Source organism: Belnapia sp. AC561 (assembly GCF_979252845.1).
Map to the genome: position 1 here is coordinate 110,865 of NZ_CEEDBP010000004.1, position 111,754 is coordinate 222,618.

Below are 111,754 nucleotides of genomic sequence, written 5' to 3' on the forward strand. Positions count from 1 at the left end.
AGCTGTCCGATGCCGCCGAGCGCATCCTCTTCGCCAGCCCCGCCTATCTCGAGACGCATGGCGAGGTGGACCAGCCGGAAGCGCTGCTGCGGCATAACTGCCTGACCTGGCCGCTAGATGGCCGCTTCGAGGATGGCCATGCCCTTTGGCAATTCCGCGATGCGCGGGGGGTGCGGGAGCTGCGGGTCACCGGCGGGCTGCAGGTCAACAACGGCGACGTGCTGCGGGAGGCCGCGCTGGCCGGCATCGGCATCGCCCTGCTGCCGAGATGGGCCGTGGCCGAGGATCTGGCGGCCGGCCGGCTGCGCCGGGTGCTGGCGCAGTGGCAGGTGACGCCGACCACCTTCGACCACGGCATCTATGCCGTCTATCAGCGCACCCGGCAGATCCCGCCCAAGATCCGGGTCTTCGTCGACTATCTGGTGCAGGCCTTGCGCGGCACTCCGGGCGGCCCGCCGCTCGTGGCCCACCCCATGCCGCGCGGCCGTGCCCTGTCCCGGGACGGGTCCGGCCTTTCCGTCTGACGCAAGCCAGCTTTCCACCGGGCAAGGTTTTCAACCGCGGACCCTTCGCCCATGCTGCGCCCTGAATCAGGACCGATGTGCCCGGCAGAGGCGCACGGCAAGGAGAGGACAGGATGGACAAGATCAGCCGACGGGGCCTCGGCGCCCTCGCCGCCGGAGCGGCCGCCGTGGCAGGGCCCTGGCGCCCCGCCCGGGCCCAGGCCGCCGGGACCATCAAGCTCGGCTTCACCGCCGCGCTGACCGGCCCCTTCAACGAATTCGGCGAAGGCATCCGCCGCGGCGCCGAACTCGCCGTGGCCGAGGCGAACCGCCAGGGCGGCATCCTCGGCCGCCAGGTGGAGCTGGCCGAGGTGCTGGACGACCAGCTGGTGCCCGACCGCGCGGTGCAGAACATGCGCCGCATCCTCGACAACAAGGAGATCGTCGGGCTGATGTGCCCCTCGGGCAGCGGCCCGACGCTGGCCATCGTGGACATGGTGATGGCCGATGGCCGGCCGATCATCAACCCGCAGGCGCAGACGCCCTCCATCGTCTATCCGAACGGCACCGACAAGCCGCCGCGGCCGAATGTCTTCTCGGTCTCGATCAGCAATACGGTGGAGGCGGAGAAACTCGCCATCGCCCTCGCCGGCTATGCCCGCGTCGGCATCGTGCATGAAAGCACGGGCTATGGCGTGACCGGCGCCGAGCTGGTGAAGCAGGCCCTGACCGCCGCCCGGCGGGAGGTCCGCGTCACGGTCGAATCCTACAACCAGCGCGCCCAGGACATGACGGCGCAGCTCGTCCGCGTGCAGCGGGCCGGAGCGGAGGCGATGCTGGTCATCGGCCTCGGCGCCGATTTCGCCGTCATCCGGCGCAACCTGAGCCGGCTGAACATCAACGTCGCGCTCTTCGGCACCACCGGCGCGGTGACCGTGCCCTATCTCGAGGGTGCCGGCGACCTGGTGGTCGGCACCAAGGCGGCCAGCTACGTGGTCATGGGCCGCCGGCCGATGCCGGCGGCGACCCAGGCCTTCGTCGATCTCTACCGCGCCAAATACGGCACGGACCGCTGGTACGGGCCGGATCCCGCCAATCCGCTGGTCTCGCTCGCCGGGACCGTGGCCTCGGGCTACGACTGCATCGGCCTGATGATGGACGGCATCCGCCGCGCCGGCAGCACCGACAAGGCCGCCATCATCCGCGCGCTGGACGCGACCAAGGACTACGCCGGCGCCTCCATTCCCGCCATCAGCTTCACCCCGCAGCAGCATACCGCGCTGCGCACCAGCGACCTCGGCCTGTACGAGATGCTGAAGCGCGACGACCGCGTGGTGCTGGAGCTGAAGGACTAGGGCGCGGGCCGGGGCCGGGGAGCCGGGGCATGGACGACTTCTTCTTCTCGCTGGTGCTGGCCGGCATCAGCGTCGGCGCGGTCTATGCCCTGGTGGCGCTCGGGCTGAACCTGACCTTCTGGACCACCAAGGCGCTGAACTTCGGCCAGGGCTCGCTGATGATGCTCTGCGCCATGCTCACCGTGTACCTCGCGGCGCAGGGGCTGGCGCTGTTCCTCGCCGTGCTGGGGGCGCTGGCCATCATCGCCGGGCTCGGGATGTTCATCGAGCGCTATACGGTGCGGCCGGCGCTGAAGGGCAGCGGCAGCATGGGCTGGGTCGTCTCGACCTTGGGCTTCGGCATCTTCCTGCAGGGCGTCGCCGCCAAGTGGTTCGGCTCCCAGGCCGTCGCCTTCCCGGATATCCTGTTCAGCGCCCAGGACTACGTCAGCGTCTTCGGGCAATATGTCTCGCTGCAATACCTGGTCGTGCTGGTCGTCGCCGTCGCGCTGATCCTGCTGCTGGAGCTTTTCGTGCGGAAAACGGTCTGGGGCCAGGCGGTGCATGCCGTCTCGCTGGACCCGGAGCTGGCGACCGTGCAGGGCATGCCGGTGCGCTGGATCATCCTCGGCTCCTTCGTCGCCTCCAGCCTGCTGGCCGGCATCGCCGGCATCCTCATCGCCCAGATCGGCGGCACCGTGGACCCGGCCTTCGGCTTCGACCTCGTGCTGCTCGGCTTCGTCGCCGCGGTCTTCGGCGGCATGGGCAGCTCGATCGGCGCGCTGGTGGGCGGGCTGGTGGTCGGGCTGATCAGCAAGCTTGTGGGCGGCTATGTCTCGACCGCCGCCGAGCATGCCATCGCCTTCGCCCTGCTCATGGCCATGCTGGCGCTGCGCCCGCAGGGCCTGTTCGGCCGGCCGGAGGTGAGCAAGGCATGACCGCGCTGCGCGCCATCCTCTCCCGCATCGTCGCGCATCCGCTGGCGCAGCTCGCCCTGTTCCTGGCGCTGCTGCTGGGCTGCACCATGCTGCGCTCCGGCACGGTGCAGATCCTCAGCTTCGTCCTGATCGGCGTCATCTTCGCCCAGAGCATCAACCTGCTGACCGGCCTCGCCGGGCAGATCTCCCTCGGCCATGCCGGCTTCTTCGGCATCGGCGCCTATGGCGCCGGCATCCTGGCGAAGACCCATGGGCTGGACGTGGCGCTGGCGGTGCCCATCGCCATGCTGCTGGCCGCGGCCGCCGCCTGGCTGCTGTCCTTTCCCGCGGGCCGGGTGCGGGACGTGTATCTGGCGATGATGACGCTGGGCTTCGGCATGATCTTCTTCGAGATCGTGCGGGAATGGAACGGCCTCACCGGTGGCACCATGGGGCTGCCCGGCGTGCCCTCCGCCGCCCTGCGGACGCTGACCATCCTCGGCATTCCCTTCGACGGCACCGGCTACTTCCAGTTGCTGCTGGTGGTCACGTCCCTGGTGCTGCTGCTGATGCGGAACCTGACGCAGAGCCGCATCGGCCGCGCCTTCTTCGCCATCCATACCGGGGAAGTGGCGGCCGGCAGCATCGGCATCCCGGCCGGGCGCACCAAGCAGCTCGCCTATACCCTCAGCGGCGCGCTGGCCGGGCTGGCCGGTGGGCTCTATGCGCATCTGGTCGGCTACCTCGGGCCGGAAAGCTTCGCCCTGCCGCGCTCGATCGAGGTGCTGGTCATGGCGATCGTCGGCGGCCTCGGCTCCATCGCCGGGCAGGTCATCAGCGTAACCATCTTCACCTTCCTGCCGGAACGGCTGCAGGTTTTCTCCGAATACCAGTTCATCGTCTACGGGCTGATCCTCACCTTCTCGCTGATCGTGCTGCCGCGCGGCATCGGCGGGCTGCTGCTGGAGCCCGCCCGCTTCATCAAGCCGCGGGCGCTCCGCCGTGCCGTCACGCTGGGCGCCACGCTGCCCCCGGCGGAGGGCGGCGGCCCGCTGGAGGTCCAGGGCGTCACCATGCGCTTCGGCGGGCTGGTGGCGCTGAACGACGTCTCGCTGCACCTGCAGCCGGGCCGGATCACCGCCCTGGTCGGCCCGAACGGTTCCGGCAAAAGCACGCTGGTCAATGTCATCAGCGGCCTCTACCGGCCGAGCGCCGGCCGGGTGGAATTCGCCGGGCGGGACATCACCGGCCTGCCGGACCACAAGGTCGCCGCCGCCCGGGTGGTCCGCACCTTCCAGGACCCGCGCCTGGTGCCGCATTTCACCGTGCGGGAGAACCTGCTGCTGGGCGCGCACCGGATGCTGCACCATTCCGGCGCGGCCGCCCTGCTCGGCCTGCCCGCCGCCATCGCGGATGAGGCGGCGCATCTCGCCACGGTGGAGGCGGTGCTGGCGCTCTGTGAGCTGACCGAGGTCGCCGACCGCACCATGGAGACGCTGCCCTATGGCACCCGGCGCATGGCCGAGGTCGGCCGCGCCCTGCTGGCGCATCCGCTGGCCGTCCTGCTGGACGAACCGGCGGCGGGCCTGTCCGAAGCCGAGATGGAGCGGCTGGCCCAGGTGATCCGCGACATGAAGGCGATGGGCCTCGCCATCCTGCTCATCGACCACCACATGGATTTCCTGGCCGAGCTGGTCGACGACGTCGTGGTGCTGGACAGCGGCCGGGTGATCTACCGCGGTGACATCGTCGGGATGCGGGCCGACCGCGAGGTGATCGCCGCCTATCTGGGCGACGAGGAAGCCGTCCATGCTTGAGGTCGAGAATCTCTCCGTCAGCTACGGCGCCGTCCGCGCGCTGGAAGACGTGACCCTGAGCGCGGCCGCCGGCAGCACCACCGCGGTGCTCGGGGCGAATGGCGCCGGCAAGTCATCCCTGCTGCGGGCCATCTCCGGCATCGCCCCGGTCAGCGCCGGCCGCATCCGGCTGGAGGGGCGGGACGTGACCGCGCTGCCGCCGCAGGCCCGGGCGAAGCTGGGGCTGGCGCATGCCATGGAAGGCCGCCGCCTCTTCAAGCAGATGACGGTGGAGGAGAACCTCCGCCTCGCCTGGAGCTTCGGCGCCCGCGCCGCCCCGCTGCCGCGGGCGCTGGAGGAGGTCTATGCCCGCTTCCCCATCCTGGCGGAGAAGGCGCGCACCGCCTCCGGCCTGCTCAGCGGCGGGCAGCAGCAGATGGTCATCCTGTCCTGCACCACCATCCGCAGCCCGCGGGTGCTGCTGCTGGATGAGCCGTCCCTGGGCCTTGCGCCCATCATCGTGCGCCAGATCTATGCCTTCATCAGCGACTTCGCCCGGGACTCCGGCGCGACGGTCGTCATATCCGAACAGATGGCGACCGTTGCGCTGAAGGTCGCCGACCATGGCGTGGCGCTGCGGCGCGGCCGCGTCGTCCGCGCCGGGACCAGCCGCGAATTGCTGGGCAGCAGCCTGGCCGAAGCCTATCTTTGACGCATCCGCCCATGCCCGATGCGCCATCAACCGAGGAGTATTGGCACGCCATGCCCGACATGAATCCCGCCCCCGCCGTTCGTGACTTCGACGCGCTCGTCATCGGCGCCGGATTTGCCGGCCTGTACCAGCTGCTCTGCCTGCGGGACCGGCTGGGGCTGAAGGTCCAGGTGCTGGAAGCCGGGGATGGCGTCGGCGGCACCTGGTACTGGAACCGCTATCCCGGCGCCCGCTGCGATTCCGAAAGCCATGCCTACAACTATACCTTCTCGAAGGAGCTCTTCGAGGAATGGGAATGGTCCGAGCGCTATCCGGACCATGCGGAGATCCGCCGCTACCTCAACCATGTCGCGGATCGCTTCGACCTGCGGAAGGATATCCGCTTCGGCACCCGCGTCGTCGGCGCCCGCTACGACGAAGCCGCCAACCGCTGGACCGTCACGACCGAGGCCGGCGAGACGCTGACTGCGCAATTCCTCATCACCGCCGTGGGCTGCCTGTCCACCGCGAACGTGCCGAAATTTCCGGGCCTCGAGGAATTCCAGGGCGACTGGTACCACACCGGCCAATGGCCGCATGAGGGCGTCGATTTTACCGGCAAGCGCGTCGGCCTGATCGGCACCGGCTCCACCGGCATCCAGGCGACGCCGGTGATTGCGGCGGCGGCGGCGCATCTCACCGTCTTCCAGCGCACGGCCAATTACAGCGTGCCGGCGCACAACGCGCCGTTGACGCCGGAATTCAAGGCCTGGGTCAAGGAGAACCACGCCGAGATCCGCCGGATCATGCATACCAATACCAATGGCCAGGCCTTCTTCATCGAGGACCGCTCGGGCCATGAGGTGACGCCGGAGGAGCGCCAGGCGCTGTACGAAGCCGCCTGGGCCAAGGGCGGGCTGCAGTTCCGCGGCGTCTTCCGCGACATGCTGCTGGACAAGTCGGTGAACGATACCGCCGCCGAGTTCCTCAAGAACAAGATCCGCAGCATCGTCAAGGATCCGGCGACCGCTGAACTGCTGGCCGATATCGACCATCCCTATGCCGCCAAGCGCCCGCCGATCGATACCGACTACTTCGCCACCTTCAACCGCAGCAACGTCTCGCTGGTCAATGTGCGGGTGGCGCCGATCGAGCGCATCACCCCCACCTGCCTCCGCACCAGGGATGCCGAGTATCCGCTGGATATCATCGTCTTCGCCACCGGCTATGATGCGATGACCGGCCCGCTGCTGAATCTCAACATCGAGGGCCGCGGCGGCCTGCCCCTGGCCAAGGCCTGGGAGGCCGGGCCGCGCAACTACCTCGGGCTGCAGGTCGCCGGCTTCCCCAACCTCTTCACCATCACCGGGCCCGGCAGCCCTTCCGTGCTCTGCAACATGCCGGTCGCCATCGAGCAGCACGCCGAATGGATCACCGACTGCATCGCGCATCTGCGAGCCAAGGGCCTGGCACGCGTCGAGACCACCGAGGATGCGGTGGCGGATTGGGTCGGCAAGGTGAACGAGGCAGCGACCGTCACCCTGCTGCCGCAGGCGCATCACTCCTGGTACCTCGGCGCCAATGTGCCGGGCAAGCCACGGGTGTTCATGCCCTATGCCGGCGGCATGGCGCGCTACCGCGCCATCTGCGACACGGTGACGGCAGAGGGCTACAAGGGCTTCGTGCTGAGCGACTGAGTGGCGGTCGTCGCGCCGTGCCACGGCGGTGATCCTGGCTTGATCTTCGGCCGCCTCCTTCCGGGGCGGCCGAAATCCTGCGGCAGACCGCTAGCGGCTGTCCCGCATCGCGAGAGCACTTCGGCCTGCCGTCAGCGGCAAAGCCGCGCCACCGCTTGGTGCAAGCGAGCCGGGGAGCCGCAACGCCCACGCGGTCTCGATGAGCGGGCCGGCGCCGCCATGCCTGGCCCTGTCCTCGTCCATCCGACGCAGGCGCGCGGCGAATTCCGGCGTGTACATGGAATAGTCGGTGGTTGGGGCCGCCGCGGCAACCGCGGTCCCGGCGGGCGTCGGCAAGCCACCGTAGCGTGCGGCCAGTGGCCAGATCGCCATGACCTTGCGTGCGTAGCTATGGCCACGCTCCGCGGTCTGGGAATGATAGGCGGCGGCCGCCAGCGGCCAGTTGCTGGTGCCGGCATAGAGGGTCTTCAGGAAGCGCGCGGCATATTGGGCATTGGCCTGGGGATCGAAGGCCGTCTCGATCGATGCGAAGGCAGCCGGGTGATACATCAGGTTCACCTGGGCGCAGCCGACATCGATGGATTTGACGCCCCTCGCCTGGAATTCCTTGACCGCGGCGACGGCCTCGTCGCGGCTGGCGAAGACATGGCCCGTGCCAGCGACATTGATGGTCCAGGGCCAGGGCAGGATGCGACCATTGGTGGGATCCGCCCGCCCGCTTTCCACCACGGCGATGCTTCGCAGGAGTTGGGACGGCAATCGGTGCTGCCGCTCCGCCGCATCGATCGCGGCAATGCATAGATCGCCCGGCACTGGTGCAGGTGCGCTACGAGGGGATGCCTCAGCAATTGCTGGCAGCAGCAGGAGGAGTGCTGCCAGGCTAAGCTTCATGAGAAAGCCTCATCACGACGTCATCCGATGCTTGTGAACCGGGCCTTGCGAGGCCCGCGTGCAGGTTTATCGGCATCTTCCTGGGAGGCAACAACACGCTTCGGTCAGTGGTGCATTCGTGCGGCGTCGACGATCGGTGCGGATTCGGGATGGCCTCGGCCAGGTTGGCACGCGGCTTGTTGCACGAAGCATGGACAGGTGGCCGCTGGGCACACTTCTGCGTAAACTCGGCGACCAGTCGTAGCGATCAAGAAGCGGGGAAGACCAGGATGCAGCGCAGCGAGACCCGGATCCTGACAACCCATACCGGCAGCCTGCCGCGTCCGCCCTCCCTCACCAAGCTCTATGCACAGCGTTCCATGGGCCGGGAGATCGACGAGTCCGTCGCCACCGAGGCGGGCCGCGCCGCGGTGCGGGCGATCGTGCCGAAGCAGGTCGAAGCCGGCCTCGACGTCATCAACAACGGCGAGCAGCAGCGCGATTCCTTCGCGCTCTATCTGCGCCACCGGCTGACCGGCCTGGGCGGAGGCGGCATCCGCCATGGCTGGCAGGACATCGACAGCTATCCCGAGTTCAAGGCACAATTCCTGGAGCAGTCATCGGCCAAGGAAGCCGTCAGCAATACCAGCTTCCTGCCTGCGGCGGTCGCCGAGGTCAGCTATATCTACGACGAGGTCATGGTCGACGAATGCAACGTCTTCCGCGAGGCGCTGCAGCCGGTGGCGGGACGCTTCACCGAGGCCTTCCTCGCCGCGCCCTCGCCCGGCATCGTCGCCGCCATCGTCCAGAACCGGCATTACGCGACGGAGGATGCCTATCTCGCGGCCCTCGGCGAGGCGTTGCGGATCGAGTACGAGGCGATCGTCGCGCATGGCTTCCTGCTGCAGCTCGATTGCCCCGACCTGGCGCTCGAGCGGCACTGCTCCTACCGCGACCGGCCCCTGGCGGATTTCATCGATTTCGGGGAGCGCGTCGTCGCCACCATCAATCACGCGATCCGCAACATCCCGCGCGATCGCGTCCGGTTGCATGTCTGCTGGGGCAACTACGAAGGCCCGCACGACAGCGACGTGCCGCTGCGCGACATCCTGCCGGTGATCCTGCAGGCCAAGGTGGGCGGCTTCGTCCTGCCCTTCGCCAATCCGCGGCATGCCCATGAATTCCGGCTGTTCGAGACCATGCCGCTTGCCAGCGACCAGATCCTCGTCGCCGGCGTCGTCGATACACTGACCAATTTCATCGAGCACCCCGAGACGATTGCCGATCGCATCGAAAGGGTCGCGGCCGTCATCGGCGATCCGACGCGGGTATTGGCCGGCACCGATTGCGGCTTCGATACGGCGGCGGGGCGAGGCCGCCTGACCTCGGATATCGTATGGGGCAAGCTGCGGGCCTTGCGGGATGGTGCGCAGATCGCCTCCGCGCGCCTGTTTCCGGCAGGCCGGCAGGCGGAGACCGCCTGATGTGCTGGCTCTGCAACGGACGCTTCCCGCATGGTCCGGCGATCGATGCGCCGGAGGCGGCGGCGGATGCGCCGCGGGGGGAAGCCCCCGGGCGCATCCTGTCGCTCAGCCCCGGATCATCGGGCAGCCGCCATCCGCCAGGGGACGGAACGCCCGATCGGCCGGCACCGTCTCGACCAGCTTGAGAAGGTCGCCGGCGCCGCGGCTTTCCTCCTGCGTCTTCACCTGGAAGAGATGGACCGGCGCGATCATCTGGCCGTCCTCGCGGATCATTCCCTTGCCGAAGGCATCGTCATCCGTCGGCGTGCCCTTCATGGCGGCGACGGTGCGCTGGCCGGAGGCCTTGGCCTCCGCCACGCCCATGGCCCTGACCGTCTTCAGGTAATGCAGCGTGGCGGCATAGGCGCCGGCGTGCAGCGAATTCGGCAGGATGGTCGGCCGTTCCAGCCGCCCCTTCACCCGCGCGTAGAAGGCACGCGTCCGGTCGTTGAGATCCCAGTAGAAGCTTTCGGTCATCAGCAGCCCCTGGGCGAGCGGCAGGCCCATGGCGACGACGTCGGTGATCAGGGTGCCGAGCCCGGCGATCTTGGTGCCGCGCCGTGTCAGGCCGAATTCCTGCGTCTGCTTCATGCAATTGATCAGGTCGCCGCCGGAATGCGCCAGGGCGATGACCTTCGCCCGGCTCGACTGCGCCTGCAGCAGGAAGGATGCGAAATCCGTCGTGCCGGGGAAAGGATGCCGGACCGCACCGAGCACCCGTCCACCCGCGGCGCGCACGAATTGCGAGGCATCCTCCTGCAGGGCATGGCCGAAGGCATAGTCGGCGGTGACGAAGAACCAGGTGTCGCCGCCGGCCTTGGTCACGGCGGTCGCCGTCGCATGGCCCATGCTCCAGGTATCGAGCGGACCATGGACGAGGTTGGGCGAGCACTGCGCACCGGTCAGCACCGAGGACAATGCCCCGGTGTTCAGATGCACCTTGTCCTTCTCCCGCGCGACGGTATTCGCGGCCAGGGCGACGGCGGTATTGCCGACCTGCACCAGGGCATCGACCGCGCCGCGGTCGAACCACTCGCGCACGATGGCGCTGGCGACATCGGGACGATTCTGATGGTCCGCGCTGACGATCTCGACCTGGAGGCCGGGAGTCTCGGCCATGATTTCCGCGACCGCTTGCTGGACGCAGGCCGTCCCGGTGGGGCCTTCCACGTCACGGTAGGTGCCGGACATGTCGGTGAGCGCGCCGAGGCGGATCAACCCATTGGCGGATTGCGCCAGGCTGCGCCGTTGCGGCAGTAGTCCGACCAAGGGTGCGGCGCCCAGCAGCGTGCGGCGATTCAGGACCATGACGTCGTTCTCCCAAAGGCGGTTCATGACCGCGGATCGGCGCGTCTTCTAGAGGCTGTTGGAGGCCTTGACGAGGTTCCCATTCGGAACGGCTGCCTCGTCCACCCAGCCAGCGCGCGAGCGCGGCGATGGCTCGGCATGCGTGGATACGGCCTGTCGCGCAACAAGGCTGGACGGGACCGTCAACGCGGATCGTCACGCTTCTGGCGGCAGGGCGCCGTGTGGAAATCGGTCGCCAAGTACCAAGGAAGCCTGGCAACCGCAGGCCTGCGTTTATGCCTTTTTTACGCGGGCCGCCGGTATCTCACATAGAGCCTTTACGCGGCGATCGCCTACGGATCGAGGGCAACCCAGTTCCGAGGCATCCATGCTCGACCTCATCCTCCTCGTCCTTGGCCTTGGCACCTTCGCACTGCTCGCTGCCTATGCGGCCGGCTGCGAACGGGTCTGAGACCGCCATGCTCGACCTGATCCTCGGCGGGGCCGTCTCCGCCGCCCTGCTGTTCTACCTGCTGTGGGCGCTGCTGCGTCCCGAGGACCTCTGAGCCATGACGCTTCTCGGTTGGGCGCAGATCGCGCTGGTCCTTGCCGGCGTGCTTGCGGCGGCCGTGCCGCTCGGGCGCTTCATCGCCCGTGTCGCCGCGGGCGAGCGCACAGTCCTGCATCCCCTGCTCAGTCCGCTGGAGCGGGGTCTCTATGCCGCCGCGGGCGTCGATCCCGCACGCGGCCAGGACTGGAAGGCCTATGCCTGTTCCATGCTGGCCTTCAGCGCGGCGGGCTTCGCCCTGCTCTATGCCATCCTGCGACTGCAGGGAGTGCTGCCCCTCAACCCGCGGGGCTTCGGCGGCATGTCGCCCTACCTGGCCTTCAATACCGCCGTCAGCTTCGTCACCAATACCAACTGGCAGGCGTACGGCGGCGAGTCGGCTGCTTCCTACCTCAGCCAGATGGCCGGGTTCACCGTCCAGAACTTCGTCTCGGCGGCCACGGGCATCGCACTCGCCCTCGCGCTGTCGCGTGCCTTCGCTGCGGGCAAGCTGTCGCACCTCGGCAATTTCTGGGCCGATCTCACCCGCATCACGCTCTACGTCCTGCTGCCGCTCTCGGTCGTGGTGGGCCTCGCCTTCGTCGCGCTCGGCATGCCGCAGACGCTTGGCGACTACGCCACTGCGATGACCTTGGACGGCGGCACCCAGACCATCCCGCTCGGACCGGTCGCCTTCCAGGTCGCCATCAAGCATCTCGGCACCAATGGCGGCGGCTTCTTCGGGGTGAATTCGCTGCATCCCTTCGAAGGGCCGGATGCGATCGCCACCGCACTGCAGATCTGGTGCCAGGCGCTCATCCCCTTCGCGCTCTGCCTCAGCTTCGGTGCCATCGTCGGCAACCGCCGCCAGGGCTGGGTCCTGCTCGCAGTCATGCTCGGCTTCGTCCTTGCCGCGACTGCCGCGATCTACGCGGCTGAGGCCGCCGGCAATCCCCTGCACCTCGCGGCGGGCCTTGATCCGGCACTCGGCAACATGGAAGGCAAGGACGTCCGCTTCGGCCAGGCGCTGGTGGCGCTGTTCACGGCGACCACGACCGGCGCCTCCTGCGGTGCGGTGAATGCCATGTTCGACAGCTTCACCCCGCTCGGCGGCATGGTACCGCTGTTCCTGATCCAGCTGGGCGAGGTGCTGCCGGGAGGTGTCGGCTCGGGTCTCTATGGCATGCTGGTCTTCGTGCTGCTCGCGGTCTTCATCGCCGGGCTGATGGTCGGCCGCACACCGGAATTCCTCGGCAAGAAGGTCCAGGCGCGCGAGGTCAAGCTGGCGATGCTGGCCGTCCTGGTCCTGCCGGCCTCCATCCTCGGCTTCGCCGCCGTCTCGATGATGCTGCCCGCGGCGCTTTCCTCGCTCGCCAACCAGGGGCCGCATGGGCTGACCGAGATGCTCTATGCCTATACCTCGGCGGCCGGAAACAACGGCTCGGCCTTCGGCGGGCTCAGCGCCGATACGCCCTGGCTCGACACCACGCTCGGCATCGCCATGCTGCTCGGCCGCTTCGCCTATGTCGTGCCGGTCATGGCCATCGCCGGCTCGCTCGCGGCCAAGCTCAAGCTTCCCGAGAGTGCGGGCACCTTGCCGACGGATACGCCGCTCTTCGCGGGGCTGCTTGCCGGGATGATCCTCATCCTTGGCGGCCTGCAGTTCCTCCCCTCCCTCGCCCTCGGCCCATTGGCGGAGCACTTCGTGCTGCTCGCGGCCAAGACCTATTGAGGTCCAACGACATGCCCGACATTTCCCAGCCGCTGCACCAGGGCGAGGCCACCCGGTCCTCGCGCGGCGCCGGCGCCGCCTTCCTGAACCGCGCCATTCTCTCCCGCGCCGCGCTCGATGCCCTGCGCAAGCTGAACCCGCGGACCCTGCTCCGGAACCCCGTCATCTTCACCACCGAGGCGGTCTCGGCGCTGGTCACCGCGCTTGCCGTCGAAGCCATGGTGATGGGGGGTGCCTGGGGCTTCCCCACCGCCATCGCCGCCTGGCTCTGGCTGACGGTTCTGTTCGCCACCTTCGCCGAAGCCGTCGCCGAGGGCCGCGGCAGGGCGCGCGCCGAGAGCCTGCGCCGCGCCCGTACCGAGGCCCAGGCCAAGCTGCTCCTGCGGCCGGACGACCATGCGCTGTGGCAGCCGCGGGCGGCGACGGAACTCCGGGTGGGCGACCTCGTGCTGGTCGAGGCCGGCGACCTGATCCCTTCCGATGGCGAGGTGGTCGAAGGCATCGCCTCGGTGAACGAGGCGGCGGTGACGGGCGAGAGCGCCCCGGTCATCCGCGAGTCCGGCGGCGACCGCAGCGCCGTCACCGGCGGCACGCTGGTGGTCTCCGACTGGCTGGTGGTGCGCATCACCGCCACGCCGGGTAGCACCTTCCTCGACCGCATGATTGCCCTGGTCGAGGGTGCGTCGCGGCAGAAGACGCCGAACGAGATCGCGCTCGACATCCTGCTGGCCGGCATGACGATCATCTTCCTGGTCGCGGTGGCGACCCTCGTCGGCCTGGCGAGCTGGAATGGCCAGCCGCCCTCCGTCACCGTGCTGGCGGCACTGCTGATCACCCTGATCCCGACCACCATCGGTGGCCTGCTCTCGGCCATCGGCATCGCCGGCATGGACCGCCTCGTGCGCTTCAACGTCATGGCGACGAGCGGCCGGGCGGTGGAGGCCGCCGGCGACGTCGACGTGCTGCTGCTGGACAAGACCGGCACCATCACCCTCGGCAACCGCCAGGCCGCGGCCTTCATCCCGGCGCCGGGGGCTTCCGAGCGGGAGCTGGCCGAGGCGGCGGTCCTGTCCTCGCTGGCCGATGATACGCCCGAGGGACGCTCCATCCTCGCCTTCGCGCGGGACCGTCATGGCGTGACGGCCCCGGCCCTGCCGCCCGGTGCCAGGGTCGTGCCCTTCACCGCGCAGACCCGCCTTTCCGGCCTGGACCTGGACGGCGCCAGCTACCGCAAGGGTGCCGTCGACAGCCTCATGCAGGCCATTGCCGCCCCGCCTTCCCCCGCCCTGGCCCAGGCCGTGGACCGGATCGCCCGCTCTGGCGGTACGCCGCTCGCCGTGGCGAAGGATGGTCGCCTGCTCGGCGCCATCGAGCTGAAGGACATCGTCAAGCCCGCCATCCGGGAACGCTTCGCCGCGCTTCGCCGGATGGGCATCCGCACGGTCATGGTCACCGGCGACAACCGCCTGACCGCCGCGGCCATCGCGGCGGAGGCGGGGGTGGACGACTTCATCGCCGAGGCCACGCCCGAGGACAAGCTCGGCTACATCCGCGCCGCGCAGGCCGAGGGTCGGTTGGTGGCGATGGCCGGCGACGGCACCAACGACGCTCCGGCTCTCGCCCAGGCCGATGTCGGGCTGGCCATGCAGACCGGCACCCAGGCCGCGCGCGAGGCGGGCAACATGGTCGACCTCGACAGCGACCCGACCAAGCTGATCGAGGTTGTGGAGATCGGCAAGCAGTTGCTCATCACCCGTGGTGCGCTGACCACCTTCTCGATCGCCAATGACGTGGCGAAGTACTTTGCCATCCTGCCGGCGATCTTCGTCGCCTCCTATCCGGAGTTGCAGGCGCTGAACGTCATGCACCTCGCCAGCCCCGAGAGCGCCATTCTGTCGGCGGTGATCTTCAACGCGCTGATCATCGTGGGGCTGGTGCCGATCGCGCTGCGTGGCGTGCGCTACACGCCCGTGGGCGCCGCCGCCCTGCTGCGACGCAACCTGTTGGTTTACGGCCTCGGCGGCGTGGCGGCGCCTTTCCTCGGCATCAAGCTCATCGACCTTGCCCTCACCCTGTTCGGGACGATCTGACGCCATGAACACCATTCTGCGCCCGGCCGTCGTCATGGTTGTCGGCTTCACCCTGCTCACCGGCCTCGCCCTGCCGCTCGCCATGACCGGCGTCGCCCAGCTTGCCTTTCCGCACCAGGCCAATGGCAGCCTGGTCGAGCGGGACGGCAAGACCGTCGGTTCGGCGCTGATCGGCCAGAGCTTCACCGGCGAGGGCTTCTTCCACGGCCGGCCCTCGGCCACGACCGAGGCCGATCCACAGCAGGAAGGCAGCACGCGCGCCGCACCCTACAACGCCGCCGCCTCGGCCGCTTCGCAACTGGGACCGACCAGCGGGAGCCTGCTGGCCGCCGTGACGGCGCGGGTTGCGGCGGCGGGGCCTGCGCCGGTGCCGGCGGATGCCGCGACCGCCTCGGGCTCCGGCCTGGATCCGGACATCAGCCCCGCCAATGCCCTGCGCCAGGTGGCCCCCGTCGCCGCGGCCCGCGGCCTGCCGGAGGACAGGGTCCGGGCGCTGGTCGCGGGCCAGGTCAGGGGCCGTGAGCTCGGCCTGTTCGGCGAGCCGCGGGTCAATGTCCTGCGCCTCAACCTGGCGCTCGACGCCTTGCGGTGAAGGCGGGCGGGCTTCGCCGCCGCCCTGGAAGCCGGCTGGCCTGTCGTCGGCTTGCAGGCCGGCATGAATTGAGTCGCCGTGCAGGAGTATGCTCGCGCCATGCCGCCCGCCCCCCTGTCCGACGACCGCGACCCGTCCCGGCCCGATCCCGACGTATTGCTGGCCCTTGCGGCCCGCGAGGGCCGCGGCAGGCTGAAGGTCTTCCTCGGTGCCGCGCCGGGAGTCGGCAAGACCTTCGAGATGCTGGTGCAGGCGCGGCGGCGGCACCTGGGCGGGGCCGAGGTCGTGGTGGGGCTGGCCGAGACGCATGGGCGGGCCGAGACGGCGGCGCAGATCGGCGAGCTCGAGATCCTGCCACGCGCTCGGCTCGACTACCGCAGCCAGGCGCTCGAGGAATTCGACCTCGACGGGGCCCTGGCGCGCCGTCCGCAGATCCTGCTGCTGGACGAACTGGCCCATAGCAATGCCCCCGGCAGCCGCCACCCCAAGCGCTGGATGGATGTGGAGGAGCTGCGCCAGGGCGGGATCGAGGTCTGGACCACCATGAATGTCCAGCACCTCGAGAGCCTCTCCGACGTCGTCGCCCGCATCACCGGCGTGCGCGTCACCGAGACGGTGCCCGACCGCGTGCTGGCCGAGGCGGATGCGATCGAGCTGATCGACATCCCGCCCGCCGAACTGCTGGAACGCATGCGCCAGGGCCGCGTCTACCGGAAGGAGCAGGCCGAGCGCGCCCTGAAGGGCTTCTTCCGGGAGGGCAACCTCGCGGCACTGCGCGAACTCGCGCTGCGCCGGACCGCCGAGCGGGTGGATGCCGATCTCAGCGGCTACATGCGTGCCAATGCCATCGCGGGTCCGTGGCCGGCCGGCGAAAGGGTGCTGGCATTGGTCGGCGCCGATGCGGTCGCCGAGACGGTGGTGCGGCAGGCCCGGCGTATTGCCGATGCGCTGCGTGCCTCGCTCCTCGTGCTGCATGTCGAGCGGCCCGGGGTCGCAGGAAGCGATCCCGGGCCGGCCTTGCGCCTGGCCGAATCGCTGGGTGCCGAGGTGGAGACCGTCGTCGCCGCCGATCTGCCGTCCGCCATCCTGGCCTGCGCCCGCGCCCGGAACGCCACCCATCTCGTTCTTGGCCGCGGCCGATCCATCTGGTGGCGTCGGCTCACCGGACGAACCCTTGCGGCGGCGCTGCTACGGCAGGCGACCGAATTCTCGCTGCATCTGGTGCCCGACCCAGCCCTGCCGCCACGCCCCGCAAAGGGCGACCGCGAATGGCCCGCCTGGATTGGCTGGACAGCGGTCCTCGCCTTCGTCGGAGCCGCAACCGCGGTCGGCGTGGCGACGGATGGCGTGGTGCCCGAGGGCGCCCTGGGCATGGTCTACCTGGCCGCCATCGTGGCGGCGGCCGTCGTGGCCGGTCCTGCCCCGGCGCTGCTGGCCGCATTGCTGTCCTTCCTGTGCTGGAACTTCCTGTTCCTGCCACCGCGCTACGAGCTGACCATCGCCAGCGCCCAGGACGTGGTCGGCGTCGTCGTCTTCAGCCTCGTCGCCCTGCTGCTGGTCGGTACCACGGGCGGGCTCGGGCGCTCGGTCCGTGCCGCCCAGGCGCGGCTGTTCAGCCTGAGGCGCCTCGTCGAGTTCTCCCGCCGTCTCGGCGCGCCGGGCACGCTCGGCGACCTGCAGACCGCGGTTGCGGAGGAGGCGGGGCGCGTGACGGGCCGGGCCGCCTGCGTGCTGATGCCTTTGCCGGACGGCCTGCCGGAGGCGCCGCCGGAGCTGGTCGTTCGCGCCGCCCGGCCTGTCGAGGCGGAGCCGGACGAGGCATCCATGGCGGCGGCACGCTGGGCTTTCGTGCATGGCCGGGCGACGGGAAGTGGCACGGATACCCTGCCTGCCGTGGGCTGGCAGTTCCGGCCGATGCGGACCGCCCGCGGCATCGTCGGCCTGATCGGCTTGCAGCATGCCGAGACGGGCGAGCTCGACGCGGAACGCAGCCGGGCGGTGACCGCCCTCGTCGACCAAGCCGCGGTCGCCATCGAGCGGGCGCAGTTGATGGAGGAGCGGGCACGCGGTGCCGCGCGGGCGGAGACGGAGGCGCTGCGCACCGCCCTGTTGACGTCCCTGGGGCACGATCTTCGCACCCCCCTCACCACCATCCGCGGTGCGGCCGAGACGCTGCGCGAGAACGGCGAGCGGCTGCCGGAGGCGACGCGCGCCGACCTGCTGACAACGGTTGTCGAGGAGGCTGCACGGATGGGGCGCTTCCTTTCCAATATTCTCGACATGGTGCGTGTCGAAGCCGGCGAAATCAAACCGCGCCGCGAGCCGGTGGATGCCGCCGAAGCGCTTGAGGTTGCCACCAGTCGGGCCGAGGGATCCGGTACGCGCCGCATCCGGCGGGATTTCCCGGCGCGGCTGCCGGAGCCGCGGATCGACCCGGTGCTGCTCGACCAGGTCCTCGGCAACCTGCTCGACAATGCGCTGAAATTCTCCGGCCCCGCCGGGCAGGTCATGGTGGGCGCCTTCCGCGATGGGCCCGAGATCGTGCTCTACGTCGAGGATGACGGACCCGGGGTTCCGCCGGCCGATCTGCGCCGCATCTTCGACCCCTTCTACCGCGCCACCCGTACCGACCGCATCGCGGCGGGCTCCGGCCTCGGCCTCTCCATCTGCCAAGGCCTGGTCGCGGCCATGGGCGGGCGGATTGCCGCCGAGAGTCCGGTGCGGGACGGGCACGGCACACGGCTGACAGTGAGATTTCCCACATGAGCCCAGCACGCATCCTGGTGATCGACGACGAGCCGCAGATCCATCGATTCCTCGGTCCCGCCCTGGAAGCCGCGGGATATGCAACGCTGCGGGCGGAGACGGCGGCCGAGGGACTACGCTTGGCCGCCGCGCATAATCCGGCGGCAGTGATGCTCGACCTTGGGTTGCCCGACCTGGATGGGCAGGCGGTCATTCCGCGCCTGCGTGCCTTCAGCAAGGCGCCTATAATCGTCCTCTCGGCCCGCGACCAGGAGGCGGAAAAGGTGACTGCCCTCGATGCGGGCGCCGAGGACTATATCGAGAAGCCCTTCGCCCTGGGGGAGTTGCTGGCGCGGGTGCGTGTGGCGCTGCGACGCGCGTCGAGCGCGGCCGCCGCGGAGCCTGCGGTTTTCAGGATGGGTCCGCTCGAAATCAACGCGGTGGAGCGCACCGCAAGGATCGATGGCGCGCCGGAACCGCTTCATCTGACGCCCCGCGAATGGGATCTGCTGATGGTCCTGGCGCGCATGCCCGGACGGGTGATCACGCAGCGGCAGCTTCTGTCGGCCGTCTGGGGGCCGGCGCATGCCGAGGATGCGCAGTACCTGCGCGTCTACATCGGCCACCTGCGGCAGAAGCTGGGCGCGGCGGCTGGACTGATCCGGACCGAGCCTGGGATCGGCTACCGCTTCGGGACGCTCGAATAGCAGCGACTCTGGAGCGGTACGGCAACCTTCCGCCGTCTGGTCCGGGCCGACCGCACCGCCGCGGCGGTCTGCGCGCAGGCGGCCGCCGCGACATGGGCGACGGGCCGCATGGCGTGCTTCCGTCATGCTTGCTCGGCGGTGCCCGTTGCAACGAGACAGGCGAGTGGTGCCAAGGGCCGGACCCCTGCCCTTCCGGCATGGCTGGCGGGTGAGATGCGCAGGCAGCCGAGGCCCGGATCGGCTTGGGTCCCAGGGTCCCGATGCCCATCTTCGGTGCGTTGGAATCACACGGTTGCAGGCCAGGCGCATGAGGCGCCGACCGGGCCGTCCTCCGGCGCCAATGTTCGTTTGCCAAGACTCACGGCATCAGCGCTGGATCATCGCGTAAACGAGCGAACTGCCCTTGCGGACCGATTCCACGCGTTCGGGGTTTGCTCCAGGAGAATGACGATGTCTGCAGTGATGGGTCTGGTGAGCCTGGCCGCCAGCGTTGCGCTGGTGATCTGGGGCACCGCGATCCGCCGCGACATGGAACGTGGCGGGTTCCTGCATGGGGCCGGCCTGATGCCAGCCGGCGCGGCGCAGGAAGTGGACTGATCCTCGTCGCGGCAATCGTGTCGCAGCCGAGGATCGACAGGCGGAAGGGCGGGCAATCCCGCCCTTTTCCGCGACTGGGGATATTCCACCGAGCCGCTGCATTCCCACCCGGCGCCGGGCGTTCGATGCCGGGCCGCTGGCAGCCGGCCAGACGGCCAAAGCCGACCGGCACTGAAGCAGCCGGCGGTCAGCGATCCTTGAGCCCCAGGTCACGGCCGCGCCGGCCGCGGCGGGGGAGGACGCTGGTGAATTCCCAGCGTTGCGCCAGGATCAGACCCGGTGCGGTGACGACCAATATGCGAGCACGATGGACTTGCCCGCCTCGCAGGATCTGGTTGCATTGGGGCAGATGCTGGAAGCGGTGGTGCAGCCAACCGGCGAGCCCCTGCCGATCGACTGGCCGCGCGAATGCTATCGCGCGGCCAGGGCGTCCCGGCTCGATCGGACTGCGGCTCCGGGGCCCTCAGTGCGGTGCCAATGGCCAGAAGAAGGCGATGAGCGGCACACCCGCCAGGAGCACGAGGATCGAGAGCGGCAAGCCAAGTCGCGTATAATCGCCGAAGCGGTAGCCTGCCGGCCCCATCACCAGCGTGTTGCACTGATGCCCGATGGGCGTGAGGAAGTCGCTCGCCGCGCCCAACGCCACCGCCATGAGGAAAGGGTCGGAATTCAGGCCGAGTTGCTTCGCCAAGGTCGCTGCGATCGGGCCCATCACCAGAACGGTCGCCGCATTGTTCAGGAAGGGCGTCACCGCCATGGCCAGCAGCATCGTCACGCCCAGCGAGACCATGCTCGGCAAGCCGCTGACCGCTGCGGTAAGCCAGCCCGCGAGCAGATCCGTGCCCCCGGTATCCTGGATGGCGCCGCTCACCGGGATCAGGGCAGCCAGCAATACGACAACGGGCCAGTCGATCGAGTCATAGGCCTCGCGCGTGGTCATGACCCGCAGCATGAGCAGCGCGATGACGGCCCCGAAGAAGGCGGTGGCGACTTTCAACACACCCACGGCCACGAGCAGCATCGCCGCGGCCAGCACGGCGAAGGGAATCCAGGACCGCTTGCCCCGGCCGAGTGCCACGGCACGCTCGGCCAGCGGCAGGATGCGCAACTCGCCCAGCTTATCCGGCACCGTGGCCGTCAGCCCCCGCAGCAGCACCACATCGCCCGTGCGCAACCGCATCTGGGCGATGCGGTCGCGCAACTGCTCCTTGCCGCGCCGGCTCACGGCCAGAAGGGAAAGGCCATGGCGCGACCGCAAGGTCAATGCGGCGGGCGTGCGCCCGACAAGGGGACTTTCGCCGGTCACCACGCCTTCCACCACGCGCAGATCGTCATCATCCGTGCTGGGGTCGTCGGCGGCAGGGCCCTCACCGGCGAGTGTCAACCCGGCGGCCGCGACCAGCTGCTCCAACTCCGCCGCCTCGCCGCGCAGCATCAGTCCTTCGCCCGAGGCCAGCCGATGCTCGAGGTCGGGTACTCCGGGACTCGCATCTTCCACAACCGCAGCCAGTCCACCGCCATCGGCGGGCGGATGCTCCTCGCCACGGCCCGGCAGGATGGCGGAGATCTGGACCTCCCCCTCACTGAGGGCCTGCACTTCGGCCACCGTCATCCCGACGGCCTTGGATCCCTCGAGCACCCGTGCCTCGAGTGTGTAATGGCCGATGTTGAAGGCTGCCTCAATCGAGGAGGCGCCTTTGCGCTTGCCCGGCAGCAGGCGCCACCCCACCGTCAGGTAGAGCAGCGTCATGGCGCAAACCCCAAGTCCTACGGGCATGTAGTCGAACATCCGGAACGGCGCGCCCGTCAGTTCCTCCCGCACCCGGGACATGATGATATTGGGGGCGGTTCCCACCAGGGTAACCACGCCGCCGACCATGGCCGCTGTCGCCATCGGCATCAGCAGGGCTGCAACCGGCGTGCCGGTGCGGCGTGACATCTGGAGGGCGACCGGCATCATGATGGCCAATGCACCGACGTTCTTCGTGAACATCGACAGCAGCATCGTTACAGCCGCGAGCACGGGAACCTGAATCGCCGCCGTCTGTAGCCGCGGCGTCACCGGGCGCATGAAAGTTTCCACGGCACCAGACTTGGCGACCGCTTGGCTGATGACCAATGCGGCGGCCACGATCACCACCACGTCGTCCGAAAATCCCTCGAAGGCCTTGTCGGCCGGAACGACCCCGATCAGCACCCCCGCCAGCAATGCCGCCAAAGCCACGGCGTCGTAGGCAAAGCGCCCCCACACGAAGAAGCCGATGGTTACGCCCATCAGCCCGAAGGCAAGTCCCTGATCCAATGTCATGTCGTACGCTTCGAACGTCCCTTGGCTGCGCTGTTCATTGTTCCATACCTCAGAACCCGTCCATGAATATTCTGATGCGCAATAAAGCCTCGGTATCGTAAGCGGGATGGATGCAAGGCGCAGAATACGCGTCTCGAGGCGGCTCGACACTTCGGCCCCTGGTCGCCGGTATGGCGGCTGCAGGACGCGTCTTGCTGGATGCAGGATCGAGCATGTCGCCCACAGCCGAATCTTGGCAGCGATGCTGCATCGGCCATTGGCTTCGGGGAGCAGGCGCTGCCGGCCAGCCGAACGCCGGGCCAAGAAGGCGATGCGAAAGGTTTGCAGGAATTCTCGCGTCATCGGCGCAGGCATGGTCCATCCGTGGACCATGCCTGCCGGTACGTCATGCCTTGCGGCGGCGGTTCAGCCCCGCAAGCCAGCCTTCCAGACGCTCGCTATCAGCGTCCCATGCGGTCGCCGTACACGACGGCATGGTCACGGGTGCCCCGGCGCGCGCCGATCACTGCGGCGACCAGACCCAGGAGCATGGTCAGGAAGATCGAGAAGGATGCCACCGAGGCCCCTTTGGCGGCGGCGTCGGCAGCCTCGCGGGTCCGTTGCTCGGCCTGCTGCAAGGCCTGCTGGGCCTGCTGCTCGGTCTGCGTCAGGCGCTGCTGGGCCTCCTGCGGGCTGATGTTGTACTCGGCCGACACCAGGGCGGTGAGCCGTTCACGGTCACCGGCCGACAGGTTGCCGTCGGTCACCCGCCGGCCCACCAGCGTCGCCATCTCGGCCTTGCGCTGGTCCGAGGTCATGGAGGCCGGGGGATTGCCGGTGCCGGCGAGGGCATTCTGCGCGCGGTCGATCACCTGCTGCGTGGCGGACTGGATGGTGCCGGTGCTGGTGCGGTCAGCCACCTGCTCTCCGGCGGCGGATGCCACCGAGCTGGCGCCGCGGGCGATGCCACCGATCGCACCCGTCACGCCATTCGCCGCCGTGGAGGCGACGCCCGCAACCAGATTGCCCAGCAGTACCGCGGAGATCAAAAAGGATGCGGCCCACATGGCCATGCCGTGCAGGGTCGCATCGGTGTTGCTGGCCGTGCCGGACAGGCGTGCCGCCACATAGCCGCCGACGCCAAGTCCGATCAGGTTCGACACCAGGAGCCATAGTCCGGCGCCGATGCCGAAGCTGGATGCATCCGGTGTGTCGCGTGCGGTGGCGTCGACCAGGGTCGCGCCGATCGCCGTGCCGAGCACATTGAGCATAAGGCCGATCGCCAAGGCGACGACGGCACCGGCGAAGATCGCACCCCAGGATATGCGGGGCAAGGGAGCAGCAGCCGAGGCGGTGACAGCCGGTCCCGCATAGGCCGGACCAGGATGGGTGGATGACATGCGTGATTCCTTTGTGTCCGGCTACGACGGCCGGGCTTAGACGAAAAACGACCTGGCAGAGGGTGAGGTCAGCCCTGTTTGCCGGCAGCCTCACGAAGGATGTCCTTCGCGCTGCCGGCGGCGGTCTGGACCTTGCCCTCGGTCTTCTGGGCAGTTCCCTCGGCCTGGGTCCTGGCATCGCCGGTCAGCTTCCCGAAGGCCTCCTTGACGGAGCCCAAGGCCTGCTTGGCGGCCCCTTCGATACGATCCTTGTCCATGGTGCATGGTCCTTCGCCATACCCAGAACGAGTCCCACCGGGTGGCGCAGCAGCAACAACCGGACGCGCCGCCGGTTGCAGCGGCTGCGGCGACGCCCATGCCTGGCACCGATGCGCCTGCATCACCCCACCGGTGCGAAGCGTCCGACCATCTCGCCTCAGGCTCGCCCCCCAAGGCCACGCTCATGCGCCCAGACGACCAATCGGGACCGGGACCCGACCCCAAGGCGGCGGTACAGCCCGTTCACATGGTTGCGGACGGTCGTCCGGCTCAGGCCGAGGCGTTCGGCGATGGTGGCGTCGTCAAGGCCCTGCGACACCAGCCCCAATACCTCCCGCGCCCTGGCCGGCAGGCCGGCGAGCGCAGGCTCCTCCCGCCCCGGGCGCATGGCGGCGCCGGAACGGGCGAGATGATCCAGCACGCGCGTCGTGATCGTTTCGGCATCCGTCATCGCCGCCGCCACGGCACCGGCGATCTCGGCCCTGGTCCTGGTGCGGTCCGGGGCACTGGCTGCCACGAGCAGGATGCTGGGCTGTCCCCCCAGCTCCACCGCCACGGCCGAGATCAGGCAGGCCAGGGCGCCGCCGTCCCGCACCTGCAGGTCAGCGTCCTCCCCGGCCAGGCGTCCCTCGCGCCGGAACTTGTCCATCAGCACCTGCGCGGCCTCCGGCTCGGCCCAGAGGGGCAATTCCTTGGCCGAGCGCCCCACCACATCGGCTTCCATGCGGTTGGTGTTGTGGCAGAAGGCCTCATTGGCCAGCAGGATGCGGAAGTCGCCGGCGGATGCCAGCACCGCCGGGACCGGCAGGGCACGGAAGGCCAGGGCGAAGCGCTCCTCGCTGTGGCGCAGCGCGGCCTCGGCATGCTGGCGGGCATCGATATCCGCGAAGGTGAACAGCATGCAGGCCGTGCTGCCGATATCGATCGGCTGGCCCGCCAGCACGACGCATTTTTCCCGCCCGTCCGGAAGCTGCAGCCTGGCCTCCATCTGCGGGATGGTGCGTCCCTCCCGCAGCCGCTCCACCGCCAGTTCCCGCCGTGCCGCGCCTTCCAGCACATCCACGTCGTAGGCCGAGCGGCCGACGACCTGGTCCTCGCGGTAGCCGGTCATCTCCAGGAAGCCGCGATTGACCCGGATGTGCCGCAGATCGGAAAGGCGCAGGATCAGGGCTGGGGCGGGATTGGCGTTGAAGCTTCGCTCGAAGCGCTCCTCGGCATCGTAGCGCTCGGTCTCGTCGCGGAGGATCAGCACCAGCAGATCGGGCAGGCCGGCCTCGTCGGTCAGCACCAGGCTGCGGATGCGATGGGTCCAGCGGGCATCGGCCTCACCGGCGAGGCCGACCTCCACCACCACCTCGTCGAAGGCCTCGCCGGCCATGACCCGTTCCAGCGGATACTCGCCTTCGGGCAGCCGGTGACGGTTGCGGTAGCGCAGCTCGAAACGGTCACGATAGCCGGTGGCGGTGCCGCCGAGGCCGGCGAGGTCGGGCACCCCATGCATATCGAGCGCGGGTTGGTTGGCCCAGACAATGCGCTGGTCAGGGTCGATCAGGATCACCCCATCGCTGACACCGGCGATGATGGAGCGGAGTTGTTGCGTATCGGCGTGCTTGGGCGGGACAGGAGGGGTCATGTCCGCTCAACGGCCTTCCCCGGCCCGGGTTGGTGCGTCCGCATCAATTTACCGATGCAATGCGCCAGGGCACCGATGCATACCCACGGCCGCTGCCTCGTTAGGCCACCGCCGTGGGAGGAATAGTGGCGGCAGGCTCGCCGCCGATCCTTCGCATGGCGTACAGGAGACAGAACGATGAACGAGGACCGGATCAGCGGAATGGCGGACAAAGCGACGGGCAGCGTCAAGTCGGCAGTCGGCAATGCTACCGGAGATACCAAGCTTCAGGCCGAAGGTGCTGCCGACAAGATCGCCGGGGCTGCCCGGAATGCTGCCGGCAGCGCCAGGGACGCGATCAGCGATGCCGCCGACACCGTTTCCGAGAAGGCTTCGGAACTGAGCCGGGACGCCGGCCCGCTTCTTGATCAGGTCGGACGCAAGGCACGGAACGCCGTCGCAGCCGGAACCGAGGAAGCATCCCAGCTGCTGCGCGGCTATCCGCTGGTGACCATGGGCCTGATCGCGGCGGTCGCTTTCCTCGTCGGTCGCGTCACGGCTGCGGAACCGCGGCCCTGGTATCGCCGCGACTGGCGCTGAACCAGCGACCGGCATCTTGTTGCCAGCATGGGGGCGCAAGCCTCCATGCCAGCCGGCGTCGGCGAATCGCCGAGCCTTGCCTGGCAAGCGGCAATCCTGCTCGGCACATGCGCGCCGGCGGGCGAGTTCACGCCGCTGCCCCGAAAATCCGATGTCCCGGTGATGCGGCGGTGGCTTCGCAGCGAGACTCTGGCAAGGTCCAGCAGGGCCAGATCGCCCTGTTCCAAGGTCGTAGCCACGAGGACGCCAGACCTGTGCCTTCGGCGCCTGATCCCTGGGATACGGGTTCCTGCGCTGACGCCAGAGGTCCGAGTGCCGCGCTGCCGGTCAGCAGCCCGACAAGGCGGAGCGAGGCAAACGCCTAGCCCGGCATCGCATAGCGGTCGTGGCGCAGCAGCAATTCCTCGGCCAAGGCGGTGCCCGCCTTGCCGCCAAGTCCGGGCTTCGCATCCGCATCGCCCAGCAGGCAGGCAGCGAGGTGGCGCCGCGCCCGGAACACCCGGCTTTTCGCGGTGCCGACGGCGCAGTTGGTTGCGGCCCCGACTTCCTCGTAGGACATGCCCTGCAGGACGACCATGAACAGAGCTTCGCGCTGGACCGGCAGCAAGGTGTCAAGCGCCTTCTGCAATTCCTGCAGCGTAAGCCGGTCCTCGGTGCTGTCCTGCACGGCCAGGGCGGCGGCCGGCGCATCCTCGATATCGATGATGTCGCGGCGCTTGCGCAGGCCGCTGATGAAGCGGTTGCGCAGGATGCGATACATCCAGGCACGGAAATTGGTTCCCGGCGTAAAGCTGTCCCGGGCCGCGAGCGCATGCATCGCCGCATCCTGCACCAGGTCGTCCGCCGTCGCGCGGTTGCGGCTCAAGGCGAGCGCCTGCACCCGCAGCTTGGGCATCAGGGCGACAAGGTCTGCATGGAAGTCGCTGGACATGATGGCTCCCTCAACCGCCCAGAACTATCGGCGGCGTATCGTTGCGGATAGGCCAGAAGATTCCATCGCGTCTGGCAGCAGGCCTCGACCTGAGACCGAATGGCGAAGCACCGCGATCCGCGACATGGAAGCGGCCGGGCATGCAGGGAAGCTGGGGCCGGTCCCGTCCGGCGTCGGCGCGTTTACGTACCGGCACCGCCACCCTCCCGGCACCGTGAACGATACGGTCGGCGGATCGCTCAGGCGTATCCGTGTGGATGCCGCGGGCTGGCGGTGGTGCAGCAGCCTTTGCTGGCCGGGCCAGGCATGATGCTCCATCTGCAGGCAGCCGACGGGTAGGATGCTCAGCTCGGCCGGCCGGCTGTCGTGCCAAGCCCAGCCGCAGTCATCCAGGCTGGTGGGCGCGACGCTGAGCCAGCGGCTCGAGATCGCCGACGAGGTCGGGCAGATCCTCGGTGTCATCCGCTTCCGGAATGTATCCAGGCATTGGCCGATGGCGGCGAATTGATCCGCTGAAGACAGGGTTAGGTGCTGCGCAGCGGCCGCCCCGATGTTGTGTGTCCGCGGGTTCCCGGCCTTCCACCTTGCCTTGCCGGGCAGTGCGGATAACCACCCCGCATGAGGCACGTGGACCCAGTGTGTCATTGCCGTACAGACGGCCGCCTGGAATTGGTGTTTCCCTGATTCATCATTCGCCCAGCCGGCCGTGGATGACTGAGAGAGACATGTGCTCCCGCCACATCACGGAAGGAGCCTGCCTTGACCTATCCTGCCGAAGCACCTGCAGTGCGCAACCGCCTTCTGCAAGCGCTGTCGCCTGAGGACCTGGCCATGCTCTGGCCAAGGCTGGAGCCGGTCGAACTGGAGATGCGGCAGATCCTGCAGCACCCGGAAGAGCCTCAATCGGCGGTCTACTTCATCGAGACCGGCTGGATGTCCATGCTGGCCTATATGGAGGATGGCGATGCCGCCGAGGTCGGGCTGGTCGGCCATGAGGGCATGCTGGGCCTGCAGCTGCTGCTCGATGACATCCTCGATGACCTGGAGGGCATGGTGCAATGCGCCGGCACAGCGCTGCGGCTGCCGGCGGCGGCCTTCCAGGAGGCGCTTGAGCAACTGCCCGGATTGCGCCGCCTGCTGCATCGCTATGCCCTGGTCCAGCATGCGCAGGTGGCACGGACCGCGGCCTGCAACGGCCGCCATGACATCGCCCAGCGGCTCGCGCGGTGGCTGCTCATGGCGCATGACCGGGTCCAGGACGATACCTATCCGATGACCCATGAGTTCCTTGGCATGATGCTGGGCGTCCGCCGGGCGGGGGTCACCGTGGCGGCAGGCACGCTGCAGAAGGCGGGGCTGATCCGCTACAGCAACGGGCAGATCGCCATCCTCGACCGGCCAGGCCTCGAGAATGCGAGTTGCGAATGCTACGGGGTAGTGCGCCGCGCGCTGGACCGGCTGTTCGATCAGGGCGGACGCCGCATGCCCTATCGGCGCTAGGCCGGACCCGCGCCTTCGTTTTTGGTGCGCGGTGGATGCGGCTCGTCAGGCTTGCTCTATGCCGCGTTACTTCGTTCATGGCCGCGACCAAGACCGGGACTGCCGCGATCCCGAGGGAATCCGGCTGCCGGATCTTACCGCGGTCATTACCGAGGTGGCGAATGCAGCCCGCGGCATCATGTATCAGGTATTCATCCCGCGGCAGGATCGGCAGCGACCTGGCGGATGGCCGCGCCGGCTATCCAGGCAGGAAAGAGATGCGCGATGACCGATCCCTCCGCCTCGCCCTGCACCGGCCATTGCACGCTGGATCCGACGCAGCAGCATTGCCTGGGCTGCCATCGCAGTCTGGCCGAGATCGCCGCCTGGCCGGATGCCAGCCCCACCGCGCGACGCGCCATCCTCGCCGCCGTGGCCGCACGGCAAGGGCCAGGGCGTGCGGCCGTGCATAAGACCCATCCGGTGACGCCGGATGGACGATACTTCGTCGTCCGCGGCCGGCTTTGGCGCTGCAGCGATCCTCGCCTCGACCCGGCCGAACGGGCCGTGCTGGTGCAGGCGCTGATGACGGCCCGCCGGGCCAAGGGGCAGGCGATGCGCCAGAACGATGCCGCCGCCCGGGAGGCGGCACGGGCGCAGGTCGAGATCGCGAAGCAGGCACTCGGCGAGCGCGGCCCGGTCTGGTGGGACGACGGTGCTCCCGACTATACCCGCCATATGGCGCGCAACACGCCCTATGCAGATTGGTTCGCGGGACTTGGCGATTCTGATCTGCCGCAGATGGAAAAAAGTACATGAAAAATCAATCTCATAACTACTCCGTGTAGCCATCGCGCAGCAGCAAACCTGACGACGTCGCGACGTTCCAGCGATCGGCAACTGAAGCGGATCAGACCGTTTCGTGGGCGCAGGAATGGGTAGATGAGCGGTGCGCGATGAACCCGATGGTGCCCGCCGTTCGCGCGATGCCGCGGCCGCCCAGCTTTTCCCGCCCTGGGCCACGCTTGCGGTACGCCTTGCCTTCGTCGGTGTCTTCCTCGCGCCGCTCTGCGTGATCGGGCTGCTGATCGTGCTGCAGTACACCCCCTACGTCACCGGCCAGACCATCACGCCCGAGCAGCCGGTCCCCTTCAGTCACGAGCATCATGTCGGCGGCCTCGGTATCGAGTGCCGCTACTGCCATACCTCGGTCGAGACATCGCGCTTCGCTGGCCTGCCGCCGACCCATACCTGCATGACCTGCCATTCGCAGCTCTGGACCAATGCGGCGGTGCTGGAGCCGGTGCGGCGCAGCCTGGCGGAGGGCAAGCCCATCCGCTGGCGCCGGGTGAACGCGCTGCCGGACTACGTCTATTTCGACCATAGCATCCATGTGACGAAGGGCGTCGGCTGCACCAGCTGCCATGGTCCGGTGGATACCATGCCGCTGATGCGTCAGGCGGCCCCGCTGACCATGGGGTGGTGCCTCGATTGCCATGCCAATCCGGCGCCGCGTCTGAGACCGGAAAACGAAGTCTTCGCCGGCCATTGGTCGCCGCCGGCGGACCAGGACAAGCAAGGCGCGGCGCTGATCGGCCACTACGGCATCCGCACCGAGCACCTTGCCGATTGCTCGGTCTGCCACCGGTGAGTGGTGATCTCCTCTCCCGCCGCCAGGCGGCGCTCGGCCTGCTCGCCGCGGCGATGTCCGGCACGCTGGTCGCCTGCTCCAAGCCGGAGGAGGAGATCCTCCCCTATGTCGAGCAGCCGGAGACCCTCACCCCCGGCGTGCCGCAGCGCTTCGCCACTGCCCTGCCGCTGAACGGCTATGGCCGTGGCGTCCTCTGTACCGCCTTCGAGGGACGGCCGGTCAAGATCGAGGGCAATCCGGCGCATCCGGCCAGCCTCGGCGCGACGGATGCCTTCGCCGAGGCGGAGCTGATGCAGCTCTATGACCCGGACCGCTCGCGCAGCCCGCGCCAGGGCGGCCAGGTCGCCACCTGGGAAGGCTGCCTCGCCGCCGTCCTGCCGCGGCTGGAGGCACTGCGGACGCGGCAGGGGGAAGGGCTGCGGCTGCTGACCGGCCCGGTCACTTCGCCCACGCTGCTGCGGCTGATCGGCGCGGTGCGGCAGCGCTTCCCGCGCATGGTCTGGCACGCGCATGCGGCGGTGGCGGAGGAGAATGCCCGGCGCGGCGCAATGCTCGCCTTTGGCCAGCCGCTCGACCCGCTGCCGCGGCTCGATCAGGCCGCGGTGGTGCTTTGCCTCAATGCCGACCCGCTCGGGCCCGGCCCCGGGCAGATCGGCCATGCGCGGGCCTTCGCTGCCCAGCGCCAGGCGCGGGCGGCAGGGAGCCGCTTCGGCCGGCTCTATGCGCTGGAGCCTGCGATGTCGCTGACCGGCGCCAATGCCGACCACCACCGCCTGGTCCGGCCGGAGGAATTTCCCGCCATCCTGACCTGGCTGGCGGCGGAGTTCGGCGCCGCGTTGCCGCGACCCATCCTGGCGGAGGAGCGGCAGCGCCTGCTGCGCGCCATGGCGGCAGACCTGAGGGCACATCACGGCGCAGCGCTGGTCCTGGCGGGCGAGGCCCTGGCGCCTGAGTTGCATGCGCTGACGCACTGGCTGAATGCCAAGCTGGCGGCGCCGGTGGAACTGGTCGCCCCGGTCTGGCCGCCGCCGCAGGACGGGCCGGCGCCGCTCGCGGAGCTCGTCGCGGCGATGCGGGCCGGACAGGCCGATACGCTGGTGATCCTCGGCACCAATCCCGTCTACGACGCGCCGGCGGATCTCGACTTTGCCGCCGCCCTCGGGAAGGTGCCGCTGGTGCTGCACCACGGGATGCAGGTGGACGAGACGGCGGCCCTCTCGACCTGGCACCTGCCCGCGCCGCATCCGCTGGAGGATTGGGGCGACTTGCGCACGCGGGACGGCACCGCCGCCATCATGCAGCCGTTGATCCGGCCGCTCTATGCGACCCGGTCAGCCGCGACGCTGCTCGGCGTGGCGCTCGGCCAGCTCGACCTTGCGGCCCATGACGCGGTGCGCGAGACCTGGCACGCCGACCGGGCGCCGGCGGCTTTCGAATCCTGGTGGCGGCGTTGCCTGCATGACGGTGTGGTGCCGGACAGCGCCGCGCCGCGGGTGGCGCCGCCTGAGCCACGACTGCCGGAACTGGCGGCGATGCCTGACCACGCCGGGCTCACCCTGGTGCTGCGGCCCGATGCCGCGGCCTGGGACGGCAGCTTCGCCAACAATGCCTGGCTGCAGGAATGCCCACGGCCGTTGACGCGCCAGGTCTGGGGCAATGCCGCATTGCTGGCACCCGCGGAGGCGGCGCGGCATAGCTTGCGGCAGGGAGACCTGGCACGGCTGGAGGTTGAAGGCCGCAGCCTGGAGGTTCCTGTCCTGCTGGATCCCGGCATTGCGCCCGGCGTGGTGGCCTTGAGCCTCGGCTACGGCCGGACCCGAGCCGGGGCGATCGGCACCGGCATCGGCGCCGATGCCTATCGGCTGCGGCGGTCCGATGCACTCTGGGTTCTGCCGGACCTGCGGCTGACACCGACTGGACGCCGTGCCCCGCCGGTGCTGGCGCAGGAGGACCAGCGGCTGGAAGGCGAGGCGCGGGAGTTGCTGCCCCTGGTGCCGCTGGAGGCCGCGCTGCATGGCACCGCGGAGGCGCCCGAGCTACCGAGCTTCTATCCGGCGTTCCGCTACGACGGCTATGCCTGGGCCATGACGATCGACACCACGCTCTGCATCGGCTGCAACGCCTGCGTCGTTGCCTGCCAGTCGGAGAACAACATCCCGGTCGTCGGCCCCGAGGAAGTCGCCCGCGGCCGCGACATGCATTGGCTGCGGATCGATACCTACGTGCAGGACGCTGGCGGCGAACAGCGCCCGGGCTTCCAGCCGGTGCCCTGCATGCATTGCGAACAGGCGCCCTGCGAGCCGGTCTGCCCCGTTGCCGCCTCGGTTCACGACCATGAAGGGCTGAACGTCCAGGTCTACAACCGCTGCATCGGCACCCGCTTCTGCCAGAGCAACTGCCCCTACAAGGTGCGCCGCTTCAACTTCTTCGGCTATGCCGATGGGCAGGAATACAAGAACCAGGGCGCTCCGGTCCTCGCCGCGCAGCATAATCCGGAAGTCACCGTCCGCGCCCGCGGCGTGATGGAGAAATGCACCTACTGCGTGCAGCGCATCAGCGCCGCCCGGCGCACCGCGGAGAAGGAGGATCGCCGGATCGGGGAAGGCGAGGTGGTGACCGCCTGCCAGTCGGCCTGCCCGACCCGCGCCATCCATTTCGGCGATCTGAACCGCGCGGACTCCGATCCCTCCCGCCTGCGGCAGGAACCGCATCACTACGCGCTGCTCGGCCATCTCGGGACCAAGCCACGGACCACCTACCTCAAGCGCGTGCGCAACCCGAATCCGGCACTGGAGGACAGCGCATGAGCGCGCCGGCGCTGCCGCCGGAGGCCAGCTATGCCGAGATGATCGACGTGGTCGCCGATCCGGTGCTGAAGCACCGCGCTGGGCGGCGCTGGTGGAGCGGTTTCGGCATCGCGCTGCTGCTGACGCTGGGCTTCGCCGGCTGTCTTGCCTGGCTGTTCATTCAGGGGGTGGGGATCTGGGGGATCAACACGCCTGTCGTCTGGGGCTTCGCCATTGCCAATTTCGTCTGGTGGCTTGGCATCGGCCATGCCGGCACGCTGATCTCGGCGCTGCTGCTGCTCACCCGGCAGAGCTGGCGCGCCTCCATCAACCGCTTCGCCGAGGCGATGACCTTGTTTGCCGCTACCATCGCCGGGCTGTTTCCCATCATGCATCTCGGGCGGCCTTACCGCTTCTACTGGCTGCTGCCCTACCCGAATACCATGGAGCTCTGGCCACAATGGCGCAGCGCCCTGGTCTGGGATTTCGCGGCCATTTCCACCTACATCATCTTCTCAATCCTGTTCTGGTACTGGGGGCTGATCCCCGATCTCGCCACCATGCGGGACCGTGCGCAGGGGCGGCTGGCACGGTATCTCTACGGCATCTTCGCCCTCGGCTGGCGTGGCTCGGCACGGCACTGGCACGCGCATGACATGCTCTACCGTGCCATGGCCGGGCTCGCGGTGCCGCTGGTGGTCTCGGTGCACAGCGTGGTCGGCATGGATTTCGCGGCCAGCCTGATGCCGGGCTGGCAGGAAACGATCTTCCCGGCCTATTTCGTCATCGGCGCCATGTTCTCCGGCTTCGCCATGGTGATCACCTTGGCCGTCCTGCTGCGCTGGGGGCTCGGGCTGCAGGAGGTCATCACCGCGCGGCATTTCGACGCGATGGGCAAGATCGTGCTCGCCGGCTCCGTCGCCATGGGTCTTTCCTACCTGACCGAATGGTTCACCACCTGGTACGGCGGCGAAAGGTCCGAGCAGGAGCATCTGCGCTTCCTCTTCACCGGCGACTATGCGCCGCTGTACTACCTGATGCTCTGCTGCAACGTGCTGGTGCCGCAGCTGCTATGGCTTGGCCGGATGCGGCGGAGCATTGCCGTCGCCTTCGCCGTGAGCATCGTCGTCAATATCGGGATGTGGCTGGAACGCATCCTGATCATCTGGAATACCCTGTCCCACACGCATCTGCCGAGCATGCGCCACGTCTTCATCCCGACCTTCTGGGACTGGGCGACGCTCGGCTGCTCCATCGGCGTCTTCGGCTGCCTCTTCCTCTGCTTCGTGCGGCTTCTCCCCGCAGTCGCCATGCATGATTTGAACAAGAGCCTGCACGAGGAAAAGGCAGCAAGGGCATGAGCGGCAAGCATGTGCTGCTGGCCGAGTTCGGGGACCCCGAGACGTTGCTCAATGCTGCCCGCCGAGCGCGGGATGCCGGCTGGCATGGGCTCGACGCGCATGTGCCCTTCGCCATCGATGGGCTGGCGGAAGCGCTCGGCCTCGGGACGCCGCGCATCCTCCGGGCCATGCTGATCGGCGGCCTCGCCAGTGGTTCCTTCGTCTATTGGCTGCAATGGTATAGCGCGGTGCTGAGCTATCCGCTCAATTCCGGTGGGCGGCCGCTGCATAGCTGGCCGGTCTTCTTGATCCCGAGCTTCGAGGCCGTCATTCTCGGCGCGACGCTGACCGGCATCGTGGCTTTCCTGATTTCCACCGGGCTGCCACGGCTGCACCATCCGGCCTTCGCCGCACAGGGTTTCGCGCGCGCCAGCCAGGACCGCTTCTTCCTCGCCGTCGCCGATCCCGCCGTCGATGCGGCGCAGCTCGCGGCGGCGCTCGGGGACCTTGGCCCGCTGGCGATCCGGGAGGTGGGCTGATGCGCGCCGCCCTGCTGCTGCTGCCTTTGGCCCTTGGCGCCTGCAAGCAGGAGATGACGCAGCAGCGCCGCTACGATACCTACGAGCCCTCCCCGCTCTGGCCGGACGGCAGTTCGGCACGGCCCCTGCCGGCAGGGGTGGTCGCCCGCGGCGACCTGGCCCGCGATGCCGCCATGGTCGATCCGCCTGAGGCGACGCCGGCGCTGCTGGCACGTGGGCAGGAACGCTTCGGCATCTTCTGCGCGCCCTGCCATGGGCCGGTGGGCGACGGTGACGGCATGATCCCGCGCCGCGGCTTCCCCCGCCCGCCGAGCTATCACACCGCGCGGCTGCGGGCCGCGCCGGCGCCTTACCTCTTCGAGGTCATCACCAAGGGCTATGGCGTCATGTACGGCTATGCGGCGCGGGTGCAGCCCGCCGATCGCTGGGCCATCATCGCCTATATCCGCGCGCTGCAGCTCTCACGCGGCGTCGCACTGGCCGCCGTTCCCGATGCGCGGGAGCAGCTGCCATGAGTGCGCCGGCCTGGCTGCGCCGCCATGCCGGGCGGCTGGTGCTGGCTGGGCTGGCCGGCACCGGACTGCTGGCGGTCTGGGGCTTTGTCGAACCCGGCATCGCCCTGGCGGGTTGGCTGGCAGGCTTGCTGTTCTGGCTCGGCATCGCCCTTGGCGCCTATGCGGTGCTGGCGCTGCATGCGCTCACCGGCGGGCTCTGGCTGGCGCCACTCTTTCCGGTGCTGGCGCCGGCGGTGGCCACCCTGCCGGTCTTCGCCCTGCTGGCGCTGCCGCTGCTGCTCGATGCCGCCGCGGTCTGGCCCTGGGTCGCGGATCCGGCGGTGATGCCGCGTGCCGTGGTGGTGCAGTGGTACCTGAACTTGCCCGGCTTCGTCCTGCGCGGAGCGCTGGCGCTGGCAGGCTGGTCGGTATTCGGCATGCTGCTGGTCGGCGGCAGGGCACGCCGGCCAGCGGTGGGTGCCCCGGCGTTGATCTTCCATGTGGTCGCCGTCACCATCCTCGGGGTCGACTGGATTCTTTCGCTCGAGCCGCCCTTCCGCTCGACAGTCTTCGGCGCCTCCCTCGGCGTGACGCAGCTGCTGGCCGCCCTGGCCTGGGCGGCATTGCTGGAGCCGGAGACGCAGGGCTTCCGGGGCAAGGCGGGCGACCTGGCGCAGCTGATCATGGCGGCGGCGATCGGTGCCATCTACCTCGGCTTCGCGCAATTCCTCGTCTCCTGGTACGGCAACCTGCCGGACAAGGCGGACTGGTTCCTCAAGCGCGAGGCGCCGCCCTGGATCCTGCTGCAGGGTGGCACCGTCGCGCTCACCGCCCTGTCGCCGATCGCCGCCTTGCTGCCCGCGGTCATGCGACGCAGCCCCCGCGCACTGGCCTGGATCGGTGCCGGCGTGCTGGCGGGGGTCTGGATGCACATCGTCTGGCTGGTCGGGCCGACCTTCGGCCCCCGGGCGATCGGCTCGGCCGCGCTCGGGACCCTTGCCATGGGCGGGATCTGGATGGGCCTGGCCGGCGGTCCCTTCGCCGCGCGGCTGGGACGGGAGGTGCCGCATGGTGCATGACACCAGCCTGACGGAACGCAGGGAGCCGTCAGGTCTGCGGCCCTGGCTGGTCGTCGGCGTGGGCCTGGGCACCCTGGGACTGGTGGCCACGGTGCTTGGGGCGGTCTGGCTGTTCCAGCGCTTTGGTGGCTCACCCGCCCCCGCCAATTTCAAGCCCACCGTCTTCGCGCCGCCGCGGCTGCAGAGCGACCCGGCAGGGGATCTGCGCGATTACCAGGCAGCGCAATACGCCCGCCTCACCGGCTATGCCTGGGCCGACCGCGAGCTTGGCCTGGTGCAGATCCCGATCGAGCGGGCGATGGCGATGATCGCCTCGCGCGGCAGCGGCGCCTTCGACCCGCTCGACCCGGCGCGCATCCCGGATCCACGCCGATGAAGCGCCGTTGCCTGCTGGGTTTGATGGCTTCGATGCCCGTCCTGTCGCCAGCCGCACGGCTGCATGCCGAGGAGCCTGGGATAGCACCGCCGCCCGGCGCGGCGCTGCCGCTCGGCCTCCCGGTGCGGGATGCGGCGGGCCAGCCGTTCACGCTGGGCGAAGCCATCGGCAGCCTGCCGGTGATCTTCGCCTTCGCCGACTACGATTGCACCACGCTCTGCGGCACGGCGCTCGGCCTCGCCGCAGCGGCCCTGCCCGGCACCGGGCTGCGGCCGGGGCAGGACTACCGGCTGGTCGTCCTCGGTCTCGATGCCGCCGATGGGCCGGACAAGGCCAGGGCCATGCGCCAGGCCTGGCTCGGGGACAGCGGCGCCCTGGCCCGGACTGCCGCCTTCCTGACAGCGGGCGAGCCGGCACTGGCGACCGCAATGCAGGCCCTGGGCTATGCCGCCACGCGACGCGGCGATGGCTTCGACCATCCGCTGGCGCTTTTCGTGCTGCAGGGCGACGGCAGGCTCTCGGCGATCCTGCCCGCCCTCGGCGCCGAACCGGAGGACCTGCGGGCAGCGCTGCGTGCCGCCGGGCGGGCGGCGGAGCCCGGGCTTTTTGCGCAGGTGCGGCTGCTCTGCGCCAGTGCCGCCTCGGGCCATGGCGCCGTATTGCGCGGCGTCCTGGCCATCGGCGGGGTAGCGACCATCGGGCTTCTTGCCGGCAGCTTCGTGCTGCTGCGGCGCCGGGAGCGCGGGGCGTGAACGGCCTGCCGCTCTGGCCACCCACCGCCTCGGAGCAGGCGGCACGGGTCGATCTGCTGTTCAGCGGCCTGATGGTAATCTCCGGTGCCATCCTGCTGCTGGTCGGCGGGCTGTTGCTGGTTTTCTGCATCCGCTACCGCCGCGGTTCCGCCGCGCCACGCGGCGATCTGCCGAAATTTCTCCGGCGCGACGTCGAGATCGGCTGGACGGTGGCGACGCTCTTCCTCGCGCTGTTCCTGTTCTGGTGGGCCGGTGCGATGCAGCTCAAGGCCAGCGACCCGCCACCCGGTGCGCTCGAGGTCCATGTCCTCGCCAAGCAGTGGATGTGGAAGACCCGCTATCCCAACGGCGCACGGGAAATCAACGCCCTGCACGTGCCGCGTGGCGAGCCGGTGCGGCTGGTCATGACCTCGCAGGATGTCATCCACAGTTTCTTCGTTCCGGCCTTCCGCCTGAAGCAGGATGTCCTGCCCGGGCGTTTCACCGAGATGTGGTTCCGTCCTACCGCATCGGGTGAATACCACCTGTTCTGCGCCGAGTTCTGCGGCACGGATCATGCCCGCATGGGCGGCACCGTCACGGTGATGGAGCCGGAGGATTTCGCCCGCTGGGTCGCTGCCCAGCCGCAGGAGGACGACCTGGCAGGGGAAGGCGCCACGCTGTTCACCGCGCTCGGTTGTTCCGGCTGCCATGCGCCGGCCTCGGCGGTGCATGCGCCGACCCTCGACGGGGTCTATGGCCGCATGGTGCATCTGGCCGATGGCCGGACCATCCGGGCCGACGCGGCCTATCTGCGCGATTCCATCCTGCAGCCGAAGCGGGACGTGGTGGTGGGCTTCGAGCCCATCATGCCCTCCTTCGAGGGGCTGGTGGATGAGGCCGACCTGCAGCGCCTGGTTGCCTACCTGGAATCCCTGCGCGGAGCGCCGGCCCGATGAGCGAGACCACGGCGGAACGCGCCATTCCCGAGGCCTCGCCGCGCGCGGCAAGCTACCTCACGGCGGAGACCGGCCTCGCTTCCTGGCTGCTCACCACCGACCACAAGCGTATCGCGCTGCTGTACATGGCGGCGGTCACCGTCTTCTTCTTCGTCGGCGGCGCCGGCGCCGTGGCACTGCGGATCGAGCTGTTTACCCCGCAGGCCGACCTGCTTTCGGCCGATGCCTATAACCGCGCCTTCACCTTCCATGGCGTGATCATGGTGTGGTTCTTCCTGATCCCCTCGATCCCCAATATCCTCGGCAACTTCCTGTTGCCGCTGATGATCGGGGCGAAGGATCTGGCCTTCCCGCGCCTCAACCTCATCAGCTGGTACATCTTCATCGCCGCCGGGGCGCTGGCGATCGGCACCTTGCTGTTCGGCGGCGTCGATACCGGCTGGACCTTCTACACCCCGCTCTCGACGGCCTTCTCCAACGGGAATGTCCTGGCCGCGGCGGCGGCGGTCTTCGTCTCCGGCTTCTCGACCATCGCCACGGCGGTGAATTTCATCGCCACGGTGCATCTGCAACGCGCGCCCGGCCTCACCTGGTTCCGCCTGCCGCTGTTCGTATGGGCGATCTATGCCACCAGCATCGTCATGGTGCTGGCGACGCCGGTGCTGGCGATGGTGCTGGCGCTGATCTTCGCCGAGCGCGCCTTCGGCATCCCGATCTTCGACCCTTTGCGCGGCGGCGATCCCATCCTGTTCCAGCATCTGTTCTGGTTCTACAGCCACCCCGCCGTCTACATCATGGTCCTGCCCTCCTTCGGGGTGATCTCGGAGCTTGTCACCTGCTATGCGCGGCGGCGGGTCTTCGGCTATGACTTCATGGTCTATGCCATCCTCTGGATCGCACTGGTCGGCTTCCTGGTCTGGGGCCACCACATGTTCGTCTCCGGCCAGTCCATCTTCGCCACCCTCGCCTTCTCGCTGCTGTCATTCGTCGTCGCGGTGCCATCGGCGATCAAGGTCTTCAACTGGATCGCCACGCTCTACCGCGGCCAGATCATCTTCGACGCGCCGATGATCTATGCGCTGGGCTTCATCGGGCTGTTCACCATCGGCGGGCTGACCGGGCTGTTCCTCGCCTCGGTCCCGGTGGACATCCACGTGCACGACACCTACTTCGTGGTGGCGCATTTCCACTACATCATGGTGGGCGGCGCTGTATCGGCGCTCTATGGCGGCCTCGCCTTCTGGTGGCCCAAGATCACCGGGCGGCTTTATCCCGAAGCCTGGGCGCGCTTCGCCGCCATCATGATGTTCTTCGGCTTCGGCTTCACCTTCTTCCCGATGTTCATCATGGGCTACCTCGGCATGCCGCGGCGCTACCATGTCTATCCGGAGGAATTCCAGATCTGGCACGTACTGGCTTCGGCGGGTGCGGTGATCCTGGCCTTCGCCTACCTGCTGCCGATGGGCTTCTTCGCTTGGTCGCTGATCTGGGGCCGGCGGGCACCGGCCAATCCCTGGGGGGCGACCGGGCTCGAATGGCAGACCTCCTCGCCGCCGCCGACGGAGAATTTCCGCACCCCGCCGGTGGTGTCGCAGGGGCCGTACCAGTACCACCCGGACCATGCCGGCCCACCGGCGATGGAGCGCGAACAGCACCAACCGCAGGGCCGACAGCCATGAGCGGTGTCGCCGCACGGGAGGCAGCGCTGCACAAGCCCTGGCGCAGCCTGCGGCGGGAACGCGAAAGCGCAGCCTTCGGCACCTGGGTCTTCATCGCCAGCGAGGCGATGTTCTTCGGCGCGGCCCTGCTGGCCTATGCCATCTACCGCAGCCTCTGGCCGGAAGCCTTCGCGGTGGCGGCACGCGAAACCAGCATCGCCTATGGCACCCTCAATACTGCCCTGCTGCTGACCAGCAGCCTGACCATGGCTGCGGCGGCTGAAGGCGCTCGTGCCGGGCTGCGCCGCCTTGCCCTCGGCTGCCTCGCTGCGACGGTGGCGCTCGGCCTCGCCTTCCTTGCCGTGAAGGGGCTCGAGTACCGGGAGGACATCCACAAGCATCTCCTCCCCGGTGCCGATTTCCGGCTGGCGGAGCCGCAGGCCCAGATCTTTTTCGCCTTCTATTGGCTGCTGACAGGGGTGCATGCGCTGCACCTCTCGATCGGCATCGGCATTGCCGCCTTGCTCATGATCCAGGCCTGGCGGGGCAGCCGGCCACTCGCCAGCCCGAGCTTCGAAGCCCTTGGTCTTTACTGGCATTTCGTGGATCTGGTTTGGATCTTTCTCTATCCGCTGCTGTACCTCGGAGGGCGGTCGTGACCGGGCTCGGTGAGGGCCTGCCACGCAGTGTGGGGGCGATCTGGCGGAATATCCTGCCGACCTGGGCCGGGCTGATGGCGCTGCTCGCGGCCACCGTCGCCACTGCGTATCTACCGCTCGGGGGTGGCAATCTGGTGCTGTCGCTCGGCATCGCCGTGGCCAAGGCGGCACTGGTTGCAGTGATCTTCATGCAACTTCGGCGGCCCAATCCGCTGCTGCGACTGGCCGCTGCCGCGGCCCTGGTATTCCTGACCTTCTTGTTCAGTCTGGTCTATGCGGATGTCCTGACCCGGGCACCGTCGACGCAGCCCGGTACGGTGATGCCGCGCAGTATCGCGGATAGATAGCCAAAGCCTCTGCAGGCCCTTCCGCCCCAGTCAAGCACGCCGATGCGACAGAGCGGTCACCAAACGTGAGGCCCGCGATCCATTCTTTCCGGGGCACGCCCTTGGCCGGATCGCCCCGGGTCTCCTGACCCAACTCTTATCTTTACCGCAACATAACATATGCCGTGCACAATTCGCTTCTCGGTCGGGTACCGCAGGAGAGCAAGGTGCAGGCCGCAGAACGGAGCATCCCGAAGCATCCGAGCTGTGCCAGGGCCGCCGTCCTCGGCATCCTGCTCCTGCTGGGCGGCTGTGGCACGGATCGTCTCGTCACCCAGGACCGTCGTGCGCGCGCCGCCACCGAGCGTATCTGCGCCCAGCCTGGCAATTCAGTGCCGGCACCAAGGCAATGGCGGGGTGAGGCACAGCGAGACCCCTTGCAGGCCCGCATCACCCTGGCGCAAGGCGGCTTTTCCGCCAGCGCCATCGGCGCGGCCGATGCCATCGGTGCCGATGGCCTGCTGCTACGGCTAGCCGCCCTGGGCGGCGGTCCAGTCACCAGCGCCCGCATGGCAGAAGCCCTGCAGGTCCGCCTGGAACTGACCGAGGCCATCATGCTCGGTATCCTCGATGTGGCGAGCACGCTGGCCGAGATCGATTGCGAGGGGGAGCGAGGCGACCAGCTTCGTACCCGGCTGCAGGCGGCGCTGGACCGGCGGCTCTACCGGCTCAACATCGCCACCATCCTGACCGGCGCCGCCACAGCCGCAGCGACCGGTACTCTGGCCTTCGTCAGCACTGCCGCTGCCTCCAACATCGCCGGCATCGTTGGCGGCAATGCGGAGGCAGGCCTCGGTCTCGCACTGCTGTTCGGAGAAATAAGCGGCGAGTTGCGCACCCCACGCAACATGCTGCGCGAAGTCTGGGACCGGCCGGCAGAATCCCGGCTGATGCCGGCCTCGGTCTGGCGCTACCTCAACCGAGCCGATTTGGCTGGCGTGACCCAGCTGGACCGCCTGATTGCCGAATGGTGCATCCAGGAACTGCTCGGCGAGCCCGGGTCGGAGGCGGAGCGGGAGCGTGGCGCGCTGTTCCTCGGCATGGGCGGCTCCTACACGCCCGGCGACCTCGATATCCGCGAAGCGATGATGGAGCTGCTGCAGGCCAGCGTGGCGATGATGAACCAGGACCTGCGGAACCTTCTGGCGGAAGTCGCCCGCTGGTGGGCCGAAAGCCATCGGCCATGAAAGGTCCCGCATCCCGCGGCGGGCCCGTTTCTCGTTTGTTAGGTGAAGGCGTGCATGATCTCGCCTGTGCAACCCTCATGACCCCGCGAGGCCACGTGCAGACCCCACAAGCTGGTGCCGGACCCGCCCCGGCTTCATTCGCTGCAAACCCATTTGCCATGCTGTGGTGGCGCCGCGCACTGCCTGCCTGCTGCTTCCTCCTGGGTGCCGCGGCAATGGCGCTGGTGCTGCCTGGCCGCCACCAGGGTACCGCCATTGCCGCCCAGCCCCCGACCACCATTGATCCGGCTTTCGAGGCACGGGTGACCGCGCTGGAGGCCCGTTTGCAGGCATTCAACGCCCTGCCGCCCGAGTTGACTCAGGTGTCGCGGACGGATCGCTTCCTCGCCGCGGCGCTATACCTGCAGGCAGCCATCGCCTCGCCGCGTCCCTGGCTGCGGGAATACGAATTGATGGCATCCCTTGCGCCGGCCGGGATCCTGGCGCGGCCGTTGGGGGAAGTTCTCGCCAGCCACGCCGGGCGCGGTGTGCCGACGGAAGGCGAGTTGCGCGAACGCTTCACGGCACTGATGCCGCTGATCGTGGAACGTGCGCCGCATGAACTCGACGTGGCACAGCGGACAGCCGCCTGGATGCGGGGGAACTTCGCCGCCATCGGGCTGGCCGCGCCGCCGAGCCAGACCGGTACGGAAGCGGCGCTGGCTGCCATCGCGGATCAGCTACGGCGCGGCAACCTGGCTGCCGCAGCAGCGGATGCCGCAACGCTGCACGACTTGGTGCAGCCATTGCTGGCCGGGTGGCTGGCCCAGGCACGGGCCCGGCTCGCGGTGGAACAGGCGATCCGGGAAACCCTGCTGCTCGCCCTCTCCGCCGGCGGCCGTCCCGCCTGAACACTGCGCTGCATCACCCGCTACAGGAGCCATCCTTGCGCCAGCTCATCCTTGCCCTGTTCGCCATTGGGATCTTCGGCTGCGCGGTCTCGGCAGAACCTGCGTCGCTGACCCTGCGCGACCGGCTTGTGGTCGTCAGCGCCGGCTCCTCGGCGGCGGTGGCGCAATCCTTGGCGAAAGGCTTCACGGATCGCTATGAAGGCGCGGCCCCGCCAATTCTGCATAACCTCGGCGGCGCCCGTGCGCTCGAAGCCTTCTGCGTCGGCACTGGCCCGCAGACGCCGGATGCAACCCTGGTTACTCGGCGCATGCCGCGTGCCGTGGCCGAAGCCTGCCAGCTCAATGGCGTGCGTGACATCATCGAGCTGGAACTCGGCCTCGGTGCCGTGGTGCTGGCGGTGAAGCGTGGCGAACCGGCCATGAGCCTGACGTCCCATCAGCTCTGGTCAGCCTTGGCCGCCGAGCGGGTGGAGGCGGAGGATTTCCTTCCGAACCGAACCCGCTTCTGGTCCGACATCGCGACAGGCTTGCCACGCAGCGACATCCGCATGCTGATGCCGGACCGCGACAGCGGCGTCCGCATGCTGTTCGACGATCTGGTGATGGAAGCCGGCTGCCGCCATGTCCAGCCGGTGCGGCTGCTATTCGACGCAAGCCATCGCCGCGACAAATGCATCACCCTTCGCACCGACGGCCGCATTGCGCGGGTCGCCCTTGGTGATGTCACCGCAACCCTGCTCGCCTCGCCACCCGGGACCATCGGCGTGATCAGCTTCGACCAGCTTTTGCTCAGCGGTGGCAATCTCCTGCCCCTGCCACTGGACGGTGTGCTGCCGACTGCGGCCTCGATCGCCAGCTTCGACTATGAGCCGACACGCATGATCTATCTTTATGCCAAGCGGCAGCACAGCCGCAGCACGCAAGGAATCGGCGTGGTCCGCGGGGTACCGGAATTCCTCATCGAGGCGGTCAGCGAGCCTGCTGCGGGACCGGGTGGCTATCTCACCGCGGCCGGCCTCGTGCCGTTGGGGCCGGCGGAACGCGCTGCCCAGCGTCGCATCGCCGAGCGCCAATCCCTGATGTCACGTTAGCCACCGGAGTGATGATCATGGTCCTGACCAGATATGCGGCCGTCACCGCCTTCGGTCTCTGTTCGGCATTGGCCTTTGCCATGCCCGCCGCGGGCCAAGCCCTGGGACAAACCGCCGTGACGGTGCCTTTGCAGGATCTCGCTTCCTCCGACAGCTTCGGCGAAAGGGCGGGACGGCTATGGTCGGATCTATTTGGCGGTTTCGGCTTCGGCACGGGCAGCTTCATACAAAGACATGGCGCTGTGACGCAGCCCCAGGCGGAATTGCGCAAGGACTTCGCCTGGCTAATGGACATCGCCGGCTACAAGCTCAAGCAGATTGAATCCGCCGTCGGCATCATCCCGACACTTGGCATGACGTTCGGTCAAGCCCGGGAGCTGACTGAGGCGGATCGAGACTACGTCGAACGCCAGCTTAGCCGCCATGCGCAGGCACATGTGGGTCCGATGGCGATCATCCAGCGCACCATTGTGCGGGCCGTGCTCGATGCCTCCGAGACTGGTGGCTTCGGCGTGGACCGGGTCGAGGTGGAATTCTTCCCCCTGCCCAAGGTGAAATTCGCCCTGGCCCCGGTCGATGCACCGCTCAGCGCCGAGGCTGCCCGGATCATGCGCGCCATTGATCGGTTGAATGCACGATTGCAGACCATGCCGCGACATCAGCAGGGTTTCGACCTTGCGCCACCACGCGCTTCCTCGGCGCTGCGTCCGGTGATGCTGACGCCTTAGGCGCCATTCCCCTCCCCGCCATCCAGAAAGGAAGGCCGCTGCCATGATGGCACCTGATACCCCCGTCGCGCGGGGCCGCTTCGATGAACTGGTCAAGCTGCATATGCAGGGCCGGCGCTTCCTCGACCGGGAGCAGGAAACCCGGTTGCTGGAAGAAGGCGTCACCCGCTATGCCCTCACGCTTGACCAAGCGAGCGGCGTGTTACGCGCCGCGGCCGAGCAGGATGAGGTCGCCACGGAGCGTGAGCTGGAACGCTCCGCCGCGCAGCTTCTCCGTACCTTTGCCGACCGACGCGATCGCGTCAGCCGCGACGATTTCCGCAAGGCAGTCGCCTTCTACCGGGCCCGCGCCGGCGCCGGGCTGACCCAGGCGGAAGCGGAGCGTCGGGTGAAGCGCCTGATGGAACAGGGTGACTTGGTTCCCCGCCGGGCCGGGCGGCTGGTGCCGACCAGGCGCTGGTATCGCGCGATCGACGCCTGAAGGAGACGAGCCCATGCGACGCATCCTTTGCCTTCTATGCCTGCTGGTCTTCGCCACTCCGGCCATGGCGGAATCCGCCACGGTCACCCTGCCGCCCCCCGTCGCACGGCTGCTCGAGACGTCGGAGCTTTCGCCCGGGCATGCGCTGGCGCTTGGCGCCGGACTCTTTGGTGGCGCCATGCTCGGCTCGGTCTTCATTGCGGGCGGGGCGGTTGCCGCGGTGATCGGCGGGGCGGCAGGCCTCGCCGCGGGGCACTGGGCCTGGGTCCGGCATGGCGACAAGCTCGAATGACCGGCATCCGGCGCCGCTATCCGCGCCAAGGGGGCTGAACCATGCCGATCGATCTGCTTGCTACGCATGGCATCGCTGCCCTGCCCACGCCGCTGGCGGCGGCGCTGGCCATCGGCATTCCATTGCTGCTGGCCATGGGCTTCGGCCATGTGATGTTCTCGCTGTTCACGCCACAGGAATTCACTGCCAACGCGCTGGTCGGCTCGATCAAATTCAGCTTCGTGGTCGAGATCTATGCGGCGGTCGCGGCGCTCACCCTCGTCGGCTCCTGGGACATCTACCAGACCGCGCGGGATACCCTGCAGAAGGAGGTGGGCGCGATGTACATGCTCGCCCTGACGGTGGATGGATACAACCTGCCGAACCAGCAGGAGCTGCGCACCGAAATGCGCGCCTCCATCCGTCACTATGCCGCTGCCGTCGTTTCCGAAGATTGGCCGGCGATGCAGGCGGGTACCCCGGCGGCCGGTTCGGAACGCGCTTTCCAGCGGCTGGCGCGGGCCTTTCTCGATGCCGATGCGGCCACGCCGTCGCAGCAGGCGGTGGCGCAGAATACCGGGCAATGGGTAGCCAATGTCGCGGACGCACGGATTGCCCGGCTCTCTGTCATGTCGCGCACGCTCTCGGGCCTCATCTGGATGCTGGTACTGGCCGTTTCGGTGGCCGTCATCGCCTTCCAGTGGTTCTTCGGCGGCGCTAACCAAGCGATGCATTACGCCATGGGCGCGGTCATCGCCGTCATCGTCGGCGCCGTGCTGCTGGTGGCGCTGAAACTGGCTTTTCCCTTCGTTGGGGAGCCGGCACTGCTCTCGCCGCGGCCCTATTTCGCACTGATGCAGGTATCCTGATGAGGGGCCCGCAATGCTTCCGCCTAATGGGTTGCAACGGTGCGGCGCCAGCGTTGGAACAGCAGCAGGCCGAGAGCAAAAGCCCAGAAGTTCAGCTGCGCCAAGGTCCAGGCGGCCGGGTAGACGGCGTAATGCAGGATCAGCGCCGTCCAGAGCGCAAGCAGCAGGAAGCCACCAAGCGCCCGCAGCCGGTCCCGGCCACGCCACAGCCGCAGGGCCAGCAACGGGCCAAGCAAGAAGCCAGCGATGGCGAGCCAAGCAACTACGGCTTGCATGGGCCCGCCACCGCCCCGCAGCGCCGCCACCAGGCTTTGCAGCGCCGTGGGCTGCGGCAACGCATAGCGGCGCAGGAAACCGCCAAGCGTTATCTCCCATGGCCCATCAGCGGCGAAGAAGCTTGCCGGGACGAAGGCATTGCCATGCGGCACCGCAAGCAGCAGGGCGCAGCCTGCCAAGCCCCCGGTGATGGCGCCCAGGACATGCAGCAGCGGTACCGCTTCCGCATCCTGCGGTGCGACCAGCCTGAATTGCAGGCTGCCGAGCCGGACCATCCCCAACGCCAGCAGCATGGCAAGCAGAGTCGCCATGGCATCGCCACCAAGTTCGAGGATCGCGTTCCAGGTCATCGCCGTCCTGCCTTGCGCTATCTGGCACCGAGCTTGGCATTGCTCTGGTTCATGAAGGCTTTCGCAATGGCACAGGCGGCCCCTGTGCCGGTCGCGTTGACGCTTCCGGACGGGCGCTGCGATGTCCGCCTGATCGAACCGGCACTGCTGGCCCAGGCGGAGGCGGGGCTCGCCGCCGAGGCAGAGCGGCTGCCGGGACTCGCGGCGCGGCTGCTCCAGGATGCGGCGGCGGCCCGCTTCGCCCTGGCGCGGGAGCTGGTGCCGCGTTACGGCGCCTGGGCCTATGACTGGGTGCAAAGCTACGTCAATTCCTATCGCGTGCTCTGGCGGCTCGCCCATGGTCTGGCCGATTCCGCCGGGGCAACGGTGGAAACTCCGTTGCTGGACCGGCTTTCGGCCCATGTCGCCGAGCCGATGCGGGAGGCCTTCCGCAGCCGCGTGCTGGCGCCGGCCGAGGGTGAGGGCGGCCTCGCCCGTGACCTGGACCATGCCGGCGCAGTGCTGGACCGGGCCTGGGATACGGCACTGGCGGAAGCGGCCAAGCGGCTAGACGGCCCGCCGACGAGGGGCACGGCGACCCTGCATGTCAATCTGCGGGCGGCGGAAAGCCTGGTATTGCCTCTGGCAGCCATCGCGCCGGCGGACCTCTTTGCATTGCTGCCCAAGGACGATTCCGGGCCGCCGGTGATCTTCCTCCGCTCCATGCGGCCCATGGCGGCGCGGGCCGGGGCGGTGGCGGTCCGGGTCAGCGAGATAGGCTCGGTCCTCGCCGCCAGCGGCACCTTCGGTTATGCCTTCGCGGGGGTTCCCGGCGTCGCATTCGGGCTCGCGGGCGGCGTTGGTCTGTCCTGGGGCATCGACTGGGCGATCAACCGGGTCGATGCCGCGTTCAACCGTGCGGATTTCGAAGCGCAGGCGCTGGTCGCCATCGGTGTGGCGGAACAGCGTATCGTCCAACAGGCAGAAGCCGCGGTCACCGATGCCATGGCAGAACGGCTGGCTGCCCTGCGGCCTGGGGGTGGCGGATGCGGTTGAACGCCCGCCTGCTCAGCCGGCTACCGGCGCCTTCCGCCGCGCTGGCGCTGGTCGCCTGCCTATTGTCGGGTCTTGCCCTGTTCGGGCCCGGCAGCCGAGCGGCCGCTCCACCCAGCCTGCCACCGCCCGGAAGCGTGGAGTCCCGCCTGGCGCTGGTGGGCGTTGAATTGCTGCTGCCGCATCTGGCGGGTTCGGCTGCCTATCCGCGACCCTATGCCATCGCTACCCTGCTTGCTGCCGAGGATGCGGAGCTTTCGGCGGCGCTGCGTCCACTGGCTGCCGCCGCCGCCCTCGGCGCGCCGGAGCCACCGGCACTGGCCGCCACCTTCGGCCCCATGGCCGAGGCCGCCATCCGCGCCGAGGCCGGGTTGGCGCCGGATGGTGCCCTGGCCGGGCTGGCCCTGCGGGCACTAAGGCTTGGCGCCGCCCTCGGGACTGGCGACAGCCCGGCGCTGGCCGCAGCCCGCTTGGCCGAGGCAGCTTTGGCACGTGGCGACATCGCCGGCGCCGGGGCGGCGACCGCCAGCCTGCGCGGGGAGGCCGCGGCGGTGCTGGCCCCCTGGCGGGCCGCGGCCGCGCGGCGCACCACCGCGGAGGCTGCGGCCCACCGCCTGGCACGACTGCTGCACCAAAGGGATGGCAGGCCATGACCACGCAGTTCGACTGGCGCGGCGTCGCCGCCCGGGTGCTGTTCAGCAGCTTTGCCGTCTTCGCCGCCTATAATCCCAGCGGACATTCCTGGTGGCACTGGCTTTGGCGCGGCGAGGCCGGCTTCTGGACCAAGCTGGCGGTGACCCTGCTGCTGCTGGGGCTGCATGGCGTCATCTGGGCCACCGTCCTCGGCGTATTGAAATGGCGCGGGGTCATGCTGGTGCTGGCGACGCTATTCGCCAGCGCCATGGCGCTGGCGCCTCTCGTTCCGGCATCGCCGGTGGAAGGCGGGCGGGCACTGCTGCTGCTCGTCATGGTGGCGCTGCTCTACGCCGTGGGTCTGTCCTATTCGCATATCCATCACCGGCTGGCCGGCATCTCGCACGTCGAAAAGGTCCATTGAGCATGCAGGAACAGGCACCAGGCAAAGCGGATACCTTCCTCCTCAGCTGCATCGATCCTCGGCTGACCGACGACACGACCTTCTATTTCAGCGCCCTCGGCCGCACCGATCGCTACAGCGAAATGCGGATCGCCGGTGCCGCCCTGGCGGTGGTGGACACCAATCGCCCGGCCTGGAGCGCCGCGGTTTGGGAGAATCTCGCGGCGTCCCGCCAGTTGCATGGCGTGCGGCGCGTGACGTTCCTGAACCACCGGGATTGCGGGGCGATTCGGCTCTGGGCGAACCGGCCATTGGATGCGACAGAAGAGTTGCGGCTGCATATGGAAGTGTTGGACCGGGCGGCCGAGGCCGTGCGGGCGCGCTACCCGGACATGCTGGTCGAGCTCAAGCTCATGGAACTGGATGGCAGCGTTCGTGCACTGCCCTGTGCCGCCTGTGCGCCGCAGCCGCTGCGCGCCGAGGCGGTCGGCGGCAATCCGGATGGCTTCTTCGAGTTGGTCCGGGCACGCCGCGCCGGGGGCCGCGCCGCAGAGCCCGAGGCGGAGCTGGCGCTGCTGACCGAAGGCGTGACCCGCTACGGTCTCAGCGCGCGGGGGGCACGGGAAGTGCTGACCGCTGCCGAGGCTGGCTCCGGCAGTGGCCGCGCGGGACAGCGGGATGTGGCGGCCTTTCTGAAGTCCCGGCGGGATCGGGCCGGGCAGGTCGGCAGCGCGGATATCGCGCAGGCCGGGCAGCTCTACCGGCGGCTGATGGGCAATGGCGTTTCCGCCCACGACGCCGGACGCCGCGCTGCCGTCATCGCCGAGGCGGAGGGGCTGGCGCCACGGCCGGAGGGCCTGCCACCCTTCCGGTCCACCCGTTGGTTCCGCCGCCTCAGTGAGCCAGTTCGGCCCCGCTGAGAGGCATGGGGGCGAGCCGGCGCGCCGCGATGATGATGGCGGCCTGGAAGGCCACCAGCGGCCGGTTGTCGATGAAACTGGCCAGGAAGGCGTTCTCGGCGAAGGCGTCGCGCAGATAATGGCCGCTCGGCGCCGGGCAGCCCGCATAGGTGAAGCGCAGGAACTGCACCAGGAGCAGCGACTGCACAAGATGCACGCCCGTCAGGCGATGCAGCAGGATGGTCGTCTCGATCTCCCGCTCAAGGTGGAAGACGAGGTTGAGCGCGGTGAACCAGGGGCCGTGCCGCAGCACCCGCAACCTGTCGGGGTAGAGGATCAGCTGGCCGCCCGGGCCGCTGAGCGCAGCCAGGCGGCCGTCGTCGGCGAAGCTCATCGCCAGCAGCCTAGGACCTGACGGTGAAGGGGCCGTGAGGATTGCGGCTTCCCATGCCGGCCGTCACGGGACAGGCTCGGCCCAGGCATGGCATGAGGTTCGGCAGCATGGGTGCATCGGCAGGCTTCGAGTTCGGCATCGACATCGGCGGCACCTTCACGGATGTGGTCTGCCGCGCGCCGGATGGGGGCATCCGCCTGACCAAGGTGCCGACGACCCGCGGCAACCCGAGCAAGGCGGTGCTGACCGCGCTGGAGATGGCGGGGGCGGAATGGCAGGTGCCGGCCGGGGCCATCGCCCGCTTCGCCCATGGCACCACGGTCGCCACCAATGCGGTGCTGGAACGCAAGGGCGCCCGCATCGGGCTGATCGCCACCGAAGGCTTCGGCGATGTCATCGAGATCGGCCGGCAGATGCGGCACCAGATGTACGACCTGGTGCTGCATCCGGAGACGCCAGTCTTCCTCGCCCCCGGCGCCCGCCGCAAGGAGGTGCGGGAGCGGCTGGATGCCAGCGGCGCGGTGCTGGTGCCGCTGGACGAGGCGAGCGTCCGCGCCGCCGTGCAGGCGCTGCTGGCCGAGGGGGTGCAGGCGATCGCGGTCTGCCTGCTGTTCTCCTTCCTGCGTCCGGCGCATGAGGAGCGCATCGCCGCCATCATCGCGGAGCTGGCGCCGGGGCTGCCGGTCTCGCTCTCCTCCGCGGTGGACCCGACCTTCCGCGAGTACGAGCGGGTCTGCGCCACCGCCTTCGATGCCTATGTGAAGCCGTTGGTGGCCGACTACCTCGAGAACATGGAGACCGGACTGCGCCGCGCGGGTGTGCCTGCCACGCTGCAGGTCATGCAGTCGCGCGGCGGGCTCATGTCCTCCGAGATCGCGCGGCGGCGGCCGGTGCGGCTGTTCCTGTCCGGCCCGGCGGGGGGTGTGGTCGGCGGGCTTGATGTCGGGCTGAATGCCGGGCACCAGAACCTCATCACCATCGATATCGGCGGCACCTCCTGCGACATCGCGCTGGTCAGCGACGGGCGGCCGCTGATCCGGGCGGAGGGGCTGATCGACGGCTTCACCGTGCGGGTGCCGATGGTGGACGTGACCGCCATCGGCTCCGGCGGCGGCAGCCTTGCCTGGATCGATACCGCGGGGTCGCTGCGGGTCGGGCCGGAATCGGCGGGGTCGGAGCCAGGCCCGGCCTGCTACGGCCGCGGCGGGACGCGGGCGACGGTGACGGATGCTTCCGTGGTGCTCGGCTACATCGACCCGGCGGCCTTTGCCGGCGGCTCGCTACGCCTTGATGCTGCGCTGGCGCGGGAGGCGGTGCAGCGGGAGGTCGCCACGCCGCTGGGGATGGCGTTGGAGCAGGCGGCGCTCGGCATCCACCGGGTGTTGAATGCGCAGATGGCGGAGGCGATCCGGCTGGTCTCGATCGGCCGGGGGATCGACCCGCGCGGCTATGCGCTGCTGCCGCTCGGCGGTGGCGGGCCGATGCATGCGACGGCGCTGGCCGAGGATCTCGGGATCGGGTCCATCATCGTGCCGCCGCATCCCGGCGTGCTGGCCGCCGCCGGGCTGCTGGGTGCGCCGGTGGAGCATGAGATCGCCATGGCCTTCCCGCACCCCTGCGAGGGACTGGACCCGGCGCTGCTGCCGCCTGCCCTCGCCGCACTGGATGCGCGTTGCGGGGAACTCATCGCCGCCGAGCGGCTGGCGCCGGAGGATGTGGAGGTCAGCTATGCCGCCGACCTCTGCTACATCGGTCAGTCCTATTGGCTGGAGGTGCCGCTCGACCCGAGCGCGGCGGACCCGGTCGGCGATGCCTATCGCGCCTTCCTTGTCGCGCATGACCGGGTCTATGGCCATGCCATGCCGCTGCCGGCGAAATTCGTGAACCTGCGGGCGGTGCATCGCTCCCGCGCTGGCACCGTCGCCGGCGGCATCGGGTTGCAGCAGGGCGAGGTGGCGCCGCCGGGGACGCGGCTGATCCGCGTGCGGCAATATCCCACGCCGGTGCCGGCGGCGATCTGGCAGCGGGCGGCGATCCGTCCCGGCGATGCCGTCGCCGGCCCCGCCATCATCGAGCAGATCGATACCACGACCCTGGTGGAGCCCGGCTGGACCGCCTGCCTCGCCCCCGGCGGGGCCCTGCTGATCACGAAGGAGCCCGCGTGATGACCGCCTTCAGCACCGCGACCCTCGATCCCATCACCGTGGAGGTCACCCGCCACCGGCTGGAGGGCATCGCCAACGAGATGCAGTCGACCCTGCTGCGCTCCTCCTTCTCGCCCATCGTGAAGGAGGGGCTGGATGCCTCGGCCGGGCTGTTCACCGCCGACGGGCAGACCCTGGCGCAGTCCTGTTCCATCCCGATCCATCTGGCGACCCTGATCCCGGCGGTTGCGCGCATCATCCGCGACTTCCCGCCGGCGACGATGCAGCCGGACGATACCTACCTGCTGAACGATCCCTATTGCGGCGGCACGCATCTGCCGGATATCGCCGTGGTGCAGCCGATCTTTGCGAATGGGCGGATCATCGCCTTCGCCGCGGCGATGACGCATCATCAGGACATGGGCGGACTCTCCGCAGGGTCGGTGCCGACCAATGCGACGGAGATCTTCCAGGAGGGGCTGCGCATCCCGCCATTGAAATTCCGCGACCGCGGCGTGGTGAATGCGACGCTGGAGGCGATGATCCGGCAGAATGTCCGCATCCCGGATACGGTGATGGGCGATATCCATGCGCAGGTCTCGGCCTGCTCCATCGGCGCCCGGCGGCTGGCCGCGCTGGCGGAGACGCAGGGGGACAATGCCGCCACGGCGGTCTTCCACGCGCTGCTGGACAAGTCCGAGGCGATGACCCGGCTGGCGCTGGCGCAGATCCCGGACGGGACCTATCGCGCGGTCGATTTCCTCGACAACGACGGGGTGGAGCTGGACAAGCCCATCCGCATCGAGGTTGCGGTCACCATCGCCGGCGACAGCATCCACCTCGACTTCACCGGCACCAGCCCGCAGGTGCGGGGGCCGCTGAATTGCGTGCCCTCCGGCTCGCTGGCCGCCGCCTGCTATGCGGTGCGGGCGCTGACCGATCCGAAGATCCCGACCAATGCCGGCTGCTTCCGCCCCATCACCATGCACCTGCCGGAAGGCACGCTGGTGAACCCGCGGGAGCCGGCGCCGGTGAATGCGCGGACCTCCACCATCAAGCGCATCACCGGCACGGTCATCGCGGCGCTGGCGGAGGTGCTGCCGGGCCGGGTGCCGGCGCCCTCGGCCGGGCAGATGGTGATCGTCGCCTTCGGCGGCCGCACCGCGGCAGGCAAGCCCTTCGTCACCGGCGACCTGATCGCCGGCGGCAGCGGTGCCGCGCAGGGGAGCGACGGCGTCGATGTCATCGAGACCGATGCGACAAACTGCATGAACCTCCCCGCCGAGGCGGCGGAGATGGAGACGCCCATCCGGCTCAACCGCGTTGCGCTGCGGCCGGGCAGCGGCGGCGACGGCGAGTGGCGCGGCGGGCTCGGCACCATCCGCGAGTATGAGGCGCTGGTGGACGACATGTCCTTCACCCATCGCGGCGAGCGGCACTACAGCGCGGCGGGGGGCATCTTCGGCGGCGGGCCGGGCGCGCGGGCACGCTCCGTCATCCACCGGCGCGACGGCACGGTCGAGGAGATCCCGTCGAAGATCGTCACGCGGCTCAACCGCGGCGATCGGGTGGTGATCGAGACGGCGGGCGGCGGCGGCTATGGCGCGCCGGCGCGGCGCAGCGACGCGGCCCGCGCCGAGGACCGGGCCAATGGCAAGGTGACGGGCTGAGCGCTTGCGCGCCGCGGCATCGCGGCTAAGCTGCCCGGAGGCTCGGGAAAGGCAGCTTCATGCGGGTCGGAATCGAAGTCGGCGGCACCTTCACCGATCTGGTCGCCGTCGATGGCGGCGAGGTCCGTGTGGTGAAGGTGCCGAGCACGCCGCATAGCCCGGATATCGGCGCCTTCGCCGCGCTCGGCGCGGGCGGGGTCGAGGCCGGCGCGGTGACGGACCTCGTGCATGGCTCGACGGTTGCGACCAATGCCATCCTGGAACGCCGCGGCGCGCGCATCGCCTTCGTCGCCACCAAGGGCTTCCGCGACATCCTGTTCATGCAGCGGCACGACCGCCGCAGCATCTACGACCTGCACTACGCCAAGCCGGTGCCGCCGGTGCGCCGGGCCGATTGCTTCGAAGCCGCGGAGCGCATCGATGCGGCCGGGAATACCGTGCTGCCGCTGGACGAGGCGGCGGTGCGGCGCGAGTTGATCCCGGCGCTGGTCGCCGGCGGCTACGAGGCGGTGGCGATCTGCCTGCTCTCGGCCTATGTCGCCCCCCAGCACGAGATGCGGCTGCGGGAGCTGATCGCCGCCGCCCTGCCCGGGATGCGGATCGCCTGCAGCCATGAGGTGGCGCCGGAATTCCGCGAGTACGAGCGGGCCTCGACCACCGCGCTCTCGGCCTATGTGCAGCCGGTGATCGATGGCTACCTCGACCGCTTCGAGGCGGCGCTGGATGCTGCCGGCTTCGCCGGGCATTTCAGTGTCATGCAGTCGAACGGCGGGCGCATGCCGGCGGCGGCGATGCGGCGCACCGCGATCAGCGCGCTGCTCAGCGGCCCGGCGGCCGGGGTGGTGGGGGCGATCCGCCAGGCGCAGCGCTCCGGCCGCGGCGAGCTGATCACCTTCGACATGGGCGGCACCTCCACCGACGTGGCGCTGGTGCGGGACGGCGAGGCCGCGCTGGCGCCGGAGACCGAGGTGGACGGGCTGCCGATCCGCACGCCGGTGCTGGATATCGTCACCGTCGGCGCCGGCGGCGGCAGCCTGGTCTGGATCGACGATGGCGGCATGCTGCGGGTCGGCCCGCGCAGCGCCGGGGCGGTGCCGGGCCCGGCCTGCTACGGCCGCGGCGGCACCTTGCCGACCATCACCGATGCGCATGTGGTGCGCGGCACGATCCGCCCGGACGCCTTCCTCGGCGGCGGCATGACGCTCGATGCCGATGCGGCGCACCGGGCCTTCGAGGATGTGGCGGCACGGCTCGGCACCGATGTGCGCGGGGCCGCGGCGGCGGCCATCCGGCTCGCGGTCGCCAATATCGTCCGCGCCATCCAGCTGGTCTCGACCGAGCGGGGCCGCGACCCGCGCGACTATGCGCTGCTGCCCTTCGGTGGCGCCGGCCCGCTGCTGGCGGCCGAGATCGCGGAGGAGCTGGGCATCCGCGAGATCTTGGTGCCGCCCAATCCCGGCGTCATCTCGGCGCTCGGGCTGCTGTCGGCGGATTACGTGAAGGTGCAGGGGGTGACCCGGCGCATGGCGCTGGATGCCGCGACCCCGGCCGCCCTGCAGGCGGAGCAGGCGCGCTTCCGCAGCGCGGCGGAGGCGGAGTTCCGCGGCCTCGGCCTGGATGGGCCGCTGGAGTATGCGCTGGAGGCGGACATGCGCTTCGTCGGCCAGGCCTTCGAGATCCCGGTGCCGGTGGAGCCCGCGTCGCTGGGCGCCCTGCAGGCGGCGGATCTGGCGGAGCGCTTCGCCGTGGCGCATCGCCGGGTCTATCTGCATGGCGGCGAGCCGGGGCGGAAGGTGGAGCTGGTGGGCCTGCGCTTTGGCGTGCGGCGGCGGCTGGAGGCGCTGCCCGAGACCCGCGAAAGGCCATCCGGGATGGCGCGGCCGCCGAGCGCCGCGGTCACCACCGGCGGCCGCACCCTGCCCGCCCGGCTGGCGGATGCGGCGGCGCTGGCCCCGGGGGAGGTCATCACCGGCCCGGCGCTGATCGAGGGCTATTCCTCCACCACCTGGGTGCCTGAATCCTGGCAGGCGGCGCGCGACGTGGCCGGCAACATGCTGATGCGGAGGGATGGCTGAGATGACGCTCGACCCGGTCGAATACGCCATCCTCAGCCAATCCCTGATCGCCGCGGCGCGCGAGATGGGGGTGAAGCTGATCCGCTCGGCCTATTCCACCATATTGCGGGAGGCACGGGACGGTTCCGCCGCGCTGCTCGATGCCCGGGGCAATACCGTGGCGCAGGCGGAGCTGATCCCGATGCAGCTCGGCAGCATCGGCCGCATCTTCCAGCCCTGTGCCGCGATGTTCCCGGCCGAGACGCTGGAGGAAGGCGACTTCCTGGTCATCAACGATCCCTATTCGGGTGGCCAGCACCTGCAGGACGTCTTCTTCTTCCATCCCATCTTCCATGAGGGCGTGGTCATTGGCTTCGCCGCCTCGGTGGCGCATCACCTCGATATCGGCGGCGGCAGCCCGGGGTTGAACACCACGGCGCAGGACCTGTACGCGGAGGGGATCATCATCCCGCCGATGAAGGTCAATACCCAGCGGGACTGGCATGGCGGCGGCTTCCAGCGGCTGCTGCGCGCCAATGTCCGGGTGCCGCACCAGACCATGGGCGACTTCGATGCGCAGATCGCCGCCAATGCCGTCGGCGCGCTGCGGGTGCAGGAGCTGGCGCGGCGCTACGGCACGGAGAAGCTGCTGGCCACGATGGCGGCGTTGCAGGATTATTCCGAGACGCGGATGCGGGCGGCGATCCGGGACGTGCCGGACGGCACCTACTACGGCGAGGCCAGCATGGACGACGACGGGCTCGGCAGCGGCCCGGTCACGGTGCGGGCGGCGGTGACGGTCAGCGGCGATTCCATCGCGGTGGATTTCGCCGGCACCGCGCCGCAGCTGCGGATGAACCTGAATGCTCCGTTTGCCTCGGTCATCTCGGCCTCGGTCTCCTGCCTCAAGGCGGCGCTGACCAGCCCGGACATTCCTTTCAACGATGGCTCGCTGCGGCCGATCACGGTGACGGCGCCGCTCGGCTGCCTGCTCAACCCGCGGCATCCGGCGCCGGTGCGGGCGCGGATGGTCTCCTGCTCCCGGGTGTGGAATGCCGTCATGCAGGCCATCTCCCAGGCGGTGCCGGAGAAGGTCATCGCCCAGGGGTATGACACCACCACCGCCTTCTGCCTCTCCTGGCTCGGCGAGCAGGGCTGGTCGGTCTATCTCGAGGTCTTTGGCGGCGGCTATGGCGCGGGCATCGGCAACGACGGCTGCGATGCGGTGGATAATCCGCTGTCCAATTGCTCGAATACCCCCATCGAGGCGGCGGACCAGGATTTCTCCTTCTTCCGCATCACCGACTACAGCCTGCGCACCGACAGCGGCGGCACCGGCGCGCAGCGGGGCGGGGCCGGCTTCTCCCGCAGCTACGAGATCCTGGCCGATGGGGCGCAGGTCGCGCATTACAGCGACCGGTTCAAGTATCCCGCCGCCGGGATCTTCGGCGGTGGTCCGGGGGCGCCGGGGCAGTGCGAGGTGCTGCGCGGGGCCGAGCGGATCGCGCTGCGCAGCAAGGATGCCTTCCCGCTGCTGCGTGGCGACGTGGTGACCATCAGCCTCGGCGGCGGTGGCGGCTATGGCGAGCCGAAGCGCCGCGCCGCCGCGGTGCTGGCGCAGGATGTGGCGGATGACCTCACTTCCGCCGCCCGGGCGGCAGGCTGGGCCGGGCCACCGCCTGGCTAGTCGGCCCGCATGCCGGTCTGGGCGACGATCTGGCGCACCACCTCCCGCTCCCGCCGGATGCGGATGGCGAAAGCCGCGGCGCTTTCGGTCACCGCCTCGTTGCCGGTCAGGGCGAGGCGCTGGCGCGTGGCCGGGTCGCCGGTGGCCTGGGCGAGGGCGGCCTCCAGCCGGGCCAGCACCGGGGCCGGCGTGCCGGCGGGGGCGAACAATCCGTTCCAGCTGGTGATGTCGAAGCCGGGGAAGCCGCTCTCGGCGATGGTCGGCAGGGTGGCGAGGCTGCCGCGCCGCTCCGCGCTGGTCAGCGCCAGGGCCCGGACCCGGCCGTCCTGCACCAGTGGGCCGAAGGTATTGGCGGTGCCGATGGCGGCGTCGATGCTGCCGGCCGCCAGGTCCCGCGCGGATTCCGCGCCGCCGCGATAGGCAACGTGCTCCAGCTTGATACCGGCGCGGCTCTCCAGCAGCGCCCCCGCCAGATGGCCCACCGTGCCGATGCCGGGCGTGCCGTAGCTGACGCCGGGATTGGCCTTGGCATGGGCGAGGAAGCCGGCGAGATCCGCGGCCGGGAAATCCTTCCGCACCACCAGCACATAGGGCAGCGCCACCGCCTGGCCGACCGGGGCGAAGGCGGTCTCGTAGTCGAAGGTGAGGCCCTTGACGATGAAGGGCACGACGAGGAAGGCGAAGCTTTCGAACAGCAGGGTATAGCCATCGGCCGGGGCCTGGGCGACGACGCCGGCGCCGATCGAGCCACCGGCGCCGGTGCGGTTCTCGATCACCAGGGTCTGGCCGAGGAACTCGGACATCTTCGGCGCCAGCAAGCGGATGACCGTGTCGGACTGCCCGCCGGGCGCATAGGGCGCGATGATGCGGATCGGCCGTTCGGGGAAAGCCTGGGTGGGAAAAGCTTGGGTGGGAAAGGCCTGGGCGGCGGCCCGGCCGGCCAGCAGCGCATTCCCCAGCGTCGCCAGCATGGCGCGACGTCCCGGCATGATGGTTTCCTCCCCGGCTTTCGGCCGAGGCTGGCAATGACGGGCGGCGCGGTCAAGCGGCGCGGGCTTCGCTGACCTCCGGCCGGATTGCGACAGTGCCTTCGGGTACCGGTCCGCCGGGCAGGCAATCAGCAGGAGGAACCGCAGCACCACGGCCTGCCCGCCCGCCAGCATATCCGTCGGGATCGTCACCGTGTCCCCAGCGGTATCGCGCCGCAGCGCGAAGGATGCGGATAAGACATCAGGCGGGAACCACGTCCGCCGGGCCGCGCTGGATGCTCGATACGGAGGAGGCCCGAATGCCCGAAACCAAGCCGCATGTCGCCAAGGATACGCCTACCCCCGGTACGGGCGAGAAACCCTGGACCGAGGAGGAAAAGTCCCGCGGCGCAGCCAAGCCTGCCACCGAGGGAGAAGCCGGTGCGGGTGGCCGCCCGAACGACGACCGGGCGGCGACCGAATCCGCCGCGGCGAATATCGACCCCAAATCCCAGCCTTGATCGCGGACCTGGTCCGCTAGGGCCGCATTGGACAGCGGGGGCCGCGGCCCGGCATGCTGTGGCCATGTACAATCCCGCTGCGTTCCGGGAAGACCGCCCGGAGATCCTCCATGGGCTGATTCGTCAGGCCCGTCTCGCGCTGCTCGTCTCGAATGGCATCGCTGGCGTGCCTGATGTCACCCATTTGCCGCTGACGCTGGATTCCGAGGCGGATGTGTTGATCGGCCATGTCGCCCGGGCCAATCCGCATTGGCAGGCGCTGCGTGACGCCGGCAGGGCCATCGCCATCTTCCGTGGCGCGGAGGCCTATGTCTCGCCCAACTGGTACCCGGCCAAGGCCGAGCACCACCGGGTGGTGCCGACCTGGAATTATGAGGCGGTGCATGCCGAGGGGCCGGTCGAGATCATCGAGGACAGCGAGCGGCTGCACGCCATCGTCAGCCGGCTGACCGCGGAGAAGGAGGCGTCGCAGCCGCGGCCCTGGGCCGTCTCGGACGCGCCCGCGCCTTTCGTGGCCGGACAATTGAAGGGCATCGTCGGCCTGGTGCTGCGGATCGAGCGGCTGACCGGCAAGCGCAAGATGAGCCAGAACCGTGCTGCCGCGGACCGCGATGGCGCGGCGGCCGGGCTTGCCGCCAGTGATGACCCGCGTGATCGCGATACGGCGGCGGCAATCCGCCGCGTGGCCGAAGGCGGTTAACGCCGGTCGGCGGCTTCCGAGCCGTAGCCGCGGCCGTAGCGCTTTTCCAGCCGCCGCTGCACGAAATCCCAGAGCGTGGTCATCGCCAGGTAGTAGAGCGCGGCGACCAGGAAGAGCTCCAGCACCAGGAAGCGTTCCTGGATCAGGATCTGGGTCCGCCGCAGCAGCTCGTCCACCGAGATCACGCTGGCGACGGAGGTCGTCTTCAGCAGCCCGTTCACGCTGTTGCCCAGCGGCGGGATGATGAGGCGGAGCGCCTGCGGCCAAGTCACCAGGCGGAAGACCTGGCGCTTGCGCAGGCCCAGCGCCAGCGCCGCCTCCCGCTGCCCCTTCGGGACGGAGATGATGCCGGCGCGGACGATCTCCGAGAGGTAGGCGCCCTCGTTCAGCGACAGGCCGATCAGCGCCGCCTCCCAGACCGAGAAGCGGATGCCGAAGAGCGGCAGGCCGGTATAGATGATCAGCAGTTGCACCAGCAGCGGCGTGCCGCGGAAGATCCAGCAGTAAAACAGCGCGAAGCCGCGCAGCAGCCGGTTGGGCGCCAGCCGCATCATGGCGATGCCGACGCCGATCAGCAGCCCGAAGACCAGGGCGCCGAGGGTGAGCGCGACGGAGATCGCCGCGCCCTCGAGCAGGTAGGCGTTGAAGAGGTAGTCGAAGAAGCCGTCCCAGCGCCAGATCGTCACCCTAGTTGGGTCCGACCACCTCGAAGGGGCCTTCGAATTCCTTGACCCCGAAGCGGTCGAGCATCGACTTCAGCGAGCCGTCGGCGCGCATCTCGGTCAGCACCGTCGCCACCGCCTGGGCCAGCACCTTGCTGCGGAAGCCGAAGTTGATCGGCGTGCCGAAGAGGCCGGAGATGGCGCGGGTGAAGTCGCCGCGGTCGTCGTATTCCTTGGCCGTGCTGTCGATGGAGACGGCGGCATCGAGCTGGCCGACGCGGAGCGACTGGAAGGACACGGCGAAATTGTCGAAGGGGCGGATGGTGATGGGACGCAGGGACTTCGAGGTCAGCTCGGTGGCGATGTCCTGGGTGCGACGGAACTCGAAGCCGCCCTGCTCGACGCCGACGGTCAGCCCGGCGAGGTCCTCCAGCCGGCGGATGTTGCGCGGGTTGCCGCGCGGCACGCTGATGCTGATCGCCTGTTCCTCGTAGCGGACCAGGTACATCAGCTTGGCGCGGTCCTCGGTGTAGAACATGCCGGTATTGATCATGTCCCAGCGGCGGGCGGCGAGGCCGGGGATCATGGCGGCGAATTCGATGCGGACATTCTCGACCGTGAGGCAGAGGCGCTTGGCGATCTCGGCGCCGAGCTCGACCCGCATGCCGACGAGCTGGCCCTGGGCATTGACGAACTGCATGGGAGGCAAAGTCGGGTTGGTCGAGAGCACCAGGGTGCGGGGCTTGGCGAGCTCGCTGTCCGGCACCTTCGGGGTGCAGGTCTGGGCCAAGGCCGGGACGGCGGCGGCCGCGAGGACGGCACCGAGCAGCAGGCGGCGGAACATGGTCGTCGGTTTCCCCTATTCGGCCGCGGCACGGGCGGCGGTGATCGCGCCCATCCCCTGCAAGACCTGCGCCAGGGCCGGAACGTCGCGCTCCGGCAGCGGCAGCCGCGGCGGGCGCGGGGCGCCCATGTCCATGCCCATCAGCCGGAAGGCGGCCTTGGTGCCGGAGACGTAGCGCGGCCCGCCGACCCAGGGCAGCAGCGGGGCGAGGCGGCGGTAGAGCGCGAGGGATTTCTCCCGGTTCGCCTCGAAGGCGGCGGCGGCGAACATCTCCGCCGAGAGCTTCGGCACCACGTTGCTGCAGACCGCGACCCAGCCGATGGCGCCGAGCCAGGCGCTTTCGTAGCCGAGGACACCCGCGAAGACCTCCATCCGGTCGCCGCAGAGCGCGACGATGTCCCGCACCCGGGTCACCTCCAGCGTGCTCTCCTTGACGTAGCGGCAGTTGGAGATGGTGGAGAGCCGGGCGAGCGTCGCTGGCAGCAGGTCGACGTTGGCGGTCGCCGGGTTGTTGTAGACCATGATGGGGATGCCGATGGCCTCGGCCACGGTCTTGTAGTGGTGGAAGAGCTCGTCCTCGGTCGGCACCGAGTAGTAGGGCGGGATGATCATGACGCCGTCGGCGCCCAGCGCCTCGGCTTCCTTCGACAGCGCCACCACCTCCCGCGTGTCCTCGGCGCCGGTGCCCATCAGCACTGGGACGCGGCCGGCAGCGGTTTTCACGACCGTCTCGGTGATGGCGGTGCGTTCCTCGCGGCTGACCGACAGGAACTCCCCGGTGGAGCCGAGCGGGATGAGGCCCTGGATGCCCTCGGCGATCTGGAACTCGACCAGCCGTTCCAGCGCCTTCAGGTCCACCGCGGCGCCATCGGCGGTGAAGGGGGTGATGAGGACGGTATAGGTTCCGCGGAACGGCTCGGCCACGTCGCTTGCCCCTTCGGTGATGCGTGCGATGATACGGCCAAGTTGAACCCCAAGCGGCGGATACCGGCAAGCGCATGCGTCTGACCCATCCCGATATCCGCCCTGCCGCCGCCCCCATCCGCATCCGCTTCGATGGCCAGTCGCTGGAGGCCCTGCCGGGCGAGACCCTGGCGGCGACGCTCTCCGCCGCCGGCATCCTCGCCTATCGGCAGACCGCGGGTGGCGCGCCGCGCGGCCTGTTCTGCGGCATGGGTGCCTGCTTCGATTGCCTGGTGACGGTGGATGGCAAGGCGGGCCAGCGCGCCTGCCTGACCAAGGTGCGGGACGGCATGGAGGCCTGCAGCGCCCCGCCGGCCAGCCCCGCGCCGCTGACGCCGCAGCCCGCCGAGATCCCGGAGCGCGCCTGCGACGTTCTGGTGGTGGGGGCCGGTCCCGCCGGCCTGTCGGCCGCCCGTGCCGCGGCCGAAGCCGGGGCCCATGTGGTCGTGCTGGACGAGCGGGGCGAGGCCGGTGGGCAGTACCTGAAGCCGCTCGCCGCCAGCCATGCGCATGCCGCGCCCGACGCGCAGTTCCGCCACGGCGATACGCTGCGGGCCGCGACCCTGGCCGCCAGTGCCGAGATCATCGGCGGCGCCACGGTCTGGGGCGGCTTCGCCCCGAATGAGATCGGCGCGCTGCTGGGCGAGACGGCCGTCACCTTCCGGCCGCGGCGGCTGATCCTCGCCCCCGGCGCGCATGAGCGCCCGGTGCCGGTGCCGGGCTGGACCCTGCCCGGAGTGATGACGACGGGGGCGATGCAGACCCTGGCCCGGGCCAACCGGGTCTCGCCGGGCGAGAGCGTGGTCATCGCCGGCAACGGCCCGCTGAACCTGCAGCTCGCTTGCGAATTGCTGGCCGGAGGGGTGCGCGTGGTGGCGGTGGCCGAGGCGGCGGCGCGGCCCGGGCTCGGCCAGTGGCGCGATGCCGTGGGCATCCTCCGCGCCTCCCCGGATCTGGCCTGGGACGGCCTCCGCTACCTGCGCCAGCTCCGCCGCGCCGGGGTGCCGGTGATCTGGGGCGCCCGCATCCTCGCCTGCGAGGGCGAGGGGCGCTTCGCCGCGCTGCGGCTGGCGACCCCGGCCGGGGAACGGCGCCTCGTCGCCGATGCCTGCGCCCTGAACATGGGCTTCCAGCCGGAAACCGGGCTGGCCCGGGCGCTGGGGGCCGAGCATCGCTTCGTCGATGGCGGCCTCGGCCGGCTGGAGACCGTCGCGGCCGAGGATGGCCGCACCAGCCTGGAGACGGTCTTCGCCACCGGCGATGGGGCGGCGATCGGGGGGGCGCGGATCGCCCTGGCCCGCGGCCGGCTCGCCGGCCTCGCCGCCGCCGCCGACCTCGGCTTCGCCGCCGCCGAGGCCGCGCCGGCCCGGGCCGAGCTGCGCCGGGCGCTGGCCTTCCAGGACGGGCTCTGGCGGCTGTTCGCCGCGCCGCCCTTCGATGCCGGCGCCATCGCCGACGACACCATCGTCTGCCGCTGCGAGGAGGTGACCGCCGGTGCCCTGCGGCGCGAGCAGGCGCGCGGCGTGCGGAGCCTGGCGAGCTTGAAGAAGGCGACCCGCGCCGGCATGGGCCGCTGCCAGGGGCGGCTGTGCGGCGCGACCGTCGCCCGGCTCTGCGGCGTGGCGGAGGAGGCAGGCTTCGCTGCGCCCCGCGCCCCGGTGAAGCCGGTGCCGGTCGCCGCCCTGATGCGGGAGCTGGAGGAGCACGGCGACTGGCCGCTCATCCCCCTGCCCGAGTACAACCGCTGGAGCGCCCGGCCCGCCGCGCCGCTGGACGAGCGCTGCGACGTGCTAGTCATCGGCGGCGGGGCGCTCGGCCTCTCGACCGCCTACTACCTGGCGCAGGACGGCGCCGACGTGCTGCTGGTGGAACGCGGCGAGGCCGGCATGGCCGCCAGCACCGCCAATGCCGGCAGCCTGCACGTGCAATTGCTGACCTACGACTTCGACGGGGAGCAGCGGACCGGCCCCTCGCTGGACCGGCTGCCGCTGGGGCCGCGCAGCATCGCGCTGTGGCGGGAGATCGCCGCGGCGGGCGGCGAGTCGCTCGGCATCCGCACCGAGGGCGGCCTCATGCTGGCCGAGACCGAGGCGCAATTCGCCTGGCTGCGGGCCAAGGTGGCGGTGGAGCGGGCGCGGGGGATCGAGAGCCATGTGCTCGGCGCCAATGAGCTGCGCAGCCTGGCGCCCTATCTCGGCCCGCATTTCATCGGCGCCGGCTTCGCCCCGGGGGAAGGCCAGATCGACCCGCTGCGCGGCACCGCGACCTTGCGCCGGCTGGCGGTGCAGGCCGGGGCGCGGCTGCGGGAGGGGGTGGAGGTCCAGGCCATGGCGCGGGAGGCGGGCGGTTTCCGGGTCACCACCGCCGGCGGCCCGATCCGGGCCGGGCGCGTGGTGAATTGCGCCGGGGCCTTCGCCGGGCGGATCGGCGCCATGCTTGGCGTGACTCTGCCGGTGGTGGGCTCGGTCCAGCAGGTGATCGCCACCGAGGGGGCGGCGCCCACCATGCGGCATCTGGTGGCCCATGCCGGGCGGCACCTGTCGCTGAAGCAGGGCGATGGCGGCCATGTACTGGTCGGCGGCGGCTGGCCGGGAACGCTGGATGCCAAGGGGTCACCGCGCAACCTGCGGCGGTCGATCGAGGGCAATCTCTGGGTGGCCGGACGGGTGCTCCCGGCCCTGGCCGGGATGCAGGCGATCCGCGCCTGGACCGGGCTGGCGGTGGAGGTGGACCGGGCGCCGCTGCTGGGCGAGACACCCGGGGTGCCGGGGCTGTTCCATGCGGTGACCAGCAATGGCTATACCCTGGCGCCGATCGCCGGGCGGATGACGGCGGATGCGGTGCTGGGGCGGGAGAGGGTGGCGGCGGAGTTCACCTTGGCGCGGTTCGGGTAGGGAAATTGGGGGAGAAGGTTTCTCCCCAAGACCCTTATCCATTTCTATTCGTTAGAGAAAACTCAGGGGAACGCGAGCGATGCAACTTGGGATGGTCGGGCTCGGTCGCATGGGCGGCAATATCGTGCGGCGGCTGCTGCGGGCGGGGCACCACTGCGTGGCCTTCGACCGCGACCCGGCACCCGGCGCCGCCCTCGCCGCGGAGGGTGCGCAGGCGGTGGCCGACCTGCCGGCGATGGTCGCGGCCCTTGAGGCGCCGCGGGCGATCTGGGTCATGCTGCCCAATGGCGACCCGACCGAGCAGGCGCTGATGACGCTCGCCGCGATGCTCTCGCCCGGCGACGTGCTGATCGACGGCGGCAATTCCATGTGGAAGGACAGCGTCCGCCGCGGCGCCATGCTGCGGGAGAAGGGGCTGCATTTCCTCGATATCGGCACCTCCGGCGGTGTCTGGGGGCTGGAGCGCGGCTATGCGCTGATGATCGGCGGGGAGGATGCGGTGGTCCGCCGGCTGGACCCGATCTTCGCCGCGCTGGTGCCGGGCAAGGCCGCTGCCGCCCCGACGCCGGGCTATCGCGGCGATCCCCGCGCGGAGCAGGGCTATGTCCATGCCGGGCCGAACGGCGCCGGGCATTTCACCAAGATGATCCACAACGGGATCGAATACGGCATGATGCAGGCCTTCGCCGAAGGCCTCGACATCCTCCACCATGCCGACAGCCCCGCCCTGCCGGCGGAGCACCGGCTGAGCCTCAACCTGCCGGACATCACCGAATCCTGGCGCCGCGGCAGCGTCGTCGCCTCCTGGCTGCTCGACCTCACCGCCCAGGCGCTGGCGCAGGACCCGAAGCTGGAGAGCTTCTCCGGCCATGTCTCGGACAGCGGCGAGGGGCGCTGGACGGTGCAGGCGGCGGTGGAGACCGCGGTCTCCGCCCCGGTGCTCTCGGCCGCGCTGTTTGCCCGCTTCGCCAGCCGGGACGAGGACCGCTTCAGCGGCAAGGTGCTCTCGGCCCAGCGCAAGGGCTTCGGCGGACATCTGGAGCCGCCGAAGGACCCCGCCGCGGAATGAGCCATCTGGTCCTGGTGATGGGCGTCTCGGGAGCCGGGAAGAGCACCATCGGCACCCTGCTGGCGGCACGGCTGGGGGTGCCCTTCGCCGATGCCGACGATTTCCACCCGCCCGCCAACGTGGCGAAGATGAGCGCCGGCCAGCCGCTGGTGGATGCGGACCGCTGGCCCTGGCTGGAGGCCATCGGCGCCTGGATGGATGCCCGATCCACTGGCGGGGTGGTCACCTGCTCGGCGCTGAAGCGGGTCTACCGAGACCGGCTGCGTGCCGCCCGGCCCCAGGTACGGCTGCTGCACCTGGCCGGTGATGCGGCGCTGATCGGCGCCCGCCAGGCAGCCCGGCCCGACCACTTCATGCCGCCCAGCCTGATGGCCAGCCAATTCGCCACGCTTGAGGCGCCGGGGCCGGAGGAGCGGGCGATCATCCTCTCGGTCGCCCCGCCGCCCGAGGCGATCGTGGCGGCGGCGCTGGAGGCGCTGGCGCGTGGCTGAGACGCCGCGTATGCCCATCGTCTTCATGGCCGACGACCCCTATGCCGGCTGGGCCCGCAGCTTCCTCGCCAGCCTCCGCGACCAGGCCCCGGGGGCCGAGGTCTTCTGCATCCCCTATTCGGATGCGTTGGGCGAGATCGCCGCCCTCCGGGCCGAATTCGGCTTCCGCATGGTGGAGGCCGATTTCGCCGCCATCGATGCCTTCGCCGACGAATGCTTCCCCGCCAGCCAGCCGCGCCGCCGCAACCTGCGCAAGCTGGCGGCGCTGGATGCGCCCGGCGCGCCCTATATCTACCTCGATTGCGACATGCTGGTGACCGCGCCGCTGGGCGAGGTGGCGGCGCTGCTGGCCAGGGCCGAGGCCGACCTAGTCTATTGGGCGACCAGCTCGGACTGGGTCTATGCCGCCGAGGCACGGGCCGAGATGGCCGATCGCTTCCCCGGCGCGCCGCTGTTCTCCGCGGGTAACTATGCCGTTCTCCGCCCAGGCTTCGGCAGCACGACCGTCATGGGCCTGATCCGGGCCGAGGCCGCGCTGTACCGCCGGGTGCGCGCCACCAGCGGCTTCGACCAGCCGCTGATGAACCTCGCCTGCCACCTCGCCGGGCTGCGGCTGCTGCCGCTGCAGGCGGCCGCGCCCGGCTTCACCGGGGAGGGATTCTACCTCGACCCCGCGATCACGGCCGAGCCGGATGGCCGGTTGCTGCGGCATGGGGCGCGGGTGGTCTCGGTCCACTGGGCCGGAGCGGATAAATCCGCCACGCCGCCGGCGCTGGCGTCGCTGGTGGCCCGCTATGCGCTGCCCCCCCTGGTCGGCCGACCAACGGGGGGCTAATCCCGTCTCATCAGTACAAGGACGCAGGCCATGGCCCTGGACCCCGCCACCAAGGCGAAGCTCGAGACGATCACCACCGCCACCTTGACCACGGTGCTGCTGAAGAAGGGGCTGCGCAACGTCTGGATGCGCGGGCCGCAGCCCTTCACCCCGGCCGCCCGCGGCAAGCGCCTGGTCGGCGAGGCCTTCACCCTGCGCTTCGTCCCGGCGCGCGAGGACCTGGCGACCCCGGCCTCCTGGTCCTCCCCCATCTCCACCCGCGCGGCGATCGAGGCGATGCCCGAGGGCTGCATCGCCGTGGCCGATGCCATGGGCCTGACCGATGCCGGCATCTTCGGCGACATCCTCTGCGCCCGGCTGGCCAAGCGCGGCGTGACCGCGCTGGTGACGGATGGCGCGGTGCGCGACGTCGCCGGCGTGAACGGCACCGGCCTGCCGGTCTGGTGCGCCGGCGGCGCGGCCCCGCCCTCCGTCGCCAGCCTGACCTTCGTGTCCTGGCAGGAGCCGATCGGCTGCGGCGGCGTCGCGGTCTTCCCGGGCGATGTCGTGGTGGTGGATGACGATGGCGCGGTGCTGATCCCCGCCGCCCTGGTCGAGGCGGTGACCGCGGAGAGCGTCGAGCAGGAGAAGCTCGAGGCCTGGATCATGACGAAGGTGGAAGCCGGCGAGGCGCTGCCCGGCCTCTATCCGCCGAATGCCGAGAACAAGGCGCGCTACGAGGCCGAGAAGAAGTAGGCCCCGCCCCCGATGCCGCAACCGGCCCCGCTGCCCGCCCGCTTCCCCTTCTGGACGGAGGAGAAGCTGCGCATCGCCGATACCGATATGAACGGCCATATCAACAATGGCGCCATCGGGGCTTTCTGCGAAGCCGGGCGGGCGGAGGTCCTGCACGAGATCGCCGGCCCGCCGCCCGGCCGCACCGTCGCCATGGCGGTCGCCCGGGTCGAGATCGACTACCTGCGGGAGCTCCACTACCCCGGCCGGGTCCGCATCGGCACGGCGGTGGCGCGCATCGGCAGCAGCAGCTTCACCCTGGAACAGGGCCTCTATTCGGGCGAGACCTGCTTCGCCAGCGCCCGGTCCATCATGGTGGTGATGGACCACGCCACCCGCCGCCCGATCCCGATCCCGGATGCGCTGCGGGCCGGCCTGACCCGCTTGGAGCCGATCGCATGATCCGTCGTGGCATCCTGGCCGGCCTCGCCGCCGCAACCTTCGCTCGCGCCGCCCTTGCCGAGACCTGGCCAGTGCGGCCGGTCCGCATCGTGGTGCCCTTCCCGCCGGGCGGGACGGTGGACATCCTCGGCCGCCTCACCGCCGCCTGGCTGACCGAGGCGACGGGGCAGAGCTTCATCGTCGAGAATCGCTCCGGCGCCGGCGGCAATATCGGCGCGGCCGCGGTCGCCCGCGCCATGCCGGATGGCTATACCCTGCTGATGGGCTCGCCCGGGACGCAGGCGATCAACGCGCATCTCTACCCGAACCCCGGCTACGACGGGATCGCGGATTTCGCCCCGATCTCGCTGGTGGCGGAGGTGCCGAACCTGCTGGCGGTGCATCCCTCACTGGGCATCCGCACGGTGCCGGAGCTGATCGCCGCCTCGAAAGCCTCGCGGCTGGCCTATGGCGAAACCAGCATTGGCGGCAGCACGCATCTCTCGGCCGAGCTCTTCCGGCTGCAGGCCGGGATCGAGGGCGAGCATGTCACCTATCGCGGCAGCGCGCCGATGCTGGGTGACCTGTTGCCGGGGCGGATCGCCTGGGGCGTGGACAACCTGCCCTCCATCCTGCCGCATATCCGCAGCGGGGCGCTGGTCGCGGCGGGGGTCACCAGCAAGGCGCGCTGGTCCGGCGCGCCGGAGATCCCGGCCATCGCCGAGAGCCTGCCGGGCTACGAGGTGACGGCCTGGTTCGGCCTGCTGGCGCCGAAGGGCACGCCGGGCGATGTCATCGGCACCGCCAATGCCGCCTTGGCGAAGATGCTGGCGACGCCAACCGCGATACGGCGGCTGGGCGAGCTAGGCGCCACGCCCATCCCCGGCACGGCGGAGGCCTATCGCGACCATATTGCCGCCGAGTTCCAGAAATGGGGCGACGTGGTGAAGCGGGCCGGTATCCGGCTGGAGTAGCTGCCGCCTTTCCACGGAGGGTTGGGCGACCGGCAGGCAGTTCGGCAACCGATTAACGGCGAATTCCTCTCCTGCAAACGCCACTGAGAGGCTGAAATTTCGCCGCCGGTGCTGGCGTCAGGGCGGGGACATCGCCAGATTGCGGCGGATGACCACACTTCTTGCTGATATCGGCGGCACCAATGCCCGCTTCGCACTCACCCTTCCTGGGGTTGAGGGCACCGGCCATTCCCCACCGGAAAGCGTCCGGCTGGACAAGTTTCCCGATATTGCCACTGCCATCGCCGATTACCTCGGTGATGCGCCGCCGCCCGAGGCGGCGATCCTGGCCGTCGCCGGCCCGGTGGAGCGGAACACGGTTCGCCTGACCAATCGCGGCTGGCTGGTGGACGGCGCAGCGCTCTCGGATGGGCTGGGCATCGACTCGGTTCGCGTGGTGAACGACTTTGCCGCCTTGTCCTGGTCCCTGCCGCAGTTGGCCGGCGCCGACCTGCTGCCGCTCGGCGGCAAGGCGGCGGATGCGGAGGCCCCGCTGGCGGTGCTTGGCCCGGGCACCGGGCTTGGCGTCGGCGCCTTTCTGCCCCCGGGCCGGGTTCTGGTGACGGAAGGCGGTCATGCCAGCTTGGCCGCCCATTCCGTCCGGGAAGCGGCCGTGATCGAATGGCTGCGCGGGCGGCATGGCCATGTCTCGGCTGAGCGAATGATCTCAGGGCAAGGTCTTGAGAACCTCCATGCCGGGCTGGCCGCGGTGGATGGCCTGGAAATCCCGGCACTGCCGGCGGCCGAGATCACCGCCCGCGCCCTGGACGGCAGCGACCCGCGCTGCACCGAGGTGCTGGCGATGTTCTGCGCCCTGCTGGGCAGCTTCGCCGGCGACCTGGCGCTGCTGTACGGCGCCCGTGGCGGGGTCTTCGTCGGCGGCGGCATCTGCCCACGCTTTCCGGAGTTCCTCGCCGCCTCCGCCTTCCGCGAACGGTTCGAGGCCAAGGGCCGGTTCCGTGACTGGCTGGCGCCGATCCCGGCCTGGCTCATCATGCGGCCGGACGCGGCGATGGTCGGGCTGGCGGCGCTGGCCCGTACCTGACTGAGCCAAAGTCTTGCCTCCCGCTGCCGCATGGCTTATTGGCCCAGGCATGCGCGCAGATGCCGAAACCCTGAATGAGCAGATCACCGCTTCGGTGTCCCTGCTGAGGAGGCATCTTTGACTGGGATGCTGCCCTACGCCGTCTCGATGAGCTGAACGCCAAGGCCGAAGACCCCGGCCTTTGGAACAACGCCGATCTGGCGAACAAGCTCATGCGGGAACGCTCCCGCCTGGCCGACCAGACCGAGGGCGTGCTGCGCCTCGAGCAATCCGTGCGCGATGCCCTGGAATTGGTCGAGCTGGCGGAAGCCGAGGGCGATGCCGATACCGCCGATGCCGCGGTTGCCGACCTCAAGGCCCTGGCCATCGAGTCCAAGCGCCGCGAGATCGAGAGCCTGCTGTCTGGCGAAGCCGACCAGAACGATGCCTATGTCGAGGTGAATGCCGGCGTCGGCGGGACCGAGGCGCAGGACTGGGCCGAGATGCTGCTGCGCATGTACCAGCGCTGGGCTGAACAGCATGGCTACAAGGTGGCGCTGACCGAACAGTCCGACGGGGAGGAGGCGGGGATCAAGTCCGCCACCCTGCAGGTGACCGGCCCCGCTGCCTACGGCTGGATGAAGACTGAGACGGGCGTGCACCGGCTGGTCCGCATCAGCCCCTTCGGTGGCAACGACAAGCGGCAGACCAGCTTCGCCAGCGTCTATGTCTATCCGGTAGTGGACGACAAGATTGAGATCGAGATCAACCCGGCCGACCTGCGGACCGATACCTTCCGCGCCTCCGGCGCCGGCGGTCAGCACGTGAACAAGACGGAATCGGGTGTCCGCTTCACCCATATCCCGACCGGTATCGTGGCGGCTTCCACCCAGGACCGCAGCCAGCACAAGAACCGCGCCATCGCCATGAACATGCTGAAGGCGCGGCTCTACGAGCTCGAGCTGAGCAAGCGCGAGGCGGTGAGCGCCGGGATCGAGGCCGGCAAGACCGACATCGGCTGGGGCCACCAGATCCGCAACTACGTGCTGCAGCCTTACCAGCTGGTGAAGGATCTTCGTACCGGCCTGGAGAAAGGCAATCCGGCAGCCGTGCTCGATGGCGATCTGGATGAGTTCATGGCCGCCGCCCTGGCCGCCCGTGTGGGCGCAACGCGATCCGAAGCTTCCGCTTCCGCGCGTTAGGCGAAGCCGGTTCGGCCCTTCCGGCTACCTGCTTTGTACCACCTGTCTGCGATAAGCAGACAATTGGGCAGGCATCACCGATCTGCGATTCGTGACAGAAAAAACTATCAATAGCTGAATACTGCAACACAAGAATTGTAATATTGGGCGATTTTCTTGTTACAAGCCATTCTCTTCGAATTCGGAACCCGCTATGGACTCCGCATAATCGAATCATGGCCGTTCCGTTATGCAGACCGACAGTAAAATCTCTCGTTTGCGCGATCTTCACTCGTCGATCAGGACGAAGTTCGCTGCGGCAATTCGACCGTTTTTCTACCGGATGCCACAGCGGATTGTTTCGCCGATTCGAACTGTGAAGAAGTATTTTTATACTTTCGGCTCTCTTCCTAACGTCATAGCGCCCCGTACCTTCAATGAGAAGGTCAATGCCCGGAAGTTCTTCGACCACAGGCCCATCTTCAATACCTGGGTGGACAAGCTGGCGGTCCGGGACTGGGTCGCCGCAGTAAAGCCGGGCTACGACCGTCTGCTACCGGCCCTGCTGCATGTCACCGCCGAGCCGAGCGATATTCCCTTCGACCAGTTACCCGATCGCTTCGTCATCAAGGCATCCCACGGCAGCGGCTGGCTGCGGATCGTGAAGGACAAATCCACTCTCAACCGGGATGCGGTGATTGCCGAGTGCCGGGAGTGGCTGAGCCTGAATTACTACGACATCAACCTTGAAGCCGTGTACCGGAACATCCCGCCCCGGATCATGATCGAGGAATTTCTCGACAATGGTTGTGGCGAGGCGCCCGAGGACTACAAGCTCTATGTCTTCCATGGCCGGGTGGAAATCATCCAGGTCGATGTCGCCCGCTTCGGCCAGCACCGCCGGAAGATCTACGACCGTGACTGGCAGGAACAGCAGGTCGAACTCTCGGTTCCGACCTATACCGGCACCCTGTCGCCACCCCCGCAACTGGCGGAGGTGATCGAAGTGGCGGAAACGCTTGCCGGCACGATCGATTTTGTCCGGGTGGACCTCTACGTCGTCGGCGATCAGGTCTACTTCGGTGAAATGACCCCGTCTTCGGGCAATGGCTTCAACCGTTTCACGCCGGTGTCTTTCGATGCGGTGATGGGGAGTTTCTGGAAGCTTGCGCCGCCTCCCCGCCTGTTGCTGAATTCGTTGCGGCAGTCGAGGGATACGGCCTGAGCGTCACAGCGGTACCAGCCGGGTGATGCGGTTGGGATTCTGCTCGCTCTGATAGATCACCCCGCTGGCCGGGTCCCGCCACATGCCATGGGCGCCGTTCAGAACCGGCCGGCAGCGGCCGATCAGCCGTCCTTCGGCATCGAAGTGACTGAGCCGCGGTACCTGGTCGGTGACGTAGAAGCTGCCATCCGGCCCGCCGTGGACGTCCATCGGCTTATGCACGTCGCGGATGTCCTGGAGATGGGTACCCTCGGGGGTGAAGACCTGCATCCGGCTGTTGTCGCGGTCTGCCACCAGCACCCGGCGATCCGGCAGCACCCAGACCGAATGCGGTGTGATGAACTCACCCGCCCGGTTGCCGGGCCGACCCCAGGCGCCGAGATAGACGCCATCCGCGGCGAAGCGATGGACCTTGGCATTGGCATAGCCATCGGCGACGAACATCGTGCCATCCGGCGCGAAGGCGATGTCGCAGGGCGCGTTGAAGGGCTCACCCGACCCATGTCGCTTGCCGAGGCCGCCGATCCGTTCGCCCGCGGCCGAGAAGATGATGACCTCATGCGCATCGCGGTCGACGACGAAGACGCGGCCATCGGGATGGACGGTGGCCATGTGCCCATCCATGACCACGCCGCCGCCCCAGGCGGCTAGGCGCTTGCCCTCCGGCGAAAGCACGACGATCGCCGGGGCTTCGGGGTCGGTATAGGGGTCCACCCGGAACTGCACATAGACCCGACCGGCGGCATCGCAGGCGACGTCGCTGATGCGGCCGGGCCCGTCCAGCGGCAGGTCGCCCCAGGGGCGCTCGACCCGGTACTGCTGTGGCCCGAGGGCGACCCGGTAGCTTTCCCGCGTCACTCGTTGAGGCCCTTGCCAGGATAGGGATGGGTCGCCACCCAATGGCGGGCGATATCGACCCGGCGGGTGATCCAGACATCCTGCTGCTGCAGCATGTGGTCCAGCACCCGCTGCAACCCGACGGCGCGCGCAGGGTGGCCGATCAGCCGCTGGTGCAGCCCGACCGACATCATCTTCGGCCGTCCCGCCCTGCCCTCCGCAAGGAGCATGTCGAAGGCATCACGGATGTAGCTGAACCACTGGTCGCTGGTACCCATCCAGCCGGCATATTTGCCGTCGTTGTTGGTGATGGAATAGGGCACGACGAGCTGCGGCTTGCCATCCACCGTCAGCCAGAAGGGCAGCTCCTCGCCGTAGTAGTCGCTGTCGTAGAGGAAGCCGCCGTGTTCCATCACCAGGCGGCGGGTATTCTCGCTGGGTCCGTAGCGGCAGTACCAGCCCTCCGGCTTGTGGCCGATGGTCTTCTCGATACTGGCGACGGCGCGGGCGATATGGTCACGTTCCTCCGCCTCCGACAGCTCGAAATGCTTCACCCAACGCCAGCCGTGGGAGCAGACGTCATAGCCGGCGGCGCGGATGGCCGCCGCGGCCTCCGGGTTGCGTTCCAGCGCCATGGCGCAGCCGAAGATGGTCAGCGGCAGGCCGCGTTCCTGGAACAGCCGGGTCAGCCGCCAGAAGCCGACGCGGCTGCCGTATTCGAACATGCCCTCTGCCGCCAGGTCGCGGCCGGACTTGAGCTGGTTCAACCCATGCGATTCGGTCAGGCCATTTTCGGTATAGCCATCGCCCAACTCGATCGAGGGCTCTGAGCCTTCCTCGTAGTTGATGACGAAGTTGACCGCGAGCTTGGCGCCACCCGGCCACTGCGGGTCGGGCGGGTTGGCGCCGTAGCCGATGAAGTCGCGTTTCACTTCATAAGGCATCAGGGCAGCTCCACGCTGAATTCGGGCACCGTGACGAATTCCTCGTCGGTCTTGGTGCCATCCCGCCACATGACGATGACGAAGCGGGCGGGGCCGTCGAGGATGGTGAAGGGGTGGTGCCAGACATTGGCGCCGAAGGTGACGCCCTGCATCGGCCTGGCGAGGAAGGCGCGGGCGCGGGCCATGTCGGGCCCGCCGGCGGCGTCGTGCGGCGCGACGATGACCAGCCAGCGCCCGGCTTCCTGCGGGATGAAGGACTGGGAGGAGAATTCGTGCCGCTCCATCGTCGTCGACTTCAGCGGCATTTCCGCCACGGCGTGCTTCACCGTGAGCGAGATGCTGGGCCGGGCGCCGGGGCGGAGGCTGGCCAGCGCATCCTCGAAATAGGTGCGCCCGGGGATGGCGGGGCATTCGATAACCTCGCCGAAGTTTAGGAACGCCGCGGAGGTGAGCGGCTCGGCTTTCAGAAACATGTCTATCCCCGCATGCGGCGCGTCAGGCCGGTGAACCGCTCCATCACCAGCATCAGGACGAAGACCGCCAGGATGAGGGTGCCGGAGACGGCGGCAACCCGGACGTCGAGCGTGGATTCCATCATGCCCCACATCCGGATCGGCAGCATGTCCGTCCGCGCCGAGGAGAGGAAGAGGGAGACCGGCACATTGTCGACCGAGGCCATGAAGGCGAGGAAGGCCCCGGCGGCGATGCCCGGCGCGATCAGCGGCAGCACCACCCGGCGGAAGGTCATCACCGGCCCAGCGCCGAGGCTGCGGGAGGCATCCAGCAGGGCCGGGTCGAGCTGGGACAGCGAGGCGCCGACGGTCCGCAGCACGAAGGGGGTGACGACGATGAGGTGGCCGGCCACCAGCATCTCCAGCGAGGGGCGGAAGCCGAGCAGGGAGAAATACATGAGCGCGGCCAGGCCGAAGGCGAGGCCGGGCAGCACCAGCGGAGCCATGAAGAAGGCCTCCGCCAGGCGCCCCGCCCGGCCGGCGGCGCGGGCCATGGCCAGCGCCGCGCCGGTGCCGAAGAGCGTCGCCAGCCCGGCCGCCCAGACGGCGACGGTCAGGGTATTGCCCACGGCGCGATGGATCTGCCGCGACCGCACCTCGTCCAGCAGCAGCTCGTACCACCGCAGGGAGAAGCCGGTGGGCGGGAAGCGGATGGAGCGGCTGTCGGTGAAGGAGGTGGCGAGCACCACCAGGATCGGTCCGATCAGAATCAACAGCGCCAGCGCCGCCAGGGTGCCGATGGTCCCGACATAGGCGATCTCGCCCGCGGTGCGGCGCCTAGCCATGGATGCGCCCCCCCGCGATGCGGCCGGCATAGGCGATGACCGCGATGACCGCCGAGACGGAGACCAGCAGGGCGATCGCCGCGGTTGCCGCGAAGGGCCAATTCGCCACCACCATCGCCTGCTGCCAGACCATGGCCGGCAGGTAGACCAGCCTTTCGCCGCCGATGACGGATTGGCTGATGAAGGCGGTGGTGGAAGAGGCGAAGACCAACAGGCAGCCGGCGACGATCCCCGGTGCGGCCAGCGGCAGGATGACCCGGAACAGCGTCCGCCAGGGCGAGGCGCCGAGCGAGGCGCTGGCATCCATCAGGTTCGGATCGACCCGCGCCATGACCGAGAGCAAGGGCAGCAGCAGCAGCGGCATCTCGATCTGGGTCAGCGAGATCACCAGCCCAAGCTCGGTCTGCAGCAGCCGCAGCGGATCGGCCGCCAGCCCCAGCCCGAGCACCAGCTTGTTGACCAGCCCCTCCCGCCCCAGGATGACGATCCAGGCGAAGGTCCTGACCACCACGCTGGTCAGCAGCGGCATCACCACGATGAACAGCAGCACCCGCTGCCAGGCCGGCGAGGCGGCGCGATAGACCAGCGCCAGCGGCAGGCCGAGCAGCAAGGTCGCGGCCACCGTCTTCAGCCCGAGCAGCACGGTGTTGCCGATGACCTTCCAATGGAAGGCATCGCCGAGGAACCGCTGCCACTGACCAAGGCCGAGCACCGTCATGCGGTCATCCGCGTAGAAGGAGACGGCGAAGAGCATCAGCAGCGGCGCCAGGAAGAAGGCCGCATAGGCGAAGCCCAGGGGCGTGGCGAGCCCCCAGGTCGATCTCATTTCGCCATCTCGCGGTTGAAGCGCTCGATCCAGCCGCCGCGCAGCGGGTTGATCTTCGACCAGTCATGCGTGTTGAAGCTCGACATCTCGGCCAGGCTCTTCATCGGCAAGCCGGCGCCGAGCGGCACCTCGGTGTTCACCGGCACGAAATTGTAGGGCGCCTTCTGCAGCGCATCCTGCACCGCACGGCCCACGACGATATCGATGTACTTGTAGGCATTCTCGATGTTGTCGCAGCCCTTGGCGATATGCAGCGTGGTGAAGAAGGCGGTGGCGCCGGTGGAGGGTACCGCGAATTCGATGTCGACGCCGCGGTCCTTCAGGGTCGTGACGGTCTGAGTATTGGTATAGATGACATCGCACTGGCCCTGCTGGAACAGCCCGGGCAGCGCCGCCGGGGAGCTCACCGCCGCGATCTTCGGCAGCGCCTTCTTCAGCTCGACCAGGGCGGGTTCGATATTCGTCTCCGAGCCGCCGAAGACCTTGGCCATCTCGATCAGGCTGACGGTGCCGAAGGTGGTGCCGAAGCCGGTGATGCCGAGGCGGGAGACCCAGGGGTCCTTCAGCAGATCGCCATAGCCGGTCGGCTTCGGCAGCTTCTTCGGGTTGTAGGCGATGCCGACGACCTGGGCATTGCAGCCGACGCCCCAGTCATCCACCAGCATGCTCGGCAGCCGGGCCTTGTTGGTCAGCTTCGAGACGTCAAATTTCTCGAACATGCCGCGGTCTATGGCGGTGATGCGCGGCCCCGGGTCCAGCACGAAGCAGTCGAAAGGCGGGGCGCCGCGGCTGGCGGCGAATTTGGCGATCTGGTCGACGGCGAAGAGCCCCTGCATCTCCAGCTCGATGTTGTGCTGGCGCTTCAGCGGCGGGGCGACGAGGTCGCGGAAGGCATCCTCCCAGGCACCGGGATAGATCGCTGTGGTAACGCTGCTGGCGCGCTGGGCCCGTGCCAAGGACGGCGCGGCGAGGCCGGCCAGCAGCGCGGTGCGGCGGGTGATCTTCAGGGACATGGTTATTCCTCCTCGGCTTCGGATCGGGGAAAGACGGCGGGACGGGCGCCCGGCACCAGGCCGCAGAAGGCGCGGGCGCCGCGGTCGCGGATGCTTCCCAGCCGGGGCTCGGTCAGGCGCAGCGGGATGCCGCCCTGGGTGGTCGCCTCGCGGATGGTCTGCCCGCCCAGCGGCAGGGCCAGGGCGAGCTCCACTGGGAAGCGGTCCGGCGCGGCCTCGTCGTGCAGCATCAGCTGTTCCGGCCGCACCGCCAGCAGCGCCGGGCCGGGCGGCGGCGCCTCGGCCACCGGGACCGAGAGATGCGTGCCGTCCGGCAGGCGGAGCCGGGCCATGCCATCCTCCACCGCCAGCAGCAGGCAGGGCAGCCGGTTGGTGCTGCCGATGAAGCCCGAGACAAACAACGTGCGCGGCTGGTCATAGACCTCGACCGGCGTGCCGAGCTGCTCGATCCGGCCGCCGCGCATCACCGCGATCCGGTCGGCGACGCTCATCGCCTCGTCCTGGTCATGCGTCACCAGGATGGCGGTGAGGCCGAGCTGGCGCTGCAGCCGCTTGATCTCGATCTGCATGTCGAGCCGGAGCGAGCGGTCGAGCGCGGCGAAGGGCTCATCCAGCAGCAGGATGCTCGGCTCGATCGCCAGCGCCCGCGCCAGCGCCACCCGCTGCTGCTGGCCGCCCGAGAGCTGCCGCGGCGCGCGGTCGCGCTGGGCGCCGAGCTGCACCATCTCCAGCAGCTCCGCCACGCGGGCAGCGATGCGGGCCTTGGGCGTGCGCCGGGCCTGCAGGCCATAGGCGACGTTCTCGGCGACGCTCATGTGCGGGAACAGGGCGTAATTCTGGAAGACGATGCCGACCTGCCGGCGATTGGGCGGCAGGTCGTCGATGCTGGCGCCATCGATCAGCACCTGGCCCTCGGCCTGGTGGGTGAAGCCGGCGACGGTCCGCAGCAGCGTGGTCTTGCCGCAGCCGGAGGGACCGAGCAGCGCCAGGATTTCCCCAGGGCGAACCGCGAGACTGACTGCGTCCAGCGCGGTGAAGGCGCCGTAGCGGACCGTCAGCCCGAGCACGTCCAGCGTATGGCCGCGCAGGGCGGACGGCAGGGAAGCCGCGGACTCTGTGGCGGGACTTTGAAGCACGGCGTTCTCCGGGGAGCGGCCCGCGAGACGCAACCTTCATGCCAAGGAGAGTTCCCAAGGCGCACCGACAATGAATGGCATACGACGCACGGATCAGAGGCTGCTTCTGGCCTGAATGCCCAGCAATGCGGCATGCACCCATGCTTGCCACGGCTGCGGTGCATGTCATCCTGTGGCCGATGCCGCCCGAAGCCCCGCCTACACGACACCAGCGCGCCGATGGCGCCTTCGAGCTGGTATTCGGTTCCTCCCCCCGCGGCACCGTCCTGCGGCACCTGTTCCAGCAAGCGCCGCTCCGCGCCTTGTTCCCCGACCCGGAGCCGGGCGAGCCGCCGACCGGCGCCATCCTGAATTGCGCCGGTGGCCTGGCGGGGGGCGATGCGCTGCGCCAGGTGGTGCGGCTAGAGGCAGGTGCTCGGGCGACTGTCTGCACCGCCGCGGCGGAGAAGATTTATCGCAGCCTGGGACCGGACAGCCGGATCGACACCATCCTGGCAGTCGGTGCCGATGCCTGGCTGGAGTGGCTGCCGCAGGAGACCATCCTGTTCGAGGGTGCGCGCATGTCCCGCCGGATGCGGGCGGAACTCGCCCCGGGCGCCCGCCTGCTGGCGACGGAGATGCTGGTCTTCGGCCGCGCCGCACGGGGCGAGGTGATGACGACGGGCGCGGTCTTCGACCAGTGGCGCCTGCATGGGCCGGAGGGGCTGCTCTGGGCGGATGCGCTGGAGCTGGGCGACCCCGCCCAGCTCGCCGCATCCTTCGGCTTCGACGGGGCGGAGGCGCTGGCGACCCTGTTGCTCGTCGCGCCCGGGGTTGAGGCGCAGCGCGACCGGCTGCGCGGCCTGCCCAAGCTGGCCCCCGGCGCCATGACCCTGCCGCGGCCAGGGCTGCTGGTGGCCCGCTGGCTTGGCCGTGCCACCGCCGTCCGCCGCGCGCTGGGCCAGGCGATCGCCACCCTGCGCGCCGCGGCGCTGGAGCAGCCGCCGCGGCTGCCTCGGCTGTGGACGACATGAGGCTGGCCGGGCCATGATCGCGGCGGGACACGAGGGGCTGGCATGAACCTGACGCCGCGCGAGAAGGACAAGCTGCTGATCGCCATGGCCGCCACGGTGGCGCGCCGCCGGCTGGAACGCGGCGTGAAGCTGAACCACCCGGAGGCGGTGGCGCTGATCACCGATTTCGTGGTCGAGGGTGCCCGCGACGGACGCAGCGTGGCGGAGCTGATGCGCGACGGCGCCGCCGTCATCGGCCGTGCCCAGGTCATGGAGGGGATCGCCGAGATGATCCATGAGATCCAGGTGGAGGCGACCTTCCCCGACGGCACCAAGCTGGTGACCGTGCACGAGCCGATCCGATGATCCCGGGCGAGTTGTTCCCCGCCGCGGGTGACATCGAACTCAACGCCGGCGCCGATGCCATCGAGCTGGATGTCGGCAATACCGGCGACCGCCCCATCCAGATCGGCAGCCACTACCACTTCGCCGAAACCAACCCGGCGCTGTCCTTCGACCGCGCCGCGGCGCGCGGCCGCCGGCTGGACATTGCCGCCGGCACCGCGGTTCGGTTCGAGCCGGGGCAGACCCGGACGGTGCAGCTCATCCCCTTCGGCGGTGCCCGGCTGGTGCATGGCTTCCGCGGCGAGACGGAAGGACAGGTCTGATGCCGGCACGGATTTCGCGCGCCGGCTATGCCGGCATGTACGGCCCGACCGTGGGCGACCGGCTACGGCTGGCCGATACCGACCTCATCATCGAGGTGGAGCGCGACCTCACGACCTATGGCGAGGAGGTAAAGTTCGGCGGCGGCAAGGTCATCCGCGACGGCATGGGCCAGTCCCAGGTGACCCGTGCCGGCGGGGCCATGGATACGGTCATCACCAATGCGCTGATCGTCGACCATACCGGCATCTTCAAGGCGGATATCGGGCTGAGGGACGGCCGCATCGCCGCCATCGGCAAGGCCGGCAACCCGGATACCCAGACCGGCGTCACCATCATCATCGGCCCAGGCACCGAGATCATCGCCGGCGAGGGCCGCATCCTGACCGCCGGCGGGCTCGACGTGCATATCCACTTCATCTGCCCGCAGCAGATCGAGGAAGCACTCGCCTCCGGCATCACCACCATGTTCGGCGGCGGCACCGGGCCGGCGCATGGCACGCTGGCCACCACCGCCACGCCGGGGCCCTGGCACATGGCGCGGATGCTCCAGGCAGCCGAGAGCTTCGGGGTGAACCTCGGCTTCCTCGGCAAGGGCAATGCGGCGCTGCCGGGCGGGCTGGAGGAACAGATCCTCGGCGGCGCCTGCGGCCTCAAGCTGCACGAGGATTGGGGGACGACGCCGAAGGCGATCGACACCTGCCTCAGCGTGGCGGATGCCTATGACGTGCAGGTGGCGATCCATACGGATACGCTGAACGAGAGCGGCTTCGTCGAGAGCACCATCAAGGCAATCGGCGGCCGGACCCTGCAGGCCTTCCATACCGAGGGCGCCGGCGGCGGGCATGCGCCCGATATCCTGCGGGTTGTCGGCGAGCCGAACTTCCTGCCCAGCAGCACCAACCCGACCATGCCCTACACGGTGAACACCGTGGACGAGCATCTCGACATGCTCATGGTCTGCCACCACCTCGATCCGCGCATCCCCGAGGACGTGGCCTTCGCCGAGAGCCGCATCCGGCGGGAGACCATCGCCGCAGAGGACATCCTGCACGACCTCGGCGCCATCAGCATGATGAGCAGCGACAGCCAGGCCATGGGCCGGGTCGGCGAGGTCATCATCCGCACCTGGCAGACCGCCCACAAGATGAAGGCCCAGCGCGGCCGGCTGGCCGGTGAGACCGGCGACAACGACAACCTGCGGGTCCGGCGCTACATCGCCAAGTACACCATCAATCCGGCGATCTCGCAGGGGATCAGCCAGCATGTCGGCAGCGTGGAGGTGGGCAAGCTGGCCGACCTCGTGCTCTGGACCCCGGCCTTCTTCGGGGTGAAGCCGGACATGATCCTGAAATGCGGCTCCATCGCCATGGCGCAGATGGGCGACCCCAATGCCTCCATCCCGACGCCGCAGCCGGTGCACTATCGGCCGATGTTCGCCAGCTACGGCAAGTCGATGGTGGCGAGCGCCGTCACCTTCACCTCCGCCGCGGCGCTGGCGGGTGGCCTCGGCGCCCGGCTCGGCCTGCAGCGGGAGCTGTTGGCGGTGAAGAACACCCGGTCCGGGATCAGCAAGCGCGACATGGTGCTGAACGACGCCCTGCCGAAGATCGAGGTCAATGCCGAAACCTACGAGGTGCGCGCCGATGGCGAGCTCCTCGTCTGCGAACCCGCCAAGGTGCTCCCCATGGCCCAGCGCTACTTCCTGTTCTGATGAGCGAGACCCTTCCCCGCGCCACCCAGGTCCTGCCCGCCGGCGGCTGGATCGCGCGCACCGCCCGCCATACCGTCACCCTCGATTTCGACGACCGCTTCCGCCGCCGCAAGCGCTATGCGGCGGAAGATGGCTTCGCTTTCCTGCTGGACCTGGAGGAAGCGACTGCGCTCCGTGACGGCGACGGGCTGCTGCTGGAAGGCGGCGGCGTGATCCTGGTGCGGGCCGCGCCGGAGCCGCTGGTCGAGGTCCGCGCCGACAGTCCGGGCAAGCTGATGCGGCTCGCCTGGCACCTCGGCAACCGCCACCTGCCGACCGAGATCCAGGCCGAATACCTGCTGATCCGCGACGACCACGTGATCCTTGCTATGCTGCGTGGGCTCGGCGCCGCGGTGCAGCAAGTGATGGCACCCTTCAACCCCGAGGGCGGCGCCTATGGCGAGCACAACCGCCAACCGGGACATCACCATCACCACGATGGCCATGACCACGACCACCATCACTGAAGGCGCCGCGCTCTACCGCTTGCTGGCCTGGCTCTCACCAGCCTATCCGGTCGGTGCCTATACCTATAGCCACGGTCTCGAAACCGCAGTCGAGGATGGCAGCATCACCACCCGTACCGGGCTGGTGATATACATCGAGACGGTGCTGCTGACCGGTGCCGGGCGGATCGATGGCGCCTTGCTGGCCGCTGCCTGGCGCGCCGCCGCAGCAGGCGACGATGCGGCACTCGACGAGGCGGCGCTGCTCGCCGCCGCTTGGCGCGGCACGGCGGAGACGGCACTCGAATCCATGGCGCAGGGGACCGCCTTCAGCAGCGTGACCCAATCCGCCTGGCCGCATCCGGGCTTCGCGGCGCTGGCCGCCCGCCACCCGCGGCGGCTGGCGCATCCCATCGCCTTCGGTGCCGCGGCCGGTTTCCACGGCATTCCGCTGCGCCCAGCGCTGGCCGGCTGGCTGGCCGCCTTTGCCGCCAATCTTGTCTCGGCCGGGGTCCGGCTGGTGCCGCTGGGGCAGACGGATGGGCAGATCGCCACCGCCGCGCTGCACCCGGTGGTGGAGGCCGCCACCGATGCGGCGCTGGCCGCCGACCTCGACCGCATCGGCACCGCCGCGCCGATGCTCGACCTGCTCTCGATGCGCCACGAAACCCAGTACACGAGGCTCTTCAGATCATGAGCGCCAACGAAAGTGCCCGGCCGATTCAAACCTCCGGGCGGCAGGCGCCCTCCGGTCATCGGACGGGCAATGGCCCCTTCCGCATCGGCATCGGCGGCCCCGTCGGCTCCGGCAAGACCGCGCTGACCGAGCGGCTCTGCCGCCACCTGCGGGACACGCACGACATCGCCGTCATCACCAACGACATCTATACCAAGGAGGATGCAGAATTCCTGACCCGCGCCGGCGCGCTCGATCCCTCCCGCATCGCCGGGGTTGAGACCGGCGGCTGCCCGCATACCGCGATCCGGGAGGATGCCAGCATCAATCTCGCCGCCGTGCACGACATGGTGGAGCGCTTCCCCGGCCTCGAGGTGCTGTTCATCGAGAGCGGCGGCGACAACCTGGCCGCGACCTTCAGCCCGGAGCTGGCCGACCTGACGCTTTACGTCATCGATGTGTCCGCCGGCGATAAGATCCCGCGCAAGGGTGGCCCCGGCATCACCCGCTCGGATATGCTGGTCATCAACAAGATCGACCTCGCCCCCCTGGTCGGGGCCGATCTGTCGGTGATGGACCGCGACAGCCGCCGGATGCGCGGCAAGCGGCCCTTCATCTTCACCAACCTGAAGGAGGATCTCGGCGTCGCCGAGATCGCCGATTTCATTCTCACCCAGGGCGGGATCGCCCCGCGAAAGGCTGCCTGATGAACCCCTTGATGCTCCTTGCCGCTGCCCTGCTGCTGCCGGGCACGGCCCTCGCCCATCCGGGCGGTGCCCTGTCGCATGGCCTGTTGGCCGGCTTCAGCCATCCCTTCAGCGGGGCGGACCATCTGCTGGCCATGGTGGCGGTCGGGCTCTGGGCCGGGCTGTCCGGCGGTGCGGCGCGGCTGGCGCTGCCGGGCGGCTTCCTCGGCGGCATGGCGCTGGGTGCGCTGCTCGGCCTGTCCGGCGTTGCGCTGCCGATGGCGGAGGCGGGCATCCTGGCCTCGGTCATCGTCCTCGGCGCGCTGGCGGCGCTGGCGGTGCGGCCGCCGCTGGTGCTGGGCGTGGCGCTGGCGGCCGGCTTCGGCCTGCTGCATGGCCATGCCCATGGGACGGAGCTGCCGGGCGGGCTGGCGATGCTCGGCATGATCGGCGGCACCGCGGTGCTGCATGCGGCCGGGCTGGTGCTGGCCCAGCCGATGCGTCAGGCGGCCCGGGTGGCAGGGGCAGCGACCGCCGTCGCCGGGCTGGCGCTGGCCTTCGTCTGACGGCAAAGGCGCCGGCTCAGCGCCGGCGCCAGCCCTGGGTCAGGCGGTTGACCAGCCCACCGGTCGCCACCTGCAGTAGCTTCACGGTGGTGGTCACGCCGAGGATCGCCACCGCCATCGCAGCCGCGGCGCTGGCCTGCCCGGCCTCGTCCATATGGACCACGGCGACCGAGGCTGGCTTGGTATCCGGGCCATAGAGGAAGATCACCGCCGAGACCGTCGTCATCGCATTGACGAAGATATAGACCGCGATGTCGAGGATGGCCGGCAGGCAGATCGGCACCGTCACCCGGCCGAAGGTGACCCAGGCCGGCACCCGCAGCGAGGCGCCCACCGCCTCGAATTCCGGGTCGAGCTGGCGGATCGCGGTCACCGCGGTCAGGTGCGCGACGGTGTAGAAATGCACCAGGCTGTTCAGCACCAGGATCCAGAGCGTCCCGTACAGGAAGCCCAGCGGGTTCAGCGGGTGGTTGAAGAACAGGATGAAGGCGAGGCCGAGCACCAGCCCGGGCACCGCCAGCGGCACCGTCGCGGCGATGCGCACCACCACCGCCAGCGTGCCGCCCCGGGCGCCGCGTTCCAGCAGCCAAGCGGTGCAGAAGACCAGCAGCGTGCCGGTGACCGAGGCCGCGAGCGCTAGCCGCACCGAATTGCCCAGCGCCCGCCAGCCGGTATCGTCGAAGCGGCCGAAGTCATAGTTGTCGAGCGTCAGCACCAGGTTGTAAGGCCAGAAGCGGATCAGCGAGCCCCAGACCGCGGTGCCGACGAGACTGAGCAGGCCGAGCGCGACCAGCAGGCAGATGGCCAATAGCGGCCAGTCCCGCCCCGCCCGTGGCCTCGCCACATAGGGGACGGCGCGGCCGGAGAGGGTGGCGCTGCGCTTGCCCTCCGCCCAGCGGTCCAGCAGATAGGCACCGGCCGCCGGCAGCAGCAGCACCAGCCCGACCACCGCGCCCATGTTGAAATTCTGCAGCCCGACGACCTGCTTGTAGACATCGGTCGCCAGCACCGGGAATTGGCCGCCGATCACCTTCGGGATGCCGAAGTCGGTCACAACCAGGGTGAAGACCACGACGGCGGCCGAGACCAGCCCGTAGCGCGCGCCGGGCAGGGTCACGCTGGCGAGGACCCGGAGGCGCCCGGCCTTCAGCACGGAGGCCGCCTCGTACAGCCGGGCGTCCGAGGTGCCGAGCGCGACGGCGAGGATGATTGCCGCATGCGGGAAGCAATAGAAGACTTGCGCCACGATGATCCCGACCGGGCCGTAGATGCTGCCGCCGCCGAGCAGGGCCTTCAGCAGGCCCTGGTTGCCGAACAGGTAGATCAGCGCCAGCGCCGGCAGCAGCGAGGGTGCGAGGACCGGCAGCAGCATCACAGCCCGGAAGAAGCCCTTGGCCGGGATGCAGGACCGCGTGAGCCCATAGGCGAAGAGGAAGGCGATCGGCACGACGATGAGCGTGGTCAGCGCCGCAGTCCAGGCGCTGTTCCAGGCGGCAAGCCGCAGCGAAGGTGTGGTCGCATAGGCGATGAAATTGGCCAAGCCCGCGAAGCCGCCATCCGCCGTCTCGAAGGCGCGCAGCAGCAGGGTGCCGAGCGGCAGGATCAGCCCGACCGCCAGCACGGCAAGTGCCAGCCACAGCCCGCCGCGCAGCAGCCGGACATCGGCCGGCAGCCGTACCCTGACCACCTCACGCATCGGCGGCGAAGACCATCACCCGCGCCGACGGCAGGGCGGCCGGCAGCACCGCGCCGGGCAGCGCGCCCAGCGCCCGTGCCTCGTCCGGGTTCAAATCGGCCTCGAGGCGCAGCGGGCGGCGGCCCGCCGGGGTGGTGACCTCGAGCGAGAGGCGGCAGACCGGGCCGAGGAACTCGAGGTGCGTGACCGCGGCTTCGAAGGCGCCGGGCATGGCGGCGGCCTCGGCGCCGAGGCGGACATCCTCGGGCCGGATGAAGGCCTCCACCCGGGTGCCATACAGCATGGGACGCGCGGCATCGCAGGGCAGGCGCAGCCCCTCTGCCAGCAGCGTGCCCGGCGTCGCTTCCACCGTCGCGGCGAGATGGCTGCTGCGGCCGACGAAGCCGGCGACGAAGGCGGTGCGCGGGTGCCGGTAGACCTGCTCTGGCGTGCCGATCTGCTCGATCCGCCCGCGCGACATGACGACGACGCGGTCGGAGACGCCAAGCGCCTCCTCCTGGTCATGTGTCACCATCACCGTGGTCACGCCGAGCCGGCGCTGCAGGGCGCGGATCTCCTGGCGGAGGTGCAGCCGGACGATGGCGTCGAGTGCCGAGAGCGGCTCGTCCAGCAGCAGCAGCCCCGGCTCGTTCGCCAGCGCCCGGGCCAGGGCGACGCGCTGCTGCTGCCCGCCCGAGAGTTGCGCCGGGTATTTCAGCGCATGTTCGCCGAGGCCGACCAGCGTCAGCAGCTCCGCCACCCGCTGCGCCCGGCGCGGCTTCGGCCAGGCGGCGCCGCGCAGCCCGTAGCCGATGTTGTCGGTGACGCTCAGGTTGGGGAAGAGCGCATAGGACTGGAAGACGATGCCGAAGTCCCGCGCGCTGGGCGGCAGGTCGGTGATGTCCCGCCCGGCCTGGGTGATGCGGCCGCTGGTTGCCGGATCCAGCCCGGCGATGGCCCGCAGCAGGGTGGTCTTGCCGCAGCCGGAGGGGCCGAGGAAGGAGACGAATTCCCCCGGGGCCACCGTCAGGCTCACCCGCTCCAGCGCCTGGAAGGTGCCGAAGCGCTTCGAGACCTGCTCGACGATGAGATAGGGCGGGGCTTCGGCCGCGGCGCGGCCATGGGCCTCACGCTCAAGAGCGGCGCTCAACGGGGGGCGGATTTGCCGTCGAAGCGGGCGGCCCAGTCGCGCAGGATCTGGTCGCGATTCAGCGCCACCTCGCGGAAGTTCTGGTTCACCAGCCGCTGCTCGAACTCGGCGGGGTAGCCGCGCACCGCGGGGGTCACGCCCGGCAGGGCCAGTACCGCGTAGTACTTGCCATAGGCCTCGTTTGCCGCGCGTGTCACGGCCCAGTCGGCCAGCTTCTTCGCCGCGTCCATGTTGCGGCTGCCGCGCAGGATGGCGGTGCCTTCCAGGTCGAAGCCGACGCCATCGGTCGGCACGATGATCTCGATCGGCGCTCCCTGGTTCTTCAAGGTGACGGCCCGCATGTCGAGCGAGATGCCGACGCCGTATTCGCCGCGCGCGGCGTTGTTGCAGGGGGCGCTGCCGCTATGGGTATAGGCCTGCACATTCTCATGCAGCTTCGCCATGTAGTCCCAGGCCTGGGTCACGCCCATGGAGCCGATCCAGCCGGCGACAGTCAGGAAGCCGGTGCCGGAAGAAGCCGGGTTCGGCATCGCCACCTGGCCGCGATAGGCCGGGTTCAGCAGGTCGGCCCAGGTGTTGGGCCGCGGCAGGTTGCGCTGCTGCGCCACCACCGTGTTGAAACAGATGGCAGAGACGAAGGCGTCCATGCCGGTCCAGGTCATCGGGCTGCGGTCGGAGCGGAAGTTGGGCCGCAGCGCCTCGGCGCCGGCGGGCGTGTAGCCCTCCAGCATCTCCAGCGCCTCCATCTGCAGCAGGGAGAAGACGGAGACGCCCCAGATGAGGTCGGCGCGGGGGTTCTGCCGTTCGGCGACGAGGCGGGCGGTGATGACACCGGTGCTGTCCCGGACCCAGGCAATCTCGATCCCCGGCACTGCTGCTTCCGCCGCCTGCTTGAAGGGGGCGAGTTGCTCGTTCTCAAGCGCGGTATAGACGGTAAGGCGGGTACGCGTTTGCGCAGGGGCTAGGTTGGGGGCAAGGGCGCAAGCGAGCGCAAGCGCGGCGGTCAGCACGCGGCGATACATGGGCGTCTCCTGAGAGCATTTTCGCCCGTGTGTAGCCCGGCAATCCCCGGCAAAACGTTACAGTTGTATGGCAGGTCTGGGCAAGGCGGTTCAGCCTGGCGAGTCGCCCACGGCCAGCCATTGCTCGATATCGACGATGGCGGCCGGCAGGTCGGCCAGACTGTCGATTACCAGATGCGCGCCGGCGGCAGTCAGCTCAGCCGTCGCCCGCGCCCGGGCCGCCTCGCGCTCCGCCGTCGGGACCTGAGCCAGTTCCTCGGCGGACCAGCCGGCGATATTGCCGGTCATGGCCACGCCCACGGCCCAGCAGCCGGCCGCGCGAGCCTCGCCGATGCCGGGCGGTGTATCGTCCACCTTCACCACGGCCGCGGCGGGCCAGATGCCCATGGCGGCCATCACGTGCCACATCTGCAGCGGCGCCGGGCGGCCGGCCGGCAGGTCTCCGGCGCAGACAATGACTTCGGGCACGAAGCCCTGCGCGGCGGCCAGCGGCGCGAGTTCGGCCATGATCGGGCGGGTATAGCCGGTGGTGGTGCCGATGCGGATGCCGCGGGCGGCGAGGCTCGCCAGCGCCTCCCTCACGCCCGGGATCAGCGCCGCATGGTTCTTGATGGCGGCGATGTTCATCGGCTCGAAGATGTCGAAGATGGCCTGGACATCGGCCTCGGAGAAGTCCCGTCCGTGTTTTGCCCGCCAGGCCGGGGCGATGGCAGCACCGACGGCGCGGATATGGTCGGCCTTGGCCATGCCCATCGGCCCGCGCGCATCGGCGATGGAGATCTCGACACCCAGCTCGGCAAAGGCGCGGACAAAGGCCCCCATCGGCGCCCGGCTGCCATGGTCCACCACGGTGCCGGCCCAATCCAGCACCACTGCCTTCACCGGCCCGGTATAGGGCATCCGCCAGTCGCTCATGCTGCATTCCCCCAGGCGGCGAAGACATCCTCGGCCAGGCCGAAGGCGGTGCTGGCCCCGGTGCCGCTGGTGACGGAGACCAGCATGACCCCAGGCAGCGGCGATTCGTAGAAGGCCGTCTCGGGGCCGGAGGGATAGACGCCCACCCAGCGCTCCAGCACCGCCGGCCGCGGCAGGTCGAGGACCAGCGAAAGCTCGCGCAGGATCAAGTCATCCACCTCCGCTGGCTGGAACGGGTCCGGGCTCGGCGCATAGTGGTGGCTGTCGCCCACCACCAGCGAACCATCCGCTCCTTGCACGACGATCAGATGGATGCCGTGTGACAATTCGGCGGCCTGTTCCGTTTGCAGCCGCGTGGCCAGCTTCGGCAGGCTGGGCCCATCGGCATAGCCGAGGTAGCGGACCAGCCCGAGGTCGCTCATCACCGCACCCGGCAGGGTGAAGCCGGGCGCCGCCACCCGCAGCATGTGCAGCTTGCAGAGCGTGACGGCGCGGCGAGCGAAAACCTCCGGAAAGAGCGTGCGGATATCGGTCCCCGGGCAGACGATGATGCGGTCCGCGGTGATCGGTCCGCAGGTGCAATCCACCCGGCCCGTCGTGACCCCATGCACCGCGGTGACGGTGCGGAACTGCACGCCGCGCGCCTCCGCCAGCCAGGAGGTCAGGCGCGGGATGGCGTCCCGGCTCTCGACCCGCAGCTCATGCGGGCTGTGCATCGCCCCGGCCAAGTCGCCGCGCAGGGCGCCGAGCCCGGCCGCCTCCGCCGCCGTCAGCATCCGGCAGCCCTCACCCATCGGGCCAACGGTGAACTCCTCGAGTACCGCCAAGGCTTCCGGCCGGCGGGCGGCGAAGACCAGCCCGCGATGATGCACGGCGATGCCGGCCTGGGGCGCGACTTCAGCCCAGATATCCCGGGCGCGCCGGGCGCGGCGCCAGCAATCGCCCTTTTCCTGCCCGGTCACGGTGACGAAGCCGAAGTTGCGGATCGAGGCGCCGATCGCACGGGCCTCCCGCTCCAGCACCACCACCCGCAGCCCCGCCCGGCTGGCCGCCAGCGCATGGGCCAGGCCGACGATGCCGGCGCCGACGACGGCGCAGTCGAAATGCGTCTCGGCCAAGGCTGCCATCCTCATCATTGCCGGGGCGGGTGTAATGGCTCCCGGTGGCAGGCTCAATCGTTCACGGATCGCGCTAGTCGATGGTCGCGCCGCTGGCCTTCACCAGATCCGCCCAGAAAGCCACCTGCCGGCCAAGGAAGACCTCCATCGCCGGGCCATCCATCGGCGGAACCGGGTAGAAGCCGGCCGCGGCCAACCGCGCTTGCAAGTCGGGTTGCGCCAAGGCCTCGGCAAAGGCGCGCCGCAAGATCGCCAGCGCCTCCGGCGGGGTCCCAGCTGGGGCGGCGATGCCGTACCAGACATCCGTCTCCTCGAATCCCGGAACGCCCATGCTGGCGAAGGTCGGCGCATCCGGCAGGCTCGCCAGAGGCCTCGTGCCGGTCAGCCCCAGCACCCGCACCTGCCCATCCCGCGCTAGCCCCAGGATGGATGGCACTGCCGAGAAACCCCAATCCGTATCGCCCGAGAGCAACCCGGCGATGCCCTCCGCTGGCCCTCGATAGGGGATATGCTCGCTGGTGCCGCCGACTGCCCGCAGCAGCTGGACGCAGGACAGATGCTGGGAGGTGCCGTTGCCGGGGGAGAAATACCGCAGCCCCGGCGTGCCACCCAGGCGCGCCGCCAGTTCCGCCAGGCTTCGCATCGGCGCATCGGCCTTGACCACCAGCGCATTGGGCGTGGAGGCGCTGATGCTGACCGGCGCCAGGTCCTTGTAGGGGTCGTAGCTGAGGTTGCGGTAGAGGGCCCGGTTGATCGGGATGGTGCTGGTCGAGACCAGCACCAGCGTCAGCCCATCCGCGCGGCCGCGTGCCACGCCGGCGACGGCCAGGGTGCCGCCGGCACCTGGCCGCGCATCCACCGGCATGGGTTGGCCGAGCCGCAGCGAAACCTCCGCCGCCAGCATCCGCGCCAGGATGTCGTTGGTGGACCCGGCCGAGAAGGCCACGACCAGCGTCAACGGCCGCGGCGGAAAGCCGGTTTGGGCCTGGGAACCCGCCTGGGGCTGGGCTTGGGCCTTGCCGGCCAGAACGCCCATGGAAATGGCGAGAAACGGTCTGCGTTGCATCGGCATGGCCCCGAGGATATCGGACTATGGCCGGGTTTCAGTTGCGTCGCAGCATTCGTTGCAGCCACATGTCGATTAGTCGCCAGGAGAATGCCCATGACGCCGGAACAGGCCACGCTCGTTCAGGACAGCTTCCGCCTCGTCGTCCCCATCAAGGACCAGGCCGCGGCGCTTTTCTATGGCCGGCTGTTCGAGCTCGACCCGAGCACGAAGGCTTTGTTCACCGGCACGGATATGGCGGAGCAAGGCGCCAAGCTGATGGCCACTCTCGGCTTCGTCGTCGCCGGACTGAAGCGGCCGGCCGAGGTGGTGCCGGCGGCGCAGGCGCTGGCGAAGCGCCATGTCGGCTATGGGGTGAAGGATGCGCATTACGCCACGGTGGGCGCCGCACTGCTTTGGACTCTCGGGCAGGGCCTGGGGGAAGCCTTCACGCCGGAGGTCGAGGCGGCCTGGACAGCGGCTTATACGCTGCTGGCGGATGTCATGATCGCCGCATCGGCGGAAGGTTAGCGGTCAGCCCGAGGCAAGCCTATTGCCGGTCGTGGCCCCGATAGCTACGACCTGCCTGACCCTGTTCAACCACGGAAACCGGCGAGCATGAAGAGAACCAGCAGGAAGCCGATGAAGGCGCTGCCCTGCAGCAGATAGGCGACGACACCTATCTTCTCTTCCTCGGGCATCTGATGGACCGGGGCAGCGGTCGCGGCGCGGCGTGGTGTGGTCCGCGGGGTGCGGGCGGAGGACATCGCGGAAACCTGGGCCATGGGGCTACTCCTGGATGAGCCGGTACGCCCCAGGCTTTGCAGCCCCCATGCCATGCAAATTGCAACTCATGCATCGCGTGCCGCCGCGATCTGCCCCTTCATGTGCCGGATCACCGCGGGCAGGCCCTCGAAGACGCTCTGGCTGATGAGGAAATGCCCGATACTGACCTCCACCACTTCCGGCATGGCGGCGATCGGCGGCAGCGTTTCGTAGGAAAGCCCATGTCCGGCGTGGCAAAGCAGCCCTTCCGCCGCTGCCGCCGCGGCCCCCTCCCGCAGTCTTGCAAGATGCGAGGCCCGCGCTGCCACCGCCGCATCGGCATAGGCGCCGGTGTGCAATTCGATGGCCTGGGCACCGATCCGGGCAGCCGCCGCGATCTGCCGGGCATCGGCTTCAATGAAGATCGAGACCTCGATCCCCGCTCCAGACAGGCGCGCCACCGCATTCTGCAAGGCCGCACCCGCGGCGATGACATCGAGCCCGCCTTCCGTCGTCAGTTCCTGCCGCTTCTCCGGCACGATGCAGCAGGCCGCAGGCCGCAACCGGAGCGCGATGCCGATCATCTCCTCGGTCGCGGCCATCTCGAAGTTTAGCCGGGTCGGCACCTCGGCCGCCACCCGGTCCAGGTCCTGGTCGCGGATATGCCGCCGGTCTTCCCGCAGGTGCATGGTGATGCCATCGGCCCCGGCGGCCACCGCCACCCGCGCCGCCTCGACCGGGCAGGGGAAGGTGCCGCCGCGGGCGTTCCGCAGGGTGGCGACATGGTCCACGTTTACGGACAGGCGCATCGGGGTCATAGGGCGGCATTCCTGCGGTTGGTGGCGATCTCGGCGGCCAGCCGGATGGCGGCGATGAGGCTGCCGGGGTCGGCCTGGCCAGTGCCGGCGATATCCAACGCCGTCCCATGGTCCGGGCTGGTGCGGACGATCCGCAGGCCGAGCGTGACATTGACTCCGCCCGCTACGTCCAGCGTCTTGATCGGGATCAGCGCCTGGTCGTGGTAGAGGCCGAGCGCCACGTCGTAGCCGGGCCGCGCCTTGGCGGTGAACATGGTATCCGGCGGAATCGGCCCGCGCGCATCGATCCCCTCGGCCCGCAGCGTGGCGACGGCGGGGGCGACGATGTCGCGGTCCTCGGTGCCCAGGGTGCCATCCTCCCCGGCATGCGGGTTCAGCCCGGCGATGGCCAGGCGCGGCGCGGCGATGCCGAAGTCTTGCCGCAGTCCCGTGGCGGTCAACCGGGCGACCTCGACGATGAGCTCCGGCGTCAGCCGGGCGATGGCCTGCCGCAGCGGCTCATGGATCGTCACCGGCACCACCCGCAGCTCCGGGCAGGCCAGCAGCATCACCGGGGCTGGGCCGTCGCCGGCGAGGGCGAAAAGATATTCGGTATGGCCGGGATGAGCGAAGCCGGCAGCATAGAGTGCCGATTTCTGGATGGGGTTGGTGACCACGCCCGCCGCCCGCCCGGCCAGCGCCAGCGCCACCGCCTCATCGATCGCGGCGACGACGGCCGGCGCATTGGCCGGATCCAGCCGCCCTGGCACCGATGGCCGGGCGAGAGGGCGATGCAGCACCGGCAGTGCCCGCGCGAAGGTTGCCACAGCCTCCTCCGGTGCCGCGATGCGGTGGATCGGGGCGCCGGACAGCCGGTCTGCGTCGTCGATCAGGAAGAAGGCTGGACCGGTGTCGCGCAACGCATGCCAGGCTCCGACGGCGATCTCCGCGCCGATCCCGGCGGGCTCGCCCATCGTCAGTGCGAGGGGAGGCAACAGGTATGGCGGGCTGGCGGTTTTCATGCCCCGCATGTAGCCCCGCCACCCCGGCCTGCCCAGCCGGGCCGCTGCAAACAGGCAGTCCGGTTATTGCTCGATCCCAGCGAAGGCATGGGTTAATCTTCCGCACTCAAGACGAACTCGATGGCGATCTTTCCGCCGTCACCCCGGGACCTGATGACCCGGGGCCGTCCCAGCGCGGAGATCATCCGGCCATGCAACGTCCTATCCCTGCCGTCCCGGCGGCGCAACTGGCTGCAGCATGACTCCGAGTTCGGTTGGGCGCGGGCGTCGCTGGGGCCTCAGCACCTATCTGATCGCCTTCGGGCTGGCGCTGCTGCTGCCGGTGCTAGCGCTCGGCGCGGTCAGCGCCTGGCAAGTCGCCCAGGCCTATCAGGGCGCTTTCGCCGGCCGGCTCAGGGATACCGCCCGTGCCCTTTCCCTTGCTCTGGACGCCGAATTCGAGATCCTCCAAGCCGCCGCCATGGCGGTTGCCTCCGCCCCCGCGGTGCAAGATCAGCGGGACGACGCCATGGTCCGGGCTTGGCTGGATGGGCTTGGCAAGGCCTTGGACGATGCACGCATTGCCATCGTTGCAGAGCAGGATGCCCCGGCGGATGCCAGCGGCGCGCTGGTCCGCCAGATTATCGGCAGCGGCAAGCCGGGCGTCTCCAACCTGTATGAACGCCAGCCAGGCGGTGCGCTGGCAGTGTCCGTTGGCGTACCCATCCCGAGCCCGGGGCCGAGCAACAGGGTGGTATTGGTTACGATCGACCCACTGCGGCTCGCCACTGTGCTCACCGCCCAGCGGCTGACCGCTGGCGTGGCCGGGCTGGCGGATGGCCAAGGCGTCAATGTGGCTCGCTCCCGTGGCAATGACCGCTTCGTCGGCGCACCAGCCCCCTGGTACGGGATGGCGACGGGCTTACAGGAAGGTGTTTTCCAGGGACGCAATTTTGAAGGCGTCGAGATCCTTTTCGGCTTCCGCCGATTGAACCAGGGCGAGGGCTGGGGCGTCGTCATCGGCGAGCCACTGGCAGCCTATAAGGCAAGTTGGCAACCACCGCTGCTTCGTCTCGGCATCGGCGCCGTGCTGGCGATTGCCTTGGCGATTGGCGCGGCGGCGGTGCTGGCCCGGCGGGTCCTGGCTCCCGTTCGCGCATTGCGCCGTCAGGCCGAGGATGTGGCTACCGTCGGTACCGCCGGAGCTGAAGTACGAGCCGCCGTCGCCACCGCCGCCCCGGTCGCGGAATTCGAGGCCTTGCGCCTGGCCCTGCTGCGAGCGGATTCCGCCTTACGGTCCAGCGCCGCCGAATTCCGCACCGCCTTCGAACAGGCCGCCATCGCGATGTTCCAGGCGGAGCCCGCCACTGGCCTGCTGCTTCGCGTGAATGCCGCCTTCTGCGCCCTGGTCGGCCGCCCTGGCGCCGAGCTGATTGGCCGGCCCTTCCTCGATTTCATTGTCGTCGAGGAGCGGGCTGCGATTGCCCAGAGCTGGGTCAGAATGACGAGCGGCGCTATGCCGGTGCTGGATATGCAGACCCGTACCCTGCGACCGGATGGCGAGACTCGCTGGGTCAGCGGCAGCATTTCCCCCATCCGGGACCCCGGCACCGGCATGGTCGCACGCACCCTCGCCGCCCTGCAGGACACGACTGAGCGCAAGGCGGCGGAGGAACGGCAATTGCTGATGACGCGAGAGCTGGACCACCGGGCGAAGAATGTCCTCGCGGTGGTCCAGGCCGCGTTGCGGCTGACGCCGCGCACCGATGCCGCTGAATATGCCAAAGCAGTCGAGGGGCGAATTGCTGCGCTGGCCCGCGCCCATACCCTGCTTGCCCAGGCCCGCTGGGCCGGTGCCGACCTGCGGGCGGTGGTGGAGGCGGAGCTGACCGCCTTCTTGAGTGATACAGCAAGCGCGACCCGTGTCGTGCTCGAAGGGCCGGTCGTGACCCTTTCGCCCGCCGCGGTGCAAGCGCTATCCATGGCCCTACATGAGCTGGCGACCAATGCCACGAAGCATGGCGCGCTCGCCGTCCCCGGCGGCGACCTCCAGGTCTCTTGGTCGGTCGCGGGACCCTCGCTGGCCAGCGGGCCCGGCCGGCTGCTGTTCCGATGGGTGGAGCGTGGCGGCCCGGCGGTGGAGGGGCCGCCCTCACGACGCGGCTTCGGCTCCCGCGTTCTCCAGGCGACGATGCGGGACCAGCTCGGCGGCCAAGTGGAGCAATTCTGGCTGCCTGCCGGGTTGGAATGCAGCATTACCCTGCCACTCGACCGCATCAGCTGAGGGATAAGCGAGTTTCAGGTCAGCAATGCTTCGATCCGCATGTGAAGCGCCGGTAGAATGGTCCTGCCTGCCGCCTGCGCAGAGACCCGCAAGCCGCTGCCAGTCCAAGTGGTACGGCGTCGTCCCCATGGTAAAGCGTGCAGCAAGCCAGGGTTAGCGCAGCACCTTGGCAATGTCCCCTACGGTCTCCCGGGCCGCCCGTGTGGTGCCGGCCAAGGTGGCGGAAGCCATGCCGGTCCAATCTCCGTAGCCGAGCATCCAAAGGCGTGGCTCGGCGCATGCGCGTCCGGCCGCGCCCACCGCCACCCGGCCATCCGCACCCACGATGTTCAAAGATGCCAGATGGCTCAATGCAGGCCGGAACCCCGTGCACCAGATGATTGCATCGGCCGCGATGCGGGTGCCATCGGCCCAGACCGCATCACCGGCTTCAAGCCGTGCAAAGGGACGGATGCTACCCAGCGCACCCCGGCTTCGGGCCTCCCGCACGGGTGCTACCGCGACCACGTCACCGAGGCGGCCATTCGGTGACGGCGGCGTCTTCCCCGCGCGCTCCGCCAGCCAGCGCGCGGTAGCGCGCTCGAACAGAATGCGGCCATCGACCTCGTCCGGCAGGAAAATCGGTTCACGCTCTGTGATCCAAACCGCCCGGGCCGCGACGCGCGACACTTCGGCCATGATCTGCGCACCGGAATTGCCGCCGCCCACCACCAATACGGTCAAGCCGGTGAAATCCTGCGGTCGGCGATAAGCGGCGGAGTGGAGTTGCCGGCCGGCAAAGCCGGCCCGGCCGGGCAGTTCCGGACTATGCGGTTGCGCCCAGGTTCCGGTCGCGCTGACCACGGCACGCGCCGTCCAGGATTCGCCGCCCGAAGCCTCCAGGTGCAAGCGTGAACCGGCGGTGCGAACGGCTTGCACCGTAACCGGCCGGCGTACCGGCAGCGCATAGCGCGCTTCATAGGCGGCCAGGTAGGCGATGACCGCATCGCGCGACGGATAGCCGCCACCCGCGACAGCGGGCAACGGACATCCAGGCAGCGAACTCCATTGACCGGGGGAGAAGAGCGTCAGCGAGTCCCAGCCGTGCCGCCAGGCACCGCCCGGCGCCTCGGCACCGTCCAGGATGGCGAAGCGTAGTCCCGTGCGGCGCAGGAAATAGCCGGCGGCGAGCCCGGCCTGACCACCCCCGACAATGACGACATCCAGTGCTTCAGGCACGGCCAGACCCGCCGTCACACGCGCCGATAGCCAGGGGTGGGAATATCGGACTGCCAGGACGATTCCGAGCCCCAGCGGCGAGGCTCCATAGGGTCAGCCCGCGCTCGAGCAAGGACAGGCGGCGGGGTACGGCATGCGTCATGCGCGCTCCAGGCAGGGTATGACAGGATGGGTCGCGCAGCGGCCAGACGCCAGCCCCCCCGCCCCGGCCGCAATAGCCCTGATCGGGGGCCGCGAAGGCGCTGTTAGTGCCGCCAGAGCTCGAAGTCGAAGTGACCCTCCCCCGCGCTCATGTTGAGCGTGAAGCCACCCTTGTTGGCCCTGCCGGTGGCGGCAAGCGTCGGTGCTGCGACGACAGGCCGATTGCAGGCGGCGGTGACCTCCTCACCAACCCGGCCGCGCGCTTGATATCGGCACCAGCCGCAGCATTACGTCGCCCGCCGGCTCGACCGCGGCGTTCAGCGCCAGCAGGTCAGTCAGCCGGACGATCTCCTGCGCGATTTCGATCGTCCCGCTGCGATCTGCATCGTCCAATCGTCATTTTTGCCCAAGCCAAGCTGGCCGGCTCAGCACTTACGACCGTGAAAGGATGGCCTGACGGCGCATGGAACAACGCCTATCCTGCCGCCACGGGAGGATCTGTAATGATGGAACACATGGGCCGCTTCGGCCGTCGCGGCATTCTCGCATGGAGTGCGGCCTCCGCCCTCGCGGCACCGGCCAGGGCGCAGCCCTGGTCGCCGTCGCGCAGCATTCGCATAGTCGTGGCCTATTCACCGGGCGGCGGTGCCGATACCACGGCACGTCTGCTGGCCGGGCCGCTCGGCACCTTCCTGGGACAGTCTATCGTGGTGGAGAACCGGCCGGGTGCCGGCAGCACGATCGGCGCCGGTGAAGTCGCCCGCGCAGTGCCGGACGGCACCACCCTGCTGCTGGATTCCGCGGGCCATACCATGGCGCCGGCACTAATTCGCAACCTGTCCTTTGACTATGCAACCGCGTTTACCCCCATCAGCCAAGTCATCTTGCTGCCGCAGGTGGTGGTAGTGCCGGCGTCCTCGCCGGATACCAGTCTCGCCAGTCTGCTGGCACGGGCGAAGGCGCAGCCGGGGCGGCTGACCTATGCGTCTTCCGGCAATGGTGGGGCACAACATGTGACCGCCGTGCTGCTGCTGCGCCGGGCGGCGGTGGAGATGACCCACGTGCCTTATCGCGGCGGCGCTCCGGCCATGCAGGCGCTGCTATCCAATGATGTCGATTGCGCCGTGGCCACCATCACCTCTGTCCTGCCGCTGGTGCGGGATGGCAAGCTGCGGGCCCTGGCCGCAACCGGGCTGAACCGGATCAGCAGCCTGCCGGAGGTGCCGACCGTCGCCGAACAGGGCATCACCGGCTTCGATCAGAATGAGTGGAATGGCCTGTTGGCCCCGGCAGGACTGCCGCCGGCGGCACTGGAACGCCTGCATGCCGGTTGCCTGCACGCATTGGCCGAACCAGCGGTGCGGCAGAGGCTGGAGGGACTCGGTGCCGTTGTGCTTGGCACCACACCGGGCGACTTCGGCGCGTTCCTTGCAAAGGACCGGGCAGCAATGGCCGCCCTGGTGCGGGAGGCCGGCATCGTCGCCGATTAAGGCGATATGGAAGTTCATCTGGGAAGTTCGGGTTCAAGCCGATGGCTTTGCGGCAAATCGTCGAAGCCATGAGGCGGATCATGGCCATGCGGACAGATAGTGATGGCGATGTGGCAATGGCGCTCAAAGCCGCGGGCAAGGCGGCGGTTACGGCTGATCCAGCCGGTGGTGCGTTCGACGGTCCAACGCTCTGGCAGGACGACGAAGCGGTGGTGATCGCAGCGGCGCACGATTTTTATCGTCCACGTACCGGTGTGGGCGACAACGGCGGTCATCGCTCCCTCACGGATAGTACGCCAGTGGTGAATAGGTACCGACGCCATCGAATCGCGTAGGCCGGAACGACGTGTCCGCATGACCTTGGTTCGAGGTCTCACCATTCGCGCGGGACGAGGTCGCAGCCGTAATGCGGCCTAAAGCAGCTGGCCACGAACGAGCGATATACTTGAAAGGCAAGCCAATGCTTGCTTCATTCAGATGAGGGTACATCTGATAGAGAGAGCCGGTGTCCATCCGGATCTAACGCACGCAACGGTCGCTCCTGCTCCGACATAGCCAAGACAAGCTCGGTCGCGGCCGTGCTTCCGTTCACTGCAGGTCTTGGGCAGGGTTGGGGGTGGCGGTATCGTAAAAGTTCGAGATGCGGCGGACCATCTCCAGCCATTGGAGTAACTTCCACCACCGCGCCTTTCAACCCATCGAGCCGACTTTGTTCGATGCCTTGGTTGATCTGTGTTTTGCCCATGGTGAAGCCGAAGCTGGCGTAATAGGCAACGCTGCGCGCCGTATCGGTGATGCTGATGGCCGAGTGATCAATCCCAAGGAAGATCAAGCCACCCGCTGCTGCCTGCCAATGCCTTGGCATCGCTCCATGTGGAAACTGCAGCAGTTCCAGCGGATGCGCCTCTGGATCCCGAAACTTAAAAGCCGTGGCACCGCCGGATGCGGGTGGCAGGGTCTCCGGCCCTTTCTGCGAAATGGGTGTCCATCCCGTCACCGCATACAGTTGGTCCATCGCGCTGCGCATGTCAGCGACGACGATGGCAAGGTGCTGGAACCCAGTTTCATTGCCGGCGAAGCCCGCATCGAGCGACGTCGCTGTGGGCCGTAACGAGATTGCCTGCTCCCCAAGGCGAAGCGAAAGCTCCCCGGGCGGCCCCACCGTGTCCAGGCAACCGAAGGCCTGACGATAGAAGTCGGCTGTCGCAGCAGGCGAGGCGCAACGCAGGCGGAAGCCTCGGATACGTCCGCCCATCACGGCCATGCCGCCCCACGGCGGTTGAGGAACACCGCGTGGAGCGCGTGGGAGACACCGATGAATAGGCGGTTCCGTTGCGGCGATCCGCCGAAGCACAAGTTGGAAACCCGCTCCGGCAACAGGATACGGCCCAGAAGGGTACCGTCGGGGGCGATGCAATGCACGCCATCCCCGGCGCTGGACCAGATGTTGCCATCCTCATCCACCGCCAGCCCGTCGGTATAGCCGCGATCGACCTTGTGAAAATCCCGTGCCGGACCGGCGACTGTGCCATCAGGGGCAAGATCGATCACACGCAATATCTGCACCGGCTCCGGACGTGTTTGGTCACCGGTTTCCGCGACATAGAGCCGGCGTTCGTCCGGCGAGAAGGCCAGTCCATTAGGTCCGTCGAAGGCCTCGGAGACCAGCGCCATGGCACCCGTCTCCGGGTGGAGGCGGTACACGGCCGGATGCCGCTCGCTTGGCTGCCGGATGCCCTCGTAATCGTTGGCGATGCCGTAGACCGGATCGGTGAACCATATCGTGCCGTCGGAATGCACCGCCACGTCATTGGGCGAGTTCAGGCGGCGGCCCTCGAAGCGGTCCGCCAATGTGGTCAAAGACCCGTCATGCTCCACCCGCTGCACAGCCCGCGCCAGGTTGCTGCACAAAACCAGACGCCCCTGCCGGTCCCGCGCCTGGCCATTGGCCTTGCCGGAGGGCTGCCGCCAGACGGAGAGGCCGGTGGTCTCGCTCCACATCATGGTGCGGTCGCGCGGCAGATCCTGGAACAGCAGGGCGTTCCAGTCTCCCATCCAGACCAGCCCTTCGATCCAGCGGAACCCCTCGGCCAAGCGCTCGACCGGTGCGTTGTCGAGGATGAAGCGGTCGAAGCGCGGATCATGCGAGACGAAGCCATCCATGCCGGCTAGTCGAAGCGGCAAGGGGACGGAGCATCCCGCGGCGTATCGAATTGAACGACCATCAGCACGGCCGGCACATCACCCAGGGTGCCGGAGAGATGGCCCTTGCGGCCATCCTGCAGGCAGCAGCCCTGGTCTTCACCGAAGGAGATCTCGCCGGCCCCCATTTCGACGCGGGTGCCATCCATCGCCTCCACGAACCAGCGCCCTGACAGCGGGATGATCCACTGCGGCTTCGGATTCTCGTGCCAAGTGCCTTCCCAGCCAACGGGTTGGACTGTCACCATGACCGTCATGCCGTCATGGTGCTTGTGGCCCTGCCATTGCGGCGCTGCTGGCGGCTGCATGGATTGCAACTCGAACCGGGTCATGGCGCAACGCCGGAACCGGCTGATTCCATGCTCGTCGGTAAAAAGGTGCCAATAGGGGACAGTTGGCCTTTCGTTGGGCATCACGGACCTCGGGTGGCGTAGGGGGCGGTCGAGGACAGGGGATCGGCAAGCAACCCAAGAGCACCGTTTGTGCCCGGTCCCAGCGCGATGGAAACAAGGGCTCCGGCCAAAGCGACATTCTTCAGGAAGTCCCAGAACACGTCCCGTCCCTGGCTGGGTCCACGCAGCCGGAAATCGGGCTTTGACCAGAACCGCTTGAACAGGAATGCCGTCACCGCGCAGTAGCCGGCCAGCATAAGGGCCCCAAGCCGGTCGGCGATACCGGTCACCAGGGCAAGGGAGGTTAGGACTTCGACCGTCAGGCCAAGGACGATCATCCCGCCCGCCAGCACCGGGGACGACACGGCTTGGCGTGCCTGGCCGGTTGCGGCCCTGAAGTTCAGCACTTTGTCCAAGGCGCTGAACGGCAGAAACAGCATCACCAGCGCGAGGCGGGAAAGGAAGACCACGGAATTGTCGAAGGTCATGCGCAGAGCCGGAGGGAGATCACGCTTTAACCCGCACACCACGCCGGGGTTCGGGCCAGGCGCATGACAAGGCATTAACACCGGACCACCAGACCGGAACGCCGAGCCAGGCTTCGCATTGAGGCTGGGCCCGTCCGTAGTCGCACGGACGGGCCAGCTGGAGGTGCGCAGTGATCCAGGAACGCTACGATGTGGTGATCGTCGGCTCCGGCCCTGGCGGTGCGACCATGGCCTGGAAGCTGGCACAGACCGGCAAGCGGATCCTGCTCATTGAGCGTGGCGGCTACCTCAAGCGGGAACGGGAGAACTGGGATACCCGCGCAGTCTTTGCTGAGGGGCGCTATCAGGCCGACGAGACCTGGGCCTCCTCTTCCGGGGCGACCTTCCGGCCGGGGCTACATTACTGCGTCGGTGGCAACTCGAAGGTCTACGGCGCGGCGCTCTTCCGATTGCGCCAGGAGGACTTCGGTGGGGTGCGGCATCCGGACGGCCTGTCCCCGGCATGGCCCGTCGGTTACGATGTCTTCGAGCCCTATTACCAGGCCGCGGAGGCGCTGTTCCAGGTGCATGGGCAGCGTGGCGAGGATCCGACCGAGCCGCCGACCAGCGGCCCTTACGCGCATCGGCCCATCCGCCACGAGCCGCGTATTCAGGAGCTGGCCGATGCGCTTTCGGCGGAAGGGCTGCACCCCTTCCATCTGCCGCTCGGTGCTATGTTGGACCAAGATGCCGATGGGCAGGCCACGCCGCATTCCCCGCTGCTGCGCTGCGATCCCTTCGATGGCTATCCAAGCCTGACCAACGGCAAGGCGGATGCGCAGGTCATATGCGTCGATCCCGCGCTGCGCGACCACCCGAACCTGACCCTCCTGCAGAATGCCTATGTGTCACGCCTTCTCACCGACGAGGCGGGACATGCGGTAACCGGGATCGAGACGGAGATTGAGGGCCGGCGTCACGTGATCCGCGGCGACATTGTCGTCGTCGCCTGCGGCGCGCTCTCTTCCGCCTTGCTATTCCTGCGGTCGGCGAATGCGGCGCATCCGGACGGGTTGGCGAACAGCTCCGGCCAGGTCGGGCGCAACTACATGCGGCACAATAATGCGACGGTGCTGGCGATATCGCGTCGGCCGAACCCGACCGAATTCCAGAAGACCCTGGGTCTGAACGACTTCTACCATGCGCATGACCGGTCACCTGCCAATCCGCACGACTTCCCGCTTGGTCATATCCAGATGGTTGGCAAGTCCGACGGTGCGCAGATCGAGGCAGAAGGATTGCCAGATTTCCTGCAGTGGCTTCCGGAAAAACCATTCAGCTGGATTGCCGCCCATTCGATCGACTTCTGGCTCACCTCAGAGGATCTACCGCGGCTGGAGAGCCGGGTCTTTTATCGCGATGGCCGAGTCCACCTGGATGTCGTGCCCACCAATCTCGAGGCGCATGGCCTGCTGCGCGAGACGCTGCGCCGGATCTGCGACCGGACGGATATCCACCCGCATTTGTTCGACCGTACCCTCTATCTCGGCAAGGACACGCCCATCAGCGGCACGGCGCATCAGGCGGGCACGCTGGTCTTTGGCGAGGATCCGGAAACATCGGTGCTGGATCTGGAATGCCGCACACATGGCCTCGACAACCTTTATGTCACCGATGCGAGCTTCTTTCCGTCGATCGGTGCCGTAAATCCGACATTGACCATCATCGCCAATTCGTTGCGTGTCGCCGACCGCATCGCTGCGCGCTTGGCATAGGTCCGGCCAGTGGCAGGGGAGTGTCCGATGACGCAGCGGATCGAGGACTATGCCCTGATCGGCAACTGCGAAACCACGGCCCTGGTCGGCCGCGACGGATCGATCGATTGGCTGGCCCTGCCGCGCTTCGACAGTGCCGCCTGTTTCGCCGCGTTGCTGGGATCGCGGGAGAATGGCTGCTGGCGCATGGAGCCGACCGCCAGCGTGCAGCGCACAAGCCGGCAATACCGCGGCAATACGCTGATCCTCGAAACCCTCTTCGAGACCACGACCGGTGTCATCTGCCTGACCGACCTGCTGGTCCGTCGCAACAGCGCGACCGACTTAATCCGGCAGGTGCGTGGCGTATCCGGTTCGGTCGCCATGCAGACTGAGCTGGTGGTGCGCTTCGATTACGGATCGGTCGTACCCTGGGTATCGCGCCGGGAAGACGGGCGGCTGGAGCTCATCGCGGGTCCGGACAGACTGATCCTCGACACCGCGGTTCCGCTGCATGGCGAGAACCTGCGCACCTTTGGCGACTTTACGCTGGCCGCTGGTCAGGTTGTGACCTTCACCCTGACCTGGACGCCTTCCTTCCGGCCCTATCCCGCCCGCTTCGATGCCGATGCCGCAATGGCCGAAGCAGCACGGGGCTGGGAGGAATGGTCTGGCCAGTTTACGCCTCGGGGTGAGTGGGATGCCACCGTTCTGCGCTCGTTGCTCACGCTCAAGGCCCTCGCGCATTTCGAGACCGGTGGCATCGTTGCCGCTGCAACGACGTCCCTGCCGGAGCAGATCGGCGGCGCGCGCAACTGGGACTACCGCTATTGCTGGCTCCGCGATGCAACGCTGACCCTTTACGCCCTGATGCAATCGGGATTCCTCGACGAGGCAGCGAAATGGCGCAGCTGGCTGGTCCGTGCGGTGGCCGGCAAGCCCGAGAACCTGCAGATCATGTATGGCGTGGCCGGCGAGCGGCGGCTGACGGAGTACGAGGTGCCCTGGCTCTCCGGGTATGAGGCATCGGCACCGGTCCGGGTTGGCAATGCCGCGCATGGCCAGCGACAGCTTGATGTCTATGGCGAAGTCATCGACGCTTTCTATGCAGGACGCCGTCTCGGCCTGTCGCCCGATGCGTCGAGCTGGGCGCTGGAATGCAAGCTTGTTGCGCATCTCGAAACCATCTGGGACCAGCCCGATGACGGCATCTGGGAGATGCGTGGTCCGCAGCGACATTTCACCCATTCCAAGGTGATGGCCTGGGTCGCCTTCGACCGCATCGTGCGCTCTGCCGAGGAATACGGACTGGACGGGCCGGTCGCGCATTGGAAGACGGTACGGGACCGCATCCATGCCGATATCTGTCGCCAGGGCTTCGACGCAAAACTTGGCAGCTTCGTCCAATCCTATGGCTCGGACCAATGCGATGCGAGCCTGTTGATGATTGCCCTCGTTGGCTTCCTGCCGGCCGCCGATCCCCGGGTGGTGGGGACCGTCGCGGCGATCGAGCGGCAGCTTCTGCGTGACGGGTTCGTGCTGCGATACGACACCGGCCCGGGTGCCGATGGCTTGCCGCCGGGCGAAGGGGCCTTCCTCGCCTGCAGCTTTTGGCTTGCTGACAACTATGTACTGCAAGGACGCATCGAGGAAGCGCGCGCGCTTTTCGGGCGGCTCGTGGCCTTGTCGAACGACGTAGGGCTGCTGGCCGAGGAATACGATCCGGTAAAGCGTCGCCTGACCGGCAACTTTCCGCAGGCATTCTCGCATCTCGCCTTGATCGGCACCGCGCATAATCTGCTCGAGGTTGCCGGACCGGCACGGCAGAGGTCGGCGCAGACCAGCGCAACTCGTTGACTTGCAGGAGTTCCTCTATGGCCAATCCCGTCAGCAACTCCCTTGATCCGGCAGCGCCGGCGCTGCCGAACTCGTCCCGCTTGCCGCGGGCACCCTACCAGCCGGTACTGGTCGGGCAGCAAGCCCTGGTGACCGGCAGCAACTCCGGCATCGGTCGTGCCGTCGCACTTGGCCTAGCGCAGGCTGGCGCCGATGTCGTGGTGAATTACGTGACCCAGCCGCAGGCGGCCAGCGACGTGGTCGAGGAGATCCGGGCCATTGGGCGTCGTGCCATTGCGATCCAGGCAGACGTCAGCCAGGAGGCTGATGTTGAGCGGATGTTCGCCACGGCCATTGCAGAATTTGGCACTTTGCATATCCTGGTCAGCAATGCCGGGCTACAGCGCGATGCGCCCTACGACACGATGACGCTGGAGCAGTGGAACACGGTCATCGGCGTGAACCTCACGGGCCAGTTTCTCTGCACGCGCGCGGCAACCCGTGAGTTCAAGCGACGCGGTGTCGTTCCCGACATCTCACGGGCGGCGGGAAAGATCATCTGCATGAGTTCGGTGCATCAGGAGATTCCCTGGGCTGGGCACGCGAATTATGCCGCATCGAAGGGGGGCGTGATGCTACTGATGCGGACCATTGCGCAGGAGCTTGCGCCGCATTTCATTCGGGTCAATAGCATCGCGCCCGGCGCCATCCGCACGCCGATCAACACGGCAGCCTGGGAGACCCCGGCGGCCTATGCCGATCTCATGACGCTTGTGCCGTACAAGCGCATCGGCGAGCCGGATGATATTGCCCAGGCAGCGGTCTGGCTTGCTTCCGATGCTGCGGATTACGTGACCGGGGCGACGCTGTTTGTGGATGGTGGCATGACGCTCTACCCCGGCTTCGCTACAGGTGGATAGGGTCACACGCAGCTGACTATTCCTCGTCGCCGTGCGGATTCGACTCGAGGTCGTCTTATTTCGTCGGGCGCCTGCTGCGTGCGTTGGTGGCGCCATCAACCTGGGTTGCGGGCCCGAAGTGGAACACCGGTCCATCCCTCGTAGAGGCGCGCGACCGTGGTCATGTCCGACTGTGGGCCCTGCGCGGCCTCGGTCATCGCCCAGACCTCCCGTGCCAAGCCGGTCAGCGGCGCCGGCACGCCGAGCGCAGCAAACTCCGCCATGGCCAAGGCCATGTCCTTGTGGGCAATGCGGTTGGTAGAGCCGACATCGAAGCGCCCCGTCAGCACCGCTCGCGGATATTTGGAATCGGTCGAGCTGTTGCGGCCGGTACCGGCATTGATCACCTCGCACATCAGGGCGGGATCAAGTCCCGCCTTGGCGCCAAGCGACAGCGCCTCCGCTGTCAGGACCATGCCGGCCAGCGAGAGCAGGTTGTTGGCGAGTTTCATCGCCTGGCCAAGGCCGGGGGTATCGCCGACGACGAAGACGCGACTGCCCACCACCTCCAGGGCAGGGCGAGCGACGGCGACAGCCTCTGGCGCGCCGGAGGCCATCACGGCCAACACGCCGGTCTGTGCCCCGATGGCGCCACCGCTGATCGGACTGTCCACGAGCGCGACGCCGCGAGCGGCCAGCCCATCGGCGATCCGACGCATGGCCGGGCCGCCGATGGTCGACATCTCGACATAGGTGCGCAGGGCATGGCCTGGGGCGGAGGCGACGCCCTCCTCGCCCAGTGCGACAGCTTCTGAGATGGACGGGGCGGGCAGGCAGGCCAGGACCAAGGGGCAGCGCGCGCCCAATTCCCGCGCGCCACCGGCGACCGCTTCCGCGCCTGCCTCGACCACGCGCGCCACCGCCTCCGGTCGCACGTCATGCACCAGGATGCGGCGGCCGGATGTACGGGCCCAGGAGGCCAGGCGCGCGGCAATCGGCCCGCCCATGGAGCCGAGGCCGAGGAAGCCGATGGTATCGGTCATGAGGTCTTTTCCTTCCCTGGATCGTCTCTTGTTGCCATGGCTACTCAGCGTTGGCGACCATTCGCGCAAAGCTGGCACAGACCGGTCGCGCGAGGAAAGAATAGCAATACCTATTGGGTATAGAATGGCCTGCTAGAGCGTTTTCCCATCAGTCTGCGTCATAGCCGGCGTTGACGAAATATTTGCGCTTGGCAATGGTAATTATACCATCGTCGGCCACTCCCAGAGGCTGCAGACGGCGATCCGCATCATGGCCGCGCGCCCAGGCTGCCTGGCTGAGCCGACCGGGTAGCGTCTCGCTGCGGCAGAAGTTGAAGATGGAGAAGAGCAGCTTCGAGGTGCATCACAGCGCTACACTCTACGCCTGCGGCTTCGAGTCGATGGAGCGGGCCTTGACCATGCCGGGGCCAAGCCGCCAGCAGGTCATGCCCCGAAGCAGGTTGCTTATTGCCTGTTGGTCGTGGCCGTGTCGCGCCCAGGCATCGTTCCAGCGATGCGGCTTGGCCAGCAAATCCGGTTCGACGGCGTAGAGTGGTGGACGACACTCGACGCCCCCGACCTCAAGACCGGCAGGCCGCATCGCGTTCCGCTGCCCGCCAGCCTGACGCAGTGTTTCGAATGCTATGTCGAGGGCGAGCGGCGCGAATTTCTGGATGACCAAGCCAGCGACGCGATGTGGATTAACTGGGGCAGCAAGACGCTCGGTGAGGCCGGGATCGAGAAACCTATCCGCTATTGGTCGGCCGCTTTGGGCGGGAGAAGGCCTTCAGGGTGCATCGTTTTTGGCACTGCTTCGGCACCACGGGCTCCTGATGGAACCGGATTCGCCCGGTATCGGCGCCGCGCTGCAACGCGGAGCAGTGGTCCTGGCCCCTCCCATGGTATGGTAGTGCCATGGAGCAAGTCGAACCGCCCCCGCCGCCGCTACCCCCTTCGCGCCTGCCTTGGGACTTCCATCCCGCGTTGACGGAGGAGCGGCTGCGGCTCTGCGCCCGCATGCTGGCCAATGCCCGCCGCGATGCCCTCGCCATGGCCCGCTACGAGATGGGCGACGACCCCTGGTCGGTCGGCTGCCGCGCCTTCGCCTTCGGCCGCAACCGGCTGCAGCGCGCCGCGGCGTCTGGCGACTATCCCTGGCTGGAGGTGCTGGACGACAGCGCCCACTTCGTCTTCGTCATCGGCGGGAATGGCAATGGCGTCCCGGTGCGCTTCTACCGCGGCGCAGCCGAGGAGCCGACCGAGCGGACGCTCAGGCGCCAGGAAATGGAGCTCCAGCAGCTCTCCCTGGCGCTGGGCGAGACCGAGGCCGAGGGCCTGGCCTTCCGCCTGGCGGTCGAGACCGATGCCAGCGGCCGGGTCGAGCGGGTGGTGTTCCTGGCGCTGCGCGGCGACGACCAGGTCGAATGCTTCTGGCCAGTGCCGCTGGAGCTTCCGGCCGAGATTGCCGCTGGCGTGGCGGTCCAGCTGCGGTTGATCGCTGATGACGGCTATGCCGGCCCCGACGAGGCTGCCGGGCGGTCGGCACCCATGCCCACTGCCCTGCCCCGCCGCAAGCTGGCCGACGCGCCGGTGCGGCCGCAGTCCACGCTGTTCTGACCGGGCCGATCGCGGGCACGATGACCGATCATCTCGAGCGTCTGAACCCGGCGCAGCGGGCCGCCGCGACCGCGGCCGCCCCGGTGCTGGTGCTGGCCGGCGCCGGCTCGGGCAAGACCGAGACGCTGATCCGGCGGGTGGCCGGCCTCATCCTCGACGGCGAGGCCCCCGACCGGCTGCTCTGCATCACCTTCACCGCCAAGGCCGCCGGGGAGATGCGCGGCCGGCTCCTGGCCCTGCTCGGGCCCGCGCGGACGCCGCGCTGGGTTGGCACCTTCCATGCCGTCATGGCCCGGCTGCTGATCGAGGATGGCGGCGGCGTGCCAGGCCTGCCGCGCGGCTTCGCCATTCTCGGCCCGGGCGACGCCCGGTCGCTGCTGATGCAGGCCGGCGGCCTCCGCGATGCGAAGGAAGCCAGCCTGCTGCAGGAGGTGGTCTCCTTGCTCAAGAACGGGTTGGTGGCCGACCCCCGCCGGCTGCCGCGCTCCACCGCCCTGGCGCGGTTTGAGCCGGAGGTCCTGGCCCGGGCGGCGGCGGTGCTGCCAGCCTACCAGACCGCCCTGGCGCAGCGGCAGGCGCTGGACTTCGACGACCTCATCGCCCGGCCGGTGCTGGCCATGCAGGCGCACTTGGCGCTGGCCGACCACTGGGCGTCCCGCTGGGCCGAGATCCTGGTCGATGAGTACCAGGACACCAACCACGCCCAGCATGCCCTGGTGCGGCTGCTGGCCGGCAAGCCGGGCCGGGTCTTCGCGGTCGGCGACGACCTGCAGGCGATCTATGGCTGGCGCGGCGCCGATGTCGGCCACATCCGGCGTTTCCAGAAAGACTACAAGGCCGCGCCGGCGCCGCTCAAGCTCGAGACCAACTACCGCTCGACCCCGACTATCCTGCGCGCCGCCAATGCCGTCGCCGCGGAGGACCCGGAGGCACTGCCGAAGATCCTGCGTCCGGCCGATCCGAAGGCCCTGCCCGGTGCGGCCATCGTCATCCGGGAGGTCCCGACATCGGAGGATGAGGGTCGTGGCGCCCTGGCCTGGGTCCAGGCCTTGCGGCGCCGACAGCCGGAGCTGCCCTGGCGGGACTGCGCGGTGCTGGTCCGGGCCGGCTTCGTGGCGGAGCCGATCCTGGCCGCCCTGCGGCAGGCCGGCATTCCGGTGCGGCTGATGACGGACCGCGAGCCGGAGCCACCGAAGGAGATCCTGGCGACGATCGCCTGGCTGCGGCTGGCGATGAGCCGGGAGGTTGGCCGCAAGGAAGGCCGTGCGACCTGGGACCCGGCCGCGGATGATGCCTTCCGCCGCGCCTGCGCCTTCCCGGCCCGCGGCATCGGCGGGGTGCTGTTCGGCCGGCTGCGCGAGCACGCGGCAACCCAAGGCTTGGCGCTCGCCCAGGCGGTGGCGACCCTGCCGGTGACCCCACAGGAGCGGCAGGGGCTTGAGGCGGTGCTGGGCGTGGCCGGCGAGATCGCGGACGGCGTCGTCCGGCGCAAGCTGGGCCCTGCCGATGCCCTGCGGCTGGCGGCCGAAGCAAGCGAGGTCGCCGAGCGGCTGGGTCCCGACGGCAAGCTCGGGCAGGCCTGGGCGGCGGCGCTGCGGGCCGCGGACAAGTCCGGCAGCGTTGCGGCCTATTGCGACGGTGCCGCCCTG

The 111,754-nt window shown here is 69.0% G+C and carries 112 protein-coding genes (2 of these 112 only partly in view); 74 read left to right on the top strand and 38 right to left on the bottom strand.

Annotation, left to right across the window (positions count from 1 at the left end):
• The 6 genes from AC0IW9_RS04800 to AC0IW9_RS04825 form a co-directional block, all read left to right on the top strand.
• Positions 1-524, top strand: the 3' portion of a protein-coding gene (locus tag AC0IW9_RS04800; RefSeq protein WP_471647070.1) for a LysR family transcriptional regulator. It extends 451 nt beyond the left edge of the window; only the last 524 of its 975 coding nucleotides appear in the window; the start codon falls outside the window, past its left edge; its stop codon occupies positions 522-524.
• A 113-nt stretch (positions 525-637) separates the two neighbouring features.
• Positions 638-1,858, top strand: a complete 1,221-nt coding sequence (locus AC0IW9_RS04805) for an ABC transporter substrate-binding protein (RefSeq protein WP_471647071.1) — start codon at positions 638-640, stop codon at positions 1,856-1,858.
• 29 nt (positions 1,859-1,887) lie between these two features.
• Entirely contained in the window at positions 1,888-2,775 is an 888-nt protein-coding gene (locus tag AC0IW9_RS04810; protein ID WP_471647072.1) for a branched-chain amino acid ABC transporter permease, read from the top strand.
• On the top strand, positions 2,772-4,571 hold the full coding sequence (locus AC0IW9_RS04815; RefSeq protein WP_471647073.1) for a branched-chain amino acid ABC transporter ATP-binding protein/permease: 1,800 nt from the start codon (positions 2,772-2,774) through the stop codon (positions 4,569-4,571). Before AC0IW9_RS04810 ends, AC0IW9_RS04815 begins: the two co-directional genes overlap by 4 nt.
• Positions 4,564-5,262 (top strand): ABC transporter ATP-binding protein, encoded by a 699-nt coding sequence (locus AC0IW9_RS04820; RefSeq protein WP_471647074.1) that lies wholly within the window; start codon positions 4,564-4,566, stop codon positions 5,260-5,262. Before AC0IW9_RS04815 ends, AC0IW9_RS04820 begins: the two co-directional genes overlap by 8 nt.
• A 50-nt stretch (positions 5,263-5,312) precedes the next feature.
• On the top strand, positions 5,313-6,938 hold the full coding sequence (locus tag AC0IW9_RS04825; RefSeq protein ID WP_471647075.1) for a flavin-containing monooxygenase: 1,626 nt from the start codon (positions 5,313-5,315) through the stop codon (positions 6,936-6,938).
• A gap of 90 nt (positions 6,939-7,028) precedes the next feature.
• Here AC0IW9_RS04825 and AC0IW9_RS04830 read toward each other — a convergent pair whose 3' ends face one another.
• The gene (locus tag AC0IW9_RS04830) at positions 7,029-7,697 is read right to left on the bottom strand and encodes a transglycosylase SLT domain-containing protein (protein ID WP_471647076.1); all 669 of its coding nucleotides are present in this window, start codon (positions 7,695-7,697) and stop codon (positions 7,029-7,031) included.
• A gap of 401 nt (positions 7,698-8,098) precedes the next feature.
• Here AC0IW9_RS04830 and AC0IW9_RS04835 point away from each other — a divergent pair, with 401 nt between their 5' ends.
• Positions 8,099-9,292, top strand: a complete 1,194-nt coding sequence (locus tag AC0IW9_RS04835) for a cobalamin-independent methionine synthase II family protein (protein ID WP_471647077.1) — start codon at positions 8,099-8,101, stop codon at positions 9,290-9,292.
• Positions 9,293-9,397: 105 nt separating this feature from the next.
• Here AC0IW9_RS04835 and AC0IW9_RS04840 read toward each other — a convergent pair whose 3' ends face one another.
• Positions 9,398-10,639 (bottom strand): ABC transporter substrate-binding protein, encoded by a 1,242-nt coding sequence (locus AC0IW9_RS04840; RefSeq protein WP_471647078.1) that lies wholly within the window; start codon positions 10,637-10,639, stop codon positions 9,398-9,400.
• A 425-nt stretch (positions 10,640-11,064) separates the two neighbouring features.
• On the opposite strand from AC0IW9_RS04840, the gene kdpF reads away from it, so the two are divergent.
• The 7 genes from kdpF to AC0IW9_RS04875 all read left to right on the top strand — a co-directional run bounded on the left by kdpF (position 11,065) and on the right by AC0IW9_RS04875 (position 19,628).
• Positions 11,065-11,184, top strand: a complete 120-nt coding sequence (gene kdpF / locus AC0IW9_RS04845) for a K(+)-transporting ATPase subunit F (protein WP_471647079.1) — start codon at positions 11,065-11,067, stop codon at positions 11,182-11,184.
• A 3-nt stretch (positions 11,185-11,187) separates the two neighbouring features.
• A complete protein-coding gene (gene kdpA, locus AC0IW9_RS04850) occupies positions 11,188-12,897 on the top strand; it encodes a potassium-transporting ATPase subunit KdpA (RefSeq protein ID WP_471647080.1) in 1,710 nt (569 codons plus the stop codon).
• An 11-nt stretch (positions 12,898-12,908) separates the two neighbouring features.
• Complete coding sequence (gene kdpB / locus AC0IW9_RS04855; protein WP_471647081.1) at positions 12,909-14,987, top strand: potassium-transporting ATPase subunit KdpB; 2,079 nt, start codon at positions 12,909-12,911, stop codon at positions 14,985-14,987.
• Positions 14,988-14,991: 4 nt separating this feature from the next.
• A complete protein-coding gene (gene kdpC / locus AC0IW9_RS04860) occupies positions 14,992-15,579 on the top strand; it encodes a potassium-transporting ATPase subunit KdpC (protein ID WP_471647082.1) in 588 nt (195 codons plus the stop codon).
• A 99-nt stretch (positions 15,580-15,678) separates the two neighbouring features.
• On the top strand, positions 15,679-18,345 hold the full coding sequence (locus tag AC0IW9_RS04865) for an ATP-binding protein (RefSeq protein WP_471647083.1): 2,667 nt from the start codon (positions 15,679-15,681) through the stop codon (positions 18,343-18,345).
• Positions 18,346-18,362: 17 nt separating this feature from the next.
• Positions 18,363-19,031 carry a response regulator gene (locus tag AC0IW9_RS04870; RefSeq protein WP_471647084.1) on the top strand — a complete coding sequence of 223 codons (669 nt, stop codon included), beginning with the start codon at positions 18,363-18,365 and terminating at the stop codon, positions 19,029-19,031.
• 450 nt (positions 19,032-19,481) lie between these two features.
• Positions 19,482-19,628, top strand: a complete 147-nt coding sequence (locus AC0IW9_RS04875; RefSeq protein WP_471647085.1) for a hypothetical protein — start codon at positions 19,482-19,484, stop codon at positions 19,626-19,628.
• A 463-nt stretch (positions 19,629-20,091) separates the two neighbouring features.
• On the opposite strand, the gene AC0IW9_RS04880 is transcribed toward AC0IW9_RS04875, so the two are convergent.
• The 4 genes from AC0IW9_RS04880 to AC0IW9_RS04895 all read right to left on the bottom strand — a co-directional run bounded on the left by AC0IW9_RS04880 (position 20,092) and on the right by AC0IW9_RS04895 (position 25,206).
• On the bottom strand, positions 20,092-22,290 hold the full coding sequence (locus tag AC0IW9_RS04880; RefSeq protein ID WP_471647086.1) for an SLC13 family permease: 2,199 nt from the start codon (positions 22,288-22,290) through the stop codon (positions 20,092-20,094).
• 86 nt (positions 22,291-22,376) lie between these two features.
• Positions 22,377-23,315, bottom strand: coding sequence for a hypothetical protein (locus AC0IW9_RS04885; protein ID WP_471647087.1), 939 nt, complete (start codon positions 23,313-23,315; stop codon positions 22,377-22,379).
• 68 nt (positions 23,316-23,383) lie between these two features.
• Entirely contained in the window at positions 23,384-23,572 is a 189-nt protein-coding gene (locus AC0IW9_RS04890) for a CsbD family protein (RefSeq protein WP_471647088.1), read from the bottom strand.
• 158 nt (positions 23,573-23,730) lie between these two features.
• Positions 23,731-25,206, bottom strand: a complete 1,476-nt coding sequence (locus tag AC0IW9_RS04895) for a PAS domain S-box protein (RefSeq protein WP_471647089.1) — start codon at positions 25,204-25,206, stop codon at positions 23,731-23,733.
• 177 nt (positions 25,207-25,383) lie between these two features.
• On the opposite strand from AC0IW9_RS04895, the gene AC0IW9_RS04900 reads away from it, so the two are divergent.
• A complete protein-coding gene (locus AC0IW9_RS04900; RefSeq protein ID WP_471647090.1) occupies positions 25,384-25,785 on the top strand; it encodes a CsbD family protein in 402 nt (133 codons plus the stop codon).
• Positions 25,786-26,146: 361 nt separating this feature from the next.
• Here the strand turns inward: AC0IW9_RS04900 and AC0IW9_RS04905 are convergent, their stop codons facing one another.
• Entirely contained in the window at positions 26,147-26,716 is a 570-nt protein-coding gene (locus tag AC0IW9_RS04905) for a sigma-70 family RNA polymerase sigma factor (RefSeq protein ID WP_471647091.1), read from the bottom strand.
• A gap of 340 nt (positions 26,717-27,056) precedes the next feature.
• Between AC0IW9_RS04905 and AC0IW9_RS04910 the strand changes: the two genes are divergently transcribed.
• The 23 genes from AC0IW9_RS04910 (at position 27,057) to AC0IW9_RS05020 (ending at position 46,370) form a co-directional block, all read left to right on the top strand.
• Entirely contained in the window at positions 27,057-27,224 is a 168-nt protein-coding gene (locus tag AC0IW9_RS04910; RefSeq protein ID WP_471647092.1) for a hypothetical protein, read from the top strand.
• 323 nt (positions 27,225-27,547) lie between these two features.
• On the top strand, positions 27,548-28,216 hold the full coding sequence (locus AC0IW9_RS04915) for a Crp/Fnr family transcriptional regulator (protein WP_471647093.1): 669 nt from the start codon (positions 27,548-27,550) through the stop codon (positions 28,214-28,216).
• 58 nt (positions 28,217-28,274) lie between these two features.
• Entirely contained in the window at positions 28,275-28,484 is a 210-nt protein-coding gene (locus AC0IW9_RS04920) for a DUF6894 family protein (protein WP_471647094.1), read from the top strand.
• Entirely contained in the window at positions 28,481-29,014 is a 534-nt protein-coding gene (locus tag AC0IW9_RS04925; protein WP_471647095.1) for a DUF1289 domain-containing protein, read from the top strand. The genes AC0IW9_RS04920 and AC0IW9_RS04925 overlap by 4 nt, the downstream gene beginning before the upstream one ends.
• Before the next feature lie 130 nt (positions 29,015-29,144).
• Positions 29,145-29,846, top strand: a complete 702-nt coding sequence (locus tag AC0IW9_RS04930; RefSeq protein WP_471647096.1) for a cytochrome c3 family protein — start codon at positions 29,145-29,147, stop codon at positions 29,844-29,846.
• Positions 29,843-32,653, top strand: a complete 2,811-nt coding sequence (locus tag AC0IW9_RS04935; RefSeq protein ID WP_471647097.1) for a 4Fe-4S dicluster domain-containing protein — start codon at positions 29,843-29,845, stop codon at positions 32,651-32,653. Before AC0IW9_RS04930 ends, AC0IW9_RS04935 begins: the two co-directional genes overlap by 4 nt.
• On the top strand, positions 32,650-33,993 hold the full coding sequence (nrfD, locus tag AC0IW9_RS04940) for an NrfD/PsrC family molybdoenzyme membrane anchor subunit (protein ID WP_471647098.1): 1,344 nt from the start codon (positions 32,650-32,652) through the stop codon (positions 33,991-33,993). The genes AC0IW9_RS04935 and nrfD overlap by 4 nt, the downstream gene beginning before the upstream one ends.
• Complete coding sequence (locus AC0IW9_RS04945) at positions 33,990-34,511, top strand: DUF3341 domain-containing protein (RefSeq protein ID WP_471647099.1); 522 nt, start codon at positions 33,990-33,992, stop codon at positions 34,509-34,511. The genes nrfD and AC0IW9_RS04945 overlap by 4 nt, the downstream gene beginning before the upstream one ends.
• Positions 34,511-35,026: a c-type cytochrome gene (locus tag AC0IW9_RS04950; RefSeq protein WP_471647100.1), complete on the top strand. Its 516-nt coding sequence runs from the start codon at positions 34,511-34,513 to the stop codon at positions 35,024-35,026. Before AC0IW9_RS04945 ends, AC0IW9_RS04950 begins: the two co-directional genes overlap by 1 nt.
• Positions 35,023-36,084, top strand: coding sequence for a hypothetical protein (locus tag AC0IW9_RS04955; RefSeq protein ID WP_471647101.1), 1,062 nt, complete (start codon positions 35,023-35,025; stop codon positions 36,082-36,084). Before AC0IW9_RS04950 ends, AC0IW9_RS04955 begins: the two co-directional genes overlap by 4 nt.
• Positions 36,074-36,460, top strand: coding sequence for a hypothetical protein (locus tag AC0IW9_RS04960; RefSeq protein ID WP_471647102.1), 387 nt, complete (start codon positions 36,074-36,076; stop codon positions 36,458-36,460). Before AC0IW9_RS04955 ends, AC0IW9_RS04960 begins: the two co-directional genes overlap by 11 nt.
• Positions 36,461-36,492: 32 nt before the next feature.
• Entirely contained in the window at positions 36,493-37,212 is a 720-nt protein-coding gene (locus tag AC0IW9_RS04965) for an SCO family protein (RefSeq protein ID WP_471647103.1), read from the top strand.
• Complete coding sequence (coxB, locus tag AC0IW9_RS04970) at positions 37,209-38,150, top strand: cytochrome c oxidase subunit II (protein WP_471647104.1); 942 nt, start codon at positions 37,209-37,211, stop codon at positions 38,148-38,150. The genes AC0IW9_RS04965 and coxB overlap by 4 nt, the downstream gene beginning before the upstream one ends.
• Positions 38,147-39,829, top strand: coding sequence for a cytochrome c oxidase subunit I (locus AC0IW9_RS04975; RefSeq protein WP_471647105.1), 1,683 nt, complete (start codon positions 38,147-38,149; stop codon positions 39,827-39,829). The genes coxB and AC0IW9_RS04975 overlap by 4 nt, the downstream gene beginning before the upstream one ends.
• Positions 39,826-40,467 carry a cytochrome c oxidase subunit 3 gene (locus tag AC0IW9_RS04980; RefSeq protein WP_471647106.1) on the top strand — a complete coding sequence of 214 codons (642 nt, stop codon included), beginning with the start codon at positions 39,826-39,828 and terminating at the stop codon, positions 40,465-40,467. Before AC0IW9_RS04975 ends, AC0IW9_RS04980 begins: the two co-directional genes overlap by 4 nt.
• Positions 40,464-40,814, top strand: coding sequence for a cytochrome C oxidase subunit IV family protein (locus AC0IW9_RS04985; protein ID WP_471647107.1), 351 nt, complete (start codon positions 40,464-40,466; stop codon positions 40,812-40,814). The genes AC0IW9_RS04980 and AC0IW9_RS04985 overlap by 4 nt, the downstream gene beginning before the upstream one ends.
• Positions 40,815-41,020: 206 nt before the next feature.
• Entirely contained in the window at positions 41,021-42,040 is a 1,020-nt protein-coding gene (locus AC0IW9_RS04990) for a hypothetical protein (RefSeq protein ID WP_471647108.1), read from the top strand.
• Positions 42,041-42,255: 215 nt separating this feature from the next.
• Positions 42,256-42,930, top strand: coding sequence for a hypothetical protein (locus tag AC0IW9_RS04995; protein WP_471647109.1), 675 nt, complete (start codon positions 42,256-42,258; stop codon positions 42,928-42,930).
• 35 nt (positions 42,931-42,965) lie between these two features.
• Positions 42,966-44,021: a PstS family phosphate ABC transporter substrate-binding protein gene (locus tag AC0IW9_RS05000; protein WP_471647110.1), complete on the top strand. Its 1,056-nt coding sequence runs from the start codon at positions 42,966-42,968 to the stop codon at positions 44,019-44,021.
• Between the two features lie 17 nt (positions 44,022-44,038).
• A complete protein-coding gene (locus tag AC0IW9_RS05005; RefSeq protein WP_471647111.1) occupies positions 44,039-44,749 on the top strand; it encodes a hypothetical protein in 711 nt (236 codons plus the stop codon).
• A gap of 43 nt (positions 44,750-44,792) precedes the next feature.
• Positions 44,793-45,230, top strand: coding sequence for a hypothetical protein (locus AC0IW9_RS05010; protein ID WP_471647112.1), 438 nt, complete (start codon positions 44,793-44,795; stop codon positions 45,228-45,230).
• Positions 45,231-45,243: 13 nt separating this feature from the next.
• Entirely contained in the window at positions 45,244-45,522 is a 279-nt protein-coding gene (locus AC0IW9_RS05015; RefSeq protein ID WP_471647113.1) for a hypothetical protein, read from the top strand.
• 41 nt (positions 45,523-45,563) lie between these two features.
• The gene (locus tag AC0IW9_RS05020) at positions 45,564-46,370 is read left to right on the top strand and encodes a bestrophin-like domain (protein ID WP_471647114.1); all 807 of its coding nucleotides are present in this window, start codon (positions 45,564-45,566) and stop codon (positions 46,368-46,370) included.
• A gap of 23 nt (positions 46,371-46,393) precedes the next feature.
• Here the strand turns inward: AC0IW9_RS05020 and AC0IW9_RS05025 are convergent, their stop codons facing one another.
• Complete coding sequence (locus AC0IW9_RS05025; protein WP_471647115.1) at positions 46,394-46,996, bottom strand: hypothetical protein; 603 nt, start codon at positions 46,994-46,996, stop codon at positions 46,394-46,396.
• A 51-nt stretch (positions 46,997-47,047) separates the two neighbouring features.
• Between AC0IW9_RS05025 and AC0IW9_RS05030 the strand changes: the two genes are divergently transcribed.
• Genes AC0IW9_RS05030 through AC0IW9_RS05045 form a run of 4 tightly spaced genes read left to right on the top strand, consistent with a single transcriptional unit; the run spans position 47,048 to position 49,984 of the window.
• Entirely contained in the window at positions 47,048-48,031 is a 984-nt protein-coding gene (locus AC0IW9_RS05030; protein ID WP_471647116.1) for a hypothetical protein, read from the top strand.
• On the top strand, positions 48,022-48,681 hold the full coding sequence (locus AC0IW9_RS05035; protein ID WP_471647117.1) for a hypothetical protein: 660 nt from the start codon (positions 48,022-48,024) through the stop codon (positions 48,679-48,681). Before AC0IW9_RS05030 ends, AC0IW9_RS05035 begins: the two co-directional genes overlap by 10 nt.
• Complete coding sequence (locus AC0IW9_RS05040) at positions 48,678-49,085, top strand: DUF6524 family protein (protein WP_471647118.1); 408 nt, start codon at positions 48,678-48,680, stop codon at positions 49,083-49,085. Before AC0IW9_RS05035 ends, AC0IW9_RS05040 begins: the two co-directional genes overlap by 4 nt.
• Entirely contained in the window at positions 49,082-49,984 is a 903-nt protein-coding gene (locus tag AC0IW9_RS05045; RefSeq protein ID WP_471647119.1) for a hypothetical protein, read from the top strand. Before AC0IW9_RS05040 ends, AC0IW9_RS05045 begins: the two co-directional genes overlap by 4 nt.
• Here the strand turns inward: AC0IW9_RS05045 and AC0IW9_RS05050 are convergent.
• Positions 49,959-50,357, bottom strand: a complete 399-nt coding sequence (locus AC0IW9_RS05050; protein WP_471647120.1) for a hypothetical protein — start codon at positions 50,355-50,357, stop codon at positions 49,959-49,961. The two genes, AC0IW9_RS05045 and AC0IW9_RS05050, sit on opposite strands and share 26 nt — an antisense overlap.
• Before the next feature lie 107 nt (positions 50,358-50,464).
• Here AC0IW9_RS05050 and AC0IW9_RS05055 point away from each other — a divergent pair, with 107 nt between their 5' ends.
• Genes AC0IW9_RS05055 through AC0IW9_RS05070 form a run of 4 tightly spaced genes read left to right on the top strand, consistent with a single transcriptional unit; the run spans position 50,465 to position 57,912 of the window.
• A complete protein-coding gene (locus AC0IW9_RS05055) occupies positions 50,465-52,522 on the top strand; it encodes a hydantoinase/oxoprolinase family protein (RefSeq protein WP_471647121.1) in 2,058 nt (685 codons plus the stop codon).
• Positions 52,522-54,171, top strand: coding sequence for a hydantoinase B/oxoprolinase family protein (locus AC0IW9_RS05060; RefSeq protein ID WP_471647122.1), 1,650 nt, complete (start codon positions 52,522-52,524; stop codon positions 54,169-54,171). The genes AC0IW9_RS05055 and AC0IW9_RS05060 overlap by 1 nt, the downstream gene beginning before the upstream one ends.
• Before the next feature lie 59 nt (positions 54,172-54,230).
• Positions 54,231-56,246: a hydantoinase/oxoprolinase family protein gene (locus tag AC0IW9_RS05065; protein WP_471647123.1), complete on the top strand. Its 2,016-nt coding sequence runs from the start codon at positions 54,231-54,233 to the stop codon at positions 56,244-56,246.
• A gap of 1 nt (position 56,247) precedes the next feature.
• Positions 56,248-57,912 (top strand): hydantoinase B/oxoprolinase family protein, encoded by a 1,665-nt coding sequence (locus AC0IW9_RS05070; protein WP_471647124.1) that lies wholly within the window; start codon positions 56,248-56,250, stop codon positions 57,910-57,912.
• On the opposite strand, the gene AC0IW9_RS05075 is transcribed toward AC0IW9_RS05070, so the two are convergent.
• On the bottom strand, positions 57,909-58,901 hold the full coding sequence (locus tag AC0IW9_RS05075; protein ID WP_471647125.1) for a Bug family tripartite tricarboxylate transporter substrate binding protein: 993 nt from the start codon (positions 58,899-58,901) through the stop codon (positions 57,909-57,911). The two genes, AC0IW9_RS05070 and AC0IW9_RS05075, sit on opposite strands and share 4 nt — an antisense overlap.
• A 299-nt stretch (positions 58,902-59,200) precedes the next feature.
• On the opposite strand from AC0IW9_RS05075, the gene AC0IW9_RS05080 reads away from it, so the two are divergent.
• Positions 59,201-59,401 carry a hypothetical protein gene (locus tag AC0IW9_RS05080; RefSeq protein WP_471647126.1) on the top strand — a complete coding sequence of 67 codons (201 nt, stop codon included), beginning with the start codon at positions 59,201-59,203 and terminating at the stop codon, positions 59,399-59,401.
• 64 nt (positions 59,402-59,465) lie between these two features.
• A complete protein-coding gene (locus AC0IW9_RS05085) occupies positions 59,466-60,101 on the top strand; it encodes an FMN-binding negative transcriptional regulator (RefSeq protein ID WP_471647127.1) in 636 nt (211 codons plus the stop codon).
• On the opposite strand, the gene AC0IW9_RS05090 is transcribed toward AC0IW9_RS05085, so the two are convergent.
• Genes AC0IW9_RS05090 through dapA form a run of 3 tightly spaced genes read right to left on the bottom strand, consistent with a single transcriptional unit; the run spans position 60,098 to position 62,531 of the window.
• Positions 60,098-60,787 (bottom strand): amino acid ABC transporter permease, encoded by a 690-nt coding sequence (locus tag AC0IW9_RS05090; RefSeq protein WP_471647128.1) that lies wholly within the window; start codon positions 60,785-60,787, stop codon positions 60,098-60,100. The two genes, AC0IW9_RS05085 and AC0IW9_RS05090, sit on opposite strands and share 4 nt — an antisense overlap.
• Before the next feature lies 1 nt (position 60,788).
• The gene (locus tag AC0IW9_RS05095) at positions 60,789-61,607 is read right to left on the bottom strand and encodes an ABC transporter substrate-binding protein (RefSeq protein ID WP_471647129.1); all 819 of its coding nucleotides are present in this window, start codon (positions 61,605-61,607) and stop codon (positions 60,789-60,791) included.
• A gap of 15 nt (positions 61,608-61,622) precedes the next feature.
• Positions 61,623-62,531 (bottom strand): 4-hydroxy-tetrahydrodipicolinate synthase, encoded by a 909-nt coding sequence (gene dapA / locus AC0IW9_RS05100; RefSeq protein ID WP_471647130.1) that lies wholly within the window; start codon positions 62,529-62,531, stop codon positions 61,623-61,625.
• 74 nt (positions 62,532-62,605) lie between these two features.
• Between dapA and AC0IW9_RS05105 the strand changes: the two genes are divergently transcribed.
• The 10 genes from AC0IW9_RS05105 (at position 62,606) to AC0IW9_RS05150 (ending at position 73,457) form a co-directional block, all read left to right on the top strand.
• Positions 62,606-65,464 (top strand): FAD-dependent oxidoreductase, encoded by a 2,859-nt coding sequence (locus AC0IW9_RS05105; RefSeq protein WP_471647131.1) that lies wholly within the window; start codon positions 62,606-62,608, stop codon positions 65,462-65,464.
• A 79-nt stretch (positions 65,465-65,543) separates the two neighbouring features.
• Entirely contained in the window at positions 65,544-66,533 is a 990-nt protein-coding gene (gene gnd, locus AC0IW9_RS05110; protein ID WP_471647132.1) for a phosphogluconate dehydrogenase (NAD(+)-dependent, decarboxylating), read from the top strand.
• Complete coding sequence (locus AC0IW9_RS05115; protein WP_471647133.1) at positions 66,530-67,024, top strand: gluconokinase; 495 nt, start codon at positions 66,530-66,532, stop codon at positions 67,022-67,024. Before gnd ends, AC0IW9_RS05115 begins: the two co-directional genes overlap by 4 nt.
• The gene (locus tag AC0IW9_RS05120; RefSeq protein WP_471647134.1) at positions 67,017-67,859 is read left to right on the top strand and encodes a hypothetical protein; all 843 of its coding nucleotides are present in this window, start codon (positions 67,017-67,019) and stop codon (positions 67,857-67,859) included. Before AC0IW9_RS05115 ends, AC0IW9_RS05120 begins: the two co-directional genes overlap by 8 nt.
• Before the next feature lie 30 nt (positions 67,860-67,889).
• Entirely contained in the window at positions 67,890-68,594 is a 705-nt protein-coding gene (locus AC0IW9_RS05125; RefSeq protein WP_471647135.1) for a ribonuclease activity regulator RraA, read from the top strand.
• Between the two features lie 12 nt (positions 68,595-68,606).
• The gene (locus AC0IW9_RS05130; protein WP_471647136.1) at positions 68,607-69,035 is read left to right on the top strand and encodes an acyl-CoA thioesterase; all 429 of its coding nucleotides are present in this window, start codon (positions 68,607-68,609) and stop codon (positions 69,033-69,035) included.
• A complete protein-coding gene (locus tag AC0IW9_RS05135; RefSeq protein ID WP_471647137.1) occupies positions 69,032-69,988 on the top strand; it encodes a Bug family tripartite tricarboxylate transporter substrate binding protein in 957 nt (318 codons plus the stop codon). The genes AC0IW9_RS05130 and AC0IW9_RS05135 overlap by 4 nt, the downstream gene beginning before the upstream one ends.
• A gap of 148 nt (positions 69,989-70,136) precedes the next feature.
• A complete protein-coding gene (glk, locus tag AC0IW9_RS05140) occupies positions 70,137-71,072 on the top strand; it encodes a glucokinase (protein ID WP_471647138.1) in 936 nt (311 codons plus the stop codon).
• 49 nt (positions 71,073-71,121) lie between these two features.
• A protein-coding gene (gene prfB / locus AC0IW9_RS05145) for a peptide chain release factor 2 (protein WP_471647139.1) occupies positions 71,122-72,253 on the top strand; the annotation gives its coding sequence in 2 pieces (ribosomal slippage) (positions 71,122-71,190 and positions 71,192-72,253; 1,131 coding nt in all).
• A gap of 229 nt (positions 72,254-72,482) precedes the next feature.
• A complete protein-coding gene (locus AC0IW9_RS05150) occupies positions 72,483-73,457 on the top strand; it encodes an ATP-grasp fold amidoligase family protein (RefSeq protein WP_471647140.1) in 975 nt (324 codons plus the stop codon).
• 3 nt (positions 73,458-73,460) lie between these two features.
• On the opposite strand, the gene AC0IW9_RS05155 is transcribed toward AC0IW9_RS05150, so the two are convergent.
• Genes AC0IW9_RS05155 through AC0IW9_RS05185 form a run of 7 tightly spaced genes read right to left on the bottom strand, consistent with a single transcriptional unit; the run spans position 73,461 to position 79,510 of the window.
• Positions 73,461-74,315, bottom strand: a complete 855-nt coding sequence (locus AC0IW9_RS05155) for an NHL repeat-containing protein (RefSeq protein WP_471647141.1) — start codon at positions 74,313-74,315, stop codon at positions 73,461-73,463.
• Positions 74,312-75,238, bottom strand: coding sequence for an allantoinase PuuE (locus AC0IW9_RS05160; protein ID WP_471647142.1), 927 nt, complete (start codon positions 75,236-75,238; stop codon positions 74,312-74,314). The genes AC0IW9_RS05155 and AC0IW9_RS05160 overlap by 4 nt, the downstream gene beginning before the upstream one ends.
• The gene (locus AC0IW9_RS05165; RefSeq protein ID WP_471647143.1) at positions 75,238-75,711 is read right to left on the bottom strand and encodes an ureidoglycolate lyase; all 474 of its coding nucleotides are present in this window, start codon (positions 75,709-75,711) and stop codon (positions 75,238-75,240) included. The genes AC0IW9_RS05160 and AC0IW9_RS05165 overlap by 1 nt, the downstream gene beginning before the upstream one ends.
• A 2-nt stretch (positions 75,712-75,713) precedes the next feature.
• A complete protein-coding gene (locus tag AC0IW9_RS05170; RefSeq protein ID WP_471647144.1) occupies positions 75,714-76,535 on the bottom strand; it encodes an ABC transporter permease in 822 nt (273 codons plus the stop codon).
• Positions 76,528-77,361 carry an ABC transporter permease gene (locus tag AC0IW9_RS05175; protein ID WP_471647145.1) on the bottom strand — a complete coding sequence of 278 codons (834 nt, stop codon included), beginning with the start codon at positions 77,359-77,361 and terminating at the stop codon, positions 76,528-76,530. The genes AC0IW9_RS05170 and AC0IW9_RS05175 overlap by 8 nt, the downstream gene beginning before the upstream one ends.
• A complete protein-coding gene (locus AC0IW9_RS05180; RefSeq protein WP_471647146.1) occupies positions 77,358-78,374 on the bottom strand; it encodes an extracellular solute-binding protein in 1,017 nt (338 codons plus the stop codon). Before AC0IW9_RS05180 ends, AC0IW9_RS05175 begins: the two co-directional genes overlap by 4 nt.
• Before the next feature lie 2 nt (positions 78,375-78,376).
• Positions 78,377-79,510, bottom strand: a complete 1,134-nt coding sequence (locus AC0IW9_RS05185; RefSeq protein WP_471647147.1) for an ABC transporter ATP-binding protein — start codon at positions 79,508-79,510, stop codon at positions 78,377-78,379.
• A 140-nt stretch (positions 79,511-79,650) separates the two neighbouring features.
• Between AC0IW9_RS05185 and AC0IW9_RS05190 the strand changes: the two genes are divergently transcribed.
• From AC0IW9_RS05190 to AC0IW9_RS05225, 8 genes are read left to right on the top strand one after another with little or no spacing between them, the layout of a single operon-like run.
• Positions 79,651-80,523: an urease accessory protein UreD gene (locus AC0IW9_RS05190; protein ID WP_471647148.1), complete on the top strand. Its 873-nt coding sequence runs from the start codon at positions 79,651-79,653 to the stop codon at positions 80,521-80,523.
• 42 nt (positions 80,524-80,565) lie between these two features.
• On the top strand, positions 80,566-80,868 hold the full coding sequence (locus AC0IW9_RS05195) for an urease subunit gamma (protein WP_471647149.1): 303 nt from the start codon (positions 80,566-80,568) through the stop codon (positions 80,866-80,868).
• Positions 80,865-81,170 (top strand): urease subunit beta, encoded by a 306-nt coding sequence (locus AC0IW9_RS05200; protein WP_471647150.1) that lies wholly within the window; start codon positions 80,865-80,867, stop codon positions 81,168-81,170. Before AC0IW9_RS05195 ends, AC0IW9_RS05200 begins: the two co-directional genes overlap by 4 nt.
• A complete protein-coding gene (ureC, locus tag AC0IW9_RS05205) occupies positions 81,170-82,882 on the top strand; it encodes an urease subunit alpha (protein WP_471647151.1) in 1,713 nt (570 codons plus the stop codon). Before AC0IW9_RS05200 ends, ureC begins: the two co-directional genes overlap by 1 nt.
• Positions 82,882-83,388 carry an urease accessory protein UreE gene (gene ureE, locus AC0IW9_RS05210; protein ID WP_471647152.1) on the top strand — a complete coding sequence of 169 codons (507 nt, stop codon included), beginning with the start codon at positions 82,882-82,884 and terminating at the stop codon, positions 83,386-83,388. The genes ureC and ureE overlap by 1 nt, the downstream gene beginning before the upstream one ends.
• On the top strand, positions 83,318-84,064 hold the full coding sequence (locus tag AC0IW9_RS05215) for an urease accessory protein UreF (protein WP_471647153.1): 747 nt from the start codon (positions 83,318-83,320) through the stop codon (positions 84,062-84,064). The genes ureE and AC0IW9_RS05215 overlap by 71 nt, the downstream gene beginning before the upstream one ends.
• Positions 84,061-84,750 carry an urease accessory protein UreG gene (gene ureG / locus AC0IW9_RS05220; RefSeq protein WP_471647154.1) on the top strand — a complete coding sequence of 230 codons (690 nt, stop codon included), beginning with the start codon at positions 84,061-84,063 and terminating at the stop codon, positions 84,748-84,750. The genes AC0IW9_RS05215 and ureG overlap by 4 nt, the downstream gene beginning before the upstream one ends.
• A gap of 11 nt (positions 84,751-84,761) precedes the next feature.
• Complete coding sequence (locus tag AC0IW9_RS05225) at positions 84,762-85,295, top strand: HupE/UreJ family protein (protein WP_471647155.1); 534 nt, start codon at positions 84,762-84,764, stop codon at positions 85,293-85,295.
• Positions 85,296-85,311: 16 nt separating this feature from the next.
• Here the strand turns inward: AC0IW9_RS05225 and AC0IW9_RS05230 are convergent, their stop codons facing one another.
• From AC0IW9_RS05230 to AC0IW9_RS05255, 6 genes are all read right to left on the bottom strand, one after another.
• Entirely contained in the window at positions 85,312-86,991 is a 1,680-nt protein-coding gene (locus AC0IW9_RS05230; protein WP_471647156.1) for a putative 2-aminoethylphosphonate ABC transporter permease subunit, read from the bottom strand.
• A complete protein-coding gene (locus AC0IW9_RS05235; protein ID WP_471647157.1) occupies positions 86,984-88,120 on the bottom strand; it encodes an ABC transporter ATP-binding protein in 1,137 nt (378 codons plus the stop codon). Before AC0IW9_RS05235 ends, AC0IW9_RS05230 begins: the two co-directional genes overlap by 8 nt.
• A complete protein-coding gene (locus AC0IW9_RS05240) occupies positions 88,117-89,142 on the bottom strand; it encodes a putative 2-aminoethylphosphonate ABC transporter substrate-binding protein (RefSeq protein ID WP_471647158.1) in 1,026 nt (341 codons plus the stop codon). The genes AC0IW9_RS05235 and AC0IW9_RS05240 overlap by 4 nt, the downstream gene beginning before the upstream one ends.
• Positions 89,143-89,232: 90 nt before the next feature.
• Positions 89,233-90,057 carry a phosphonoacetaldehyde hydrolase gene (gene phnX / locus AC0IW9_RS05245; RefSeq protein WP_471647159.1) on the bottom strand — a complete coding sequence of 275 codons (825 nt, stop codon included), beginning with the start codon at positions 90,055-90,057 and terminating at the stop codon, positions 89,233-89,235.
• Positions 90,054-91,175, bottom strand: coding sequence for a TIGR03364 family FAD-dependent oxidoreductase (locus AC0IW9_RS05250; protein WP_471647160.1), 1,122 nt, complete (start codon positions 91,173-91,175; stop codon positions 90,054-90,056). The genes phnX and AC0IW9_RS05250 overlap by 4 nt, the downstream gene beginning before the upstream one ends.
• Before the next feature lie 73 nt (positions 91,176-91,248).
• Positions 91,249-92,133, bottom strand: coding sequence for a Bug family tripartite tricarboxylate transporter substrate binding protein (locus tag AC0IW9_RS05255; protein ID WP_471647161.1), 885 nt, complete (start codon positions 92,131-92,133; stop codon positions 91,249-91,251).
• A gap of 204 nt (positions 92,134-92,337) precedes the next feature.
• Between AC0IW9_RS05255 and AC0IW9_RS05260 the strand changes: the two genes are divergently transcribed.
• On the top strand, positions 92,338-92,751 hold the full coding sequence (locus AC0IW9_RS05260; protein ID WP_471647162.1) for a globin family protein: 414 nt from the start codon (positions 92,338-92,340) through the stop codon (positions 92,749-92,751).
• 65 nt (positions 92,752-92,816) lie between these two features.
• Here AC0IW9_RS05260 and AC0IW9_RS05265 read toward each other — a convergent pair whose 3' ends face one another.
• The 3 genes from AC0IW9_RS05265 to pdxA form a co-directional block, all read right to left on the bottom strand.
• Positions 92,817-93,005, bottom strand: a complete 189-nt coding sequence (locus AC0IW9_RS05265; RefSeq protein WP_471647163.1) for a hypothetical protein — start codon at positions 93,003-93,005, stop codon at positions 92,817-92,819.
• Between the two features lie 66 nt (positions 93,006-93,071).
• A complete protein-coding gene (locus tag AC0IW9_RS05270; protein WP_471647164.1) occupies positions 93,072-93,803 on the bottom strand; it encodes a pyridoxine 5'-phosphate synthase in 732 nt (243 codons plus the stop codon).
• Entirely contained in the window at positions 93,800-94,804 is a 1,005-nt protein-coding gene (pdxA, locus tag AC0IW9_RS05275; protein WP_471647165.1) for a 4-hydroxythreonine-4-phosphate dehydrogenase PdxA, read from the bottom strand. The genes AC0IW9_RS05270 and pdxA overlap by 4 nt, the downstream gene beginning before the upstream one ends.
• Positions 94,805-95,042: 238 nt before the next feature.
• Between pdxA and AC0IW9_RS05280 the strand changes: the two genes are divergently transcribed.
• Positions 95,043-97,067, top strand: a complete 2,025-nt coding sequence (locus AC0IW9_RS05280; RefSeq protein ID WP_471647166.1) for an HWE histidine kinase domain-containing protein — start codon at positions 95,043-95,045, stop codon at positions 97,065-97,067.
• Between the two features lie 153 nt (positions 97,068-97,220).
• On the opposite strand, the gene AC0IW9_RS05285 is transcribed toward AC0IW9_RS05280, so the two are convergent.
• Both AC0IW9_RS05285 and AC0IW9_RS05290 read right to left on the bottom strand, forming a co-directional pair.
• On the bottom strand, positions 97,221-98,285 hold the full coding sequence (locus AC0IW9_RS05285) for an ArsO family NAD(P)H-dependent flavin-containing monooxygenase (protein ID WP_471647167.1): 1,065 nt from the start codon (positions 98,283-98,285) through the stop codon (positions 97,221-97,223).
• A 384-nt stretch (positions 98,286-98,669) separates the two neighbouring features.
• Positions 98,670-98,819, bottom strand: coding sequence for a hypothetical protein (locus AC0IW9_RS05290; protein ID WP_471647168.1), 150 nt, complete (start codon positions 98,817-98,819; stop codon positions 98,670-98,672).
• Positions 98,820-99,049: 230 nt separating this feature from the next.
• On the opposite strand from AC0IW9_RS05290, the gene AC0IW9_RS05295 reads away from it, so the two are divergent.
• A complete protein-coding gene (locus tag AC0IW9_RS05295; protein ID WP_471647169.1) occupies positions 99,050-99,916 on the top strand; it encodes a tripartite tricarboxylate transporter substrate binding protein in 867 nt (288 codons plus the stop codon).
• Positions 99,917-99,930: 14 nt separating this feature from the next.
• Here the strand turns inward: AC0IW9_RS05295 and AC0IW9_RS05300 are convergent, their stop codons facing one another.
• The 5 genes from AC0IW9_RS05300 to AC0IW9_RS05320 form a co-directional block, all read right to left on the bottom strand.
• The gene (locus AC0IW9_RS05300; RefSeq protein WP_471647170.1) at positions 99,931-100,191 is read right to left on the bottom strand and encodes a hypothetical protein; all 261 of its coding nucleotides are present in this window, start codon (positions 100,189-100,191) and stop codon (positions 99,931-99,933) included.
• Between the two features lie 194 nt (positions 100,192-100,385).
• Positions 100,386-101,171, bottom strand: a complete 786-nt coding sequence (locus tag AC0IW9_RS05305) for a VOC family protein (protein WP_471647171.1) — start codon at positions 101,169-101,171, stop codon at positions 100,386-100,388.
• Entirely contained in the window at positions 101,171-102,079 is a 909-nt protein-coding gene (locus AC0IW9_RS05310; protein WP_471647172.1) for an SMP-30/gluconolactonase/LRE family protein, read from the bottom strand. The genes AC0IW9_RS05305 and AC0IW9_RS05310 overlap by 1 nt, the downstream gene beginning before the upstream one ends.
• A 5-nt stretch (positions 102,080-102,084) precedes the next feature.
• Positions 102,085-102,450 (bottom strand): cupin domain-containing protein, encoded by a 366-nt coding sequence (locus tag AC0IW9_RS05315; protein ID WP_471647173.1) that lies wholly within the window; start codon positions 102,448-102,450, stop codon positions 102,085-102,087.
• Between the two features lie 80 nt (positions 102,451-102,530).
• Complete coding sequence (locus AC0IW9_RS05320; protein WP_471647174.1) at positions 102,531-102,998, bottom strand: DoxX family membrane protein; 468 nt, start codon at positions 102,996-102,998, stop codon at positions 102,531-102,533.
• Positions 102,999-103,168: 170 nt separating this feature from the next.
• Between AC0IW9_RS05320 and AC0IW9_RS05325 the strand changes: the two genes are divergently transcribed.
• From AC0IW9_RS05325 to AC0IW9_RS05335, 3 genes are read left to right on the top strand one after another with little or no spacing between them, the layout of a single operon-like run.
• On the top strand, positions 103,169-104,752 hold the full coding sequence (locus AC0IW9_RS05325) for a GMC oxidoreductase (protein WP_471647175.1): 1,584 nt from the start codon (positions 103,169-103,171) through the stop codon (positions 104,750-104,752).
• Between the two features lie 27 nt (positions 104,753-104,779).
• Positions 104,780-106,588, top strand: a complete 1,809-nt coding sequence (locus AC0IW9_RS05330; RefSeq protein ID WP_471647176.1) for a glycoside hydrolase family 15 protein — start codon at positions 104,780-104,782, stop codon at positions 106,586-106,588.
• A gap of 17 nt (positions 106,589-106,605) precedes the next feature.
• Positions 106,606-107,487, top strand: coding sequence for an SDR family oxidoreductase (locus AC0IW9_RS05335; protein ID WP_471647177.1), 882 nt, complete (start codon positions 106,606-106,608; stop codon positions 107,485-107,487).
• A 95-nt stretch (positions 107,488-107,582) separates the two neighbouring features.
• Here AC0IW9_RS05335 and AC0IW9_RS05340 read toward each other — a convergent pair whose 3' ends face one another.
• Together AC0IW9_RS05340 and AC0IW9_RS05345 are read right to left on the bottom strand one after the other, a co-directional pair.
• Entirely contained in the window at positions 107,583-108,509 is a 927-nt protein-coding gene (locus tag AC0IW9_RS05340) for an NAD(P)-dependent oxidoreductase (protein ID WP_471647178.1), read from the bottom strand.
• 358 nt (positions 108,510-108,867) lie between these two features.
• Complete coding sequence (locus AC0IW9_RS05345; RefSeq protein ID WP_471647179.1) at positions 108,868-109,170, bottom strand: hypothetical protein; 303 nt, start codon at positions 109,168-109,170, stop codon at positions 108,868-108,870.
• Between the two features lie 233 nt (positions 109,171-109,403).
• Here AC0IW9_RS05345 and AC0IW9_RS05350 point away from each other — a divergent pair, with 233 nt between their 5' ends.
• Together AC0IW9_RS05350 and AC0IW9_RS05355 are read left to right on the top strand one after the other, a co-directional pair.
• Positions 109,404-110,105 carry a hypothetical protein gene (locus AC0IW9_RS05350; protein ID WP_471647180.1) on the top strand — a complete coding sequence of 234 codons (702 nt, stop codon included), beginning with the start codon at positions 109,404-109,406 and terminating at the stop codon, positions 110,103-110,105.
• Positions 110,106-110,125: 20 nt separating this feature from the next.
• Positions 110,126-111,754: the 5' portion of an ATP-dependent helicase gene (locus tag AC0IW9_RS05355; protein ID WP_471647181.1), read on the top strand. The gene runs 444 nt beyond the window's last position; only the first 1,629 of its 2,073 coding nucleotides appear in the window; it begins with the start codon at positions 110,126-110,128; the stop codon falls past the right edge of the window.

Coding starts and splice junctions, on each gene's coding strand:
- AC0IW9_RS05125 (WP_471647135.1), top strand. CDS start 67,890: ATGGCCCTGGACCCCGCCACCAAGGCGAAGCTCGAGACGATCACCACC.
- AC0IW9_RS05270 (WP_471647164.1), bottom strand. CDS start 93,803: ATGACCCCGATGCGCCTGTCCGTAAACGTGGACCATGTCGCCACCCTG.
- kdpA (WP_471647080.1), top strand. CDS start 11,188: ATGACGCTTCTCGGTTGGGCGCAGATCGCGCTGGTCCTTGCCGGCGTG.
- kdpC (WP_471647082.1), top strand. CDS start 14,992: ATGAACACCATTCTGCGCCCGGCCGTCGTCATGGTTGTCGGCTTCACC.
- AC0IW9_RS05080 (WP_471647126.1), top strand. CDS start 59,201: ATGCCCGAAACCAAGCCGCATGTCGCCAAGGATACGCCTACCCCCGGT.
- AC0IW9_RS05240 (WP_471647158.1), bottom strand. CDS start 89,142: ATGTATCGCCGCGTGCTGACCGCCGCGCTTGCGCTCGCTTGCGCCCTT.
- AC0IW9_RS04900 (WP_471647090.1), top strand. CDS start 25,384: ATGAACGAGGACCGGATCAGCGGAATGGCGGACAAAGCGACGGGCAGC.
- gnd (WP_471647132.1), top strand. CDS start 65,544: ATGCAACTTGGGATGGTCGGGCTCGGTCGCATGGGCGGCAATATCGTG.
- AC0IW9_RS05190 (WP_471647148.1), top strand. CDS start 79,651: ATGCTTGCCACGGCTGCGGTGCATGTCATCCTGTGGCCGATGCCGCCC.
- AC0IW9_RS04995 (WP_471647109.1), top strand. CDS start 42,256: ATGGCGCTGGTGCTGCCTGGCCGCCACCAGGGTACCGCCATTGCCGCC.
- AC0IW9_RS05095 (WP_471647129.1), bottom strand. CDS start 61,607: ATGTTCCGCCGCCTGCTGCTCGGTGCCGTCCTCGCGGCCGCCGCCGTC.
- AC0IW9_RS05130 (WP_471647136.1), top strand. CDS start 68,607: ATGCCGCAACCGGCCCCGCTGCCCGCCCGCTTCCCCTTCTGGACGGAG.
- AC0IW9_RS05300 (WP_471647170.1), bottom strand. CDS start 100,191: ATGACCGCCGTTGTCGCCCACACCGGTACGTGGACGATAAAAATCGTG.
- AC0IW9_RS04925 (WP_471647095.1), top strand. CDS start 28,481: ATGACCGATCCCTCCGCCTCGCCCTGCACCGGCCATTGCACGCTGGAT.
- AC0IW9_RS04980 (WP_471647106.1), top strand. CDS start 39,826: ATGAGCGGTGTCGCCGCACGGGAGGCAGCGCTGCACAAGCCCTGGCGC.
- AC0IW9_RS05350 (WP_471647180.1), top strand. CDS start 109,404: ATGGAGCAAGTCGAACCGCCCCCGCCGCCGCTACCCCCTTCGCGCCTG.
- AC0IW9_RS05320 (WP_471647174.1), bottom strand. CDS start 102,998: ATGACCTTCGACAATTCCGTGGTCTTCCTTTCCCGCCTCGCGCTGGTG.
- AC0IW9_RS05330 (WP_471647176.1), top strand. CDS start 104,780: ATGACGCAGCGGATCGAGGACTATGCCCTGATCGGCAACTGCGAAACC.
- AC0IW9_RS04875 (WP_471647085.1), top strand. CDS start 19,482: ATGTCTGCAGTGATGGGTCTGGTGAGCCTGGCCGCCAGCGTTGCGCTG.
- AC0IW9_RS05230 (WP_471647156.1), bottom strand. CDS start 86,991: ATGCGTGAGGTGGTCAGGGTACGGCTGCCGGCCGATGTCCGGCTGCTG.
- AC0IW9_RS05020 (WP_471647114.1), top strand. CDS start 45,564: ATGCCGATCGATCTGCTTGCTACGCATGGCATCGCTGCCCTGCCCACG.
- AC0IW9_RS04815 (WP_471647073.1), top strand. CDS start 2,772: ATGACCGCGCTGCGCGCCATCCTCTCCCGCATCGTCGCGCATCCGCTG.
- AC0IW9_RS04810 (WP_471647072.1), top strand. CDS start 1,888: ATGGACGACTTCTTCTTCTCGCTGGTGCTGGCCGGCATCAGCGTCGGC.
- AC0IW9_RS05060 (WP_471647122.1), top strand. CDS start 52,522: ATGACCGCCTTCAGCACCGCGACCCTCGATCCCATCACCGTGGAGGTC.
- AC0IW9_RS04890 (WP_471647088.1), bottom strand. CDS start 23,572: ATGGACAAGGATCGTATCGAAGGGGCCGCCAAGCAGGCCTTGGGCTCC.
- nrfD (WP_471647098.1), top strand. CDS start 32,650: ATGAGCGCGCCGGCGCTGCCGCCGGAGGCCAGCTATGCCGAGATGATC.
- AC0IW9_RS05175 (WP_471647145.1), bottom strand. CDS start 77,361: ATGAGATCGACCTGGGGGCTCGCCACGCCCCTGGGCTTCGCCTATGCG.
- AC0IW9_RS05010 (WP_471647112.1), top strand. CDS start 44,793: ATGATGGCACCTGATACCCCCGTCGCGCGGGGCCGCTTCGATGAACTG.
- AC0IW9_RS04825 (WP_471647075.1), top strand. CDS start 5,313: ATGCCCGACATGAATCCCGCCCCCGCCGTTCGTGACTTCGACGCGCTC.
- AC0IW9_RS04945 (WP_471647099.1), top strand. CDS start 33,990: ATGAGCGGCAAGCATGTGCTGCTGGCCGAGTTCGGGGACCCCGAGACG.
- AC0IW9_RS04960 (WP_471647102.1), top strand. CDS start 36,074: ATGGTGCATGACACCAGCCTGACGGAACGCAGGGAGCCGTCAGGTCTG.
- AC0IW9_RS05040 (WP_471647118.1), top strand. CDS start 48,678: ATGACCACGCAGTTCGACTGGCGCGGCGTCGCCGCCCGGGTGCTGTTC.
- phnX (WP_471647159.1), bottom strand. CDS start 90,057: ATGAGCGACTGGCGGATGCCCTATACCGGGCCGGTGAAGGCAGTGGTG.
- AC0IW9_RS05170 (WP_471647144.1), bottom strand. CDS start 76,535: ATGGCTAGGCGCCGCACCGCGGGCGAGATCGCCTATGTCGGGACCATC.
- AC0IW9_RS04885 (WP_471647087.1), bottom strand. CDS start 23,315: ATGTCATCCACCCATCCTGGTCCGGCCTATGCGGGACCGGCTGTCACC.
- AC0IW9_RS05265 (WP_471647163.1), bottom strand. CDS start 93,005: ATGGCCCAGGTTTCCGCGATGTCCTCCGCCCGCACCCCGCGGACCACA.
- AC0IW9_RS04920 (WP_471647094.1), top strand. CDS start 28,275: ATGCCGCGTTACTTCGTTCATGGCCGCGACCAAGACCGGGACTGCCGC.
- AC0IW9_RS05025 (WP_471647115.1), bottom strand. CDS start 46,996: ATGACCTGGAACGCGATCCTCGAACTTGGTGGCGATGCCATGGCGACT.
- AC0IW9_RS05055 (WP_471647121.1), top strand. CDS start 50,465: ATGGGTGCATCGGCAGGCTTCGAGTTCGGCATCGACATCGGCGGCACC.
- AC0IW9_RS04905 (WP_471647091.1), bottom strand. CDS start 26,716: ATGTCCAGCGACTTCCATGCAGACCTTGTCGCCCTGATGCCCAAGCTG.
- AC0IW9_RS04955 (WP_471647101.1), top strand. CDS start 35,023: ATGAGTGCGCCGGCCTGGCTGCGCCGCCATGCCGGGCGGCTGGTGCTG.
- AC0IW9_RS05050 (WP_471647120.1), bottom strand. CDS start 50,357: ATGAGCTTCGCCGACGACGGCCGCCTGGCTGCGCTCAGCGGCCCGGGC.
- AC0IW9_RS05035 (WP_471647117.1), top strand. CDS start 48,022: ATGCGGTTGAACGCCCGCCTGCTCAGCCGGCTACCGGCGCCTTCCGCC.
- AC0IW9_RS05135 (WP_471647137.1), top strand. CDS start 69,032: ATGATCCGTCGTGGCATCCTGGCCGGCCTCGCCGCCGCAACCTTCGCT.
- pdxA (WP_471647165.1), bottom strand. CDS start 94,804: ATGAAAACCGCCAGCCCGCCATACCTGTTGCCTCCCCTCGCACTGACG.
- AC0IW9_RS05030 (WP_471647116.1), top strand. CDS start 47,048: ATGAAGGCTTTCGCAATGGCACAGGCGGCCCCTGTGCCGGTCGCGTTG.
- kdpB (WP_471647081.1), top strand. CDS start 12,909: ATGCCCGACATTTCCCAGCCGCTGCACCAGGGCGAGGCCACCCGGTCC.
- AC0IW9_RS05105 (WP_471647131.1), top strand. CDS start 62,606: ATGCGTCTGACCCATCCCGATATCCGCCCTGCCGCCGCCCCCATCCGC.
- AC0IW9_RS04965 (WP_471647103.1), top strand. CDS start 36,493: ATGCCCGTCCTGTCGCCAGCCGCACGGCTGCATGCCGAGGAGCCTGGG.
- AC0IW9_RS05315 (WP_471647173.1), bottom strand. CDS start 102,450: ATGACCCGGTTCGAGTTGCAATCCATGCAGCCGCCAGCAGCGCCGCAA.
- kdpF (WP_471647079.1), top strand. CDS start 11,065: ATGCGGCCGGCTGCGAACGGGTCTGAGACCGCCATGCTCGACCTGATC.
- AC0IW9_RS05310 (WP_471647172.1), bottom strand. CDS start 102,079: ATGGATGGCTTCGTCTCGCATGATCCGCGCTTCGACCGCTTCATCCTC.
- AC0IW9_RS05335 (WP_471647177.1), top strand. CDS start 106,606: ATGGCCAATCCCGTCAGCAACTCCCTTGATCCGGCAGCGCCGGCGCTG.
- AC0IW9_RS05005 (WP_471647111.1), top strand. CDS start 44,039: ATGGTCCTGACCAGATATGCGGCCGTCACCGCCTTCGGTCTCTGTTCG.
- AC0IW9_RS05195 (WP_471647149.1), top strand. CDS start 80,566: ATGAACCTGACGCCGCGCGAGAAGGACAAGCTGCTGATCGCCATGGCC.
- AC0IW9_RS04950 (WP_471647100.1), top strand. CDS start 34,511: ATGCGCGCCGCCCTGCTGCTGCTGCCTTTGGCCCTTGGCGCCTGCAAG.
- AC0IW9_RS04915 (WP_471647093.1), top strand. CDS start 27,548: ATGCTCTGGCCAAGGCTGGAGCCGGTCGAACTGGAGATGCGGCAGATC.
- AC0IW9_RS04840 (WP_471647078.1), bottom strand. CDS start 10,639: ATGGTCCTGAATCGCCGCACGCTGCTGGGCGCCGCACCCTTGGTCGGA.
- AC0IW9_RS05065 (WP_471647123.1), top strand. CDS start 54,231: ATGCGGGTCGGAATCGAAGTCGGCGGCACCTTCACCGATCTGGTCGCC.
- AC0IW9_RS04880 (WP_471647086.1), bottom strand. CDS start 22,290: ATGCCTGCGCCGATGACGCGAGAATTCCTGCAAACCTTTCGCATCGCC.
- AC0IW9_RS04895 (WP_471647089.1), bottom strand. CDS start 25,206: ATGACCCCTCCTGTCCCGCCCAAGCACGCCGATACGCAACAACTCCGC.
- AC0IW9_RS05340 (WP_471647178.1), bottom strand. CDS start 108,509: ATGACCGATACCATCGGCTTCCTCGGCCTCGGCTCCATGGGCGGGCCG.
- AC0IW9_RS04805 (WP_471647071.1), top strand. CDS start 638: ATGGACAAGATCAGCCGACGGGGCCTCGGCGCCCTCGCCGCCGGAGCG.
- AC0IW9_RS05075 (WP_471647125.1), bottom strand. CDS start 58,901: ATGCCGGGACGTCGCGCCATGCTGGCGACGCTGGGGAATGCGCTGCTG.
- AC0IW9_RS05085 (WP_471647127.1), top strand. CDS start 59,466: ATGTACAATCCCGCTGCGTTCCGGGAAGACCGCCCGGAGATCCTCCAT.
- AC0IW9_RS05280 (WP_471647166.1), top strand. CDS start 95,043: ATGACTCCGAGTTCGGTTGGGCGCGGGCGTCGCTGGGGCCTCAGCACC.
- ureG (WP_471647154.1), top strand. CDS start 84,061: ATGAGCGCCAACGAAAGTGCCCGGCCGATTCAAACCTCCGGGCGGCAG.
- AC0IW9_RS04910 (WP_471647092.1), top strand. CDS start 27,057: ATGCTCAGCTCGGCCGGCCGGCTGTCGTGCCAAGCCCAGCCGCAGTCA.
- AC0IW9_RS05115 (WP_471647133.1), top strand. CDS start 66,530: ATGAGCCATCTGGTCCTGGTGATGGGCGTCTCGGGAGCCGGGAAGAGC.
- ureC (WP_471647151.1), top strand. CDS start 81,170: ATGCCGGCACGGATTTCGCGCGCCGGCTATGCCGGCATGTACGGCCCG.
- AC0IW9_RS05150 (WP_471647140.1), top strand. CDS start 72,483: ATGCAGACCGACAGTAAAATCTCTCGTTTGCGCGATCTTCACTCGTCG.
- AC0IW9_RS05200 (WP_471647150.1), top strand. CDS start 80,865: ATGATCCCGGGCGAGTTGTTCCCCGCCGCGGGTGACATCGAACTCAAC.
- AC0IW9_RS04975 (WP_471647105.1), top strand. CDS start 38,147: ATGAGCGAGACCACGGCGGAACGCGCCATTCCCGAGGCCTCGCCGCGC.
- AC0IW9_RS05070 (WP_471647124.1), top strand. CDS start 56,248: ATGACGCTCGACCCGGTCGAATACGCCATCCTCAGCCAATCCCTGATC.
- AC0IW9_RS05165 (WP_471647143.1), bottom strand. CDS start 75,711: ATGTTTCTGAAAGCCGAGCCGCTCACCTCCGCGGCGTTCCTAAACTTC.
- AC0IW9_RS05260 (WP_471647162.1), top strand. CDS start 92,338: ATGACGCCGGAACAGGCCACGCTCGTTCAGGACAGCTTCCGCCTCGTC.
- AC0IW9_RS04820 (WP_471647074.1), top strand. CDS start 4,564: ATGCTTGAGGTCGAGAATCTCTCCGTCAGCTACGGCGCCGTCCGCGCG.
- AC0IW9_RS05225 (WP_471647155.1), top strand. CDS start 84,762: ATGCTCCTTGCCGCTGCCCTGCTGCTGCCGGGCACGGCCCTCGCCCAT.
- AC0IW9_RS05015 (WP_471647113.1), top strand. CDS start 45,244: ATGCGACGCATCCTTTGCCTTCTATGCCTGCTGGTCTTCGCCACTCCG.
- AC0IW9_RS05180 (WP_471647146.1), bottom strand. CDS start 78,374: ATGTCCCTGAAGATCACCCGCCGCACCGCGCTGCTGGCCGGCCTCGCC.
- AC0IW9_RS04835 (WP_471647077.1), top strand. CDS start 8,099: ATGCAGCGCAGCGAGACCCGGATCCTGACAACCCATACCGGCAGCCTG.
- AC0IW9_RS04865 (WP_471647083.1), top strand. CDS start 15,679: ATGCCGCCCGCCCCCCTGTCCGACGACCGCGACCCGTCCCGGCCCGAT.
- AC0IW9_RS05305 (WP_471647171.1), bottom strand. CDS start 101,171: ATGGGCGGACGTATCCGAGGCTTCCGCCTGCGTTGCGCCTCGCCTGCT.
- glk (WP_471647138.1), top strand. CDS start 70,137: ATGACCACACTTCTTGCTGATATCGGCGGCACCAATGCCCGCTTCGCA.
- AC0IW9_RS05215 (WP_471647153.1), top strand. CDS start 83,318: ATGGCGAGCACAACCGCCAACCGGGACATCACCATCACCACGATGGCC.
- AC0IW9_RS05160 (WP_471647142.1), bottom strand. CDS start 75,238: ATGCCTTATGAAGTGAAACGCGACTTCATCGGCTACGGCGCCAACCCG.
- ureE (WP_471647152.1), top strand. CDS start 82,882: ATGAGCGAGACCCTTCCCCGCGCCACCCAGGTCCTGCCCGCCGGCGGC.